The following is a 114,408-nucleotide window of genomic DNA, read 5'->3' as shown; positions in this document are numbered from 1 at the left end:
CTGCGCGGCAGTCAACGCCGGAGCGCCGGCCGTGGCCGGTTTCGCAGCCGCCGGCGATGCCGGTGCGGGGCGCGCGGGTGCCGGTGCAGGCGTGGCCGGCGCGGGTGCCTGCGCCAATGCGGTCAGGGGCAGCAGGGACAGCAGCAGGAGCACGCGCTTCATGGACACCGCCGGTTCTCGGGAAAGAACCGCAGTCTACGCCAGCGCGGTGAGCTGTTCGTCAGCGCGCGTGGGCGCTGCCTTCCACCGCTGCGGCATCGGCCTGCGCGGCAGGCGTGCCGGTGTCTGCTGGCGCCTGTTCGGCCACCGGCGGCGGCTCCGACGGTGCCGGCGGCAACGTTGCCACATCGATTTCCGACAGCGGGCTTTCTTCCGGGCACACCGCATCCGGGAAACCGAAGCGCTGCTTCAGTGCCTGGCCGCAGCTGTTGATCGATTCCATGTCGGCGCCTTCGCGCTTGCACTGCTGGTCGAAGGCGATCAGGAACGCATCCTTGCGCTGCACGAAGTCATCGCCGCAGGCGCGCATCTGCTTGATCCGTTCCAGATCGTCCTGCACCGCGTTGGTGCCATCCAGACCGTACTGGCGTAGTTCGTCCGGCGTCAGCAGGCGCAGGCTGCGGTTGGGCACCGTCATCATCAGATCGGCCACGCCCACCGCCACGCCGTTGCGCTGCAGGTAGTCCTTTACGTTGTCGTAGACCTCGTGCAGCTCGCGGTTGAGCTCAGCGCGCGAAGTGGCCTTGGAACTGATGCGCATCATGCGGTGGATGCCGACCTTGCCCGACAGCAGGCGGTTGTCACCGGCGGCCAGCACGAACACGCACGCGCTGTGGCAGATCGAGCCCTCGCGCACCCAGATGGTCCAGCCCGATTCACCGATGCTGTCACCGGCGACGATCGCCGATTCCACCTGGCCGCCGCTGGAGTCCAGATCGAGGATGCGCTTGTGGATCTTCTGTTCATCGGCGACCACGGCAAGTCGCCACATCATTTCGGCGAAGCCCGGATTGATCTTGCCGGCGTAACGCACCCGCATCAGACCACGCTCGGCACACGGCGCCAGGGCCTGGGCAATCTGCTCGCGCTGCAGGCCCTCCAGCTCGACGCCATCGCCCGCCTCACCGGCGTACTCGGTACTGCAGCTGACCCAGGCGCGGCCATTCTCCAACTGCGCCTGCGGCCACGGCCGATCCGCCCGGCTGCGCGGCGGCGCCGGCGGTGGCGGTGCGTCAGCCGCATTGATCGACACCATGTTCTCGCCATCGCTGGCCGGCGCCCGCGCCGCCTTGTCGGCAGCCGTCACATTGCCCGGATTCTCCAACTGACTGCAGCCCGCCAGGGCCAGGCACAACAGGGGCAACCAGCGGAATTTGGCGGACATCGGGCAACCGGGATTCATGGGAGCAAGAACCACAGTCTACCCGTCCAGGCCGCGCATTCAGCGCGTGGCACTGAACCCCTTCTGACCCTTGGGAAAAAGCGTGTCGACCAAGGTCGACACCTACCAACAGCAAAAGCGTGCCGACCAACGGTCGGCACCCACCAACTGCAGCGACCAACTGTCAGAGGTGGGGCGGTGTGGGCTGACAGGACCGTTGGCGCCATGGATGGCGCCATCGAGCCCCCATGGACGGGTTTACGGCGTGTCCTGACAGCCCACACCGCCCCGCCATCCCACGGACTGCCAGCTTTTGATTGAGACGTTGACGTTGACGTTGCGGGTGCAGGGCTGCAAGCCCTGCCAGCCCCCCCCTCCAGCATCCATGTCCGAATCCGGCGAGTATCCCCGCCCGCACACGCCTAGACTGGCGCCATGGACACCGCCCTCGCCCTCGACACCGCCGCCTGCGACCGCGCCCGCCTGGCCCGCGACGCACGCTTCGACGGCGTGTTCTTCACCGCCGTGCGCAGCACCGGCATCTATTGCCGCCCCATGTGCCCGGCACCGCCGCCGAAGCCGCGCAACATCACTTACTACCCGACCGCGGCCGCGGCTGCGGCAGCCGGTTACCGCCCGTGCCTGCGGTGCCGCCCCGAGCTGGCACCGCAGGCGCAGCAGGCATTGGCCGGGCAGACCGTACAGCGCGCCTTGGCCCTGATCCATGGTGGCTTCCTGCAGGAACAGCCGGTAGCCGACCTCGCAGAGAAGATCGGACTCAGCGCGCGCCAGCTGCAGCGCCTGTTCGTCGAACATCTGGGCGCAACGCCAGGGCAGATCCACGCCACCTATCGGCTGCTGCTGGCCAAGCAGCTGCTGACCGAGACCACGCTGCCGGTGACCGACGTCGCGCTGGCCGCCGGCTACAACAGCCTGCGCCGTTTCAATACCGCCTTCCTGCAGGGCTGTGGCATGGCACCGACGGCACTGCGTCGCCAGCACCAGCCGCTGGCCGCCGACGATGGCTGCCTGGTACTGCGTCTGGCATACCGGCCACCACTGGATTTCCCACGCATGCTGGCCTTCCTGCGCAAGCGCAGCCTGCCCGGCATCGAGCTGATCGGCGAAGACAGCTACCAGCGCGTGCTCGGCACGCCGGAGCGCCCCACCCTGCTGAGCGTCACCGCCGACCCGAAGCGCCCGGAACTGCGCCTGCAGCTGGGCGCGGTCGATCCGCGCCTGATCCCCGACATCGTCCGCCGTGTGCGTCGCGTATTCGATCTGGATGCCGACCTGCAGCAGGTCCACGCCGCACTGGATGAGGAACCCTTGCTGGCGCGTGGCATCGCCGAGCGCCCCGGGCTGCGCGTCCCCGGCGGCTGGGATGGCTTCGAGGTGGGCGTACGCGCCGTGCTCGGACAGCAGGTCAGCGTGGCCGCGGCCACCACCTTCGCGCGGCGGCTGGTGGATGCCTATGGCGCACACCTGCCAGGCATGCCGCCGGAGTTCGATCGCCAGTTCCCGGCCCCCGAGCTGCTGGCCGAAGCGCCGCTGGAATCGATCGGCCTGCCGCGCAGCCGCGCCGCCACCGTGCGTGCGCTTGCCGCCGCCTGTGCCAGTGGCGCGCTCGACTTCGGCCCGGGCCAGGCGCTGGAAGAGTTCGTTTCCCGCTGCGTGGCACTGCCCGGCATCGGTCCGTGGACCGCGCAGTACATCGCCTTGCGCGGGCTCGGCCAGCCCGATGCCTTCCCCGCCGGCGACCTGGTACTGCAGCAGGTGCTCGGCCATGCGCAGGGCCAGCGCCTGAGCGAACGCGCGACCGAAGCGCGCTCGCAACCGTGGCGCCCCTGGCGTGCCTATGCCGTGCTGCATCTTTGGCACCTGTCCGGCACTTTCGTTGGAGAACCGACATGACCTTGTTGTTCGACCGTTTCGACAGCCCGATCGGCGTGCTGACCATCGCCGGTGACGAGCGTGGCCTGTCCCACGTGCTGTTCCCGGAAAACCGCCACCCGGCACGCGGCCGCGACGACTGGCACTACGCGCCGGATGCGCTGCCGGAAGCACGCGAGCAGCTGCTGCAGTTCCTGCACGGCGAACGCAGCAGCTTTGACCTGGAGCTTGCGCCACGCGGCACGCCGTTCCAGCTGCGCGTGTGGCAGGCGCTGGCATTGATTCCGTTCGGCGAGACCTGGAGCTACCTGCAGCTGGCCCAGCATCTGGGCCAGCCCAGCGCGACCCGCGCGGTCGGCGCTGCCAACGGCCGCAACCCGTTGCCGATCATCCTGCCCTGCCATCGCGTGATCGGCAGCAACGGCGCGCTGACCGGCTTCGGTGGCGGACTGGAAACCAAGGCCGCGCTGCTGCGACTGGAACAACGCCAGGCCCCGCTGTTCGCCTGAGAGGGCTGGCCGGGCTGCGCCCGGCACCCGCAGAGGCTAGAGCAACAGCAACAGCGGGCTTCCTGCGCGGAGGCGGGGTGGGTCCGGTTGCAGGGGACGCTGCAAGTACGTCCCTGTAAGCTCGGTCGCGCCATCCATGGCGCTCACGCCCCTGCAACCGGACCCACCCCGCCTTCGACAGGTTCCTGCGACCTGTCGGGACGGCGCACTACGCGGCTGCTGGTAGGTGTCGACCTTGGTCGACACGGTAGATCCACGCCATGCATGGATGGAAGCATCAGGAATATGTCTGGAGAAAAACCCCCTTCTTGTTGAAGGGGGCGCGCCGACAGGCGCGGGGATAAGGAAAAATGCGCGGACACGCTGCGCCCTTCGGCGCAACGTGTCTTGGGGTGGTCATTGCACCGGCTTATCATGGGCGGATGACTTCCGTACGCCTGACCTGCGCGCTGGCGCTGCTGCTGCCATTGGCCGCCTGCACCACCGCGCCCGCCCCTTCCGCCTCCGCTCCCATCGCTGTCGCTGCGGCTGCGCCGCCGAAGCTGCTGCTGATCTCGATCGACGGCCTGCGCGCCGATGCGCTGGACCGCGGCCTGACCCCGAACCTGCAGCGCCTGATCGACGGCGGCGTGCGTGCACGCTGGATGACCCCGTCCTATCCGTCGCTGACCTTCCCCAACCACTACACCATCGTCACCGGCCTGCGCCCGGACCACCACGGCATCGTCAACAACAGCATGGACGATGAAGCCCTAGGCCGGTTCGAGCTGAGCAACCGTGAGGCGGTCACCACCAGCGGCTGGTGGGGCGGCGAACCGATCTGGGTCGGCGCCGAGAACGCCGGGGTGCGTTCGGCCACCACCTCGTGGCCGGGCAGTGAATCGGAAATCCGTGGTGTGCGCCCAAGCCAATGGCGCGTGTACGACGGCAAGGAACCGCTGGAACAACGCGCGGGCACCGTGCTGGACTGGCTTGCACAGACCGATGCCGACGCACCGCAACTGACCACGCTGTACATGGAGCACGTGGACAAGGCCGGCCACAACTACGGCCCCGAATCGAAGCAGTACGCCGACGCCATCGTGCGCGCCGACCAGATCGTCGGCCAGGTGCTCGATGGACTGCAGCAGCGCGGCCTGGCCGCGACCACCAACGTGATCGTGGTCTCCGACCATGGCATGGCCAGCGTCCCGGTCGGCCAGGTGATCTCCACCGAATCAATGGCCGCCCCGGCCATCGCTCGCAACGTCAGCCAGGGCCAGTCGGTGGGTTTTGCGCCGTTGGCCGGTCACGAAGCCGCAGCCGAGCGCGCCCTGCTCGGTCGTCACGCGCACTACGAGTGCTGGAAGAAAGAGAACCTGCCGCCGCGCCTGCACTACGGCACCCACCCGCGCATTCCCGCCATTGTCTGCATGATGGATGAAGGCTGGGATGCCCTGCACCAGGAGAAGATCGCCAAGCGAGACCATCAGGATCGTGGCTCGCATGGCTACGACAATGCCCTGCCCTCCATGCGCGCGGTATTCGTGGCCAGCGGCCCGTCGTTCCGCCAGGGCCTGGTGATCGATGGCTTCGACAATGTCGACGTCTACCCGCTGCTGGCGCACCTGCTGCAGGTGCCGGCTGCACCGAACGACGGCAATCCGGAAACGCTGAAGAAAACCCTGCGCTGATCCGGTTGTAGAGCCGAGCCCACGCTCGGCTCGCCGGACAGGCATAAAAAAACGCGGCGCCAGGCGCCGCGTTTTTCGTTGAACCGGTCTGGGCCGGATCAGGCCTTGGCGACGGCCTTCTTCGCCACAGCCTTCTTCGCCGGAGCCTTGGCCACGGTCTTCTTGGCAACCGGAGCGGCGGCGCCTACGGCGACCTTGCTCGCGGTGTGCGAACGGGCGTTGCCGTAGCTGGCGTTGTAGCGCTTGCCCTTGGCGGTCTTGCGGTCACCCTTACCCATGTCTTCAACTCCTCAAATGTGAAATCTGGTTACCCCGTACTGACACGGGTTCGGCGGGGCCGCCTTGCTGGGCGCCCCCGCGCACGATCGAAAATCCTATCACGGAGCGCCTAGTGCGCGCAGCTGGCGTCGTGCACGTGACCGTGGTTGAGGCGCAGGTTGACCAGATGGGCGACCCCCACCAGCAGGCCGCCGACGGTCATCACCACCGCGTGTGGCACCGCATTGTGGTGCAGCGGGTCGTACAGCACGCCAGCCCACAACGCGACCAGGCCGGGGATCAGGAAGCCCAGCGCACGCAGCGCGCCGTGCCGGCGGTAGCCCCAGACCAGGCTGAACAATCCGAGCAGGGTCACGAACACCACCAGCGCCTGTTCCACCCCATCGCTCAGCCAGAACGACAGGCCCAGCGACGGCGCCGCGGCCAGCAGCACGGGGATCACCGCGCAGTGCACCGCGCACAGCATCGAACCGGTGGCGCCGAAACGGTCTAGCAGGTGGCGCAGGCGTGAGGACAGGGACATGACTTCCAGCAGGGTCGGCGAATCGTTATGGAATAATATAACATCTGCTCCCGACCCGCACGGTTTCCCTCCCCCTGTCCCGCTGACGGGATACGTGCGCCCAGCGATTGATACACTGTAACAAAGGACCCGCTCCATGCCCGCCCACACCCCGCGGTTGAAGCCGCATTCCCTCGCTCTGGCCCTCGCCGCCCTGCTGCCTTCGGTTGCCTTTGCCGCCGGCGATGACAGCGCTCATCGTGACCGCCACCTGACTGAACTGTCGTCGGTGCAGGTCACCGCGTCGCCACTGCAGGGCGATGCCGAATCGCTGGCGCGCCCGGTGGAGGTACTGGCCGGCGAACGCCTGGACGAGCAGAAGGCCGGCACCCTCGGCGATACCGTGGCCAAGCTGCCGGGCGTGCAGAGCACGTTCTTCGGCCCTGGCGTCGGCCGCCCGATCATCCGCGGCCAGGAAGGCCCGCGCGTGGCCGTGCTGTCCAACGGCATGGGCAACATGGATGCGTCCACGGTCAGTGCCGACCATGCCACCAGCATCGAGCCGTTCCTGGCCGACCAGATCGAAGTGCTGAAGGGCCCGGCCACGCTGCTGTTCGGCAGTGGCGCCATCGGTGGCGCGGTCAATGTGGTGGATGGCCGCATCGCCCGCGAGCTGCCGGAGCGCCCGCTCAGCGGCCGCGCCGAGCTGCGCGGCAATTCGGTGAACAACGAGCGCAGCGGCATGTTCCGCCTCGATGGCGTCAGCGGCAATGTCGTGCTGCATGTGGACGGCCTGGTGCGCAATGGCGACGACTACCGCATTCCCGGCTATGCAGTGATCGACAGCCTTGAAGACCATCACGATCACGACCATGACCACGCGGGCGAAGAAGGCGAAGAACCGCGCCGCGGCCGCCTCGACAACAGCTCGATCCGCACCCGCGCCGGCGGCGTCGGCGCGACCTGGCTGGGCGACGACGGCTACTTCGGCGTATCGGCCAGCACCTATCGCACCAACTACGGCATTCCCAATGGCGCGCACGTGCATGCCGATGGCGATGATCATGGCCATGACCACGGCCACGACCACGACCATGGCGATGAAGAGGAAGGCGGCGACGAGCATGACGTGCGCATCGACATGGTGCAGAACCGCTTCGAGACCAAGGCCGGCATCTACAACCCGGTCTCGTTCCTGAAGAACATCAATGCGCGCGTGGCCTACACCGACTACGAACACGTGGAGCTGGAAGCCGGCACGCCGTCCACCCGCTTCACCAACCGTGGCATCGAGGCGCGCCTGGAAGCCGTGCAGCAGCAGATCGGCGGCTGGGACGGCGCCTTCGGCCTGCAGTTCGGCAACAGTGATTTCGGTGCCAAGGGCGAAGAGGCGTTCGTTCCGGATACCGGCACGAAGAACATCGGCCTGTTCGTACTGCAGGAAAAGCAGTTCGGCCCGTTCAAGCTGGAACTGGGCGGCCGCCACGACCAGGTCAAGCTGGACCCGACCGGCGACTATCGCCGCCGCACCTTCGGCGCCACCAACCTGTCTGCGGCCGGCATCTGGAAGCTCAACGATGCCGTTGACCTTCGCATCGGCGTGGACAGCTCCGAGCGTGCACCGACCAACGAAGAGCTGTATGCCGCCGGCGCGCACATCGCCACCCGCTCGCTGGAAATCGGCGACGCCAACCTGAAGACCGAGCGCGGCCAGCGCGTGGAACTGGGTATCCACACCCACAGCGAACGCCTGGACTTCTCCGCGTCGGTCTACCAGACCAGGTTCAAGGACTTCATCTACCTGGCCGACACCGGCGTTACCGAGGGTCTGCCGGTCCGCGCCTGGACGCAGCAGGATGCGGTGTTCCGCGGTGCCGAAGCCGAAGCGCTGGTGCACCTGTTCGAAGGCGGCGCCGGTGACTGGGATCTGCGCCTGTTCGGCGACTACGTGAAGGCCAAGCTGGATGGCAGCGGCAGCCGCAACCTCGACATCGCCGTGCCGCATGGCGACCACAACCACAACTACAGCGTGGAGCTGGCCAACACCGGCTACCTGCCGCGCATCGCCCCGGCCCGCGTCGGCGCCGACCTGCGCTGGTCGAAGGACGGCTGGCGCGCCTCGGTCGGTGCGGTCCGCTACAGCCGCCAGAAGGATGTCGCCCAGAACGAAGCGCCGAGCGACGGCTACACCCTGGTCGACGCGCATCTGGCCTACCGCTGGGATCGCAACGCGAGCAACAGCTACGAGGTGTTCCTGGATGGCAGCAACCTGACCAACCGCGAAGTGCGTCCGCATACCTCGCTGCTGCGTGATTACTCGCCGCTGCCGGGCCGTGGTGTCGCATTCGGCATCCGCGCGTTCTTCTGATCGCGTAGTGGAGTCGGATCCCATTCCAGAGGAATGGGTTCTGACCCCAGCCTCAGCCCACGCATGGCGTGGATCCAATGCAAGCAGATCCGATGGGGGCCTTCTGGCCCCCATCTCTTTGTGCAGCATCCATCACGCATTCGTCACAAAGATGTGCGTACCACAACAAGCGGACAATCCCGTCACTCAAAGTCTCGCCAATCGGACACTTTTGTCCGAAAATAATTCCATGACTGCCCAACGTGCCGATGCTGCTGCCCGCCGTGCCCTCATCCTCGACGCCGCCGATCATGTGTTCGGCCAACACGGTGTCACCGCCCCGCTGGACCTGGTGGTCGAACGCGCCCAGGTGGGCCGCGCCACCCTGTACCGCAACTTCCCCGACCGCACCGCGCTGATCCAGGCGCTGCTGCAACGTACGGTCGACCGTATCCGGCGCCAGGTCGAGCAGCTCGGCGACCGCGACGATGCCCTGTTCGAAGTGTTCGAGGGTATGGCCCAGCGCATCATCGATTCGCCGGCACTGGCCGATTACTGGCGTGCAGTCGATTCGGACGTGCCGGCCATGCGCACCGCGCGCGAGACCGTGCGCGATCTGCTGGAAGCACCGATCGCCCGTGCCAAGGCCGCCGGCCTGTGCCGGGCTGACCTGGAGAAGACGGATATTTCACTGATCTCGGGCATGCTGGGCGCAGCCCTGCGCGGCAAGACCCGCGACGAGCGCGCCCACCTGGCCGGGCGCGCCCTGCAGCTGCTGCGCGGTGGTCTCCAGGGAGCAACCAGCGAGGCCCGCTGATGGTCCAGCCGTATCTGAAGCCGGTTCCGGATTGGGAGGAGCACGAGAAGCCGACCATGCCCGGTTCGGCGTCGATGCCCTGGCACCCACCGTATCGACGCGTGGCCTATGCACTGGTGTCGCTGCTGGTGGCGATCACCGGTGGCCTTGGCAATGCACTGGTCACCGCCGACCTGCCCTTCCTGCAGGGCCAGCTGGCACTGACGCCGACCCAGGGCAGCTGGCTGGTGGCGGCCTATGCAATGGTCAACGTCACGGCCAACCTGCTGGCCTTCAAGTTCCGCCAGCAGTACGGCATCCGCCTGTTCGCCGAGATCGGCCTGGGCCTGTACGCAGCACTGGCGGTGCTGCACCTGTTCGTTGGCAGCTTCGAGACCACGATGCTGACCCGTGCCGCCAGCGGCTTCGCTGGCGCCGCCTGTTCGACACTGGGCACGCTGTACATGCTGCAGGCGCTGCCACGACGGTTCACCGGCAATCTGCTGGTGGTTGGCGTGGGCCTCTCGCAGCTGGCGGTGCCGATCGCCTGGATCGTCTCGCCGGGCCTGGTCGATACCGGCCAGTGGCATCAGCTCTACTCGTTTGAAGCCGGGCTGGCCCTGTGCGCGTTCGCGGCGGTGGTGGTGCTGAAGCTGCCGCCCGGCATCCAGGTGAAAGCCTTCGAGCCGCTGGACTTCCTCACCTTCGCCCTGCTCGCACCGGCCGTCGCGCTGCTGGTGATCGTGTTGGCGCAGGGCTACACGCGCTGGTGGCTCAACACGCCATGGCTGGGCTGGGCGCTGGTCGCCTCGATCGTGCTGTCCACCACCGCCTTCATCATCGAACACTACCGGCGCAATCCGCTGCTGCAGATCCGCTGGCTGTCGAAGCTGCCGGTGCTGCACTTCATCGTCGGCGCGTTCCTGATCCGCTTCCTGACCACCGAACAGTCCTATGGCGTGGTCAACCTGATGCGCACGCTGGGCATGGGCCCGGACCAGATGCGCCCGCTGTTCGTAGTGATCCTCGCGGGCGTGGTCACCGGCATCGCCGGTGCCTCGCTGACGTTCGGCCCGAAGCGGCTGATCGCGCAGCTGCTGATGGCGATCCTGCTGCTCGGCGCTGCCGCCTTCTTCGATCAGCACCGCACCAGCCTGGACCGGCCGCACGACTTCTATGTCAGCCAGTTCCTGGCCTCGGTCGGTGCCGGCATGTTCATGGGCCCGTTGATCATGCTCGGCATTTCCGCCGCGCTGAAACAGGGCGTGGACCACATGATCACCTTCCTGGTGACGCTGTCGATCACACAGACGCTGGGCGGCCTGGCCGGTTCGGCGGTGCTGGGTACCTTCCAGCTGCACCGCGAGCAGCTGTACTCCAGTGCATTGACCAGCCAGCTCGACCCGGCCGACCCGGTGGTGGCACAACGCCTGCGCCTCCAGCAGCAGCTGTACAGCGCACAGATCACCGACCCGGTGCTGCGCAGCGCGCAGGGCAGCGCGCAGCTGGCGCAGACCACGCGCCGCGAAGCCAACGTGCGAGGCTTCAATGACGTGTTCACGCTGAGCGGATGGCTGGCGATCGGCTTCCTGTGCTGGTTGCTGCTGCTGTCGCTGCGCACCGCCGTGCTCAAGCAATGGCGCAAGCGCCACCCCACTTCCCCCGCTGCGGTCACGCCGGCCGCGCCCCGCTGAGTCCTCCTCCATGCCTCCCGTCCCGCCCCGCCCCGACGACATCGACGCCGACAACGTCACTCCACCGCCGCCGACCGATGCGGCGCCTGCGCCCACGCCCGCGACACCGGCTGCCGCGCCGAAGTACCTCAAGCCCAGCGCGCGCAGCGTGGTGGTGATGGTGGTGGTGGCCTTGCTGGGCATTGCGCTGATCCTGCGCGCCTGGCACCTGTGGCCGTTCACCAGCAGCGTGATGGTGACCGACAACGCCTATGTGCGCGGGCAGATCACAGTGATGGCGCCACAGGTGAACGGCTACGTGACCGAAGTGCTGGTGAAGGACTTCCAGCACGTAAGGGAGGGCGATCCGCTGCTGCGCATCGATGACCGCATCTACACGCAGCGTGTGGCCCAGGCGCAGGCAACGCTGGACAGCGCACGTGCGGCACTGGCCAACTCGGACCAGTCGCAGGCACAGAATCGTGCGCAGATCGCTTCGGCGCACGCCACGCTGTCGGCCGGCCAGGCCGAGCTGCAGCGTTCGCGCAATGAATTGAAACGCTACGAGGAACTGGCTGCGCAGCAACTGGTGTCGGTCAACGACCGCGACAAGTTCCGCACCACCCAGGCCTCGGCACAGGCCAGCGTGCAGCAGTCGCAGGCGCAGATCCGCATCGCCGAGGAAACGCTGGTGTCGACCCAGGTGGCGCGCAAGAGCCTGGAGGCCCAGGTGGAAAGTGCACAGGCACAACTGGAACTGGCGCGCATCGACCTGGCCAACACGGTGATCCACGCACCGCGCGACGGCCAGATCAGCGAAGCCAGCGTGCGCGTGGGCCAGTACGTCGCCGCCGGTTCGCAGCTGCTGTTCCTGGTGCCTGACACGCTATGGGTGGTGGCCAACTACAAGGAAGGCCAGACCTGGGGCATGGCGATCGGTCAGCCGGCCACGTTCTCGGTGGACGCGTTCCAGGGCCAGGTGCTGCGCGGCCGCGTGCAGGAGATCGCACCCGCCACAGGTTCGGAGTTCAGCGTACTGCGCCCGGACAACGCCAGCGGCAACTTCACCAAGGTGGTGCAACGGCTGCCGGTGCGGATATCGATCAATGAAGGTCAGACGCTGGCCGCGCAGCTGCGGCCCGGCATGTCGGTGATCGTGCGGGTGGATACCCGGTCCAAGCCGATGGACTAGGGTGCAGGCTGCTGACTGCCTTCACCCCATTGATCCGCTACCGTTGCGGATCTGGATCAGGATCGCTGGAAGACGATGAAATTCACGACACTGGCCAGGCGGGCGGCCAAGGACATGCTGGAAGCGGAAGATCTGATCGCCTTCGTGCAGGAGCACGGCGCCGAAGGTGGCGAGGAGATTGAGCGGCTGCGGATACTGCACGGTTGGCCGGATGATGGCCTGCTGGGCGATGGTAGCCGGGTCGTACCGTTCGGCGGCTGGGCCAAGGCCTGCACCGCCTGGGGACGCCAGGGCATTGAGGGCCTGCGCGATATGCTGGGTGACCCCCAGCTGGCAGTGTTCGCGCTCGGCACACTGGCCGATGTGGGTGGCCCCGCCGCCATTGCCATCCTGCTGGACTTTGCCGAACGCGCTGACTGGTCGCGTGCGGGCACACCGCGTGATCTGCCCTGCCAGGCGCTTTACTGCCTCAATACCGCGCTTTCGGGGAAGACCGGCGTTGAGGTTACACCCGGCATGCAGGCGTCGATGCTGCGTATCGCCAAGCTCATCTGGGACGCCAGGGTGCCCAATGTGCATTTCCTGGCGCAGGCACTGTATTTCGTGCGCCGTGCCGACCCGGTACCAGCGCTCGCCTGGGTCGAGCAGTTGCGGGTGGACGACCCTGTGCTGGTCGACGCACAGCGCAGCGTCCTGAAGCGTCTGAAAGAGCACGCCGCCCGGGACTGAGCGTGCAGCTCAGTCCGGGTACGCGCCGCGACTCAGCCCGCGCAGCGCGCGCAGAGGCCGTGCACTTCCAGGGTCTGCGCCTGCGGCTGGAAGCCCAGCTCCTTGGCGCGCTTCTCCAGCTGGGTGACGATCTCGCGGTCTTCCAGCTCCACAGCACTGTGGCAGCTGTTGCAGATCAGGAACGGCACCGAGTGCGCGGCACTGCTGGGATGGTGGCAGGCCACGAAGGCATTGACCGATTCCAGCTTGTGCACGAAGCCATTGGCCATCAGGAAGTCGAGCGCGCGGTAGACGGTGGGCGGGGCGTCAGCGCCCACGCCCTTGCCGTTGCGCACCCATTCCAGCAGCTCGTAGGCCTTGACCGGCTTGCCGGCCTCGGCGATCAACTTCAGCACGTTGGCGCGGATCGGGGTCAGGCGCAGCCCGCGTTCGCGCGAGACGCGCTCGACCACCGCCACGAAATCCGATGCGTCGTGGACGTGGTGGTGCGGGGCGGTACAGGCAGTGGCGGTCTTGGCGGGCATGCGTGTTCTCCGGTTCGGGCCTGGCAAGGATGCCTCAGGCCGTTGCTACCTTGGTGATGGCCACATCAATGCGTTTCAAGGCCTGCTCGCGGCCGGCCAGGTACACGGTATGGGAAATGTCAGGACTGACCTGGGTGCCGGTGATGGCCACGCGCAGCGGCTGGGCGACCTTGCCCATGCCGATCTCCAGCGCGGCGGCCGCATCGTGCAGGGCCACGCCCACCGATTCGGCGGTCCACTCCGGCAGCGCCGCCAGCAGTTCGCGGGCCTTGCCCAGCGCCACCTCGGCACCGGCCTTGAAGTGCTTGGCCACCGCCGCTTCGTCATACTCGGTCAGCGGCTGGTACCAGACCACCGCCTTCTCGGCCATTTCCTTCAGGGTCTGCACGCGTTCACGCAGGGCGATCACCACATCCTCCGGGGCGGGGCCGGCGGCCACGTCCAGGCCCAGCTTCTGCAGCTGGTAGACCAGGTGCGGCACGATCGCGGCCACGTCCTCGGTCTTCAGGAAGTGCTGGTTGACCCAGCCCAGCTTGGCCATGTCCAGGCGCGAGGCCTTGGAATTGCAGTCCTTCACGTCGAACAGGTCGATCAGCTCCTGGCGGCTGAACAGCTCCTGGTCACCGTGCGACCAGCCCAGGCGGGCCAGGTAGCTCAGCAGCGCGTCCGGCAGGTAGCCGGCGTCCTTGTACTGCATCACGTCGGCCGCGCCGGTGCGCTTGGACAGCTTGGCGCCCTGCTCGTCGAGGATCATCGGCATGTGGCCGAACTTCGGCACCGGCGCGCCGATGCTTTCGTACAGGTTGATCTGGCGCGGGGTGTTGTTGATGTGGTCGTCGCCGCGGATGACCTCGGTGATGCCCATGTCCCAGTCGTCCACCACCACCGCGAAGTTATAGGTGGGGTAGCCGTCCGGGCGGAAGATGACCATGTCATCCAGCTCGCTGTTGGCGATCTCGATGCGGCCCTTGATCAGGTCGTCGAACACCACCGTGCCTTCCAGCGGGTTCTTGAAGCGGATGACGCGGTTCGGGTCGTCCTTGCGCGGCAGGCCCAGTTCGCGTGCAGCGCCGTTGTAGCGCGGCTTCTCCTGCTTGGCCATGGCGGCCTCGCGCATCGCGTCCAGCTCTTCGCGGGTCTCATAGGCGTAGTACGCCTTGCCGTCGGCCACCAGCTGCTCGGCCACTTCCAGGTAACGGGCGACGCGGTCGGTCTGGTAGATCGGGCCTTCGTCATAGTCCAGGCCCAGCCACTCCATCGCCTCCAGGATCGCGTCGATCGCGCCCTGGGTGCTGCGTTCACGGTCGGTGTCCTCGATGCGCAGCACGAACTCGCCGCCACGGTGGCGGGCCTCCAGCCAGCAGTACAGCGCGGTGCGGGCACCGCCGATGTGCAGGTAACCGGTGGGGCTGGGGGCGAAGCGGGTGCGGCAGGTCATGGACGGCTCGAGGAACGGGAATCCCCCGATTTTACCAGCCCGCCGCCCCCGACGGAAAAAGGGGACGGAGGGGATTAAGTCGCGATTGCCCAGCCGCTGGGCCTGCAACCGGGAAACGGAGGGGAGAAACGACTTAATCCCCTCCGTCCCCTTTTACGGTTCTACCTTGCGTGGGAAGGACTGCTCGCGCATTGCGGCGTTGTAGGCGAACGAGGCGACGATGGCTGCGGCCTGCTTCAGGTCTTCCGGTTCGGCGTGGTCCCAGGTGTCCAGGTGGCTGTGGTGGACGTTGGTGAAGTAGTCCAGCCGGTCCTGGATGAACTGGAAGCCCGGCAGGCCGATGCGGTCGAAGCTGATGTGGTCGGTGCTGCCGGTGTTGCGGGTGGCCACGGTGGTGGCGCCGACGTCATGGAACGGGGCCAGCCAGGCTTCGAAGATCGGCATCGCCGCCAGGTTTTCCTGTGCATAGATGCCACGGAAGCGGCCCGAGCCGTTGTCCATGTTGAAGTAGACCTGGAACTTGCCGTAGTCGCGGGTCTTCTGCAGCGCGCCGGTCGGCTCGCGCAGCGAGGCCGGCAGCGCCTTCTGCGCCGGGTCGGTGGGTTCCGGGAAACGGCCGAAGTGCTTGGCCACATAGGCCTGCGAGCCGATCAGGCCCTGCTCCTCGCCGCTCCACAGCGCCACCCGGATGGTGCGCTTGGGCTTGGCGCCGGTGGCCTTGAGGATGCGCATCGCTTCCATCATCACCGCCACGCCGGCCGCGTTGTCGGCCGCACCGGTACCACTGTGCCAGGAATCCAGGTGCGCGCCGATCATCACCACTTCATCGGGCCTGCTGCTGCCACGGATCTCGGCCAGCGTGTTGTAACCCGGCTGGTCGGCCTCGTCGGTGAAGCGCGCGGCCACATCCACGCGCAGGCGCACGGTCTGCTTGGCCTCCAGCGCGCGCACCAGCGGATTGAAGTGTTCGCTGATCATCGCCAGTTCGGGGATGCCCACCGATTCACCGGCCTTGCGCGAGCCGCCACCGGCAACGCGGATGATGCCGTTGTCCCAGCTGCTGATGCTGATCGAGGCCAGCGCGCCTTCTTCCACGAAGAACGCATTGACCTTGGTCGCCAGCTGCTGGCGTTCCTGGTATTCCTTGACCCGCTTCGCACGCTCGGCGGTGGCGTCCTTGTCCTTGGGCAGGGTGAACTCCTGCAGGCCCTCCAGCGAGGTGGCGTCGTGGCGGTGCGAATCCGCCTCGGTGCCGCGCTTGTACTCGCGCGCCTCGCCCAGCAGCAGGATCTTGCCGCGCAGCTTGCCGCGGTACTTCTCGATGTCCTCGGGCTTCTTGATCTCGACCTGCACCAGCTCGCCTTCAACCGGGCCCTTGGTACCAGGGGTCCAGGCCTTGGGCAGCGCATGCAGCGGCTGCACGCGGTCACCGAGCATCTCTACGCTGGCCGAAGTGAACTCCCAGCCACGCCCGAAGTCGTCGAAGGCTTCGTCGTGGACGTTGTCCAGCTTCCATTCGTTGAACTTGCCACGCGTCCACGCATTGGCGCGGCCCATCGCCGGCGAGTTGGTCAGGCGCGGACCGATGCGTTCGGTGAGGTAGCTGAAGGTGTCCATCACCTGCGAACGGTGGAAGGCCTCCTGGCGGATGCGGCTGACCATGTCCAGGTCCACCGGCTCGCGCTGCTGCGCGCCTGCATTGCCACCCATCGCCAGCGCTGCGGCCAGCATGCCCCACTTCAACACATCGCACCCCTGCCCTTCGGCTCGATCATCAACCCATCGAGTCTAGCCAGCAGGGGCGCGCGGATACCGTCCCATCGGTCATGGACAGCGACAGTAGATCCACGCCATGCGTGGATGAACAACCGAATCATCCACTCCATCCCAGCCACAACTGCGCCCGCTCGGGCAGCAGCAGCAACCAGTGCCGCCGGTCGATGCTGCTGCAGCCGTACACCGCCGCGTGTGCCGGCCAGCCATCCGGAAGGCCGCCGATACCTATCTCGGCCAGCGCCTCCGCCCCGGCCTTCCATGGCCGGTAGCGCGGCACCCTGCCGGCCAGCGCACCGCGTCCCTGCCGTGCGCCCTGCAGCCAGGCCAGTCCCTGGCCCTGCAGTCCCTCGCAGGTCGCCGCCGCCAGCTGGAAGCGGACCAGGCCGGGGGCGATCCGTGCCCCCGGCAGGGCCGCCAGCACGCCATGTGCCTGCAGCAGCGCATCCACTTCCAGCAGGGCCGGAATGCCCTGCCGTGCCCGTTGCCGCAATCCCTGGCGCCAGCTCATGGCGTGCTCCTTACTTCAGTTCCGCGCCAAGCGCGTACCAGTCCACCCGGCGGGTCACCCACATCGCCAGCGCCAGGATCACGAACAGCAGCAGTGAACCCATCAGCAGCGCGTTGTTCTCCGACACCAGCAGGCCATACAGCGCGCCATACAACACGGTCAGCAGCGCAGCGAAGCCGAGGCCGCGCTTCCAGTGGCCCAGCACGTTGGCCAGGTACACCGCCTGTAGGCCGATACAGGCCACCGCCGAGACCAGGTAGGCCTTCCAGAACGCGATGTGCTCGGACAGGCTGATCAGCAGCAGGAAGAAGATCGCCAGCGCCAGGCCCACCATGAGGTACTGCAGCGGGTGGATGCGCAGCGACCTGATCAGCTCGAACAGGATGAAGCCGACGAAGGTGAGCAGCACGAACAGCACGCCGTATTTCGAGGCACGGTCGGCCTGGGTGTAGGCATCGACCGGATCAACCAGTGACACCGTCACCGCCTGCGACTCGACCGCACCATCATTGCGCAGCTGTCGCTGTGCATCGGAGGCCAGCGAAGACACCGCCCAGCGCGCATCGAAGCCCTGTGCGTCGACGCGACGCTCGTTGGGCAGGAACGCACCGCTGAATGACGGATGCGGCCAGCTCGAACGCAGTGCGATCTTGGTGTCATCGCCCACCGGCACCACCGACAGCATGCGGCTGCCATCCAGGCGCAGCTCGAGTTCGACGGTGCTGGCAGCCAGCGTGCCGCCATGGTCTTCGGCGAATCCGGCCACCGGTGCGTGCAGGCCTCGCCCCACCTCGCTGGCCGCACCAACGCCAGGCAGCAGGCGCAGCTGCTTGCCATCCACGCGCAGGTTCGGCGTACCGACCAGGCCACGCACATCGGAAATGCCCACCGCCACATACGGCTGGCCATAGCTGCGGCCGGCCTTCACCGGATAGTCGTCTGCAGCGAACGTCGCCTTCATCTGGCCGTTCCAGCTGTACACCGGCACCTTGAACAGGCCGACCTCACGCTGGCTCGGCAGCATCTCGCCGCCCACCTCCAGCGACGCCGGCATCTGCAGCCAGTGCCCCTCGGTGACCTGCACCTCGGTCTTCTTGACGCCCAGCGGGTCGACCAGTTCAACCTGCTTGCGTTCCACCCACGGCACCACCCGCACCGGGCCCACCAGCTGCTGTGCACCGGCGCGGCTGTCGGCCACCCGTGAGAAGGCCTCGTCGCGGTACGCGCTACGTTCGTTGATGACCCCGCGGATCATCGTCAGCGGCACCAGCAGCAGCAGGATCAGCCCGCCGACAATGGCGAACCGCAGCAGCATCTTCAGGGATTTCATGGTCCATCCTCGTTGGAGAGGGCTGCAGGATGGACCGCCGCGGTGAGCAGGGTTTGTGGCGAATTTGAAGCGAGTGTGAAGTCAGCGGCGCGGGCGCTGGCCTGGCACACCCAAAGGCAGCCACAGGCTGGCCACGGTGCCGCCGCCCTCGCGGATATCCACGCTGGCACGCCCATCATGCAGGCGCGCGACCTCCTGCACGAACGGCAGGCCCAGGCCGGAGCTGCGCCGCCCGCTGCCGGGGCGGGCCAACGAATAGAAGCGCTCGAACACCCGCTCACGCGCGTAGTCGGGAATGCCGGCGCCACGGTCGGCCACCTGCAGGCGCACGCCCTGCCCGTCCACCTCGGCCTGCAGCGCGATCTCCGCGCCGGCCGGCGAGAAGGCAATCGCGTTGTCGATCAGGTTGTGCAGTGCCTGCCGCAGCAGGTAGGCGTCGCCCTGCACCCGCAGGTCGGGCACGCTGCCGATGCGGACCTGCACGCCGGCCGCCTGCGCGCGCACCTGCGCGGCCGCCGCCGCATCGGCCAGCAATGCCGGCAGCGCGATCGGGTCACGCGTCTGCAGCCAGCCGTGCTGTTCCACTTCGGCCAGCGCCAGCAGCTTGTCGATGGTCTCGGTCAGCCGCTCCTGCTGGTCGACGATGCTGCGGGCGAAATGCACGCGGTCGGCCTCGGGCAACGGCTCCTGCAGCAGCTCGGCGGCACCGCGGATCGCCGCCAGCGGGCTCTTCATCTCGTGCGTCAGCGACTGCACGTACTGCTCGACGTAGGCCTTGCCTTCGAGCTTCTGGCGCATCGTTTCCAGCGCCTGGCCGAGATCGCCGATCTCGTCGCGGCGGCGCCGTGGTGGTGGCACCGGTTCGCCCGCGCTGACCGCGCGTGCATAGCGGCTGAGCTGGCCGAGGCCGGTGGTCAGCCACATCGTCACCAGCACGCCGACCAGCGCCGACAACCCGATCAGCCACGCACCGCGCTCGATGATGGCGCGCTGGCTGGCGGCGATGAACGGATCGATGCTGCGGTTCGGCTGGGCCAGGCTGAGCACGCCGATCAGCGTGCGGCCATCCACCGGGTCGTATACCGGTGCCGCCACGTGCATCACCGTATCGCCCTCTTCACCGGCAATCTCGGGGCTGGAACGTGCGCCGTACTCACCGCGCAGGGTGCGGTAGACATCATTCCAGCGCGAGTTGTCGCGGCCGAGATCACGGCCCAGCGAATCGTAGATGACGATGCCCTTGGCGTCGGTGATGGTCACCCGGTAATCCAGCGAGCGCTTGGGGAAACGCCAGACCATCGCCTTCAGGTCGCGCTGCCGCGCCTTGGCCAGGTTGCGGGTGAAGCTGCCGCTGCGGATGGTGCCGTCCTTGACGTCGGCGGCGGCCATCTCGGCCAGCACGTTGGCCGCATCGACCAGGGTCGATTCCATCGCCTGGCGCACACCGGGCTTCACCTCGTTGACGAACACGCGCATCACGAAGAACGCGGCGATGCCGGTGATCAGGAAGAAGCCGAGGAACAGCTTCAGTACCAGGCGCATCGGCTAGACCTCCAGCGCGTAGCCGAGGCCACGGTGGGTGCGGATCGGGTCGTCGCTGGCACCGGCCGCGCGCAGCTTGGCGCGCAGCGTCTTGACGTGGGTGTCGACGGTGCGGTCGGCACTGTCGGCACTGCTGTCCCAGCCCCGGTCCATCAGCTGCGCGCGGCTGAGGATGGCACCCGGGCGCTGCAGCAGCGCTTCCAGCAGTGCGTACTCATAGCGGGTCAGGTCCAGCGCATGGCCGCGGAAGCGGATGCGCCGGCCCTCGCGGTCAATGGCGAACGCGCCATGCTCCTGCCAGCCCGCATCGGCGCTGGGCGCTGCGACGACCGGCGCCGCACGGCGCAGGCGTGCACGCACCCGTGCGACCAGCTCGCGCGGCGAGAACGGCTTGGTCATGTAGTCGTCGGCGCCCAGCTCCAGGCCGAGCACGCGGTCCACTTCGTCGTTGCGCGCGGTCAGGAAGATCACCGGCAGCTGCGCCGCCGGCCCCGGCTGCGCACGCAGCCGCCGGCAGACCTCGAAGCCGCCAAGATCGGGCAGGCCCACGTCCAGCACCAGCACATCGATATCGCCGGCCTGCAGCCGCTGCAGGGCCTCACCGCCCAACAGGCAGTGACTGGCGGCATAGCCCTCGCTGCGCAGCGCATAGAGCACGGTTTCGGCGATGGCGGCTTCGTCCTCGACCACCAGGACATGGGCAACAGGAGCTGTCATGGCGCGCAGCATAGCCGCTGCGGCCGCCGCCCCGTACACTGCCGCCCATGAACTATCGCCACGCCTTCCATGCCGGCAACCACGCCGATGTGCTCAAGCACATCGTGCAGCTGGCCCTGATCGACAGCTTCAAGCGCAAGGACAGCCCGTTCTTTGTGCTCGACACCCACGGCGGCGCCGGCCGCTACCTGCTGGCCAGCGAAGAGAGCCGCAAGACCCTCGAGGCTGAATCCGGGATCATGCGGCTGATGGCCCAGCCCAAGCTGCCGGAGGTGGTCGAGCGCTATCTGAAGGCGGTGCAGGCCGATAATCCGGTGGGCGCCCTGACCAACTACCCGGGCTCGCCGCTGCTGAGCGCGCAGGCGATGCGCGCGCAGGACCGCATGGCGGTCTGTGAGCTGCAGGAAGCCGAAACGGCCACGCTGAAGGCCCTGTTCGCCCATGACAGCCGCGTCGACGTGCGGGCGGGCGATGGCTATGCGCTGCTGCGCTCGCTGCTGCCGCCGAAGTTCAACGGCAGCAAGATCGGCCGCGGCCTGGTGCTGATCGACCCGCCCTACGAGGCCCAGGACGCCGAATACCAGGCCGTCCTGGCCGCGCTGGCCGAGACCCTGGCGCGCTGGCCGCAGGCTACCTGCGCGGTGTGGTTCCCGATCAAGCAGCGCCGCACTATCCTGCACTTCCTGCGCAAGGCCACCGCCCTGCCGGTGAAATCGGCGATGACGATCGAGTTCCTGGTGCGGCCGGACGACTCGCCGCTGCGCCTCAACGGCAGCGGCATGCTGCTGCTCAACCCGCCCTGGCAGTTCGACCGGGTGGTCGGCCCGGCCCTGCCGGCGCTGCGCCAGCACCTGGGTGAACCCGGTGCCAGCACCCGCCTGGATTGGCTCAAAGCCCCCGAATAACGGCCTTCACGAGGCTGTACCGCTGTGAGCCTTTCGTTCACGGAATGCAGCCCCGGTGATGCCACAATCGATGGACCACCAAGGAATCACCCGGTATGGCCACTCGCAACCGCATGCCGCCCTGGCATGAGATCTTCAAGGCTCCCAGCGGCCACGAGCTGCTGATCCGCCCCATCCGCCCGGAAGATGGCGCGCCGCTGCAAGCGGCGTTCAGCCTGTTCGGGCCGGAAGAAATCCGTGATCGTTTCCTGCAGGCGGTGACCGAGCTGTCGCCGGAAACCACCCAGCGCCTGACCCACCCGAATCCCAAGACCGAGATCACCCTGGTCGCAGCCGAATCCCTGCCCGCTGGCGAAGCGGTGGTCGGCGCGGTCGCCCGGGCCTCGATCATCCCCGGTACCCGTGAAGCCGAGTACGCGATCCTGATCAGCCGCTTCCTCATTGGCCAGGGCCTCGGCCGGCAGCTGATGCGCAAGCTGGTGAAGTGGGGCCGCGGCAAGTACCTGGACCGTCTTTACGGCGACGTTGCCGCCGAGAACGAGCCGATGAAGCAGCTGGCCGCCTCGCTGGGCTTCAAGCCGGTCCCGCACCCGACCGGTGCCGAAGGCCTGGTGCGGATGGTGCTGGAGCTGGACAACTGATGGATGCGCCGGGCATCGCCCGGCGCGTCATTCCGGTAGTGCCGGCCGCTGGCCGGCATTGCGTTCCCCCAACCGCACATGAGGCGGCCGGCCAACGGCCGGCACGACTCGCCGGGCTTCGATCGGGCTTCTGCTAAAATCCGGGGTCCATGTCGCGTACCTCATACCCCGCCCCGCCGCTGCCGCGCGTCGGCCAGCTCCGCGCCTGGTGGCGCGCCCCCGCATCGCCGACCGCCCTGGCCTGGTATCTGGCCCAGGCCGCGCGTGCGCACGACGCCCCGCTGCTGGTGATCGCCCGTGACAACCACGGCGCCAACCAGCTTGAAGCCGACCTGCAGACCCTGCTCGGCGGCGATCCGGCCCTGCCGGTGGTGGCCTTCCCGGACTGGGAAACCCTGCCCTACGACCGCTTCAGCCCGCATCCGGACATCATTTCGCAGCGCCTGTCCGCCCTGCACCGCCTGCCCACGCTGAAGCGCGGCCTGGTGATCGTGCCGGTGCAGACCCTGCTGCAGCAGCTGGCCCCGCGCAGCTACGTGATCGGTGGCAGCTTCGACCTGAAGGTCGGCCAGCGCCTGGATCTGGAAGCCGAGAAGCGTCGCCTGGAAAGTGCTGGTTACCGCAACGTCCCGCAGGTGATGGACCCGGGTGACTTCGCCGTGCGCGGCGGCCTGCTCGATGTGTTCCCGATGGGCGCCGACGAGCCGCTGCGGGTGGAGCTGCTGGACGAGGACATCGACTCGATCCGTGCCTTCGACCCGGAAAGCCAGCGCTCGCTCGACAAGGTCGAGGCGGTGCACATGCTGCCGGGCCGCGAAGTACCGATGGACGAAGCCAGCATCGCCCGCGTGCTGGCCACGCTGCGCGAACGCTTCGATGTCGATACCCGGCGCAGCGCGCTGTACCAGGATCTGAAGTCCGGGCTGGCCCCGGCCGGCGTCGAGTACTACCTGCCGCTGTTCTTCGAACGCACCGCGACCCTGTTCGACTACCTGCCCGACGGCAGCCTGCCGGTGGTCTGCGCCGGTGCCGGCGAAGCCGCCGAGGCGTTCTGGGCGCAGACCGGCGAGCGTTACGAGCAGCGCCGCCACGATGTGGAACGGCCGCTGCTGCCGCCGTCGGCGCTGTATCTGTCGCCGGAACTACTGCGCGAGCGTCTGAACGATGCCCCGCGCATCGAAGTGTGGTCGGCTGACCACGCGCGCATCGCCGATGCCCATGCGTTGGGCGACCAGCCGCTGCCGCCGCTGCCGGTGGCCGCGCGCGAGGCCCCCGCTGGCGACGCGCTGAAATCCTTCCTCGGCCATTATCCGGGCCGGGTGCTGATTGCCGCCGATTCGCCCGGGCGTCGCGAGGCGCTGCTGGAAGTGTTGCAGGCCGCCGAGCTGAAGCCGCCGGTGGTGGCCGACTTGCCCAGCTTCCTCGCCGACGATGCGCGCTTCGCGATCGCGGTGGCGCCGCTGGAGGATGGCTTCGCACTGGACGATCCGCGCATCGCGGTGCTGACCGAGCGCCAGCTGTTTCCCGAGCGCGCCGGCAGCACCCGCCGCACGCGCCGTGCCGGCCGCGAACCGGAAGCGATCATCCGCGACCTCGGTGAACTGACCGAGGGTGCGCCGATCGTGCACGAGGATCATGGCGTCGGCCGCTACCGCGGCCTGATTGCGATGGACGTCGGCGGCATGCCCGGCGAGTTCCTGGAAATCGAATACGCCAAGGGCGACCGCCTGTATGTGCCGGTCGCCCAGCTGCACCTGATCAGCCGCTACTCCGGTGCTTCGGCGGAAACCGCGCCGCTGCATTCGCTGGGCGGCGAACAGTGGAGCAAGGCCAAGCGCAAGGCCGCCGAGAAGGTGCGCGACGTGGCTGCAGAGCTGCTGGAGATCCAGGCCCGCCGCCAGGCCCGTGCTGGCCTGGCGCTGCAGGTAGACCGCGCGATGTACGAACCGTTCGCGGCCGGTTTCCCGTTCGAGGAAACCCCGGACCAGCTGGCCGCGATCGACGCCACCCTGCGCGACCTGGCCAGCAGCCAGCCGATGGACCGCGTGGTCTGCGGCGACGTAGGCTTCGGCAAGACCGAGGTGGCGGTGCGTGCGGCATTCGCCGCCGCCAGTGCCGGCAAGCAGGTGGCCGTGCTGGTGCCGACCACGCTGCTGGCCGAACAGCATTACCGCAACTTCCGCGACCGTTTCGCCGATTACCCGCTGAAGGTCGAGGTGCTGTCGCGCTTCAAGACCACCAAGGAAATCAAGGCCGAGCTGGAAAAGGTCGCCGCCGGCACCATCGACGTCATCGTCGGTACCCATCGCCTGCTGCAGCCGGACGTGAAGTTCAAGGACCTGGGCATGGTCATCGTCGACGAGGAGCAGCGTTTCGGCGTACGCCAGAAGGAAGCGCTGAAGGCGCTGCGCGCCAACGTGCACCTGCTCACACTGACCGCCACGCCGATTCCGCGCACGCTGAACATGGCCATGGCCGGCCTGCGCGACCTGTCGATCATCGCCACGCCGCCGCCGAACCGGCTGGCGGTGCAGACCTTCATCACCCAGTGGGACAATGCGCTGCTGCGCGAAGCCTTCCAGCGCGAGCTGGCGCGTGGTGGCCAGCTGTACTTCCTGCACAACGACGTGGAAAGCATCGGCCGCATGCAGCGCGAGCTGTCCGAGCTGGTGCCGGAGGCGCGCATCGGCATCGCCCACGGGCAGATGCCCGAGCGCGAGCTGGAAAAGGTGATGCTTGATTTCCAGAAGCAGCGCTTCAACGTACTGCTGTCGACCACGATCATCGAATCGGGCATCGACATCCCCAACGCCAACACCATCATCATCAACCGCGCCGACCGCTTCGGCCTGGCCCAGCTGCACCAGCTGCGTGGCCGCGTCGGTCGTTCGCACCACCGCGCCTACGCCTACCTGGTGGCGCCCGACCGCCGCTCGATCACCCCGGATGCGGAAAAGCGCCTGGAAGCGATCGCGTCGATGGACGAGCTCGGTGCCGGCTTCACCCTGGCCACGCACGATCTGGAAATCCGCGGTGCCGGTGAACTGCTGGGCGAGGACCAGAGCGGGCAGATGGCCGAGGTCGGCTTCAGCCTCTACACCGAGCTGCTGGAGCGCGCGGTGCGCAGCATCAAGCAGGGCAAACTGCCCGACCTGGATGCCGGCGAGGAAGTGCGCGGTGCCGAGGTCGAGCTGCATGTGCCGGCGCTGATTCCGGAAGACTACCTGCCGGACGTGCATACCCGCCTGACCCTGTACAAGCGTATTTCCAGCGCGCGCGACAGCGATGCGCTGCGCGAACTGCAGGTGGAGATGATCGATCGCTTCGGCCTGCTGCCGGATGCGGCCAAGCACCTGTTCGCCATCGCCGAGCTGAAGCTGAAGGCCAATACGCTGGGCATCCGCAAGCTGGACCTGGGCGAAAACGGTGGCCGCATCGTGTTCGAGTCCAAGCCGAACATCGATCCGATGGCGGTGATCCAGCTGATCCAGAAACAACCCAATCTCTACGCCATGGAAGGGCCTGACAAGCTGCGCATCAAGCACCCGCTGCCGTTGCCGGAAGACCGCTTCAATGCGGCCCGCGCCCTTCTGACCACCCTCGCCCCGGGTTGATCGCCCCCGAATACCCCGCACCGGTCCCCACCCGGTGCGGGCGGATGACCATGTTTCCTGACGCCGTACCCGCCCCCGACCTGCTGCACGCGCAGGCCTGCCTGATCGATGCCCTCTCGATGTCGCTGCAGATGCGCGACGCCTACACCCGCCACCACTGCGATCGCGTCGGACTGCTCGCGCAGCGCCTGGCCGCACGCTGCGATCTCGACGATGAAGCCTGCGCGCAGATCGGCCTGGCCGCCCGTTTCCACGACATCGGCAAGATCGGCATTCCCGACGATGTGCTGCTGGCCCCGCGCCGGCATACCGACGAGGAGCGCGCGATCATGCGCGAGCATCCGGTGCGTGGCGAGCACATTTTCATGGCCACCGGCCGCAGCGATGCCGTACCGGTGGCACGGCTGATCCGCACCCATCACGAGGCCTTCGATGGCAGTGGCTATCCCGATGGCCTGCGCGGCGAAGACATTCCACTCGGTGCACGCATCGTCACCATCGCCGATGCCTACGACGCGATGACCAGCGTGCGTCCCTACCGCACCGCGATGGAGCACGAAAAGGTGCTGCGGATCATTGACGAGCAATCCGGCGGCCTGATCGATCCCTACGTGCTGCAGCGCTTCCATCGCATGCTGGCGCAGGAGCCGGCGCTGGCCTGAGACGGGCATGGCCCGGCGCTACCGATCAGACAAACAAAAGGCCCGGCGTTCGCCGGGCCTTCTGCATCACGCATCACCTGCGATCGGTTACCAGATCACCACGCGCTTGTCGTCGGCACGCACCATCGCGTCGCCGGCCTTGCACTGGAACGCAGCGGCATACGACGGCATGTTCGACGGCGCGCCGTTGGCACGGAAGTTGGCCGGCGCGTGCGGGTCGGTGTTCAGGCGGACGCGCAGCTCACCGTCGGTGAAGTTGCGGCGCCACACGGTAGCCCAGTTCATGAAGAAGCGCTGGTCCTGGCTGTGACCATCGACTTCGACATTCGCCTTCGGATCTTCCTTCAGCGCCATCTGCAACGCGTCGTAGGCCACGGTCAAGCCGCCCAGGTCGCCGATGTTCTCGCCCAGGGTCAGCTTGCCCTTCACGAACACGCCCGGCACCGATTCATAGCCATCGAACTGCGCGACCAGCTGGTCGGTACGTTCGGTGAAGGCCTTGCGGTCGGCGTCGGTCCACCAGTTGTCGAAGTTGCCGTTGGCAGCGAACTGGCTGCCCGAGTCGTCGTAGCCGTGCATCATCTCGTGGCCGATGACCGCACCGATGCCGCCGTAGTTCAGCGCCGGATCGGCCTTGGCGTCGAAGAACGGTGCCTGCAGGATCGCCGCCGGGAACACGATCTCGTTCTTGGTGGCGTTGTAGTAGGCATTGACGGTCTGCGGGGTCATGCCCCACTCGGTCTTGTCCACCGGCTTGCCGATCTTGTCCAGCATGTAGCGGTAATTGAACGCACGCGCCGCCTGCATGTTGCCCAGGTAGCTGTCGCCGTTGGTCTGCAGGCCCGCCCAGTCACGCCACTTGTCCGGGTAACCGATCTTCGGGGTGAAGCTGGCCCACTTCTCCAGGGCCTTCTTCTTGGTTTCTTCGCCCATCCACGGCAGCTGCTCCAGGCGCGCCTTCAGCGCCTGCGACAGGTTTTCCACCAGGTGCTGCATGGCCACCTTGGATTCGGCTGGGAACACGGCGTCGACGTACAGCTGGCCCAGGGCTTCGCCCATGCCACCGTTGACCGACTCCAGCACACGCTTCCAGCGCGGCTGCATTTCCTTCTGGCCACGCAGGGTGGTGCCGTAGAAATCGAAGTTGGCCTTCTCGAACTGGCTGCTCAGGTACGGCGAGGCGTCGTCGATGGTGTGGAAGCGCAGGTAGGCCTGCCAGGTGCTGGGCATGGTATCGGCCAGCATCTTGTCCATTTCACTGAAGAAGCCCGGCTGGGCCAGCGAGAACTTCTGCGCGGCCGGCACCTTCAGGGTGTCGAACAGCGCGGTCCAGCTGAAGTTCGGGGTCAGCTTGTCGGCGTCGGCGGCGCTGAGCGGGTTGTAGCGCTTGGCCGGGTCACGCATTTCGATGCGCGACATCGAGGCCTTGGCCAGGCGGGTTTCAAAGGCCATCACGGCCTTGGCCTGCTCGGCGGCCCGTGCCGCGTCCACGCCGGACAGGGTCAGCACCTGTGCGATGTAGGCCACGTAGGCATCGCGGATCTTGGCCTGCGCATCGTCGAAGTAGTAGCCCTTCTCCGGCAGGCCCAGGCCGCCCTGGCCGACGTAGGCGATGACGTTGGCCGAATCCTTGTAGTCGGCATTGGCGAACAGCGAGAACAGCACGCCCTTGCCCTCGGCCTGGCTGTCGCGCAGGTACTGGGTGATGGCGGCGGTGTCGTTCAGCGCGGTGATCTTGTCCAGCTGCGGCTGCAGCGGCGCCAGGCCGGCGGCTTCAATCTTGGCCTCGTCGTTACCGGTCTTCCAGATGTCACCGATCTTGGCTTCCACCGAGCCGGCCTTGGCCTGGCTGGCGGCGGCCTGCTGCACCAGCGTGTGCTGCACTTCCAGCGAACGCTCGCGCAGGATCTCGAAGCTGCCCCAGGTGGTCTGGTCGCCCGGCACCGGGTTGGCCTTCAGCCACTTGCTGTTGACGAAGCCGTTGAGGTCGGTACAGGCCGAAATGGCCGGATCCAGGTCGGCGCTGTTGAGCGAGATCAGCGGCGTCTTGATCTGCGACAGGTCGAAGGCCGGTTTGGCGTCGGCGCTGGCCGCCGGCGCGGTTTCATTCTTGCCACAGGCCGCCAGCGAGGCAGCGATGGCGATGGTCAGGCCCAGCGGGACCAGGTTGCGGACGTTCATGAGGCTCTCCTGCGGGTAATTTCACAGGGTAGCCGGGGAGGCCTGCGGTGGGACCGGCCAAAGGTCACAGGACGCGCTTATGTAGAGTCGAGCCATGCTCGACTGCGCTCCGTTCCGGGTTTATTGTCCTTGCGGCAAGAGGCCAACAGCAGTCGAGCATGGCTCGACTCTACAAAAAAACGAAGGCCGGCTTGCGCCGGCCTTCTGTTTTATTTCGCCTTGCCCTGGTTGGCCACGGCTTCAGCGGCCTTGCGCGCTGCTTCCGGGTCGCCCAGATAGCGGAACGACTGCACCGTCAGGTCGTCGTTCAACTCGAACAGCAGCGGGATGCCGGTCGGGATGTTCAGCTCGAGGATTTCCTCGCGCGAGACGTTGTTGAGGTACTTGTACAGCGCGCGCAGCGAGTTGCCGTGGGCGGTGACCAGCACGGTCTTGCCGTCCTTCAGCTGCGGCGCGATGGCGTCGTGCCAGTACGGCAGCACGCGGTCCAGCGTGGTGGCCAGCGATTCGGTGCCCGGCAGCGCGTTGCGGTCCAGGCCAGCGTAGCGGCGGTCATGGATCGGGTGGCCCGGATCCTCCAGGTCCATGGCCGGCGGCGGGATATCGTACGAACGACGCCACACCTTGACCTGGTCCTCGCCGTGCTTGGCGGCGGTCTCGGCCTTGTCTAGGCCCTGCAGGCCGCCGTAATGGCGTTCGTTGAGGCGCCAGGACTTGTTCACCGGCAGCCAGTCCTGTTCCAGCTCGGCCAGCGCACCCTGCAGGGTGTGGATGGCGCGCTTGAGCACGGAGGTGTGGGCGACGTCGAACTGCAGGCCTTCCTCGCGCATCAGGCGACCGGCGGCAGCCGCTTCCCGGCGCCCCTGCTCGGTCAGGTCGACATCGACCCAGCCGGTGAAGCGGTTGTCCAGGTTCCACTGGCTCTGGCCATGGCGCAACAGTACGAGTTTACGGGTCACTGCAGGGTCTCCAACGCGAGGAAAGGCAGGCCGCCATTGTAGCCCCGGGCGCCGCTCACCGTGCCGTGGCCCCACACATGCGATGCTGCAACCAATGAATACGGTGATCGACCCCGGACGCTGGGAAGGCAGCGTCGCCGCGGCCCGCGAGCAGCAGCTCCAGCTGGCCGGTCGCGTGGAACGCCAGGACCGGCTGCCACGCACGGTGCGCTGGCTGGCCGGGCTGGATGTCGGCTTCGAGGATGATGGCGCCATCACACGCGCCGCGGCGGTACTGCTGGACGCGGAGACGCTGCAGCCCGTGGCGCAGGAGATCGCGCGCATCCCCACGGTGATGCCCTATATCCCCGGCCTGCTCAGCTTCCGCGAGCTGCCGGCACTGCTGGCCGCGCTGGCGCTGCTGCCGCATACGCCGGACCTGGTGTTCGTCGATGGCCATGGCATCAGCCACCCGCGCCGGCTGGGCGTGGCCGCTCATCTCGGAGTGGTCATCGACCTGCCGAGCATCGGCGTGGCCAAGTCGAAGCTGGTGGGCAGGTTCGTCGAACCGGGCGCCGAGGCCGGTGCGCATACGCCGCTGCTGGATGGCGATGAGCAACTGGGCTGGGTGCTGCGCAGCAAGCTGCGCTGCAAGCCACTGTTCGTGGCCGGCGGCCATCGGGTCAGTGCGGATACCGCGCTGGACTGGGTGCAGCGCACGCTGCGCGGTTACCGGCTGCCGGAGCCGACGCGGCTGGCAGACCGGCTGGCCTCGCGACGGGACGAATGACCGCACCGGGCATCACCCGGCGCGGTCGCCATCCTCGTTCAGCGATGCACGTGGCCGCGGTGGCCCTGCGCGTCCTCGCCGTGGTCATGGCCTTCATGGCCCTCGTGCTCGCCGGCCTTGGCCGGCGCCGGCTCACCACAGGCTTCGCCGCAGTGGTCCGCTTCGATCTGCAGTGTCACATGCTCGATGCCGAAGTCATCGTGCAGGCGCCCGCCCAGATCACGACGCAGCGCATCGGCATCGGTGCCGTCGCGCATCACGATGTGCGCGGTCAGCGCCGGGGTGCTGGAGGCCAGCGCCCACACATGCAGGTCATGCACGTCCAGTACCGCAGCGTGGCCGGACAGGCTGTCACGCACCTTGGCCACGTCCATGCCCTTGGGCACGCCTTCCAGCAGCACGTTGATCGCCTCGCGCATCAGCACATAGGTGCGCGGCAGTACCCACAGGCCGATCAGCACCGCCAGGATCGGATCGATCGGCTTCCAGCCGGTCCACTTGATCAACAGCGCACCCGCAATTACCGCCACCGAGCCGAGCATGTCCGCCCACACTTCCAGGTAGGCGCCCTTCACGTTCAGGCTCTCACCGCTGCCGGCCTGCAGCAGGCGCATCGAGATCAGGTTGATGACCAGGCCCGCCGCGGCAATCACCAGCATGCCTGACGAGGCAATCTCCTGCGGTTCGCGGAAACGCCCGATGGCCTCCCACAGGATGTAACCGGCGACCACGAACAGCATCGCACCGTTGATCATCGCGCCCAGCGCTTCCAGGCGTGCATAGCCGTAGGTGCGGCGCGCGTCCGGCGGGCGCCGGCTCAGCCGTACCGCGACCAGCGCGATCATCAATGCCAGAGCATCGGTGGCCATGTGCGCCGCATCGGACAACAGCGCCAGGCTGTTGGTCCAGAACGCGCCCACCACCTCGACGACGAGGAAGGTGGAGGTCAGGCCGAGCGCCCACCACAAGGGTTTCTCGTGGCGGATCTCGGATGGCAGGTGATCGTGGTCGTGGCCCATGGCAACAGCTCCTTTGCGATGGAGGCAGGCTACGCCGGCGGCCGTGGGGAAACTATCACGGTGTTTATAACATTGCAGGCCACGCGGTCCCTCACCGGGCATGGCCCGGCGCTACCGGAGCGCGGCCGGCAACGCCAGGCCACGCCTGGCGAACGCAGCGGACCGACATCCGCCTGCGGTCAGAACCCGAAGCGCAGGCTGGCCCAGTACGCGCGGCCCGGCTCGTTGTAGGTCGCCGCGCCGGCATCGCTGCTGTTGGCCTCGCGGAACAGGCGCTTGTCGGCCAGGTTGTTGACGCCGAAACCGAAGCTGACCGTCTCGGTCACCTTGTAGCGCGCGCTCACGCCCCAGATGTTGTACGCACCACGGTCCTGCAGCGCGATCGACGGATCGCAGGTGCCGGTGCAGCGCGGATCATTGTTGATGTTGGTGGTGGCCGGCTTCTGCTTGCCGTAGAAGGTGCCGGTCAGCAGCAGCGACAACTTGTCGGTGGCCTGCCAGTCCAGCATCGTGTTGACGGTGTACTTCGGAATCACCGACAGCGGCTGGCCGGTGCTCTTGTTCTCGTTCTCCACCATGTAGGTGAAGTTGTTGCTCCACTTCAGGCGGTTGCCCTGCTCGCCCAGCAGCGGGACCACCAGGTTGCCTTCCAGCCCCTGCACGATCGCCTTGGGTGCGTTCTCCCAGCGGAAGATGCGACCCTTGGTGTCGGCGGTCAGCCCGATCTGGTTGTACCCGGCCTGGATCTTGTCCTTGTAGTCGTTGTGGAAGTAGGTCAACGACGCTTGCCAGCCGCTCTGCGGTGCCCACTCGATACCCAGTTCCTTGTTCAGGCTGGTTTCCGCCTTCAGGTCCGAGTTGCCGCGCATGTAGCAGCCGGCGCCCAGGCTCGGCAGTGCATTCGGGCAGCCATTGCCCCGGGTGTAGTACAGGTAGTCCGGATTCGACTGGTACAGGTTCGGCGCCTTGAATGCACGGGCGATACCGCCCTTCACCACCCAGTCGCGGTTGATGCGGAACTGCGCGTTGAAGCTGGGGCTGGTGTTGTTGCCGAACTGGCTGTGGTGGTCGAAGCGCAGGCCCGGGGTGACGATCCAGCGCTCGCCCAGGTAGATGTTGTCTTCCACGAACACGGCGGTGGTCTGCGCGTCGGACTTGCCGCGTGCGCGATCGGCCGACAGCCCCGGGATGCCGCCGCCGCTGCTGCTGGACTGGCTCATCGAGTACGGGTCGGTCAGGCGGCTGTCCAGGTATTCAAAGCCCAGCGTCCAGATGTTCTCGGCACCACCCAGCGTGGTCGGGAAACTGACTTCGCCGTCCAGCTGGTAGTTGCGCAGGCGCGAGGTCGACCAGTCGGTGCCGTTGAAGCTGCCCTCCGGGCCACCGGCCAGGCCTTCGTTGATGCGTGAGTTGTTCACCGCCTCCACTGCAGCCGTTACCCGCGAGGTCACATCACCCCAGCGGCCGCGGTGGGTGATCGCGCCGGTGTTGCGGTACATGCGGTTGGTCTCGGCCTGCTGCTCGGCCAACGCCCCCAGATCGATCGGTGTCGAGGTACCGGTGGTGCTGACCGCGCGGTCGCCAGCATAGATGTTGCCCTGGCGACTGGTGCCGGCTTCGAATTCGACCACCTGGTTGGCGGTCACGTCCCAGCGCAGCAGCGCGTTGACATCGCGGTTCTTGACGCCCTCGCGACCGGCCGGCGGCACCGCGTTCGGATTCGTCGCGAAGTCACGATTGAGTTCCAGCGAATCGGCGTCGGTCTTGTTGAGATTGCCGTACAGGCGGAACGACAGGGTGTCGGTCATCGGCCCGCTCAGCTGCAGGCCTACGCGCTCGCTGCCGCCTTCGGCGCTGTGCTCGGGCACCAGGCCATACAGGTCGACCGCGCCGGTCAGGTCGCCGGTCGGGCGCTTGGTGATGATGTTGACCACGCCACCGGAAGCACCCGAGCCATAACGTGCCGCTGCAGGGCCACGCAGCACTTCGATGCGCTCGATCATTTCCGCCGGCACCCAGTTGGTATCGCCGCGGGTATTGCGCTCACCGCTGCGGCCCATGCGCACGGCATCACGCGCACCGATGCGCTTGCCGTCGACCAGGATCAGGGTGTTTTCCGGGCCCATGCCACGCAGATCGATCTGGCGGTTGTTGCCGTACTGGCCCGAGGCACTGTTGCCGGTCAGGTTGACGCCGGGCATGGTGCGCAGCAGCTCGGCGATGTCGTTGGCCGGCGGGCGCCTGGCGATGTCCTCTGCGGTGATGGTCGAGGTACCCAGGGCCTGGCGCGCGATCTGCGAGGCGGTGACGTGCACCGTGTCGATATCGGTGGCGTCGGTTTCGGCGTGGGCGGTCAGGGCGCTGCCGGCCAGCAGGGCGGCAACGGCAAGCGCCAGCGGGCGCGGCGAAAGGACAACGGCAGGGGACATGATCAGGACCTTCTGGCAGGGCTACGGGGCCTCTGGCAAAGGGCTTGAGGCAACGACGAGGGGGAGGCGGAGCAGTCCTGCAGCAGGCACCTGCAGCCCGTTCCGTGCGCGCATTCCCCCATCAATGCGATTGATTCTCAAATGCGTTCACTCATTGCCGCAGCGGCGCCGATGTGGTTTGCGCACCGTGCAACCCTGCACCGCGCGTAAACTGGCCGGCTAACCCGCCATCAACCGTATGCCGCCGCGGCCGATACCCGTGGTTTGCCGTACGCAGTCAGAGATCGACGTGGAACCACCCCAATTGGACGATGCCAGCCAGCCGCTGGCCGAGGCCTGGCAGCAGTGTCTGCTGCAGGCCGGCCCTGCCGCCACCGCGCTGCTCACGGCCGCTGCTACCGATGCCCCACCCGCGCTGGCCCAGCGCTTTTACGAAGTACTGCTGCAGGACACCCGTGCGCGCCGTTTCCTGTCCCACGACCAGGTCAAGCAGCGCCTGCAGCCGGCCATGCAGCGCTGGCTGGCGCAGCTGCTGACCACTGATGCCAGCGGCATCGCCAACACCGTGGCCTCGCAGCGGATCATCGGCGACGTGCACGCCCGCGTCGGCATTCCGGTCGACCTGGTTACCCGCGGTGCGCGTGTGCTCAAGCACGAACTGTTCGTGCGCCTGCGCGACGATGCACCGGACAGCGACACCGCATTTGCCGCCATCGACTGCCTCAGCGCGATCATGGATATCGCCATGGAAGGCATGACCCTGGCCTACACCCACGCGCGCGAGCGCTCCACCCGTGCCGACGCCGCCTACCGGCTGTTCTCGCTGGTACAGAACGTCGGTACCGAACGCGAGCGCCAGCGCGCACTGCTGCTGGACTGGGAAAACGCCCTGCTCTACGCGTTGGCCGGCCACGTGCAGGCCAGCGACAACGCCAGCCTGGCTACCTCGGAGTTCGGCCTGTGGTTCACCCACAAGGGCATCCCCAGCTTCGGCGAAAGCAGCGAAACGCAGCAGGTGGGCCAGTTGATGGCCCGCATTGATGGCCACCTGCAGCGCGCGAGCGGCGATGCTCCGGCGCAGCGACTGGCGGTGCTGCCGGCCATCCGCGAGGACTTGGCCGCCATCCGCACCCTGATGACACTGCTGTTCGAGCGCATCGGCGAACTGGATGCCGGCAGCGACGCGCTGACCAACCTGCTCAACCGTCGCTTCCTGCCCACCGTGCTGCGCCGGGAAATCGAGCTGGCCACACGCAACCGCACACCGTTCTCGCTGCTGCTGCTCGACCTGGATCACTTCAAGGCAATCAACGACGGCCACGGCCACGATGCCGGCGACCGCGCGTTGCAGCACGTCGCCGGCCTGCTCGGCCAGCTCACGCGCGGCAGCGACTACCTGTTCCGCTATGGCGGCGAAGAATTCGTGGTGGTACTGGTGGCTGCCAGCGAATCGCAGGCGACCGTGATCGCCGAGAGCCTGCGGCGGCAGATCGCACAGTCGCCGGTGGCACTGGCCAACGGCCAGGTGCTGGCACTGACCGCCAGCATCGGCGTGGCCGGCCACGACGGTCATCCGGACTACGAGCGGCTGATGGCCCGTGCCGACGCGGCAATGTACGAGGCCAAGCGCAGCGGCCGCAACCGCGTGGTGGTGGCCAGTGCGGACCTGCAGGAAGCGCCGGGACGGCGCGCACTGCAGCGATGACGGCAGGACAGGTAGAGTCGACCGCGGGTCGACTATCGCGCGCACCGCGGGGTTTTTCGCGCGCAGGGCGAAGAGCAGTCGGCTGACAGTCGACTCTACTGACAGCCGGCACTACCGATACGGCCGCCGGCCGCTGCTTTCACCGCCACCACCCACCACGCTGCCCACCAGAGCAGCGCCAGCAACGCGATGCCCGCCCCCAACAGGCATACCGCCGGCCAGCCATGGCGCGCCTGCATCCACGGCCCGGCCGCTGCACCGGCACCACTGCCCACCGCATAGAACAGCATGTACAAAGCCACCAGGCGTCCATGCAGTTCAGCCGGCGCGCGCAGCAGCAATGCCTGGTTAGATACGTGCAGTGCCTGCCCACCCAGGTCGAGCACAATCACGCCCAACAGCAGCAACGACAGCGACTGCGGCAGGCCCAGCAAGGGCCACCACGCAACCAGCATCAACAACAGCGCACCGACGCTGACCGGATGCGCGAAACCACGGTCCATCCAGTGCCCTACCCGCGCCGCCAGCAGCGCACCGATCACCCCGGCCAGGCCCAGTGCACCGATGGCGGCGGTCGACCAATGCAGCGGTGGCGCCGAGAGCGGCAAGGGTGCCGCCGCCCAGAACACATTGAGGCCGGCAAACAGCAGCAGTGCCAGCGGCCCACGCTCGCGCAGCGTTCGATCGCGGCGCAGCATGCCCAGCATCGAGCCCAGCAGCTCGCGCCAGCGTGGGGGAACCGACGGCACCGGTACTGGGGGCAGGCGCCGCCACAGCAGCGCCGCCAACCCCGCCATCACCATCGCTGACAACAGGTAGACCATCTGCCAGCCAAAGGCCGCCGCCACCGTACCGGACACCACGCGCGCCAGCAGCAGGCCGATGAACACGCCGCCCTGCACCACACCGACCACGCGACCGCGCTGCTCGGGCGGTGCCAGCATGGCGGTATAGGCGATCAGGCCCTGGGTCAGCGCCGTGCCCAGCAAGCCGGCCAGCAGCATGCCCGACAACAGCCAGCCCGCCGTGCGTGACGCTGCCAGCCACAGCAGCGCCAGCACCAATGCGATCAACTGCAGCCGCAGCAGGCGTCGCCGGTCACCACGGTCCGCCAGCGGCAGCAGGCCAAGCAACGCCAGCACGCTACCGGCCTGGGTAGCAGCCAGCACCGCGCCAGCCACGGCCCGGTCCAGCGCAAAGGCGCGTGCAAGCTGATCCAGCAGCGGCTGCGCGTAATAGACGTTGGCAACGCTGGCACCTGCGGCAACCGCGAGCAGGACCAGCAGCGGGCGGGGAAGCGATATGGCACTCATGATGTGGTTGCAATTTGAAACTTGATGCAGGCTACTGCCATTGGTTTTAAACTGCAACCACATCAGAGAGGTCCACCATGCACGCCGACAGCCCCTGCCCCGTCGCCCGCAGCGCCGATCTGCTCGGTGACCGTTGGGCGCTGCTGGTCATCCGTGATGCCTTCGATGGCGTCACCCGTTTCGGTGATTTCCAGCGCAGCCTCGGCGCGGCCCGCAACATCCTCAGCGACCGCCTGCGCCGGCTGGTAGAGGCCGGCGTCCTGCAGCTGCAGCCGGCCTCCGATGGATCGGCCTACCAGGAATACGTGCTCACCGCCGCTGGCCAGGAACTGTTCCCGCTGCTGGTCGCGCTGCGCCAATGGGGTGAACGCCATCGCTTCGAGGCCGGTGAAGCCCATTCACAGCTGATCGAATCGGCGACGCGGCGGCCGCTGCCCTACATGCAGCCGCGCGGGCGCGACGGCCAGCCACTTCAGCCCACCGCCACCCGCGTGCGCAAGCTCAGGGACGGCGGGCGCGACACCTGATCCGCCCATTCGCGCACACCGACGAACACCCGCGCCGGTTAGCATCGGGTCTTTCCGCCACTGGATGCCGCCGATGTCGCGCGATCGCCCTTCCCTGCTGACCGCCCTGCTGTTGCCGCTGCTGGCCTGCGCCACAGCAACCACGCAGGCCCGCGAGGTTGCCGCGCCCGCCGACCACGTGCAGGCCGATGGACCCTATGTGTTCCGCCAGGGCGACCAGCTGCAGGCCAAGTGGATCTGCGACGACAAGGTTGAGTCGCACACGCTTGCCACGCAGGCCGCAGGTACCGACATCGCCCCGCGCTGCGGCTACGAGCACACGGTGCACGTGGCCGCCCCGAATGCGCCTTCGGTTTCCGTGCTGCCGGCCGTGCCGCGCATCGTTGCGCTGTCCGACATCCATGGCCAGTACGGGTTGCTGGTGCGCCTGCTGCAAGCCCACCAGGTCATCGATGCCCAGGATCGCTGGGCGCTGGGCAAGGACACGCTGGTCATCGCCGGCGATGTGTTCGACCGCGGCCCGCAGGTGACCGAGGCCTTCTGGCTGCTGTATGGCCTGCAGCAGCAGGCGGCCGCCGCCGGCGGCGCGGTGCACTTCGTGCTCGGCAACCACGAAACCATGGTGTTGTACGACGACCTGCGCTACGTCAACCCGAAGTACCTGCGCAGCGCGCAGCTGCTCGGCCACAGCTACCCGCAGCTGTACGGTGCCGATTCGGTGATCGGGCAGTGGCTGCGCACCCGCCCGGTGCTGCTGAAGATCGGCGACACCCTGTTCCTGCACGGCGGCATTTCGCCCGAGGCAGTGCAGCTGGCGCTGGACCCGGCGCGCACCAATGCGGCCTACCAGGCGTCGCTGGGGCTGCCCAAGGCCGAAGTAAAGGCCGACCCGGCCACCGCACCGCTGTATGACGGCAAGACCAGCCCGATCTGGTACCGCGGCTACTTCGATGGCCGCCTCGACACCGCGGGGGTGCAGACCGTACTCGACCGCCTGCAGCTCAAACGCATCGTGGTCGGCCACACCTCGATGCCACACGTCAGCAGCTTCCATGGCGACCGCGTGATCGCCATCGACAGCAGCATCAAGAACGGCGAGAACGGCGAACTGCTGTTCATCGAAAATGGCAGGCTCAGCCGTGGCCTGCTGGATGGCTCGCGGGTGCCGTTGGCGCCGGGTGAGCCGGGCCTGCAGGACTGAATGAAGGGACAGCGCGACGGCACCGGGCGGCGGCGGCGCGCTCCACCTTCACCCGGTTTGCGGCTACCCTCGGCAGCCGAGAGAGGCCCACCCCGTCCATCCGGTGGGCCTGACCGTTACAGGAGCCCCCGCGCATGCGCGTTCTGATTGCTGAAGACGACCCGGATATCGCCTCCGGCCTGTGCGCCTCGCTGCGCCGGCAGGGGCACGTGGTTGACCACGTCGACAACGGCGCGCACGCCGACGCGGCACTGGGCTCGACCCAGTACGCATTGCTGGTGCTGGACCTGGGCCTGCCTCAGCTGGATGGCCGCGATGTGCTGCAGCGCCTGCGTCAGCGCGGCGATGGCCTGGCGGTGCTGGTGGTGACCGCCCGCGACGGCCTGGCCGAGCGCGTGCGCGTGCTCGACCTGGGCGCCGATGACTACCTGGTCAAGCCGTTCGCGCTGGACGAGTTCGAAGCACGCGTGCGTGCGCAGCTGCGGCGGGTCACCAGCAATGGCAACCCGGACCTGCGCATCGGCCGCCTGCGTATCGATCTGGCCGGGCACCGGGTGTGGATCGACGACCAGTCGCTGGAACTGACCGCGCGCGAGTTCGGCCTGCTGTCGGCACTGGCGGTACGCGCCGAGCGCATCGTGTCGCGCGCGCAACTGGTGGAGGCGCTGTGCGACTGGGGCCAGGACCTCACCGACAACGGCCTGGACATCGCCCTGCACCGCCTGCGCCGCAAGCTGCAGCCCGGCGGCATGGGCATCCGCACCGTGCGCGGGCTGGGCTACATGCTGGAAGACGCGCAGGACGAAAGCACACCGTGATCAGTGGCCCGCCCAGCCTGCGCCGGCGCCTGCTCGCCTTTCTGGCGTTGCCGATGCTGGGCCTGCTCACCTTCAACACGGTCCTGGCCTACTACGTTGCGCTGGACTATTCCAACCGCATCCACGACCGCAACCTGATCGACGACACGCATTCGTTCGCGCAGATGCTGAGCACCATGCCGGTGACCAGCGACCTGTCTCCGCAGGCGCGCTTCCTGATCGAGTACGACCCCGACGGCCATCGCTACTTCAACGTCGACAGCAGCCGCATGGGTACGCTCAGCGGCAATGCAGACTTCAGCCCGTACGCCCCTTCGCAGGACTGCACCGGCGTGCATCCGGCGCTGTACGACGGCAACCTCAATGGCCAGCAGGTGCGCATGGCCACCATCTGCACGCAGGCGATGAACGATCCGCAGGACCAGCTGGCGGTGACCGTGGCCGAGAGCATGGCCGACCGCCGGCAGCGTGCGCGCGAGATCCTGATGATCATCATCCCGCTGATGACCATGCTGGCGCTGGGTACCGCAGCGCTGGTCTGGTTCGGCGTGACCTATGGCCTGCGTATCCTGACCCCGCTGAGGACCCGCCTGGCCCAGCGCCGCGGCGAACTGGCGCCGATCTCCGATGCCGACGTGCCCGAGGAGATCCAGCCACTGATCAGCACCATCGATGATCTGTTTGCCCGCCAGGCGGAAATGATCACCCTGCAGAACCGTTTCATCGCCGATGCCGCGCACCAGCTGCGTTCGCCGCTGGCGGGCATGGCCCTGCATGTGGACCAGGCACTGGCACATGGCGACCCCGATACAGTGCGCGAGGCGCTGCAGCACATCCGCCGGCTCAACCAGCGCACCGCGCGGGTCAGCACCCAGCTGCTGGCACTGAGCCGGGCGCAGACCGTGCCCGATACCGTGGAGGCACTGGACCTGTGCGAGCTGGTACCGCAGTGGGTCGGCATGCGCGTACCGGAGGCGATCCGCGATGGCATCGATCTGGGCTACCGCGGCAGTCCCCATCCGCTGCGTGTACTGGGCAACGGCGCCATGCTGCAGGAAGCGCTGGACAACCTGATCGACAACGCCCTGCGTTATGCCGGCCGCAATGCAACCGTCACGGTGGGCGTGCACGCGCTGGACGACAATAATGTCGAACTGTATGTGGAAGACAACGGCCCTGGCGTGCCCGACGACGTGATGCCACGGCTGGGCGAGCGCTTCTTCCGGGCGCCGGGCACCGCTGCCAGCGGCACCGGCCTCGGCCTGGCCATCGCGCACGAGGCGGTGGAGCACTTCGGCGGCCGCCTGAGCTTCCTGAACCGCCCAGGTGGCGGACTGAAAGTCGCCATCACGCTGCCGCTGCTGAAGGCGCCCTGACCCGGCCCGGGGCGCTGAAAGGCTGGCGAAAATCGCGCTTGCGATCCTGCCATCCCCACTGCCGTCCCGGAGCCGCCAGGTGACCGAATCGCACGACTTCTTCCTCCCCGGTGGCCCACAGGGCGTGCTGCTGGTCCATGGCCTGACCGGCACCCCGGCGGAAATGCGCATGCTGGGCAAAGGGCTGAACAACGCCGGTTTCACCGTGCACGGCGTGCAGCTGCCCGGCCATTGCGGCAGCGTGGATGACCTGCTGGCGACCACCTGGGAACAGTGGTACCAGGGCGTGGAAGATGCGGCGGCAACCCTGCGCGGCAAGGTCGACCAGCTGTTCGTCGGCGGCCTGTCGATGGGCGCGGTGCTGTCGCTGGCACTGGCTGCACGTCGCCCCGAGTGGGTGTCCGGGGTTGGCGTGTACGGCGCCACCTTCCGCTATGACGGCTGGAACATCCCCGCCGTGGCCCGCTTCTCGTTCCTGCTGCCGTGGTTCAAGCGCTTCAACATCGGCCGCGACCGCATGTTCATGGAAGAGCCGCCGTACGGCCTGCGTGACGAGCGCCTGCGTGCACAAGTCAGTGCCGCCATGCTGTCCGGCGACAGCGCCGCCGCCGGCCTGCCGGGCAACCCCTGGCACGCCCTGGCCGAAATGCGCGCCCTGAGCAACTGGACCCGCCGCCACCTGCACCAGGTCACCGCGCCGTGCCTGGTGATGCACGCCCGCGAGGACGACGTGGCCAGCATGGGCAACGCCGAGCTGGTGATGTCGCGGGTCAGCGGCCCGAAGGAACTGGTGGTGCTGGAAGACAGTTACCACATGATCACCATCGACCGCGAACGCCGCGATGTGATCCGCCGCAGCGCGCGCTTCTTCACCGAAATCGGTGAACGCACTGGCGTGCTCAAGGCGGTGGCCTGACATGGGGGCACTTGCCACGCTGCTGTGGCTGGCCAATGTCGTGCTCGATACCGGTGGCCAGCTCGCCTTCAAGGCCGCCGCCAGCGACCCGCAGGAGGGCGAAGGACTGCAGCGCTGGAAACACATGCTCAGCCGTCCCTGGCTGTGGATCGGCATCGCCTGCTACGTGCTTGAGTTCGTCGCCTGGATCGCGTTCCTGTCGCTGGTGCCGCTGTCCAAGGGCGTGCTGCTGGGCTCGATCAACATCGTCGCGCTGATGATCGCCGGCCGTTTCCTGTTCCGCGAGAAACTCACGCCGCTGCGGGTGACCGGCATGCTGCTGGTCACCGCCGGCGTAGCCGTGGTGGGGGCCGGCTCATGAGGCGCCTGTATGTGATCGGCTTCCCGCTGCTGATGGCTTTCGACACGCTGGCCCAGCTGTGCTTCAAGTACGCCGGTGACGCCGCGTTGCCGGTCGAGGCCAACACCGCCTGGCTGCTGCGCGTGCTGTCGCAGCCGTGGGTTTACGGCGCCATCCTCGGCTACGTGGGTGCATTCTTCACCTGGATGAGCCTGCTGCGCCATGCGCCGATCGGTCCCGCCTTTGCTGCCTCGCACCTGGAAGTGATCAGCGTGCTGCTGCTGTCGGCGTGGCTGTTGAACGAGCCGCTGACCCTGCACCATCTGCTCGGTGCGGTACTGATCGTGGCCGGCATCGTCTGCCTCGGCCGCGCCGAGGCGCACGACCCGCACAGCCCTGCCGAAAGCACCCCGTGAGCGCGCTGCGATGAGCCTGTTCGCGCGCGAACTGCCACCAACCGCCGGCCTGCCGATGCAGGCCAGCGATTTCCTTCCCGGTGGCGGCGACCTGCGTGACATCCTTGCCAGCCAGCTCGGCACACCGCCGCTGCAGCTGACCTGTTCCGGCACGCACGCGCTGCTGATCGCCCTGCGCACGCTGCGCAAGCGTGCGCCAAAGCGCGACACCGTGATCATGCCGGCCTATACCTGCCCGCTGGTGCCGATCGCGGTGCACAGCCTGGGCCTGCGCGTGCAGTTGTGCGATACCCGGCGCGGTCATTTCGACTTCGACCCCGGCCAGCTTAAGCGGCTGGCCGATGCGCGCACGCTGGCGATCCTGCCCACCCACCTGGGCGGGCGCATTGCCGATGTCGAGCTGGCCTGCGAAGTCGCCCGCAACGCCGGCGCCTGGGTGATCGAAGATGCCGCGCAGGCACTCGGCGCACGGGTCGGCAACAGCAGTGTCGGCCTGCGCGGCGATATCGGATTCTTCAGCCTGGCCGCCGGCAAGGGCCTGAGCCTGCATGAAGGCGGCCTGCTGGTCAGCCGCGATGACGAACTGCGTGCTGCGCTGGCCGAACATGCCGTCCAGCACGTTCGCTCCAGCCTGCGCTGGGAGCTGCTGCGGAGCCTGCAGTTGCTGGGCCTTGCTGCCTGCTATCGCCCTTCGCTGCTGTCACTGGTGTATGGCAATCCACTGCGCAATGCGCTTCAGCGTGGCGATCTGGAAGATGCGGTCGGTGACATTTTCCCGCTGGATATCCCGCAGCACCGGGTCAGCCAGTGGCGGCAGAACATCGGCGCGCATGCCGCGCGGCGCTTGCCGGCATTCCTTCAGGCCGGTCGGCTGCGTGCGTTGCAGCTGCGGGTGCAGCTGGCACAGCTGCCCGCCGTTGAGGTGGTCGATGGGCTGGCCGGTAGCGGTGGCACCTGGCCACTGTTAATGCTGCTGCTGCCCAGCCAACGCGCCCGCGATGCGGTACTGAAGGACTTGTGGCCACGCGGGCTTGGCGCCAGCCGCATGTTCATCCATGCCCTGCCCGGCTATGCCTACCTGCGCGGCATCGTGCCGCAGGACGACATGCCCAACGCACGCGACTTCGCCGCACGCATGCTGACCCTCGGCAACAGCGCCTGGCAGACCCGTGAAGAGACCGCCGAAATACTGCGGGCACTGGCCCGCGCGTGACGCCAGGACGCACGGATGGAGTGCGCCTCACGCATTCATCCATGCACCTTCCTGAACGCTTTCCGCGCCCTGCAATGCAGGCTTTCAACAGGAAAGGAACGAGAAAGGCTGCCTGCCTACATTGAGCCTGGCCCGGCATCGCGCCGGACGTTCCTTTCATCGACGGACCTGCCCATGCACTGGAGCATCCTGTGTGACTTCGACGGCACCATCAGCCTCGAAGATGTCATTGACTCGCTGCTGGAGAAATACGGCCAGCCGGGCTGGCAGGAACTGGAAGACCAGTGGAAAGCGGGAGAGATCGGCTCGCGCGAATGCATGCAGGGCCAGGTCAGGCTGCTGAAGCTGGACCCGGCCACGCTCGACGCCCACCTGGACCAGGTGCAGATCGATCCGGGCTTTGCCGCCTTTGTCAGCCGTGCCGAACAGCTGGGCGTGCCGCTGCGCATCGTCAGCGACGGCCTGGACTATGCGATCCACCGCATCCTCGCCAACCACGGCCTGTCGCAACTGCCGGTGGTGGCCAACCACCTGCGCTGGTGCGATGACCACTGGGAACTGGAATCGCCCTACCAGGCCGAAGGCTGCCGCAGCGGCACCTGCAAGTGCACCTGCGCTGCGCAGGCGCGCGCCAACGAAGCACCGCGTGTGCTGATGATCGGCGATGGCAGTTCGGATTTCTGCGTCTCCGAAGATGCCGACTTCGTGTTCGCCAAGCGTCGCCTGATCACCCATTGCACCCATGCCGGCATCGAGCATGCCGCCATCGATACCTTCCACGATGCAATCGCACTGCTGCCGCGCTTGCTCGATGGCAGCCTGCTGCAGCCACGTCGTATCGACGCCAGCCCGCAGCCCGCCGTACTGCCCCTGCTGCTGGCCACCGCCTGAGCACTCCCTTCCAAGCACGCCCCCGCTACCTCTTTCGAACGTCCTTCACGGAACCGAACTGCATGAACATTTTTGACAAGAACGCCGACGCCGCCGCCTCCGACGCGCAGCTGCTGGCCGACGAAGCCCGCTACAGTTCCTTCGGCGACACCGTCCACTACGTCGACCCGCCGAAGATCTTCCAGCGCGGCGAAGGCAGCTACATGTTCGACGGTGCGGGCGTGCCCTACCTCGACCTGCAGATGTGGTACTCGGCCTGCAACTTCGGCTACAGCAACAAGCGTCTGAACGACGCGCTCAAGGACCAGATCGACACCCTGCCGCAGGTCGCCAGCCAGTACCTGCACCCGACCCGCGTGCAGCTGGCCAAGACGATCGCCGTGGACATGCACGAAAAGTTCGGCCTCGACGGCCGCGTGCACTTCAACGTCGGCGGCGCGCAGGCCATCGAAGACTCGCTGAAGATCGTGCGCAACGCACGCGGCGGCAAGAGCCTGATGTTCGCCTTCGAAGGTGGTTACCACGGCCGTACCCTGGGTGCGTCGTCGATCACCTCCAGCTACCGCTACCGCCGCCGCTACGGCCACTTCGGCGAGCGCGCGATGTTCATTCCGTTCCCTTACCCCTTCCGTCGCCCGAAGGGCATGACCCCGGAAGAGTATTCCGACCACTGCGTGTGGCAGTTCGAGCGCCTGTTCGAAAGCGAATACAACGGCGTGTGGGATCCCAAGGTCGGTCAGGCGGAGTACGCCGCATTCTATGTCGAACCGATCCAGGGCACCGGCGGCTACGTCATCCCGCCGCGCAACTTCTTCACCGGCCTCAAGCGCGTGCTGGACAAGTACGGCATCCTGATGGTCGTCGATGAAATCCAGATGGGCTTCTGGCGCACCGGCAAGCTGTGGGCCATCGAGCACTTCGGCGTGACCCCGGACGTGCTGGTGTTCGGCAAGGCGCTGACCAACGGCCTGAACCCGCTGTCGGGCCTGTGGGCGCGCGAAGAGCTGATCAACCCGACCGTGTTCCCGCCGGGCTCCACCCACTCCACCTTCAACTCCAACCCGCTGGGCACCCGCCTGGGCCTGGAAGTGCTGAAGCTGGGCAAGGAAATGGATTACGAGCGCACCGTGCCGGAAAAGGGCGCGTACTTCCTCGATGGCCTGCGTGGCCTGCAGAAGCGCCACCCGGAAATCGGCGACGTCGACGGCCTGGGCCTGGCCCTGCGTGCAGAAATCTGCCAGACCGACGGCTACACCCCGAACAAGGAACTGCTGGACCGCATGGTCGACATCGGCCTGGCCGGTGACCTGCTGCACGACGGCAAGCGCATGGGCCTCGTGCTCGACGTGGGTGGCTGGTACAAGAACGTGATCACCTTCGCGCCGTCGCTGGACATCAGCTACGAAGAGATCGACCTGGCGATCACCCTGCTTGACCAGGCGCTGACCAAGGCCAAGGGCTGAGGTCCGATGCGCTGCCGGTTCCCGTGCCGATGGAAATGACGTCACGCGCATCCAGCACCGCGCTGGAACCGGCCGCGCTGCTGGAGGGCTTCCTGGCCCACCCGCCGCTCGGGTTCGAGGCAGGCCGCCTGCCCAGTGGCCTGCCGACCTTCCGTGCGCCGCTGGATCTGACCACCACCATGGACGACGACCTGCGCGGCAAGCTGCTTGGCCTGCCGCTGTCGCGCCTGTGGCGGCCATGGATCACCTGGAAGACCCGCTTCGTCGGTGCCACCAGCACCGAGTACACCCCGCTGCCCGCGCACGTCGCACCAGAAGCATTGGCTGAGGACGTGACGCGTCACGCGATCGGCGATACCCGCCTGCTGGTGGTCAAGGACCTGGCGATCGATTCACCGCTGCTGGATGATGCCGCCAACGCACATAGCGGCGCCTTCCTGCAGGCATTGCTGGCACGCGGCTTCGTCGAACTGGAAGGCATGCCGCTGGCCTGGGTGGCGATCGATTTCGATTCGCTCGATGGCTATCTCGGCCGCCTGTCGTCTTCGCGCCGCAAGAACATCCGGCGCAAGCTGCGCTCGCGCGACGACCTGCAGATCGACTGCATCGCCACCGGCGATCCGGCCCTGGCCGACCCGCAGCTCCAGGCCGAACTGTATGCCTTGTACCTGGGCGTGTACGCGCAGAGCGCGGTGCATTTCGACCAGCTCGACCTGCCCTACTTCCAGCATCTTCTGGCCGACAGCCAGGGCCAGGGACGGATGTTCCTGTACCGCCACCAGGGCCAGCTGATCGGCTGGAACCTGTGTTACGTGCATGCGGGCAAGCTGGTGGACAAGTACATCGGCCTGGCCTATCCGCAGTCCCGCGAGCACAACCTGTACGCGGTGAGCTGGATGCACAACCTCGAATACGCGCTGCAGCACAGCCTGAGCCACTACGTGGCCGGCTGGACCGATTCGCGGATCAAGGCCGAACTGGGTGCCAGCTTCACCTCCACCCGGCATGCGATCCACGCCCGTTCCCCGCTGCTGCGCGCCGCCCTGCGCAGGCTGGCCCCGTACCTGCAGGGCGAACCTGATGGAGGCGGTTGAACGATGCCGTTGCGTTCCCCGTTGATCCTGGACCTGGACGGTGGCGTGCTGCCGCTGCCCCAGGCGCAGACGCTGGCCCTGCCGCAATGGCACGGTCCACTGCGCTTCGCCTGCAGCAATGCCACCCTCGACCGTTTCGCCGCTGAAGTGCTGGCACCGCTGCCGGCCCAGCTCGGCACGGTGATGCTCGGCAGTGGCGACTTCCACCACCTCAGCCTGCCGCTGCTGCAGCGCATGCGCACGCAGGCGCCGTTCCAGCTGGTGGTGCTGGACAACCATCCGGACAACATGCGCTTCCCGTTCGGCATGCACTGCGGTTCGTGGGTGAACGCCGCCAGCAAGCTGCCGCAGATCTCGCACATCCACGTGCTCGGCATCACCTCCAGCGACATCGGCCTCGGCCATGCCTGGGAGAACCACTGGCGCCCGCTGATGAGCGGCCGGCTGACGTACTGGTGCATGGATGTGGACGTGGGCTGGGGGCATCGTCTCGGCATGGGCCACGCCTTCCGCCGTTTCGAGCATCCCGAAGCGCTGGTGGCTGCGTTCGCTGCCGAGCAGGCCAAGTCGCCGCAGCCGACCTACCTGTCGATCGACAAGGATGTGTTTGCCGAGGACGTGGCCCGCAGCAACTGGGATCAGGGCCGCTTCCAGCTGGAACACGCGCTGGTGGTGATTGAAGCGCTGCGTGCCGGCGGCCTGGTCGGCAGTGACATCACCGGTGAGGTGTCGCTGGCCAGCTACCAGAGCCGCTTCAAACGCTGGCTGTCGTCGCTGGATGGCCAGCCTGACGTCAGCGCCGGGGATCTGCCGGTGTGGCAGGCCCGGCACCAGCAGGTGAACCGCGAACTGCTGGCGGCGATGGCCGCGGTGCCGACCGCCCTTTGAGCGCCTCGGTAGTGCCGGGCCCATGCTCGGCTATCGCTATCGCTTTCTGTAGAGTCGAGCCATGCTCGACTCAGCGGACGGCAAACAGCAGTCGAGCATGGCTCGACTCTACAGGGGGCGATGGCCGAGCATGGCTCGGCACTACACTGGGTTCCCGCCCCAGGAGCCGCCACCATGGCCCAGACCGTCATCCCGCAGCTGCGCATGCGCCACGCCGACACCACCCTGCCGTTCTACGTGCAGGGACTAGGCTTCGTGGTTGACTGGGAACACCGCTTCGAACCCGGCTTCCCGCTGTTCGCCCAGCTCACCCGCGATGGCCAGACGATCTTCCTCACCGAACACAGCGGCGACTGCGAGGTCGGCGGCGCGGTGTACTTCATCGTAGAGGACGTCGACGCCCTGCACCGCGCCTTCAGCGCCGCCAACGTGCCGATCGAGCAACCGCCGCATGACACCGAATGGGGCAGCCGCGAGATGCTGCTGGTCGACCCCGACGGCAACCGTCTGCGCTTCGCCACCGACGCGAGCTGAACCGGGCGGCCTTGAGCCGGATATACGAAACATATACGCTTCGTATACCCCCTCCTTCAGGACCGCCCATGGGCATCGTCAACATCGATGACACCCTGCACGACCAGCTGCGCCGTGCCTGTACCGTCTCCAGCCGCTCGATCAACGCCCAGGCCAACTTCTGGATCCGGGTCGGCATGCTTTGCGAGCTGAACCCCACGCTGAGCTTCCAGGACATCGTCGCCAGCGAGCTGCGCGCGGCTGGCGTGCAGCCCCCGTTGCTGCCGCCGGGCCAGGTCTGAGCCGATGGGCATCATCAAGCGCCCCGACGAGATCGCGCTGATGGCCGAATCCGGCCGCCTGCTGGCGGAGGTGTTCGCCGCACTCGACCAGCTGCCGCTGCAGGGCCGAAGCACCATGGAGATCAACGATTTCGTCGAACGCATGATCGTTGATGAGCTGCAGGCGAGGCCGGCCAGCAAGGGCCAGTACGGCTTCCCGTACGTGCTCAACACCTCGATCGACAACGTTGTCTGCCACGGCGTACCCAGCACCACCGACGTGCTGCGCAACGGCCAGATCGTCAACCTCGACATCACCCTGGAGAAGAACGGCTACATCGCCGACTCCAGCACCACCTACCGGGTCGGTGAGGTCGACTACGCCGCGCGCAGGCTGGTGCAGACCACCTACCAGGCGATGTGGAAAGGCATTGCCGCCGTGCGTCCTGGTGCGCGCCTGGGCGACATCGGCCACGCCATCGCCCGCCACGCGCGCAGCCACGGCTACAGCGTGGTGAAGGAATACTGCGGCCACGGCATCGGCCAGGAGATGCACGAGGAACCGCAGATCCTGCACTACGGCCATCCCAACACCGGCATGGTGCTGGAAGAAGGCATGGTGTTCACCATCGAACCGATGCTCAACCAGGGCAAGCCGGCCATCCGCCAGCAGCCGGACGAATGGCCGGTGTACACCCGCGACGGCAAGCTGTCGGCGCAGTTCGAGCATACGGTGGCGGTCACCCGCACCGGCGTGCGGGTACTGACCCTGCGCCCCGGCGAGACGCCGTTGTGCGCGGTGGATGCCGCCTAGAGTGGCCGTTGCTGCATCCCGGCACCCTCGTGCACGGCGCGCTTCCGTGCCGTCAGCGGTTCGCGTACCCGCTGTGCCACGTAGCCGACGCTGGCTGCGAGAATGAAGGTGTAACCAAGGAGTTCGGTGGTCTCCTCGATGGTGTTCTTGAACACGCGGATGTACTGGTCACCCAGCAGTCCGGTCCACAACGACGTCATGCCGATCAGACGCGAATAGAACAGCAGCAGAACCAGGCCGATCGTCATCACGGTACCCGGCCGGGATACGAGAAAACGCACCAGCGCCGGCATGGCCCGGCGCCAGTCGCGGCTGGCCCAGGCCAGTGAACCGATGATCAGCACGGCCACCGGGTACTTCCAGAAGCCGTGTGCGATCAGGTCCAGCGCCTCATCCATTTCACGCAGGAGCATGCAGGCGAACAGCGCGGCCGCCAGAACGGCAAAGGCCCGATCATCGGCACGTCGCAATGCAAGCCGGACGAAGGCAGCCACGCTGGCGACCAGGAAGCCTTCCTGGGTCAGTTCGACCAGCGACCACTCGCCGACTGCATTGCCCAGCCAATGGATGTCGAGCCAGGCCAACGCAGGCGGAAGCGCCATCATCAGGCCGAACAGGAAGGTGCGCCCCAGGTGGGACAGGAGCAGCTGTAGATTGTCTTTCATGCAACACCGATGCCGCGCCGTGGCGGTCGTACAACGAGAACACAGGCGACCGGGGGGCTGCCGAACGACGGCATGCGCGGCGGGGTCGCGACCAGGCGCGCATTATCCGCGCTGTATCCGGCCACGTGAACCGTACCGGTGGAACACATACGCAACACCGGCGTACGTCACGCACTCATGGCGATAAAGGACGCAGCAGCAACAACGTCGCCAGGCAGAACATGAAGATCGCCACGCCTGCATCCAGCACACGCCAGGCGCCCGGCCTGCGGAACACCGGCTGCAACAGGCGCGCGCCATAGCCCAGCGTGCAGAACCAGACCACACTGGCAATGCAGGCACCGGCGGCGAAGGCCCAGCGCAGATCGCCCGGGTAACGCGTGGACAGACTGCCCAGCAGCACCACGGTATCCAGATAGACGTGCGGGTTGAGCAGGGTGAAGGCCAGGCAGGTCAGCAGTACCTGCCGTCCGCTGCCGCCCTGCGCCTCGGCGGCGGCCAGCGCACTGCCACCGCGCCATGCGCGCAGCCCCGCCTGCAGGCCATACCAGAGCAGGAAGCCCGCACCACCGAAGCGCAGCACCTGCAGCAGCAGCGGCCACTGCAGCACCAGCGCGCCCATGCCGCCGACGCCGGCCAGGATCAGCACGATGTCCGCGCCGGCACAGGCCAGCACCACCCTGCCCACATGGCGCTGCTGCAGGCCCTGGCGCAGCACGAAGGCGTTCTGCGCACCGATGGCGATGATCAGGCCGGCACCTGCGAACAGGCCGGCGGCGGTAGCGGCGATCCACATCAGGACAGGCCAGGCAGCGAGAGGACGCGCAGGGTGCGGCCGCTGACCCTGTTTAGACAATCTGATTTTTCTTTATCCTGTGCAGGAAAACTGAAGAGGCACCGGCATGGATCTGGTACATCCGCAACTGGCCGCGTTTGCTGCGGTGCTGGAAGAAGGCAGCTTCGAGGCTGCGGCGCGCCGCCTGTCGATCAGTCCGTCGGCCCTGTCGCAGCGGATCAAGGCACTGGAGGATCGGCTCGGCCAGGTGCTGGTTGTGCGCCAGGCACCGAGCCGGCCCACCGCCGCAGGCGAAGCGCTGCTGCGCCGGGTCCGGCCGATGCAGGCGCTGGAGGCCGAGGCATTGGCCGAACTGCTGCCCGAACGCGGCAGCGATGCCGCGCGCACGCCGATCCCGTTGGCGGTCAACGATGACTCGCTCGATACCTGGTTCGTGCCGGCCATCGCCGACCTGCACCAGCGCCATGGCTACCTGTTCGACCTGCGCATGGATGACCAGGACCATACCCTGCAGCTGCTGCGCGATGGCAGCGTGCTCGGCGCGGTCACTGCCGAAAGCCAACCGGTGAAGGGCTGCAACGTGCATCCGCTCGGCGCCATGCGTTACCACGCTGTCGCCTCGCCCGGCTTCGCCCGCCAGTACTTCCGCGACGGCATGCAGGCCACGGCCCTGGCGAGCGCACCGATGCTGGTGTTCAACCGCAAGGATGAACTGCAGTGGCGCTTCGTGCGGCGGCTGACCCGCGCGCGACTGCAGCCGCCGCTACACTACCTGCCCTCCTCCACCGGTTTCGTCGAAGCCGCTGCGTGCGGACTCGGCTGGGGCATGGCCCCGGAAACCCTGGTCGCGCCCGCCGTGCGCGCCGGCCGCGTGGTGGTACTGGAACCCCGCCGCTGGCTCGACGTGCCGCTGTACTGGCAGCATGCTGCCGTGCGTTCAAGCACGCTGCAGCACATCACCCAGGCGCTGCGCACTGCAGCCAGCGGCACCCTTCGTTGAGGACAATCCAATGACCGCAGACCCGGGCTTCACGCCGCGCGCACTACCGTTTGCGCACTTCTTCACCATTGGGACGGCATGAGCGTGATCGGCCGACGTACAAGGATGCACTGCGCGAAGGCCGCGCTGGCGCTGGCGCTGACGACCTGCCTGCCACTGGCTGCGCAGGCGCAGACCCTCACCGATGCACCCGCATTGGACTGGGAGCAGGCACGGCAGCGCCTGGAGCAGGTCTCCGATGCACTGGCCGCCGCCGATGCAGCGGTACGCAACAAGCAGGACCTGCAGGACGCCACCCGCCTGCTGCGCCTGCCGGAGATCACCGGCGAAGTGCGCCGCCTGCAGTTCCAGAAGACCCTCACCCTGCCACTGGGTTCGCTGGCACCGGTGGCCGAGGCCTATGGCATCGACTCGCCGCTGTCGTTCACCGAACGCGACTGGCGTACCCGCCCGGTGGTGACCGCGGTGCTGCCGCTGTACACCGGCGGTGTGATTCCGGCCGCGCAACGTGCGGCCAGCGCCGCCCACGAACAGGCCAGTGCCGAACGCGAAGCACAACGCCAATCGCTGACCGTGCAGCTGGCCCAGGCCTATTTCGGCCAGCGCCTGGCCGAGCAGGCAGTGGATGTGCGGCGCGACGTACGCGATGGCCTCAACCGCCACCTGTCCGACGCGGAGAAGCTGGAACGCGAGGGCTTCGCCACCCGCGCCCAGCGCCTGCAGGCCACCGTGGCCCGCGACAAGGCCGAGCGCGAATACCAGAAAACGGTGAACGACCTGGCCACGCTGAAGGCGGCGCTGGCCACGCTGCTGCGCAGTGGTGGCGAGGTACAGCCGGTGTCGCCGCTGTTCGTGCAGCGCGTGCCATTGGAACCGGTCGCCAGCTTCGAGCGCACTGCGCAGGCGCGCCAGCCGCAGATCGCACGCCTGCGGGCGATGGTGGCGCAGGCCGAACAGGGCGTGCGCGTGCAGCAGGCCAAGCTGAAGCCGCAGATCTTCGCCTTCGGCCAGTACGACTTCCGCCGCCGCGACGAAATGCTGACCGATCCGGACTGGGCGTTCGGCATCGGCCTGAAGTACACCTTCCTGTCGCCGAACTCGCGGCCGGCGCAGATCAGCGCCGCGCGTGCACAGCAGGAACAGGCCGAAGCGGGCCTGCGCGAGGCCGAGAACCAGGTCGCACTGGGCGTGCGCAAGGCCTGGAACGAGCTGGAAACCGCACGCCAGCAATACGTGCTGCTCGAAAGCAGCATCACCCAGGCACAGGAAAACCTGCGCCTGCAGGAGCTGGCGTTCCGCGAAGGCCAGGCGACTTCGCTGGATGTGATCGACGCGCGGCTCGGCCTGGGCGGTGCCCGCGTCGAGCGCGCACAGGCCGCCTACCAATACGATATTGCGCTGGCACAGTTGCTGGAGGTCAGTGGACAGATGGACCGTTTCGAAGAGTTCCGGCGGCGTGCGGACGAGGTGATCGACCATGAGTGATGTGCTGCACGACGATGCAACGACGCCCCCGGCCAAGCGCCGCCTGGGCCCGATCCTGATAGTGGTGCTGCTGGTCGTGGTGGTGCTCGGCCTGTGGCTGGCCTGGCGCAGCCCGGCCGACCAGATCCAGGGGATGGCCGACGCCGATACCATCAACGTGGCCGCCAAGATCACCGCGCGCGTGGCCGAACTGAAGGTGCGCGAGGGCGACCGCGTGCAGCCCGGGCAGGTGCTGTTCCTGCTCGACAGCCCCGAAGTGGCCGCCAAGGAGCAACAGGCGCACGGCGCATTGGCCGCCGCACAGGCGGTGGCCGACAAGGCCGACGAAGGTGCGCGCAGCGAAGACATCCGCGCCGCTGAAGCGAACTGGAAGCGGGCTGAAGCCGGTGCGACGCTGGCTGAAGCGACCTACCAGCGCGTGCAGAACCTGTTCAACGAAGGGGTGATGACCCGGCAGAAGCGCGATGAAGCGCACGCCCAGGCCACCAGCTCGCGCGAACTGGCCCGTGCCGCCCGCGCGCAGTACGACATGGCGCTGGCCGGCGCACGCGAGCAGGACAAGCGTGCCGCGCAGGGCCAGGTGCAACAGGCACAGGGCGCGGTGGCCGAAGTCAACGCCGCACGTGTCGAAGTGGAAGGGCGCGCGCCGGTGGCGGGCGAGATCAACAAGCGCATGGCCGACCCCGGCGAACTGGTACCGGCCGGCTACCCGGTGTTCACCCTGGTCGACATCGACCGCATGTGGGTGGCGATGAACCTGCGCGAATCGCAGATGCAGGGCCTGAAGGTCGGCAGCAAGCTGCGCGGCAGCGTGCCGGCGCTCGGCCAGGACGGCGAATTCGAGGTCTACTTCATCAACCCGGCCGGCGACTATGCAACCTGGCGTACCACCCGCCAGTCGTCCGGCTACGACGTCCGCAGCTTCGAGGTGCGGGTGCGCCCGGTACGCCGCATCGAGGGCTTCCGCCCCGGCATGAGCGTGCTGTTCGCATGGCCCCAGCACTGAGCCCCGACAGCAGCAGCTTCGCCGCCAGCTGGCGGCGCGAGCTGCGGTCGCTGCGCGGCAACCGCGCCGACCTGCTGCTGGTCACCCTGCTGCCGCTGCTGATGCTGGCCGTGATGGCGTGGATGTTCACGCCCTCGGTGATGCGCGACATCCCGATCGCCGTGGTCGACCTCGACCACAGCAGCGACAGCCGCCTGCTGCTGCGCATGCTCGATGCCAGCCCCGGCGTGCGCATCGCCAGCCAGCCTGCGGACATGCAAGATGCACGTTCGCAGCTGCGTCGGCTGGATGTATTCGCCATCGTACTGGTGCCGCGCGATGTCACCCGGCAGGCGTTGCGTGGACGCCAGGGCACGGTGTTCGCCTATTACAACGCCACCTACATGACCACCGGCCAGTCCGCAGCGCGCGATATCGGCGACGCGGTCTCGGCCTGGAACGCACGCCTGCTGCGCGAGCGCATCGGCCTGCAGGTCGGCCCGGGCAAGCTGCGTGCGGCACCGATCGCGGTGCAGTCGGACATCCTGTACAACCCGGCGCGCAGCTACGAACTGTTCCTGCTGCCGCTGATCTTCCCGGCGGTGCTGTCACTGGTACTGGCGCTTGCGGTGGCCGGCAGCCTCGGCCGCGAAATCCGCGACAGCACCCTGCCCGCCTGGCTGGGCCGCACGCCGTGGCCGGCGATTGCCGGCAAGGTCGCGCCGTACATCCTGCTGTTCTCGCTGTATGGCGCACTCGGCATCGGCTACCTCGCCTGGCTGCGCGGCGATGGCGTGGCGGGCAGCGTGCTCATGCTGCTGCTCGCACAACCTCTGTTCTACCTGGCTACTGCCGCCTACGCGTTGTTCTTCGTCGGCGTCACCCGCGACATGGGTACCGCGCTGTCCGCGGTCGGCCTCAGCATCGGTACTGCACTGGCGTTCTCCAGCGCCACCTTCCCGGTGCTGGACGGCCCGTTGTTCACCCGCATCTGGCACCAGCTGCTGCCATTGAGCGCCTACATCAAGCTGCAGACCCAGCAACAGTTCATCGGTTCGCCGCTGCAGGTTTCGGTATGGCCGCTGGCCACGTTGCTGCTGATGTCAGTGGTGGCTGGCGGCATCGGTGGCCTGCGCCTGATTGCCTTCGCGCGCACGCCCGAAGCCGCACAACCGGCAGGAGCCGACGCATGAGCGCACTGTGGCGCAGTCTGCGGCAGACCCTGATGGCGGTGCTGTGCGACCGCTATGCGATCGTGGTGATGGTCGGCGCGGTGATCCTGTACTCGTTCTTCTACCCGGCCGCGTATCGCCACCAGGTGGCCGGCAACCTGCCGGTACTGGTGGTGGACGAAGACCACAGCGCGACCAGCCGCGAGCTGCTGCGGAAGCTCGACGCGTTGCGGGTCGCACGCGTGGTCGGGCAGCCTGCGGACATCAACAGCGCGCGCCAGCAGCTGGAAGCCGGTCATGCCGAAGGCATCGTGCTGATCCCGGCCAACCTGGAGCGCGACATCCTGCGCGGCCACCCGGCCAAGCTGGTGCTGCTCGGCAACGGCGCCTACCTGGGCCGCGCCAGCTGGGTGCTGGGCAGCGTGGCCGATGCACTGGGTGCGTTCGGACGTGAGGCGGTGGTCGGCCAGGCCGCCTTCATGGGCGCGCCGCAGGCACCACCGGTGACCCTGGTGCAGCGCCCGCTGTACAACACCCAGGAAGGCTACGGCAGCGCCATCGTGCCCGGCGTGGCCGAGCTGATCGTGCACCAGACGCTGCTGATGGGCATCGGCGTCCTGCTCGGCGGCCGTCGTCTCGCGCTCGGCCGGCGCCTGCGCTTCGACCTGCCGACGCTGGCCGGCATGGCACTGGGCTTCGGCCTGATCGGCCTGTTCGGCCTGTTCTACTACGCCGGCTTCACCGCCTGGGTGCAGGACTATCCGCGCGGCGGCAACCCATTGGGCCAGCTGCTCGGCGGCACCTTGTTCATCGCCGCCACCGTGGCCTTCGGCCTGTTCGTCGGCAGCTTCTTCCGAACCCGCGAACGCGCCTTCCAGTACATCATCGCCACCTCGATCCCGCTGTTCTTCCTGGCCAACCTGTCGTGGCCGGCGGTGATGACGCCACAACCGCTGGTCTGGCTTGCGCAGCTTCTGCCGACCACCTCGGGCATCAACCTGATGGTGCGCCTGAACCAGATGGACGCCCGCCTGACCGAAGTCAGCCACGAACTGATCACCCTCACCGCCCTGCTGCTGCTCTACGGCAGCCTCGCCAGCTGGCGCCTCCTCGCAAAAAAGGGGACGGAGGGGATTAAGTCGTAAGCGGCCGGTTTGGGGAATTACGACTTAATCCCCTCCGTCCCCTTTTCCTGCAACGAAGAACGCCGGCGCGAGGCCGGCGTTCGGATACTGCATCGTGGAAGGGCCAACCAGGTCGGTCAATCAGCGGTAGACGCGTTCGCAGCGACGTTCCACCACGCGGTCGCCGTTCTTCTGCTGGCTGTTGCCCTGGATCTGGCGACCGGCCGCACCACCTGCAACGGCGCCTGCCACGGTGGCCAGCTTCTTGCCGTTGCCGCCACCTACCTGGTTGCCGAGCAGGCCGCCGATCACCGCGCCGGTAGCGGTACCCGTGATGCGGTTCGGATCGCGCGAGTTGCGCTGCACTTCCACGTTCTTGCAGACCACGCGGCTGCCGTCGTTGAACTTGCGTCCCTCATCGCGCGGGCCATAGGTCTGCGCGCCGGCCACCGACGAAGCTGCCAGCAGGGTGCCCAGCACAAGCAATCGGGTCGAGGTCTTCATGGCCATCTCCTGAGTTCCGGTATGGCGCCAGTGTCCTCCCGCGGTTGGCAACCGGAAGTGAAATGCGCGTGTCCGCCACTTCATCGGCCATCGCACGTTCAGGAAGAAATCCGCGCCCATCGCGACCAGCCGTCGCGATGGGCGCCGTCTCCCTGCCGGCCTTGCCCTCTTCTAGAACTCTTCCCAACCACCCGCATTGGCGGCCAGCGTCGGCTCGATCCGCGGCGACAGCACCGCGGGCCGGCGTACCGGCGCAACCGATGCCGCCACGGCAGCCAGCGCCGGGCGCACCGCGGCGGCGGCGGTCACCGCCCCCGTGCGGAACACCGAAACCGCCTCGGCCAGCAGGTTGGCCTGCTCCTCCATCGAGCGTGCCGCCGCACTGGCCTCTTCTACAAGCGCCGCATTCTGCTGCGTGGTCTCATCCATCTGCACCACCGCCTGGTTGACCTGTTCGATGCCCGAGCTCTGCTCCTGGGAGGCAGCAGAGATATCGGCCATGATGTCGGTCACGCGCTGCACCGAGGCCACGATCTCGCCCATCGTGGTGCCCGCCTGGCGGACCAGCGCCGAGCCGTCGGCGACCTTGCCGACCGAATCCTCGATCAGCCCCTTGATCTCCTTGGCCGCCCCCGCCGAGCGCTGCGCCAGCGTACGCACTTCGCTGGCCACCACTGCAAAGCCCCTGCCCTGCTCGCCGGCACGCGCAGCTTCGACCGCCGCGTTCAGCGCGAGGATATTGGTCTGGAAGGCGATGCCGTCGATGACGCTGATGATCTCGGCGATTTTCTTCGACGATGCCTCGATGGCCGACATCGTGGTGACCACCTGGCCCACCACTTCACCGCCCTGGGAGGCAACACCATGCGCGCCGATGGCCAATTGGTTGGCCTGCCGTGCATGCTCGGCATTCTGCTTCACGGTGGAGGTCAGTTCCTCCATCGATGCTGCCGTTTCTTCCAGGTTTGCCGCCTGCTGTTCGGTACGCCGCGACAGGTCGGTGTTGCCCGAAGCGATTTCACCTGCGGCCAGATTGATGCTGGAGGCGCTGGACTGGATGCGGCCGACGATCTGCTTGAGCTGGTCGACGGTGGCATTGCAGTCATCACGCATGCGCGCGAACACGCCATGGAAATCACCCTGCATGCGCACGGTCAGGTCGCCGCGCGAGATGGCCTGCAGCAGGGTCGAGACCTGCACCAGGTTCTCGTCGGTGGTCTGCATCAGGCGATTGAGCCCAGCCACCATGTCGCGGAAATCATAGGCGAAGCGATCTTCGTCGCCGCGCAGGCTGAAGTCGCCTGCCGCAGCCGCTGTCGCCAACCGGCGGATCTCGCTGTTGATCGCCGACAGGCTGGACTTGGTTTCGTCCATCGCCTGGGTGATCGCCGCCTTCTCGCCGGGCAGCGGGTCCATGTCCACCGACAGATCGCCGCGTGCGTAGTGTTTCATCACCTCGATCAGCCGGTTCTGTACCTGCACGTGCGATCCAACCAGCGCATTGGTCTCATGCACCATGCGCCCGTAGTCACCGGGGAACGCGCTCTCGTCCATGCGGTAGCTGAGGCTGCCGGCATCGTGCTGGCGGGCCAGCTCCCCCTGTGCCGCCATCACCGACTGCAGCTGTGCCTGCATGCGCTGCATCGACTTCAGCAGCTGGGTCACCTCATCGTTGCCGGTGGCGTCGATGCTGCTGTCCAGGCGGCCACTGGCGATGCCGTCGGCCAGCTTCACCGCTCCTTCCAGCGGGCGGGTCAGGCTGCGGGTGATCGCCCAGGCCGCCAACGTCCCCAGCAACAGGCTCAGTGCCCCGAACGCGATCGACAGCGTGCCGGTCCACGATTCGGTTGCGCGGTACTCTTCGCGGCTGCGTTCGGTCAGTGCTTCCTGGTGGCGCAGCAGGGCCGAAATGGATTCATTCCAGGCCGTTGCCAATCCGTGCTCGGCCAGCAGCTCCTTCGCTGCACCATCGAAATCCCCCGCCTTCATGCGCTCATGCAATTGCTGGGTTGATGCATCGGTGGCCTTGCGGGCCGCCTCGATGCGCGCGACCAGGGTATCGCCGGTAGCGTCACGCGGAATCTTGATGTACTTGGCCCAGATACCGTCATAGGTCCGCGACAACTCCTGGGCACGCTGGTAATCCTTGTCGAACTCGTCACCCCGCTTGATCACCATCAGGCGACGATGCATCAGCACCGCGTTGTTGGTATCAAGCATGTCATTCAACAGGCGCATCTTCACCATGTTGACGTCCACCACTTTCTCGAACTGGGCGGATTTCAGCTGATTCCCATACAGCACCAGGCCGACGATGGCCATGATGAACAGCAGCAGCAGACCGAAGCCGGCGCCAAGCCGGGATCCCACACGGAGATTACGTAAGGCAAGCATCTCAATTCCCTTGATCGTGGCCGTACGTTCGATGGCGGCGCAGCGGAGGGAAACTTTACGGGACTTTATATATGGACCGATCCAAATATATGGAACTGTGCAGGCAGTCAGAAAATGCGGCGACCGATAATGGCGCCATATCCTTATCGAATAGCGCTGACACGCCAGCGTCCGATGAAAATCACGCAGGATTAACACCATAATAACGCCACCCCATCCAGGGCGGCCCGGATTATCTGCGCCGGACACAACCGTCGCCCCGGAGGGCTACAGTCTGCAGATGACACGGATCCTGCACATCGAAGGCGCGTCCATCAACGACATCGCCAGCCTCTACGTGGAAATCAATCGTGTGTTCATGGCCGACGAAGACTGGCAGCTGGGCGCAAGCCTGGACGCGCTTGATGACCTGCTGCACGGGGGCTACGGCGCGCTCGCCGGTCATGCCACCGCCACGGTGGTGTGGCGCGACATCGCCCACAGCCGCGAGGCACTGGGCCGCGAGACCACACGCGCCTGGCTGCAGTCGAAACTCGATCAGGGCGGCAGGTTCAACGGTCCGGCCATCCACGCTCAGTTGACGGCACTGTCACTTGGCCAGGGACAGACCTACTTCGAGATCGTCATGGAGATCTTCGGCAGCCATCCGCAGATCACCCTGGTGCCAGGCTGAGCACTCTGCAGCAACCAGCCGCATCAACTCAAAGCTTGGCCAGGGCCTCGCCCAGCCGGCGTGGGAACGCCACTTCGCTGGCCAGGTGCCATGCGCGTGCATTGGCGCCCAGCCGGGTCCACTCGGCCTCATCCATCGCCAGCGCACGCTCGACGGCCTGTTCCAGCGCCTTCTCATCCACATGCCAGGTCCTGGACAGATGACAGGGCTCGCCCTCGTGCGCGTCAACCAGGATGCCGCGGCTGTCGTCGATCATCTGGTTCATCGGCGCGCCATCGCAGGTGATCACCACCGCCCCGCAGCTCATCGCTTCCACCAGGTAATGGCCCCAGCCTTCGGTCTGCGACAGGCACAGGTGGAACGCATGTTCGTTCTGCAGGCGCTGCACCTCCTGGTCGGGCAGCCGCTCGCGGACGATCCGCAGGTTCGCGGCCCCGCCCTCATCTTCGTCCGAAGGGCCGCCGCGCAGGATGGTCAGCAAGGGCCACTCCGGATGGCGCTTCCAGACCTCGACCAGCGTTGCCGTCCCCTTCATGCGGCTGGTACCGGCCGCATGCAGGAAAGTGCGCGGCCTGCGCGGCACCGCCGGGTCGTAGCGGTCACGGCTGCAGAAACCGACTTCCAGCGCGCGCATGCCCAGTGCGTTGAAGATGCGCGTGGCGTCTTCGGTCTTGGTCAACAACGCATCGAACCGCGGCAGGATCCGCAGGCTGCGTGCGGACACCCATTCCGGATTCGGAATCAACAGATTGACCTCGGCCAGTCCGAAGCTTGCCGGCCGGACATGCTCCAGCGAGATGTTGATGTCGAACCGGGCCGGCGTGCGCCCCAGGCTCAGCCACGAGGCCAGCAGCCTGCGCAGGCGCATCCCGCGGAGCTTCCAGGCCCCCCCATTGCGCACCGCGTCCAGACGGCTGACCGTCACCGTGTGCCCGAGCTGCTGCAACGAGCGCTCGATCACCTGGATGTCATGGGACAGGCCACGCTGGTTGTCGGCGGCCAGCAGGTGGATATGCGCCATCAGGAGGGACTCCCTGGCCGGCGCAGGTCGCGCGCAGGCAAGGCGGTCGCCAGCATGAAGCCCAGCACCAGGTAGAAATAGAACGAATGGGGCATCGCCCGGTAGAACACGTTGTCCGTGAACGCCGACAGCGCATAGACGATCACCACGGCAAGTCCGGCGGTGGCGATCATCGCGGTGATGTCGTCGGCGTGGCCGAGGCGCCGCACGAAATGAATGCCGGGCAGGATGAAGACCAGCAGCATGATCAGCAGCAACGGCACGCCACCGGTCACCGCCGCTTCCAGGTACTCGTTGTGCGGGTGGTTGTAGCGGAAGATCGACTCGGACACCTCGCCGCGGGCGATGCCCTCACGTGCATAGGTACCGAACTGGTTCAGGCCCACCCCCGCCACGGGATGCTCGGCGAAGGCGTCGACCGCCACGCCCCACATGGCGATGCGCTCACGGACCGAGCCGACCTCGTTTTCCTGGTTGAAACCGGAGATCTCGCCACTGACCTCACCGAAGCGCTGGATCACCTCATGGTTCAGCACCGAGGTGGCACCGACCACGCCAATGACCAGGGCACCGACGAAGGCCAGTGCCCCCCGCCAGCGCCGGGTGCGCCGTACGTGCACCGCAATCACCATCAGCATGGCGGGAATGAACGCCAGGATCGGCCCGCGGCTCTGCGCCAGGATCGAACCGTAGACGCCAACGGCGATGGCCACGCCGTGCAGCCAGCGTTCGGCCGGATGCACATTGGGCTGGATCAACCGGATGACCGAGAACAACGCCATGCACAGCGTCACCATGGTGAACTCGATGGCGGTCCATTCGCCGCCACTGAAACCGTGCGCGCGTTCAAGGCCCATCACGTGGTGCTGCACGATGCACGACCCGCCGAAGACCAGGGTGGACACGGCGAAGATCTTCCAGATCAGGCGCCAGTCCAGCGCAGTGGCGAACACGGCAGCGGTACCCAGGTAGAGCAGTGTCTGCGCCGGCAGATCCAGCTCGTTCCAGCGCAGCCCGTGCCAGAGGATGCTGTAGAAGGCATAGGCCAGGCGCAGGAAGCAGACGATCACGATGAACCGGGCGATGCGGTAGCGCAGGCGGACATCGGGCTGGCGGCGGATCAGAACCACGCCGGTGACCAGCAGGGCCAGCAGCAGCACCGCCTTCAGCAAGGTGTAGGGTGCGGAGCCGGCAAGCGGAACGATGGCGACCAGGATGCTCAGCAGGACGGTACGCCAGGTGTAACGAGGTTCGGCGGCCATGCAGGCTGCAGTCATGCTTGTTCTTTCCATCAACGCCCGCCCGGGGGATAAGTCGCCCCGGTTTCCATGGAGGCCGCTTGGCGGAAATCGCCGGGGCTGACACTACCGTGGGCCCCTGGGGAAATCAACCAAAGTGCCGGCGCAGGGGCGCAGGCGTTGGCACACGGACAGCCCCCGGGCCCAGCGCGGGTGCCGCGGATCATCGACCGCCCCAGGTCGCTACACTAATGTCCTCTCCGGCCATGCCTGCGCGTGGCCACGCCCCGACGCCCTGCCAAGACGCGAAACGCCCCAAGTGACTGATACAAAAGACAACACCAGCAACGCCAAGGCGTCCAAGGAACACACCCCGCTGATGAAGCAGTTCTTCGCGGCCAAGTCCGATTACCCGGACCTGCTGCTGTTCTTCCGCATGGGTGACTTCTACGAACTGTTCTATGACGACGCCCGCAAGGCGGCGCGCCTGCTCGACATCACCCTGACCCAGCGCGGCAGCTCCGGCGGCGCACCGATCCCGATGGCCGGCGTGCCGGTACATGCCTATGAAGGCTACCTGGCACGGCTGGTGGCGCTGGGCGAGTCGGTGGCGATCTGCGAGCAGATCGGCGACCCGGCGCTGGCCAAGGGCCTGGTCGAGCGCAAGGTGGTGCGCATCGTCACCCCCGGCACGGTCACCGACGAGGCGCTGCTGGATGAACGCCGCGACACCCTGCTGATGGCCCTGTCGCGCAGCAAGCAGGGCTACGGCCTGGCCTGGGCCGACCTGGCCGGCGGCCGCTTCCTGGTCAACGAGGTGGAAACCGACGACGCGCTGGAAGCCGAACTGGCACGGCTGGAACCGGCCGAGCTGCTGGTGCCCGATGAAGAGAACTGGCCGGAGTTCCTGCGCCAGCGCACCGGCGTACGTCGCCGCGCGCCGTGGCTGTTCGATGCCGACAGCGGCCGCCGCCAGCTGCTGAATTTCTTCAAGCTGCATGACCTGAGCGGCTTCGGCATCGACGACAAGCCGCGCGCCACCGCTGCGGCCGGTGCCCTGCTTGGCTATGTCGAGGAAACCCAGAAGCAGCGCCTGCCGCACCTGACCTCGATCGCGATGGAAACCGCCGGCGAGGCGATCGCGATGAACGCCGCTACCCGCCGCCATCTGGAACTGGATACGCGTGTTGATGGCGACACCCGCAATACGCTGCTGGGTGTGCTCGACAGCACGGTGACGCCGATGGGCGGGCGCCTGCTGCGGCGCTGGCTGCACCGCCCGCTGCGCCTGCGCGAGGTGCTCGTACAGCGCCACCATGCGGTGGAAACCCTGATCGATCGCGGCAGCGATGCGGACATCCGCGAGCAGTTCCGCCGCCTCGGTGACCTGGAACGCATCCTCACCCGTGTCGCGCTGCGTTCGGCGCGGCCGCGCGATTTCTCCACCCTGCGCGACGGCCTGGGCCTGCTGCCGGCGGTGCGCGAGGTGCTGGCACCACTGGATTCGCCGCGCCTGCAGACGCTGCATGCGGCGCTGGGCGAACACGACGAGTGCGCGCAGCTGCTGGCCAGCGCCATCGCCGAAATGCCGCCGCTGAAGCTGAGCGATGGCGGCGTGCTGGCCGATGGCTTCGATGAAGAGCTGGACGAGCTGCGCCGCCTGTCCACCCACGCCGACCAGTTCCTGGTCGACCTGGAACAGCGCGAGCGCGAAAGCAGCGGCATTCCCACCCTGAAGGTGGGCTACAACCGCGTGCACGGCTACTACATCGAGATCAGCAAGGGCCAGTCCGACCGCGCGCCGGTGCACTACACCCGCCGCCAGACGCTGACCAATGCCGAGCGCTACATCACCGAAGAACTGAAGGCGTTCGAAGACAAGGTGCTGTCCGCGCGTGACCGCTCGCTGTCGCGCGAGAGGTACCTGTACGAGCAGCTGCTGGACACCCTCGGCGGCCAACTGGAACCGCTGAAGCAATGCGCCGCCGCGCTGAGCGAACTGGACGTACTGGCCGCCTTCGCCGAACGCGCGCAGGCGCTGGACTGGGCGCGCCCGGAGCTGCAGGCCGAGCCGTGCCTGAAGATCGAGCGTGGCCGCCACCCGGTGGTCGAGGCGGTGCGCGAGCAGCCGTTCGAACCCAATGATCTGGATCTGCATCCGGACCGTCGCATGCTGGTCATCACCGGCCCGAACATGGGCGGTAAATCGACCTACATGCGGCAGAACGCGCTGATCGTACTGCTGGCCCACATCGGCAGCTTCGTGCCGGCCAGCCGTGCGCTGATCGGCCCGATCGACCGCATCCTGACCCGCATCGGCGCCGGTGACGACCTTGCCCGCGGGCAGTCGACCTTCATGGTCGAGATGGCCGAAACCAGCTACATCCTGCATCACGCCACCGCCCATTCGCTGGTGCTGATGGACGAGATCGGCCGTGGCACGTCCACCTACGATGGCCTGGCACTGGCCGACGCGGTGGCCCGTCACCTGGCCTACCAGAACCGCTGCTACACGCTGTTCGCCACCCACTACTTCGAGCTGACCGCGCTGGCCGACGAGCAGCACGAGGGTGGCCGCAGCGGCATCGCCAACGTGCACCTGGATGCCGTCGAGCACGGTGAGGCGCTGGTGTTCATGCACGCGGTAAAGGATGGCCCGGCGAACCGCAGCTTCGGCCTGCAGGTGGCGGCACTGGCCGGCCTGCCGCGCGCCACCGTGGCACAGGCACGGCGTCGCCTGGCCGAGCTGGAACAGCGCGGTGGTGAAAGCCATGCCGCCGAGTTGGCGCCGCAGGCGTTGGATGCGCCGCAGCAGTTCGGCCTGTTCGCAGCACCGTCGAGCAAGGCGCAGGACGCGCTGGCGGCGATCGACCCGGACGAACTGACGCCGAAGCAGGCGCTGGAAGCCCTGTACCGGTTGAAGGCACTGCTGTAGCCGCAGCGCACGCCCATGGCCTCCCGCTCGCCTTGCGGGAGGCCTGTTGAAAGACTGTGCAAATCCGATTCTGCGTTTCAATTGACAGAACCTATCAACCTGAACGGATCATTCGATTATTCATTTCATCTGGCCATAGCTAAAGTCGAGTGAAGATGTTTCTCCCACGTCTTCACCGCCACCAGGAGCCAGCCGATGAGCCAGTCCGACAACAACAACGCCAAGTGCCCGTATCACACCGCCCCGTCGCCGGATCAGGGCGCCGAGCAGCAGCGCGAGCTCAGCACCACGCCCAAGCAGAAGCATGGCGATGATCCGGTCACGCCGATGACCACGGCCTTCGGCGCGCCGGTGGTGGACAACCAGAACAGCAAGACCGCCGGCCCGCGTGGCCCGCTGCTGATGGAAGACGTCTGGCTGCTGGAAAAGCTGGCCAACCTCAACCGCGAGATCATTCCCGAGCGCCGCATGCACGCGAAGGGCTCGGGCGCGTTCGGCACCTTCACCGTCACCCACGACATCAGCAAGTACACCCGCGCCAAGCTGTTCGAGAAGGTCGGCAAGCAGACCGAGATGTTCGCCCGCTTCACCACGGTGGCCGGCGAGCGTGGCGCCGCCGACGCCGAACGTGACATCCGCGGCTTCGCGCTGAAGTTCTACACCGAAGAAGGCAACTGGGACCTGGTCGGCAACAACACCCCGGTGTTCTTCCTGCGCGACCCGCGCAAGTTCGCCGACCTCAACAAGGCCGTGAAGCGCGACCCGCACACCAACCTGCGCAGCGCGCGCAACAACTGGGACTTCTGGACGCTGCTGCCCGAAGCCCTGTTGCAGGTGACCGTGGTGATGAGCGACCGCGGCATTCCGCGCAGCTTCCGCCACATGCACGGCTTCGGCTCGCACACCTACAGCTTCACCAATGCCGACAGCGAGCGCTTCTGGGTCAAGTTCCACTTCGTCAGCCAGCAGGGCATCGAATCGCTGACCGACGCACAGGCGCAGATCCTGGTCGGCCATGACCGCGAAAGCCACGGCCGCGACCTGTTCGCCGCGATCGAGAAGGGCGACTTCCCGAAGTGGAAGCTGTTCATCCAGGTCATGCCGGAGCTGGACGCGGAAACCTACCGCGTGCATCCGTTCGACCTGACCAAGGTGTGGCCGAAGAGCGACTACCCGCTGATCGAAGTGGGCCAGTTCGAACTGAACCGCAACCCGGTCAACTGGTACCAGGACGTTGAGCAGTCCGCGTTCGCACCGAGCAACCTGGTGCCGGGCATCGGCCCGTCGCCGGACAAGATGCTGCAGGCTCGGCTGTTCGCCTATTCCGATGCGCAGCGCTACCGCTTGGGCGTGAACCACCACCAGATTCCGGTGAACGCCGCGCGCTGCCCGGTACACAGCAACCACCGCGACGGTGCGATGCGCGTGGACGGCAACTACGGCGGCCTGCCGCACTACGAGCCGAACAGCTACGGCCAGTGGCAGGAACAGCCGCAGTACCGCGAACCGCCGATGAAGATCCGCGGCGACGCCGACTTCTGGAATTTCCGTGAGGACGACGCCGACTATTTCAGCCAGCCCGGTGCGCTGTTCCGCAGCTACAACCAGGCGCAGAAGGACCGCCTGTTCGCCAACACCGCCCGCGCCCTGGGCGATGCGCCGGACTTCATCAAGCAGCGCCACATCGACAACTGCAGCAAGGCCGACCCGGCCTACGGTGCCGGCGTTGCCGCGGCGCTGAAGGCGCTGGCCAGCCAGCCGTCGGATCCGTTCAAGCCGGCGCAGCCGGAAGCGGACTTCCCCACCGCGACCCCGGGCGCCGAAGACATCGAGCTCTGATCGCCCTGCCCCGTGTACGGCACGCCGCCTCCCCGTGAGGCGGCGTCGCCGTTTTAACGGTCCGCGTCGTACCTTCTGCACGCCCAACCCCAATCAAGGATTCCGCAGATGAGCCTGACCGACGAACTTCTCGCCAAATTGCAGGGCGCCCCGCTGCAGCAGGTGTCGCAGCAGCTCGGCATCAGCGATACCCAGGCTTCCGGCGCGATCAGTGCCGCGCTGCCGGTGCTGATGGGCGCGCTGGGCAACAACGCCTCGCAGCCGCAGGGCGCGCAGGCGCTGCTCGGCGCCTTGCAGAACAACCACAGCGGCCTGGACCTGGGCAGCGTGCTCGGCTCGGTACTGGGTGGTGGTGGCGGTGGTGCCGCCAGCGACGGTGCCGGCATCCTCGGCCACATCTTCGGCGGCAGCCAGCAGAAGGTGGAAACCGGCCTGGCCCAGGCCACCCAGCTCGACAGCGGCCGCACCAGCCAGCTGCTGCAGATTCTTGCCCCGATCGTGATGGCCTTCCTCGCCCAGCGTCTCGGCGGCGGCCAGGCCGATGCCGGCTCGCTCAGCCAGGCCCTGGGCCAGGAGAAGCAGCAGGTGCAGCAACAGGGTGGCCTGGCCGGCGGCCTGCTCGGCAGCCTGCTGGACCAGGATGGTGATGGTCAGCTGGGCGTGGGCGATCTGCTCAAGCTGGGCGGCAATCTGCTCGGCGGCAAGCGCTGAGGGAAAGCCTGGCCGGACATGGGCCGGCGCTACCGGCATCGCCATGGGTAGCGCCGGGCCATGCCCGGCGGCTTACCGGTTGCCCGCCTTCAAACGCTGCAGGATCGGTGCGAACAGGGGCGCCTGCATCGAACGCGGCGGCTCGACATGGCCGCCCTTTTCCTGCGCCTGCCAGTACGACCACGGCAGCGGCTTGTCGCCCAGTTCGTAGTCCATGCCATCCCAGCCATCCTCGCGGAAGGCGTAGAAGGCCCAGTGCACCTTGTCCTGCTCCAGCACCTGCAGCACATCCTGCAGGTAGCGGCTGCAGTCCGGCCACCGCCGCATGCAGCCGAATTCGGCCACCACCATGCGGTTGGCACCGACGCCATGCGAGGCGGCCCACGTCATCGGCTGCTGCAGGTAACGGCGTACACGCGCCGCATCCCAATGCTCGCTGCCTGCACCGAACGGCACCTGCGCCGGATAGCGCCAGGGTTTGGCACGCGTCTGGTTCGGTGCACTGGTTGCTGCATACGGCTCGTACATGTGCACGCTGTACAGCAGCTTCGAATCCGCCAGCGGTGCCGGCCAGTAGTTGAAACCGTCGGCGGCGGCATACCAGCCCGCATCCAGCATCAGCGGCATCGCGGTGTCGACCTCGCGGATGCTGGCGATCAGTTCCGAGTAGAAGCGGCGCAGATCGCGTGGGCCGTCCTGCACACCGGCATACCACCGCTGCATCGCCTCAGTGGACGCATGCTCGGCCAGGCCTGCACCGTACTCGGGCACCGGCTCATTGATGAGGTTGTAGGCGGCCAAGGCAGGATGACCCTTCAGCGCCGTGGCCAGGTCATGCCAGAAGCGACGGACCGGCACATGGTTGTCGAAGGACTGCCACAGGCGCTGGTCGACCACATCGCCGTTGTGCTGCTTCCAGCGCAGCAACGGCAGCGACAGCGGCGTCAGCACCACTTTCAGTCCGGCCGCATCGGCGTCATCCAGCACCCGCCGCAGCGTGGCCAGGTCGGCCGGAACCAGTCCGCGATAGTCATCGGCGTTGCCGATCAGGAAGTCACGACCGCCCTGCCCCTTCCACTTGTCCGGCACCAGCCGCACCCAGGTCGCACCGGTCGCACGCAGCGCCTCGAAGTATTTCCGGTCCGGAGGCGACATGTTCATGCTGTTGCCACCGCGTTGCGGAACGTCCCAGAAGGTGATGTCGGCAGCGTGCAGTGGCGCAGCAGCAAGCAGGGACAGGCATAACAGCAGACGACGCATGGGCAGGCCTTCGATAGGTGAAAAACCAGCCTGCCCAGCGCAATCCGAACGTACCGTGACCGGCGCCTTGTTTCGCACCGCGATAGGAACAATCCGTTGGAATCAGGATTTCGCTAGAGCGCGTCGATGTCACCCAAGGCCCGGATCAAACGCCGCGCGCGCTTGTCCGGCTTGTGTTCCGGCGGCTGGAAACCATCGCGTGCCGCGATGCGCAGTGCACGCTGTTCGGCACGGCGCGCCTTCGAAGCCTCGCTCTCGGCGTACAGCTGCTGTGCCGTTGGCGCCGGCCCGCGCTGGTCGCTCAGGCCCAGCACCTGGATCTCGAAATGCTCCTCGCCGCGGTCGACCTGCAGCTGCTCACCCACGCGCACCGCGCGCGAGGACTTCGGGCGCTGCCCGGCCACGCTGACCTTGCCGGTCTCGATGGCCTGCTTGGCCAGGCTGCGGGTCTTGAAGAAACGGGCCGCCCACAGCCAGATGTCCAGGCGGACACTGGGCGACAGCGGGGAAAGCTCGGTCATCGGCAGGGACTACTCCGTTCGCTTGTTCAGGGGACGCGGGTTGTCGGGGTCGGTGCGGCAGCCGCTGCCCCCGATCAGGGTGGGAACGCCGGCGGAAAGATCCTGGCGCTGGCTGCCGACCAGGCACTCGGCGCGGTCGGTTGGCCGCACCTGGGTATCGCCCAGCCGGTCACTTGTCGAACATGCGGCCAGCGCGGCGCCGATCAAGGCCAGCGCCAGCCTTCGCTTCACCTGCAGTCGTTGATGCATTGCCACATCCTGCAAACCGGCTTGGTGCTAGTGTGCGCCTCCCGGGATTCGATCACCACTCCATGGCCAAAGCGCCGCTTGACCTGACCTCCGGCCCGATCGGCCGCAATCTCCTGTTGTTTTCCCTGCCGATCCTGGCCGGCAACATCGCGCAGTCGCTGAACGGTTCGGTGAATGCGGTCTGGGTCGGGCGCTTCCTCGGCGAGGCGGCACTGACCGCCACCGCGAACGCCAACAACATCATGTTCTTCCTGATCGGCTCGGTGTTCGGCTTCGGCATGGCCTCGACCATCCTGATCGGCCAGGCGATCGGTGCGCGCGACATCGCGCAGGCACGGCGCGTGGTCGGTACCAGCGCCACCTTCTTCATCGGCCTGTCGGTGATCATCGCCATCGCCGGCTGGTTCATGGCCCATCCGCTGCTGGCGGCGATGGGCACGCCGGCCGCCTCGCTGCCGCTGGCCGAGGCCTACCTGCAGATCATCTTCCTGGCGATGCCGACGCTGTACGCGTTCGCCTTCCTCACCGCCGCGCTGCGCGGTGCCGGTGATTCACGCACGCCGTTCCGTTTCCTGATGGTGTCGGTGGCGCTGGACATCGTGCTGAACCCGGTGCTGATCTTCGGCATGGGGCCGTTCCCGGCGCTGGGCATTGCCGGTTCGGCCTGGGCCACGCTGGTCGCGCAGACGCTGTCGCTGGCCGGCCTGCTGCTGTACATGCGGCACAAGCGCCACACCCTGTGGCTGGGCCGCGCCGACATGCGCCTGTTCAAGCTCGACCTGACCATCCTCAAGGCGCTGGTCATCAAGGGCGTGCCGATGGGCCTGCAGATGGTGCTGATCTCGCTGTCGGTGATCCTGCTGATGACCATGGTCAACCAGTACGGCACCGACACCGGCGCCGGTTACGGCGCTGCCCTGCAGCTGTGGAACTACCTGCAGATGCCGGCCATGGCGATCGGTGCGGCGTGCTCGTCGATGGCCGCGCAGAACGTCGGTGCGCAGCGCTGGGATCGCGTGCGTGGCACTGCGCGCCAGGGCGTGCTGTTCAACTTCCTGTTGACCGGCGCGCTGATCCTGCCGCTGGTGGTGTTCGATCGCCAGCTGCTGGCACTGTTCCTGCCACCGGCCAGCCAGGCGCTGGACATCGCCCGCCATCTCAACCACGTGGTGATCGGCTCGTTCCTGTTCTTCGGCGTCAGCTTCGTGATCTCCGGCGTGGTTCGCTCCACCGGCGCAGTGATTCCGCCGCTGCTGATCCTGGCCGGTTCGCTGTGGGGCGTACGCGTGCCGTTCGCCGAACTGCTGCAGCCGTACTGGGGCGCCGATGCGATCTGGTGGAGCTTCCCGGTCAGCTCGCTGGTGTCGATGCTGCTGTCGCTGGCCTATTACCGCTGGGGCGGCTGGCGCAAGGCGAAGATGATGGGCAAGCCCTCGCACGCCGAGGAACTGGCCACGCCGTCGGAGATTCCGGCCTGCCCGCCGTCGCCGGTGGCCGACCCGGATGCCGCGCCACTGCGGTAGTGCCGGCCGCTGGCCGGCAACCTCAAGCCCCTCCGGAAGCATCGCGCAACAGCCGGCCAGCGGCCGGCTCTACCGCTTCTTCTTCGCCGCGTTGAACGTGGCCGCCGCGCGCAGCAGTGCCTTCAACGCGGCGGCATCCGGCATCGCGCCTTCATGGATGTCGATCGCACGTCGCGTGTTGCCGTCCAGGCTGGCGTTGAACAGGCCCTTCGGATCGGCCAACGCCGCACCGTTGGCAAAGGTCAGCTTCACCGCCTGTTTGTAGGTTTCGCCGGTGCACAGGATGCCGTTGTGCTCCCACACCGGCGTGCCGCGCCACTTCCAGGTTTCCTGCACGTCCGGCAGCGCCTCGTGGATCAAGGCACGCACGCGTGCCAGCGCCTCGCCACGCCAGTCGCCCAGCTCGGCGATGCGTGCATCGATCAGTTCAGCGGCCGGGGTTCCGGCATCGGCAGGGTTCGGTGCATGCGTGGCCATCAGCGGTTCTCGTCGGCAGGGAGATCGGAACGATGCACTTACATGCGCTCGCCGGGCAATGCCGCGGCCTGGCGCACCCAGTCGAGGAACTGCGCCTCATCCAACGCACCCTCCTGCTGGATGTGCAGGTAGCGCGTATCAGCACTCTTCGACGGCTCCGGCGGCGCCGGCTTCAGCGCAGCGCCGCGGAAGAACGCCACCTTGATGTAGCGGGTGAAGCAGTGGAAGCTGAGAAACCAGCCTTCGCCCGGCGCAACCGCATACATCGGCGAATTCCACTTCACTGCCTTGTGCACACCGGGTACAGCCTGTTCGATCAGCGCGTCCAGCTGTGCTCCGATCGGCCGCTTCCAGTCCGGCATCGCCGCGATATAGGCCTGCACCGGCGCATCGCCCTCGCCCTTGGCGATCTGCGGGTTGCCGCCTGACAACAGCGCGGGCGCGGTGGAAGGTGCGGTTCGCTTGGCAGGCATCGCACAGCACGTCCATCGGGATGAAACCGCAGCCTAGCGCGGCCTGTCCCCAACGGTCACGGCGCAGTGCGCCATCGGCTCAGTCCGCTTGCCGCGCCCGGAACTGCTGCCAGTCCGGCAGCTTGCGGTGGCGGCGCAGCGAACGCATCAGCGCCGCCATCACAATGCCGAACAGCGCACCGGCCACCAGGCCGGCCGCCAGCAGCAGGGCCAGCGGGCGCTCACTGCCCTGCCACAGCATCAGCCACATCAGCGCGGTCCAGAACAGCCCGAACAGCAGGCCCTGCACCAGCGCATTGGTGCCGAAGCCGGCCAGGATCGGCGGTGGCAGTGCGATGCCCATGCGCCACAGAAGGCGATGCAGCAGCGGTGCCGACTGCACGCGCGCCAGCCCTTTTCCGTCGAGGAAGCGCAGCGCCGACTGGATCACGGCGGGATAGCGCGGGTTGATGTCGTTCATCCCCTGATCGTGGCCGAAGCGATGCCGGAAACGCAAACGGCCACCCGAAGGTGGCCGTCGCGGCAACAACCGAAGTTGTTTATCAGGCCTTTTCGGCCAGACGGGCAGCCTTGGCGGCAGCAGCGGCAGCCAGGTCTTCCTTGATGCGGGCAGCCTTGCCTTCCAGGCCACGCAGGTAGTACAGCTTGCCGGCGCGGACCTTACCACGACGCTTCACTTCGACCGAGTCGATGATGGCGCTGTGGGTCTGGAAAACGCGCTCGACGCCGTAGCCGTGCGAGATCTTGCGGACGGTGAACGAGGAGTTCAGGCCGGCGTTCTTGGTGGCGATGACAACGCCTTCGTAGGCCTGCACGCGCTCGCGGCTGCCTTCCTTCACCTTCACGTTGACGACAACGGTGTCGCCCTGGCTGAACTTCGGCAGTTCACGGGTGATCTGGGCGGATTCGAATTCCGCGACGATGGACTTGTTCAGCTTGCTCATGGGTTACACCGATTCTTGTTCGGGTGGGCGTGTCGTATCGACAACGTAGGCTCATGCAGTCACCGGACTGTGCTGCACGTTTGTTTTGGGTACTGCGCGCGTCGGCCGGGGCCGACGGGAATTGGCCATGATAGCCGATAACGCCAGCCCTGCGCTAGGGGCTGGCCTTGTGTTTCTGGGCCTGACGGCCCTGCTCCAGCAGCTTGCGGTCGGCCTTGCCCAGCGCCTGTTCATCCAGCAGGTCCGGGCGCCGCTGGGCGGTACGGACCAGCGACTGCTGGCGGCGCCAGGCCGCGATGGCCGCGTGGTTGCCCGAGCGCAGCACGTCCGGCACGTCACCCAGCGGGTGCTGGGCCGGCTGGCTGTAATGCGGGCAGTCGAGCAGGCCGAGGTCGCCCTCGAAGCTGTCCTGCACCGCCGATTCCGCGTCGTTCAGGGCACCGTCCTGCAGGCGGGCCACGGCGTCGATGATCACCGCCGCGCCCAGCTCGCCACCGGACAGCACGTAGTCGCCGAGGGAAATCTCCTCGTCGACATTGGCCTCCAGGAAACGCTCGTCGATGCCTTCGTAGCGGCCACAGAGCAGGACCATGCGCGGCAGCGCCGCCAGTTCCCGCACCTTGGCCTGGGTCAACGGCGCCCCCTGCGGGCTGAGGTAGATCACCCGCGCCGGGGTCGGATCAGCATCACGGATCGCCTGCAGGCAGGCCTGCAGCGGCTCGATCAGCATCACCATGCCCGGGCCACCACCGAACGGACGGTCGTCCACCCGGCGGTAGTTGCCTTCGGCGTAATCACGGGGATTCCAGCCATGCAGGCTGAACAGGCCCTTCTCCTGCGCGCGCCCGACCACGCCCAGTCCAGCGGACTGGGCGAGGAACTCGGGGAACAGGGTGATGACGTCGAAACGCATGCTCACACTCAGAACTCGGGATCCCAGTCGACCACGACCAGGTTGGCCTCGAAGTCGACCGACTTGACGAAGTCCGGCTGCACGAACGGAATCATCCGTTCGCGGTCACCACGGACCACCACCACGTCGTTGGCGCCGGTGCTGAACAGGTGCGAGACCTGGCCCAGGGCAACGCCCTCGGTGGTCTTCACGTCCAGGCCTTCCAGGTCCACCCAGTAATACTCATCGGGCTTCGGCGGCGGCAACGCACTGCGGGCCACGTAGATCTCGGTGCCGTGCATCGCTTCAACGGTATCGCGGTCCTCGACGCCGGGGAAACGGGCGACCAGGTGCTTGCCGCTGTCGCGGCCGCGTACACCTTCAATCGTGGTTTCCACGCCGGACGGGCTGCGCACGATCCACGGCTGGTAACGGAAAATGGCGGAACGTGGCTCGGTCCAGGACTCGAGCTTGATCTCGCCGCGCACACCAAAAGCGCCGACAACCCTGCCCAGCAGGATGCGGCGCTCGATATCTTTCATCTGCTTCAACCAAGAGGGCCACGCCGAAGCGTGGCCCGTCAGGATCAGGCCGCAGCGGCCTGGGACTTGGTCGCTTCCTTGATCAGGTTGCGGACCTTGTCGGTCGGCTGGGCGCCGTTCTTGACCCAATGGTCAACGCGGGCCAGGTCCAGCTCGATGCGCTTCTCGGCGCCCTGGGCGACCGGGTTGTAGAAGCCAACGCGCTCGATGTTGCGGCCGTCGCGCGCGCTGCGCACGTCGGTGACGATGATGTGGTAGAACGGACGCTTCTTGGCGCCGCCGCGGGTCAGTCGAATCTTGACCATGGTGTTTTTCCTATTGCCCAGTCGCCAGGATGGCGAGGTAAGCGGGCGATTATAGCGGCAGAGCCCGGCCGAGCCAACCCCAAGGATGGCCTACCTTCACGGTAGCGCCGGGCCATGCCCGGCGGCATTCGTTCAGCAACGTGATGAATCTCCAGCTGACCCCGCCGACGTCCCCAAGGCAATAACGTCAGAGTGCTCCAGTGACAGGCTCCCGATGCAAGTCCAGCACGTCCATCTCATGCTGCTGCAGCAGGTCATCAAATGCTTCGCTGCCAATCCGCTCGACAAGTTGTCGCTCGGATTCGTGGATGGCGATGCACTGCAGCCAGTTGATTGCCACCGGCGGGAACTGCAGTCCCGGGAACCTGGCGTCATTCCAGAAGAAGGGCGGCACCAGATAGACGTGCGGCATCCGGGTCGATGGGAAGTAGTCCTGCAGGATGTCCGGAATCACGCTACCAGGCCGCACCGCCGTACGATCACGCATGATCGCGAAAGCCGTCGAGGCGGCGACGTTGTCCCAATGCAGCGCGTCCTGTTCTGCACACGCGCACAGCTCGACGCGGGTTTCCAGTTCGTGACCCTCCGCATGACGTAGAACAAAATCCGACAGGCCGATGGAGGAGATGGACTTCAGCCCTGTTTCCGGAGAGCTGAACGTCGTGAGGATATCGACCGAACGCTGGCGATGATCATCGTGAAAGGCCTGGACCATGGGCCGCCCCTCACCGCCCATGATCTTGATTGCGTGCATCGCTACCGCGCGATGCTGCTCGGTGACCGTGCCCATATCTGATTGGAACTCCTGAGTGTTGTTCGCTGCGGAAGCATCCGCCGGGCATGGCCCGGCGCTACCCGCTACAACGCTTCAAGGTAGCGCCGCGTCATGCCGAAGGACCGGCAGCCCGCGCGCCTCGTTCAGGAAAGCGGCTGCCACGGCACGCCCGCCAGCACTGCCCTGCCCTGTTCAGCCAGTGCCTGCGAACCCGGCAGGACATGCCCGTCGATGGCGTCCAGCGCCCATAGGCCGCTGGCGTTGCAGGCAAAAGCGGCCTTCACGCTATCCAGTTCAGCCAATGCCAACGGCCGCGTCAGCTGTGCCCCCTGCCAATGCTGCTTCAACAACGTCTCGGCAGTACCGCGCAGGGCCGGCGCCTGTGGCCAGAGCAGGCGCTCACCATCGTGCACGGCCAGGTTCCAGGTGCTGCCTTCACTCATCACGCCATCAGCGGTCACGAACAGCACATCGTCGAACCCTTCCGCCATCGCCGCACGGCGCTCGGCAAACAGGCCGAAGGTGCCGACGTGCTTGATCTGCGGCAGTTCGCGCTGCCACACCACGCTGCGCACCCGCTTCGGTGCGGTCAGCGCCACCGGCGCGGACACCGCCACCAGCACGTCCACCGGTACGGCCGCCAGCGGATTGCGGAAATCGAAGCGGCGCGAGTACACCGTCACCCGCAGCGAGGCATCGGCCAGGCCAGCCTGCTGCAGCGCCTGCGCCATCCAGCCCTGCACCTGCGCCGCATCCAGTTCGCTGCCGAACAGTTCGCGCGTGGCCTGCGACAGCCGCGCCAGATGCAGGTCCAGTCCCTGCACGGCGTGACCGCGCACCTGCAGCGAGGTGAAGTGGCCATAGTTGACCAGCGCAGGCAGCAGATCCTCCACCTGCACCGGTTGGCCGTTGCAGGTCACGGTCATCGCAGCAGCGCCTGCGCCTGTTCCCACATGCCGCGCAATACGTCGGCGGCCGGCTGTGCCGGGGCCATCCACGCCGACTGCCCGGCCCAGGCCTGCATCGCCGCCAGACGGTTTTCCTGCACGGCCTGCCTGCGCATCGGCGCGGTCAGGCCGCGCTGCACCGGGTACGGGCGTGGCGCCGGTGCGCCTTCCGCAGCGGCGGCGCGCACATAGGGGGTCGCCAGGCCACGGCCCAGGCGGCCGCTGAAGGCGCGGGTCGGCCAGGTATCTTCCGGTTCGCTGGCCGCCAATCCATCGGCCCACGCTGAAGCGATCGCCGCTTCGGGCGTGCGCAGGAAGGCAGTGCCGATCTGCACGGCGCTGGCCCCCAAGGTGAGTGCGGCAGCAATGCCACGGCCGTCGGCGATACCGCCGGCGGCGATCACCGGAATCTGCAGGTGATCGGCCAGGCGTGGCAACAACGCAAACAGGCCGACCAGCTGGCGCTCGGCCATCGCCGGATCGAACGCACCGCGATGGCCACCGGCCTCCACGCCCTGTGCGACCACCGCGTCGGCACCGGCGTCCTGTGCCGCACGCGCTTCGGACAAGGTGGTCGCACAGGCGATCCAGGCAATGCCGGCATCCTTCAACTGCTGTACGTGGCGCGGCAGCAGCACGCCCATGATGGTCGAGGCCACCGCCGGGCGCGCCGCCAGCAGTGCGGCGAACTGTTCTTCGAAGTCGGCGGGCGTGGCATCGGCGGCGCTGGCCGGCACGTCCGGACCCCACTGCGCGAGGAAGGCGCGGCTGGCGGCTTCAGCGGCGACATCACGGGTCGGTGCCGGGTCCGGCACCCATAGGTTCACCTGTGCGGGGCCCGTCGAGGCAGCGCGGAAGTCATCCATCCAGTGGCCGATATCGGCCGATGACGACAGCACCGCGCCCATCGCCCCCATGCTGCCGGCATTGGCCAGCGCAGCCGACAACGGCACCGGGCAGGCGCCGGCCATCGGGGCCAGCAGGATCGGAACGGATACGCCAAAGCGCCGGCAGAACGCGTCGACGCGGGAAGATACAGATACAGCGGAACTCTGCATGACGGCCCATCGTTTCGGACAGGCCCCCATGGTGCGCGCAGGACGGGGGTAGAGTCGAGCTTGCTCGACTCTACCTCGACCGGGGCACCGACAGAAAAGCAGTCGAGCATGGCTCGACTCTACAAAAAAAGCCGGTGTTCAACGCATCAACGGAACGGCATGCCGCGGCCGCCCATGGCGCCCATCATGCCCTTCATGCTGCGCAACATGCCCTTCATGCCGCCGCCGGCCATCTTGCTCATCATCTTTTCCATCTGCATGTACTGCTTCATCAGCTTGTTGACGTCGGCGGGGGTCACGCCCGAGCCCTTGGCGATGCGCGCGCGGCGCGAGCCGTTGAGCAGGTTCGGGTTGCGCCGTTCCTTCTTGGTCATCGAGCTGATGATGGCGATCATGCGCGGCACTTCCTTGCCCTGGCTGACCTGCTGCTTCAGATGGTCGGGGATGTTGCCCAGGCCCGGCAGCTTGTCCATCAGGCCGCCGATGCCGCCCATGTTCTGCATCTGCTCCAGCTGGTCACGCATGTCGTTCAGGTCGAACTTCTTGCCCTTGGCGACCTTCTCGGCCAGCTTGGCGGCCTTGTCCTTGTCGACCTGCTGCTCGACCTGCTCGACCAGCGACAGCACGTCGCCCATGTCGAGGATGCGGCTGGCGATACGGTCCGGGTGGAATACGTCCAGGCCCTCCGGCTTCTCGCTGACACCGACGAACTTGATCGGCTTGCCGGTGATGTAGCGCACGCTCAGCGCGGCACCGCCACGGGCGTCACCGTCGGTCTTGGTCAGCACCACGCCGGTCAGCGGCAGGGCGTCGCCGAAGGCCTTGGCGGTGTTGGCCGCGTCCTGGCCGGTCATGGCGTCGACCACGAACAGGGTTTCGGCCGGATTCACCGCCGCGTGCAGGGCCTTGATCTCGGCCATCATTGCTTCGTCGATGGCCAGGCGGCCGGCGGTATCGACCAGCAGCACGTCGACGAACGACTTGCGCGCATCGTCGATGGCGGCGCGGACGATGGCTTCCGGCTTCTGGTCGGCGCTGGACGGGAAGAACAGCACGCCGACCTGCTCGGCCAGGGTCTTCAGCTGCTCGATCGCGGCCGGACGGTAGACGTCGGCCGAGACCACCATCACCTTCTTCTTGCGCTTTTCCTTCAGGTGCTTGGCCAGCTTGCCCACCGTGGTGGTCTTGCCGGCGCCCTGCAGGCCCGCCATCAGGATGATGGCCGGAGCGGGCACATTGAGGTTCAGGTCGCTGGCTTCGGCGCCCATCACCGCGGTCAGCTCGTCGCGCACGACCTTGATCAGGGCCTGGCCCGGGGTCAGCGACTTCAGCACTTCCTGGCCGACCGCGCGCACCTTGATGCGCTCGATCAGGGCCTGCACCACCGGCAGCGCAACGTCGGCTTCGAGCAGCGCGATGCGGACCTCACGGGTGGCCTCGCGGATGTTCTCCTCGGTCAGGCGGCCGCGGCCACGCAGGCGCTCGATGGTGCCGGAAAGGCGCTGGGTCAGTGACTCGAACATGCGGCGCAACCTGTCTGAAAGCGGGGGACAATAAGGCAGACAGTATAACGGGTCCGCTCCCCTCTCCGGACTGCGACCACGGGGCCGTCGCCAGCATCACGGGGGTATGCGAAACTGCAACGATGTTAATCGTTCTCATCGCCGCCCTGCTCTACCTGGCCGCCAGCGCCCTGCTGGTGCGTGCGCTTGGCCGCGATGAAAGCACCGGCTCCCCCGCCTGGCTGTGGCCCGCCCTGCCGGCGATGCTGCTGCACGGCGGCTACCACGTGATGGTGGCGATGCGCACCAACGGCGGGCCGGACATGCACTTCTTCGCTGCGCTGTCGCTGGTCGGCCTGGGCATGGCCTGGCTGACCTCGCTGGTCAGCGCGCGCGGGCGCATGTCGGCACTGGGCGTGGTGGTGTTCCCGCTGGCCGCGGTACTGCTGCTGGCTTACCACGGCTACGGCCACGAACCGAGCAAGGTGCTGGGCTGGCGCCTGGCCAGCCACGCCTGGCTGGCGCTGCTGGCCTACGCCACGCTGAGCATCGCCGCGCTGCTGGCGATCATGCTGTGGCTGCAGGAACGCGCCCTGCGCCGCCGCGAGTTCCGCCCGTGGCTGCGCGCCCTGCCGCCGCTGGCCGACCTGGAATCGCTGCTGTTCCGGGTGATCACCGTCGGCTTCGCGCTGCTGACCCTGACCCTGGTCACCGGTGTGCTGTTCGTCGACGACCTGCTGGCGCAGAAGCTGGTGCACAAGACCGTGCTGAGCGTGCTGTCGTGGATCGTGTTCGGCGTGCTGCTGATCGGCCGTCGCCGCTACGGCTGGCGCGGCATGAAGGCGGTGCACTGGACGCTGGCAGCGATGCTGTTGCTGCTGCTGGCCTTCTTCGGCAGCCAGTTCGCGATCGAGCTGGTGTTCGGGCATTCGCGATAGCGGTGTGCCGGCCAACGGTCGGCACCCACCCTGGTAGTGCCGGCCGCTGCCCGGCAACAGGACCGCACTATGCGTGGATGCCGCAGACGGTCAAGGCAGCGGCTGGGCCAGGATCTTCCGTACCGAGCGACCGCTGTTGGTGAGGATGTCATCCACCTGCCAGCAGCCCTGCCCCTGGCGCACCATCGGCAACCGGGTCACGTAGGCCTTCTTCCATACCGAATAGCGCATCTCGACCTGGCCGGACGTCGCCGAGGCCTCTTTCCAGATGTAGCGCACCGGACTCTCGATGTCGCCATCCTGCGCATCCAGCCACGGGTCCGAATCGATGGTGCAGATGCCTTCCTCGCGCGTCTGGCAGGCGCGTTCGCCACGCAGGGCCTTGCCGAAGGCCGGGCTGACCAGCGCCGGCGGCGGTTCCAGCAGATCGCCATTGCCGCTGGTTGCCTCGTAGAAGGCACGGGCGACAGCCACTGGTTCCTGGCAGGCCGGTGCGGCCTGCACGGTGGGGGCCAGCAGCAGCCCGGCGATCATGAACATCCCTGTCTTTCGCATGTATTTCTCCTTGAGGTAGTGCCGGCCGCTGGCCGGCAACACAGGATATCCCGGCGCTGCCGGCCAGCGGCCGGCACTACCCGATACCAGGCTTACAAGCCGTAACGCTCGATCACGTCCAGGTGCGGCTGGCGATCCTGGTCGCAGGCTTCGGCCAGCCGCAGCCAGCAATGCGGATGCTGCCACTTCGCGGTTTCCTGCTGCAGGAAGCGGTGCAGCGCCAGCGGTGCATGGTCCTGCGGCTGGGCGACGGTGAACAGCAGGCCCGGCAGCGTGCCCTCCTCCTCGTCCGGATCGGTCACGGTGTAGTCCGGGCGGCTGTGCGACCACACCTGCCAGCCCTGCGCCTCGGCCGCTGCGACAAAGGCATTCCACGCGTCTTCGCCCGGGTGCGCGCCGTCGATCAGCCAGCTGCGGGCGAAGCCGCCGCGCTCCAGGACATGCACCTGCGCATAGGTCGGGATGAAATGCTCGCGCGCTTCCTCCTCCTCCGGCGCCGGGTGCACCAGCGCAGCATCGAACACCACCCAGTCGCCCACCTGCTGGGCGCGGTTGGCCGGTGCGTTCTCGACGATACGCGCGGTGACCGGGCCACTGCGGCGCGCGTAGTACTCCATCGGCTCGCCGTTCTCTTCGCTGCGGATGATCACCCAGCCCCACGGCTCCTCGACCACGCCGTCCTGGCTGGACAGCTCCATGCCGATCGCCGCCGCCGAGCGGCGCACCGCATCCCAGTCGCGTGCCGCGCTGGCCGCGCTCATGTGGTCCCAGTGTGCGGCGTTGGGTTCTTCCAGCAGCTCCACCAGCTGCGCATAGCAGGCCTGCGCCTCGCTGAAGCGACCGGTTTCCATGTACATCCGCGCCAGCGTACCGCGTGCGCCATGCGAGCCCGGCGAGGCCGCCAGCAGCGCCTGCGCGGCCTGCTCCAGTGCCGGCCAGTCGGACACGCGACGGGCGCGCTGCACCTCGCACCAGTGCGCGAACACCGGCACGCTGCCACGATAGAGATCAGCCAACTGGCGCAGGCCTGCATCGTCGCCCTGCTCGGTCAGCCAGCGCATCAGCGTGTAGGCGGCCGGGCCATCATCCTGCGTGTGTGCGCGCACGAAGCGCCACAGCAATGCGCGCGCTTCCGTCTGCGCCCCACAGGCGCTCAGCGCGGAGGCAGCCATCTCGGCCATCGCCTCGTCATCTGGCAGCTGCGCCTGTGCCTGCAGCAGCCACTGCGCCTCACGTTCGGGATCGCGCGACTGATTCTGCTCTCCCTGCTCGTTCAGCCAAACCAGTAGTTCAGCGGCTGGCACCGGCAGCGGCGCCACATCCGGCAATGCATCGATGCGTGCCGCCAGGCCGGCCACCAGCGCAGCCGCACCCCGGTCCTGGCGCAGCTGTGCCAGATGGGTACGCGCCAGTTCCAGCTGGCGCAGCGCCACCCAGCGTGCGCCACGCTGCAGGGCCAGCTCCAGGCTCAGCGCAGCGACTTCGATCAGCAGGCGGTGCGAGCCAACCTCGGCAAAGTGTTCGATGATGGTGTTGAAGCGCGTACCCAGGTCCCAGGTATTGCGTGCGGGATCACGCCGGCACAGCGCTGCGGCGGTGTTCGCCCACAGCCGCCAGTAGGTAGGTGTCAGCTCGCTCCACGGCACCAGCTGCTGCAAGGCCTCTTCGTCGCGGTCCAGCTGCGCCAGCGCCCACGCCTTGGACAGGCGACGCGGCACCGTGCAGTTGGCCGGCTCGTACTCGCCGGACGCGGCCACTTCGGCCTCGCGCTTCTCGATCAGCAGCAGCGCTTCTTCGGCGCGGCCCATGCCCAGCAGGATCTTGATCTGCATCTCCGGGAAGCTGTCGAACACTTCCTTGCCGCAGGCCTCGATCGCGTCGGACTGCACCTGCAGGTAATCCAGTGCCTCCTGGCCGCGGCCATCATCAAGCAGTGCATCGGCCTTCTCGCAGCTCAGGCACTGGAAGCAGGCCCAGCTCGGGTCGATGCGACCCAGCGTCTCGTCGCACACCTCGATGCGCTCCGGCACCCAGCCGGGGCCATCGATGTTGCCGTAGCAGGCGGCAAGATCCTGGGTCACGCAGATCGACTGCGGGCATTCCAGGGTGTCCTCGCGATGCGCACGCTCGAACAGCGCCACGGCTTCGCCCAGCGCGCTCTCGCCTTCGACGCGGTTGCCGACGCGGTTGCGCAGCGCCCAGTGGCCGACGTAGACGTCGACCCACGGGTTGTCCAGCGCCTTGCCCAGCGCACGCGCTTCGGGCAGCAGCGCGTCGACGCGGTCGACACGCAGTTCACTCACCTCGTCGGCGAGGCGGTTCAGCAGGTGCGCATTCTGCGCCTGGCCGGCCTGGCGCAGGTCACCCTGCAGTTTTTCGACCCAGTTCCAGATGTCCATGGGGTAAGTACTCCTGTCTAGCGAAGGCTGGATGAGAGGATGCGGTGCTCAGCGCAGCATCTGCTGCAGGGCACCGGCGATATCGGTGAAGGCGCCGTTGAGATCCGGGCCGGGCGTGGCGGTCGCGCGGGCCAGTGGACGGCCCTGCGCGGCGACGATGATCTTCAGTGAGCGCAGCAGGCGCGCTGCGGCTTCGGCCTGCGGGTGGCCGTCGCGCTGGGCGCGCAGCAGCGCCTGCACCGCCGGGTTGTCGAGGTTGAGGTACAGCCGCGATGGCGCACGCGATTCGATGCGCGCGGTGAACTGACGCGCCAGGCGCAGCGCCGCCATTGAAACGCGCTTGTCGTTCTCATCGTCTTCCAGGCGCTGCTTCAGCTCGGCTTCGCGGTCGGGCACCACCACCACCGGCAGCGACTCGGGACTGAAGCGTGCCGGCAGCAATTGTTCGCCGTCACCCAGCTGCTCGCGCAGCCATGCCAGCTGCGCCTCGTCGAGGCTGTCATCGCTGCGGAACAGCGCGCGGTTGCCCTGCTCGGTGCCGAGCTCGACCAGACGCAGTCCCTTGGCCTGGGCCCAGCGGCGCAGGAATGGCACCACCGCATAGCGATGGCCATGCGCGACCGGCACGCCCATCGCACGGAACAGCATTTCCTCGAAGCCGCCGCCGTTGTCGAGGATCACGTGCACGGCACCGCGTGCGGGCAGCGCACTGGCCGGCAGGTCACCCTGCGAAGTCGGCACGCGCACGTGTTCCAGCAGCAGGTCGAACAGGCGGTCATCGCACAGCGCCGCGCCCAGCAGCGCCTCGTTGTGGCGGCTCAATACGCGTCGCCACGCCTCTGGCTGCTGCCGCGCAACGTCGGCCAAGCCGTCGATCAGCGCCTCCAGCAACGCATGCTGCACGGCGCGGTACTGGTCATCGCGCTGCAGGTCTTCGCGGCTGGCGGTGGGCGTGAGCCGCGAGGATTCGATCACCCCGCCGATGAAGCCCGCCCACGGCGGCAGCAGGTCACGCGCATCGTCGTCCAGCAGCATGCCGCGCACGAACACCGACAGGTTGCGGTTGTCACTGGTGCCGTAGGTGGCACCGTCCTGCACCCACAGCAGGCCGGTGGCATCGCTGTTGCCATCGGCACGCAGCGGCACGGTGACGATCGGCTCGAAATCATGTTCGAAACGCGCCGCGAACTGCAGCGCCTGGCGACGCGCCTGCACCGGATGCAGGGCCACATCGCCCTGGCCGCGCCACGGCGGCGGCTCGGGGTTGAGCGCCTCGCCTGCAGCACCGATGAAGATCGGCTCGGACAGCAGCGCGCAGTAGCGACCCAGCACTTCGTGCAGGCGCGCCTCGTTGGCCAGCGGCAGGAAGTCCGGATGCAGCTCCAGTTCCACCTCGGTGCCGACCGCGCGTGCCGGCACTTCGCTGACGGTGTACTGCTCGGCGTTGCTGGACACGTACAGATGGCCCAGTTCCGGCGTCTGGTACGAGGTGGTGCGCACGCTGACCCGGCGCGACAGCACGAAGGCCGACAGGAAGCCGAGGCCGAACATGCCGATCAGGCCTTCATCGTCCTCGCCGCCCTGGCGCAGGCCGCGGGTGTAGCCGACGCCGACGGTCGCCAGGTAGTCATGGATCTCCTGGCGGGTCAGGCCGGCGCCGGTATCGATGATGCGCAGCACGCCGGCAGCGGCATCGACCTGCACCGAAATGCGCGAAGGTACCTCGACGCCGGGCTGTTCGATGCGGCGGCGGATGATCGAGTCGTGCGCGTTCTGCACCAGCTCACGCAGCGCCACCACCGGGGTGGAATACAGGTGCTTGCCCAGCACCGTCATCAGTCCATTTAGATCGACCCCGGCGCGACGGATTTCGGCGTTGGGGGCGGTGAGCGCGGTGTCCTGCATGTAATCGTTTACTCCTGGGCACGGAAAGACGCCAGAGGGCGTCTTCGTCGAGCGGGAAAAACTAGCACAGGGAGGCTGACCGTTACCGTGTCGGCCGCCGTATTCCACGTGCGCGGTGGTGACGCCGGGCCATGCCCGGCGCGATCACGCCGCGTCGATAGCCTCGGACAGGCGCTCCACCGCGATCACTTCCATGCCCTTCACCGAGCCGCCCTTGGGCGCATTGGCCTTGGGCACGATGGCGCGCTTGAAACCATGGGTGGCGGCCTCGCGCAGGCGGTCTTCGCCATTGGGTACCGGTCGGATCTCGCCGGACAGGCCAACCTCGCCAAACGCAATCGTCTTTTCCGCCAGCGGCCGGTCCTGCAGCGAGGACAGCACCGCCAGCAGCACCGGCAGGTCGGCAGCGGTCTCCTGCACGCGGATGCCACCGACCACGTTGACGAACACGTCCTGGTCGCCGACCAGCACGCCGCCGTGGCGATGCAGCACCGCCAGCAGCATGGCCAGCCGGTTCTGCTCCAGGCCGACCGCGACACGACGCGGGTTCGACAGCGGCGACGCATCGACCAGTGCCTGCACTTCCACCAGCAGCGGCCGGGTACCCTCGCGGGTGACCATCACGCAGCTGCCCGGCTGATGGGTGCTGCCACCGGACAGGAAGATCGCCGACGGATTGGAGACTTCCTTCAGGCCCTTGTCGCCCATCGCGAACACGCCCAGCTCGTTGACCGCACCGAAGCGGTTCTTGAACGCGCGCAGCAGGCGGAAGCGGCTGCCGCTCTCGCCTTCGAAGTACAGCACCGCATCGACCATGTGTTCGAGCACGCGCGGGCCGGCGATACCGCCCTCCTTGGTCACGTGGCCGACCAGGAACACGGCGGTGCCGGTCTCCTTGGCGAAACGCACCAGCCGCGCCGCGCTCTCGCGCACCTGGCTGACCGAGCCGGGCGCGGCGGTCAGGCTCTCGGTCCACAGGGTCTGCACGGAGTCGGCCACGATCAGCCGTGGGCCGGCCTTGGACGCATGCTGCAGGATCGACTCGACGCCGGTCTCGGCCAGCGCGTTGACACCATCCAGCGGCAATTCCAGCCGGTGTGCGCGGCCGGCCACCTGGGCCAGCGACTCCTCGCCGGTGACGTACAGCACCGGCAGCTCGGCCGCCATCTTCGCCACCGCCTGCAGCAGCAGGGTCGACTTGCCGATGCCCGGGTCGCCACCAACCAGTACCACCGCGCCCTCGACCAGGCCACCGCCCAGCACGCGATCGAACTCGCCGATGCCGGTCGAGACACGGCGATGCTCGGTCTGCTCCACGTCCTTCAGGGCGGTGATCTTCGGCGGGTCGATCTTGCCGGCCCAGCCGGCCCGGCGCGACGCGGGCGCCTTGGCCGCCGCCGCGCTCTCCAGCACGATTTCCGACAGCGAGTTCCAGGCGTTGCACTCGGTGCACTGGCCCTGCCACTTGCTGAATTCGGCGCCGCAATCATTGCAGACGTAGGCGGTGCGGGCTTTTGCCATCGGATGATTTCCAGCAACGGGAACAGGCGTGGCAGGATAGCCGAGCCGGGTCGCAGGTGCTGCGACCGCTCAAGTCCCGCCCACCCGCGCCGATAGCTGTCGCGGGCGTGCGCCTTGCGGGCGCCCCTCCCTCCCCCTCTGGATTCAACATGACTGGCAGTTACAGTCAGAGCCTGGTCGCCATCTCCCTGCTGGTGGCCATTCTTGCTTCGTACACGGCGCTGGACATGGCCGGCCGCCTGGCCACGGCCGAGGGCCGCGTGGCCCGCTGGTGGCTGGCCGGCGGCGCGGCGGCGATGGGCCTGGGTATCTGGTCGATGCATTTCATCGGCATGCTGGCCTTCGACCTGCCGATCCCGGTCGGCTACGACCTCGGCATCACCCTGTATTCGCTTGCAGTGTCGATCGGCGCTTCGGCCTATGCGCTGTGGCTGGTGTCGCGACCCAGCCTGCCCTGGCGACGACTGCTGGCCGGCGCCGTGCTGATGGGCCTGGGCATTGCCACCATGCACTACCTCGGCATGGCCGCGATGCGCATGCAGCCAGGTATCGACTATCACCCGGGCTGGTTCGCCGCCTCCATTGCAGTAGCCATCGGTGCCGCCGGCGCGGCGCTGTGGATCGCCTTCCGCCTGCGTACCGAGCAGCGCCACACCATGCGCCTGCGCGCACTGGCCTCGCTGGTGATGGGCCTGGCCATCGTCGGCATGCATTACACCGGCATGGCCGCCGCACGCTTCCCCGAAGGCAGCATCTGCGGCGCGGTCGGCAGCGGCGGCATCGACACGCGCTGGCTGGCGGTACTGGTGATCGTCACCACTGTAGCCACCCTGGGTATCGCCCTGGTGGCCTCACTGTTCGACCGGCAGATGCGCGTTCGCACCGGGCTGCTGGCCGATTCGCTGGCGCACGCCAACGACAAGCTGATCCAGGCCGCCCTGCATGATCCGCTGACCCAGCTGCCCAACCGCATGCTGCTGCAGGACCGCATCGAGCAGGCCATCGAAAAAGCGCGCCGCCGCGGCCGCGCAGTGGCGGTGATGTTCTGCGACCTGGACGGCTTCAAGGCGGTCAACGATGCCTACGGCCACCAATTGGGCGACCGCCTGCTGGTGGCGGTGGCACAGCGCATCGGCGGCCTGCTGCGGCCGCAGGACACGTTCGCGCGCCTCGGCGGCGACGAGTTCGTGATCGTGCTGGCCATCGACACCCCGGACGATGCGGTGGTGGTGGCCGAACGCATCATCGCCGCCGCCGGCGAACCATTCACCCTGGATGCCGCCGAACTGCAGGTCAGCGCCAGTCTCGGCATCGCCCTGTACCCGGATGACGCCAGCAACGAGCGCGAACTGATGGCGCACGCCGACGCGGCGATGTACCACACCAAGGAAACCGGCCGGAACGGCTATACGTTCTTCACCCCGTCGATGCAGCTCAGTGCCAACCGCCAGCTGCGCCTGCTGCAGGACCTGCGCAAGGCGATCGCGCGTGACGAGCTGCTGCTGCACTACCAGCCGAAGTTCCCGGCCGCTGGCGCACCAGCTACCGGCGCCGAGGCCCTGCTGCGCTGGCAGCACCCGGAACTGGGCCTGCTGGCGCCGGATGTGTTCATTCCCATCGCCGAGCGCAGTGGCCTGATCCTGCCGATCGGCGACTGGGTACTGGACCGTGCCTGTGCACAGCTGCGTGCATGGCACGAGGCCGGGCATACCGGATGGTCGATGGCGGTGAACCTGTCGCCGCTGCAGTTCGCCTCGCCGGCGCTGCTCGACAGCGTGCGCGAGGCGCTGCAGCGGCACCGGATCGAGCCGGCGCGGTTGACCCTGGAGATCACCGAGACCACGGCGATGAAGGATGTCGACGCCAGCCTGGCGATCCTCAACGACCTGACGGCGATGGGCGTGCATATCGCCATCGACGATTTCGGCACCGGCTACTCCAGCCTGCTGTACCTGAAGCGGATGCCGGCCACCGAACTGAAGATCGACCGCGCGTTCGTGCATGACCTGGAACGCAACGACGAAGACGCCGCCATCGTGTCGTCGATCATTGCGCTGGGACGCACCCTGCAGCTGCAGGTGGTGGCCGAAGGCGTGGAGACGCAGGTGCAGCGCGAATACCTGAGCGAACTGGGCTGCGACCAGCTGCAGGGCTATCACCTGGGCCGGCCTATGGATGCCGAAGAGTTCCTGCGCCGGGTGGCGGGGTAGAGCCGGCCGCCGGCCGGCTTCCCGCGATTGCCGGTCAGCGGCCGGCACTACCCATCCGCAGACAAACAAAAAGGCCGCCCGAGGGCGGCCTTTCTGCGTGGCAACGTCGCGAGGACGTCAGTGCATCATGTGCACGTTCATGTTGTGCATGACCCACAGGGTACCGACCACGATGATGCCGATCACCACCACGGTGAAGGCCGCAGCGTTGACGTTCCAGCGGCTTTCCGAAGAGCGGTCCAGGTGCAGGAAGAACACCAGGTGGACCAGCATCTGCAGCACCGCGGTGATCGCGATCACCACACCGTTGACGGTGCGCGAGAAGTCGCCCGACATCACCATCCAGAACGGGATGACGGTCAGCACCACCGCCAGCACGAAGCCGATCAGGTACGACTTCACGGTGCCATGGCTTTCGCCGCCGGTGCCGTGGTCGTGTGCATGGTTGTCATGTGCCATTACAGGGCTCCATTGAGGTAGACGACGGAGAACACACCGATCCAGATCAGGTCCAGGAAGTGCCAGAACAGGCTCAGGCACGCCATGCGGGTCTTGTTGGTCGGGGTCAGGCCGTACTTCTTCAGCTGCACGAACATCACCAGCAGCCACAGCAGGCCGGCGCTGACGTGCAGGCCGTGGGTACCGACCAGGGCGAAGAACGCCGACAGGAAGGCACTGCGGTCCGGACCGTAGCCCTGGTGGATCAGGTGCTGGAACTCCCACACTTCCATGCACATGAAGCCGAAGCCCAGCAGCCAGGTGATGCCCAGCCACAGGTACATCTGGCCCATCTGCTTGCGGTGCATGGCGATCATGCCCAGGCCGAAGGTCAGCGACGAGGTCAGCAGCAGCGCGGTTTCCCATGCCACGAACGGCAGTTCGAACAGGTCCTTCGCGGTGGGGCCACCATCGGTGCCGCCTGCCAGCACCACGTAGGTGGCGAACAGCGAGGCGAAGATGAGGCAGTCGCTCATCAGGTACACCCAGAAACCGAAGACGGTGTTGCCGCCGGTGTCGTGGTGCTCGTGGTCGTCATGGCCATGGGCCGCCGCATGCGCGGCGTGCCCGTGGCTCAGGGTCGAGGTATTGGTGCTCATGCCTTCAGCTCCGACTTCACCAGGCCCTGGGCTTCCAGGTGCTTGCGGTGTTCGTTCTCGATGCGTTCCACCTCGGCGGCCGGGACCCAGTAGTCCACGTCCTGGTCGAAGGTGCGGTAGATGAACGTGGCGATCATGCCGACGAAGCCGACGATGGCCAGCCACCAGATGTGCCAGATCATCGCGAAGCCGAACACCAGGCTGAAGGCACCGATGACCACGCCCGTGCCGGTGTTGCGCGGCATGTGGATGTCGGTGTACTTGGCCGGCTTCGGCCAGGCTTCACCACGCTGCTTGCGCTCCCAGAAATCGTCCAGCTCGGTGACTTCCGGCAGGCTGCCGAAGTTGTAGAAGGCCGGCGGCGAAGAGGTTTCCCACTCCAGCGTACGGGCATCCCACGGGTCGCCGGTCAGGTCGGCGGTCTTCTTGCGGTCGCGGATCGACACGGCCACCTGGATGATCTGGCACAGGATGCCGGCACCCACGATGAAGGCACCTGCGGCAGCGACCAGCAGCAGCGGCTCGTAGGCCGGGTTGACGGTGCTCTGCAGACGACGGGTCATGCCCATGAAGCCCAGCACGTACATCGGCATGAAGGTCACGTAGAAGCCGATGAACCAGCACCAGAACGCGCACTTGCCCCAGAACTCATTGAGGCGGAAGCCGAACATCTTCGGCCACCAGTAGGTGATGCCGGCGAACATGCCGAACACCACGCCGCCGATGATGACGTTGTGGAAGTGGGCGATCAGGAACAGGCTGTTGTGCAGCACGAAGTCGATGGCCGGGATCGCCAGCATCACGCCGGTCATGCCGCCGATGGTGAAGGTGACCATGAAGCCGATGGTCCACAGCACGGGCGTGGTGAACTGCACGCGACCGCGGAACATGGTGAACAGCCAGTTGAAGATCTTCACGCCGGTCGGGATCGAGATGATCATCGTCGTGATGCCGAAGAAGGCATTGACGTTGGCACCCGAGCCCATGGTGAAGAAGTGGTGCAGCCACACGATGAACGACAGCACGCCGATGCAGGCGGTGGCGTAGACCATGCCCTTGTAGCCGAACAGCGCCTTGCGCGAGAAGGTCGCGATGACTTCGGAGAACACACCGAACGCCGGCAGGACCAGGATGTACACCTCCGGGTGACCCCAGATCCAGATCAGGTTGATGTACAGCATGGCGTTGCCGCCACCGTCATTGGTGAAGAAGTGCGTACCCAGGTAGCGGTCCAGGGTCAGCAGCACCAGGGTGATGGTCAGCACCGGGAAGGCAGCGACGATCAGCACGTTGGTCACCAGGGCGGTCCAGGTGAACACCGGCATCTGCATCAGCTTCATGCTGGGGGTACGCATCTTCAGGATGGTGATGAAGAAGTTGATACCGCTCAGCGTGGTACCCAGGCCTGCGACCTGTAGACCCCAGATGTAGTAGTCCATGCCTACGCTTGGACTGTATTCGATGCCCGACAACGGCGGGAACGCCAGCCAGCCGGTGGCAGCGAACTCACCGATCCACAGCGACAGCATGATCAGCACCGCGCCGGACACGAACAGCCAGAAGCTGAGCGAGTTGACGAACGGGAACGCGACGTCGCGCGCACCGATCTGCAGCGGCACGGCCAGGTTCATCAGGCCGGTGATCAGCGGCATCGCCACGAAGAAGATCATGATCACGCCGTGGGCGGTGAAGATCTGGTCGTAGTGGTGCGGCGGCAGGTAACCCTCGGACCCGCCGACGGCGAGCGCCTGCTGGGTACGCATCATGATGGCGTCGGAGAAACCGCGCAGCAGCATGACGAAGGCGACGATGAGGTACATCACGCCGATCTTCTTGTGATCCACCGAAGTGAACCACTCCTTCCACAGATAGCCCCACAGCTTGAACTTGGTGATCAGGGCCATGACGCCCAGGCCACCCAGCACCGCGCCGACCAGGGTGGTCAGCACGATCGGATCGTGGGGGATCGACTCAATTGAGAGTTTACCCAACATGTTCATTCTCCCGAGCCCGCATGGCCGGCGTGGCCTGCGTGTTCGTGTTCGTTGGCATCCAGGTTTTCACCCGATTCCTTGGAATCATGCGCGTCACTGGGGGCATGGCCCTCGTGCGCTTCATGGCTGGCGGCATCGGCAGCGGCGGCACCGGCGTGTTCGTGCTTCATGCCGTAATGCTTGTTGTCGCCCATGTGCTTGGCGATGACCCAGTCGAACAGGCCTTCTTCGGTCTTGCCGAAGTAGGTGACCGGATACCACTCGGCGTTGCGTGCTTCACCCAGCGCCTTGAACGAGGCCTTGTCCAGGGTCTGCTCGCCGGCGCGGACCTGGTCCAGCCACTGGCGGTATTCGGCATCGGTGACCGAGTAGGCGGTGAAGTGCATCTTGGCGAAGCCCGCGCCGCTGTAGTGCGAGGACATGCCCGGGAATTCACCGGTCTCGTTGGCGATCAGATGGAGCTTGGTCTCCATCGCAGCCATCGAGTAGATCATGCTGCCCAGGTGCGGGATGAAGAACGCATTCATCACCGAATCGGACGTGATCTTGAAGTTCAGCGGCGTGTTGACCGGGAACTTGATTTCGTTGACGACCGCCACCTTCTCTTCCGGATAGATGAACAGCCACTTCCAGTCCAGCGAGATCGCCTCGATGGTGACCGGCTTGACGTCCGATTCCAGCGGCTTGTACGGGTCCAGCGCGTGCGACGAGCGCCAGGTCAGGACCGCCAGCACCAGCACGATCATGCAGGGAATGGACCACACCACCACCTCGATCGCCGTCGAGTGGGACCACTTCGGCTCGTAGCGGGCCTTGGTGTTGGAGGCGCGATACTTCCACGCGAAGGTCAGGGTCATGATGATGACCGGGATGACGACCAGCAGCATGAGCACGGTGGCCGTGATCAGCAGGGTCTTCTCATCCTGGCCGATCTGGCCCTTCGGACTGAGGATGGCCACCGCATCGCAGCCAGTGAGCATCACCAGCAACGACAGCAGCAGGCCCGGGCGCAACCAGCGCCCAAGGGTTTTCAACGGAATCATCGGTCGATCCAATTGCGAGGGAATGCCGTTCCCCGTCCTGCCTGTTCCGGCCAAAGCCGGTCCCACCGGTCCGGAAGACAGGTAGGGAGGTGGGGTCGAGTCAGCCTTTCAATTTTAGGCCGTCACCCACCATTTAAGAAAGGCATTGACAATGATCGAGCGCAGGAAAGGCCCGTTTCTGGCTGCGACACGTTGTCGCACCGCGCAACCGCGGCGGGCAGAACACCCGGGGGGCGGCATCCTAGCATCGGGCGATGGCGGCTGCTCCGCCCGTGTTCGGCAAAGTCGCCTGAACATGTTCAGGCATGCCTGCGAAAGCAAGGCGTGGGATGCTCGGCACAGGAGGAAGGTGCATGGACAAGATCGACTTCAAGAAACGCGACCGGGCGCTGTACCAGCCACCGGCAGGCCAGTTCGTTCCGGTGCAGGTGCCGCCCCTGCCCTACCTGATGGTCGACGGCCACGGCGATCCGAATATCGCGCCAGCCTATCTGGAGGCGGTGCAGTGGCTGTACGCGGTGAGCTATGCACTGAAGTTCGCACTGAAGGCCGGGGGCCAGGACTACGTGGTGCCACCGCTGGAAGCCCTGTGGACCGCCGAGGATCCGTCGAGCTTTGTGGCTCGCCGCAAGGATGAGTGGAAGTGGACGGTGATGATCCGCACGCCGGACGGGATCAGTCCAGCGCAGTTGGAGGCTGCCATCGCCAAGGCGGCGAAGAAACTGGGCGACGTTCCGGCCAGCCTTCGCCACGAAGTTCTTGAAGAAGGCCTCTGCCTGCAGACCCTGCATGTAGGCGCCTACGATGACGAGGGTCCGGCCCTGGCCCATCTGCACAACGAACTGATGCCTTCGCTGGGCTACGCCTTCGCCGGCCCCCATCACGAGATCTACCTGAGCGATCCGCGCAAGACCGACGCGGCGCGGTTGAAGACCGTGCTGCGGCAGCCGGTGCGCGCGCTTGGACCTGATTGAGGTTCGCGCTCATGACACAAGGAATGCCATGCGCCTGATCAGCCGACTGCTGCACTGGACCACCCTGCCCGCCGGGCGCCGGCTATTGGCCACGCTTGGGGCTGCGCTGGTGATCGTGCTGGCCTGCAATCCGGCGCTGTCGCCGTTGCTGCCGGTGTTGGATGCGCTTGGGCTGGACGTGCTGATGCTGTTGCTGGGTGCGCAGGTGGTGGCGGTACTGCCTTGGGTGCGGGAGCGAGCCGCGCGCGGGACCAGAGTGCTCGCACGCCTGCTGATCGGCGCATCGGCGGGAGCAGCAGGTGGCTATCTCCGGCAGCTCGCGTGGTGGCTGGCACGAGGCGCAGGGATGACGAGGCGTTGATGAAGGCTTGCAGCCTTCGGTGAGGTGGTAATCCAATGATCACCGGCGGGCGCAAACAAAAAGCCCCGACCAAGGCCGGGGCTTTTCATTACAACTGGTGCCGGAAACAGGAGTCGAACCTGCGACCTACGCATTACGAATGCGCCGCTCTACCAACTGAGCTATTCCGGCGGAGCCCGGGATTTTACGGGCTGGGCGCCCCGGCGGTCAATCCATCCGGCTCAGCCCACCTCTACCCGGTTGGCGCACACCCGCCCGGCCGCGAAATCCTGCAGGTTCCCCAGCGTGATCGCCGAGATCTCCTGCAGCGCCTCCACGGTGAAGAAGCCCTGGTGGCCGGTCACCAGCACATTCGGGAAGGTCATCAGGCGCTGGAAGGCCTCGTCGTCGATGATCTCGCCGGACAGGTCCTGGAAGAACAACGCGCTTTCCTGCTCGTACACGTCGATGGCCAGATGACCCAGCCGGCGCGACTTCAGCGCGCGGATCACCGCATGGGTATCGACCAGTGCGCCGCGCGACGTATTGACCAGCATCGCGCCCGGCTTCATCCGCGCCAGTGATGCATCATTGATCAGGTGATGAGTCTCAGGCGTCAGCGGGCAATGCAGCGACACGATGTCGGCACGCGCCAGCAGTTCATCCAGCCCGACCATTTCGCCGATACCGCCGAACGCGGGTGACGGATAAGGATCGTGCCCCAGCACGGTGCAGCCCATGCCGTTGAAGATGCGCGCGGTGGCCAGCCCGATCTTGCCGGTACCCACAATGCCGACCGTGCGCCCATGCAAGGTGCGCCCGAGCAGGCCATCCAGCATGAAGTTGCCCTCGCGCACGCGGTTGTAGGCGCGATGGGTCTGCCGGTTGAGGGTCATCACCAGCGCCAACGCATGCTCGGCCACCGCCTCCGGGGAATAGGCCGGTACGCGTGCGACGAACAGATCCAGCGCTTTCGCGGCTGCCAGGTCCACATTGTTGAAGCCGGCGCAGCGCAGCAGTACGGCGCGCACGCCCAACGCATGCAGGGCGTGCAGCACCGGCGCATCCAGGCGGTCGTTGACGAACACGCATACGGCTGCGCAATCCTGCGCCAGCGCGGCCGTGTGCACGTCCAGCGCCACATCGAAGTACACGAACGCAAAGCCGTCCCCAGCCGCATCGCGCTGGTTCGCCTCATCAAGGAAACGACGGTCGTAGGGACGGGCACTGAAGACGGCGATCTGCATGGACGGGCCTGGGTGGAATGGCAGACCGACCATACCGCAGCAGCACCCGCGTTGGGATGGCACCGGCGATGCCGTCATCGCCGGTGCCGGGCGTCACTTAGAACTTGTAGCCCAGGCCCAGCATCACGCCGTTCTGGATCTGCCCGTCGCGGCGCTCACCCACGTAATCGGCCATGATCGACAGCCGCTCGCTGGCACGGCTGGTCACACCCAGGTTCCAGGCCAGCACCTGCTCGCCCACCGCCTGGCTGCTGGCGCCGAACACCAGATCCGGTGCCGCGGCGAAGCCGGTGCTGTAGCGGGCCTGCGAATCGCCCAGTTCCTTCTGCCAGACCACCCGGGCGCGCGGGGTGATGCGCTCGCCGTTGTTGCCTTCGAAGGTCTTGAACAGCTGCAGGCCCGCACCCACGCGGATGCTCTCCAGGCTGCCGCTGCGGCCAACCAGCGCACCGGCGCCCTGCCCTTCGTTGAAGCGGGTGGCCGAGGTGCGCGCGTAGTCCACCACCGGCAGCAACGGCTGGATCACCAGGCCCTTGCCGGTCGTGAAGGAGAACGCATGTTCCACCCGTGCGGAGATCGCATCGTTGCTGTACTTGGCGCGCAGCGGCTGCTGCAGGCCATCGATGCCGTTGATGCTGCGACGCGTATCGTGGCGCAGATCGGTGTAGCGCACGGCCGCCGACAGATAGCCGCGCGCGTACGTCGCATCGAGGTAGCCGCCCACGTCCAGCGCACGCACGTCACCAGTGAAACCAGAGCCATCGCTGGCCTTGGTCGACATGTCTGCCGCGGCCACGCTGACGCCCAGGGTCACGCGGTCATCGGCCACGCGGGTATCGGCACCGACCACGATGCCACCGATGGTGTGGCTCAGGCCGGCCACGCCACCGTCGGCATCGAGGCGGCCATGGCTGGCGAAACCACGCGCCCAGATGCCATGGCTGCGTCCAGCATCAGCCCTGCCCGCAACGCTGCCCGACGCCGGCTCGACCAGGTGCATCGCCAGCTGGTTGAACAGGCTGCCATGGCGCATGCCCGGCTGGGAGGAGACCGACTGCGCCACCTGAGAGGCCAGGCCATCGGCATCACCGCCGCTGCGCATGGCCGACTGGTGCTGCTGCACGACGTTGCCGATGCTGCCCACCAGCGCGGTGTCGGCCAGTCGCAGGCTGGCGTGCGCATCACCGCGCAGAGCACCGGCCTGTTGTGCGATTACATCGCGGTCGGCGAACTGCAGTGCGCCCAGCAGCGATCTCAGTCCCTTGTCCTGGCGATCGGAGGCGGTCGCCAGCGCGCGGCCCAGGCCGTCGCCGGACGTACCGTTGGCAAACAGGCCCAGCTGGTCAAAGCCGGGGTTGGCGGTCAGCCACAGGCCGTCGGCGGTCTGGTTGACGTTGAAGCTGAGCAGTGAATTGTGGCGCGGGCGGAACACTTCACCGGCAGTGATGCTGGCACTGTATCCGGCGTCCCCCAGCCGCACGACATCCTGGAAGCCCCCCTGGTAGATCGGCCCTTCCACCAGATCGCGGCGGTAGGCACCGGCATAGAAGCCCTGGGCCACATTCAACGCAAGGTGTGCGCCCTGCGCGATCACCAGCGCGCCCTCCTCGGTGCCGCCGTCGTAGAAGCTGCCGACGCGCAGGCGGCCACTGCCGGTACCACCGGCTTCGGTAACATCGAACAACACCTGGCCGCCGGGCATGATGTTGACGTAGCCGTGGGTCACCAGATCCCCACCGCGCGGCATCAGCGTGCCGAACACGCGCAGGCGGTTGAAGCCATCTTCGCGGTAGGACGGGCCGGTGCCATCCAGCAGCGCATCGCTGTCGGTGCCGACCGATGCGATATCACCGTGGCCAACCACGATGCTGCCCGGCATCACCCGCAGCTCGGGGGTGCGCAGCGCACCACCCTCCAGTGCGATGGTGCCGTTGTCCACCAGAATGAAATCGGCGCCGGTGGTTTCAGCGGTGCGCCAGGTGGCGCCATTGCTGACACGGATCACGCCGGCGGAGTTGGCCAGGGTCGAGGCATCCAGATCGGCCAGCCGCAGCTGGCCGCGCAGTTCATCCTGGAGGTCGGGGTCGGCGAGCAGCTGCTGCAACGACTGCGCGCCGATACCGTTCGCCCCCCGCGTGGAGAAGTTGTACAGGCTCACCGCATAGTTGATGTAGGTGCTGGCCCAGTCGGTGTTCCAGCGCGCGAAATCGTCGTCGACAAAGGCCTGCAGCTGGCGCGCGGTACGAAGGTAGCCCGGGTTGATGTCGCCGCTGACGTTGCTGGTGACACGAAGGGTGTCGCCCGGATCGCGATAGCCCGCCGTGTTGATGATGCTGTTGCTGCGGATGTCCTGGCCCGGGAATGACTCCAGCTTGCTCCCACTGCCATCCGGATCGAAGGTAACCGACGTACCCGTGGTACGCGCCGGGTCGCGGAATACCAGGAGGCCATTGGGCTGCACCACTTCATACATGGCCTTGTGCAACAGGCCCGCATCCATGCCACCGCCGTAGTTGCCTGTGTAGATCTGGGTCATGCGCGGCGACGGCGCATAGGTGATCCTGCCACCACTGCTGGCGGCATGGATCTGCACCGAGTCGACCATCGGCAGATCGCCGCCGAGGTAACGGTTGACGCCACCGGACTGCATGATCGAGCAGGACGAAATGCAGTGGCCGGACACGATGGTGTCCAGGCCCTGGGTACGGATCACCGCCTGCAGCCACTCGCCGGCAATCAGCGCGCCACCGTTGGACGTTCGCAGCACGACTTCGCGGATCGGACGGCCTTCAGCCTGCGCCTTGGCCAGCAGTGCGGGCAGCGCCACCACATCGGCGACGGTGACGCCGCCGCTGAGGAAGACGCGATCGTCCTGCACGTGATAACTCATTGCCATGACGTCATCCACCACGGATATGGCGGCAACGCCCATCAGCCCGGCCAGGGCCAGGCTCAACTTCGAATACTTCATGCGTTCTCTCTCCACCCGCAACACGCGGGTAGAACGATCAACGCCGCAGCGGGGCGATCTCCCCCAGTGGAACGGATCCTGAAAAATGAATACATTCACAATGAGGATTCGATCGATGCACACTCTTCCCCATCCGGTCATCGTCGCGTAAAACTCGATGACGCATTCGCCACCGACAGTCGAGGCCAGCCCTGTCCACCCCGTCTCCCCTGATCCATCGCGCGCCGGAGCCGCCCGCACCTGCGGATGCCTTCATCGCGTTCGTACGCGAAGAGCGCGCACCGCTGTGCGCGTTCCTGCGCACGCGGGGGGTCGGGCCTGAGGATGCGGAGGATATCGCGCAGGACTGCATGGAGCGGCTGATCCGCTATCGCGCACAGGGCCCGGACGAACTGCGCCTGCTGCTGTATCGTATCGCCCGCAACCGCCTGGCAGACCGCGGCCGCTCGCCGCAGTCGCGGCCGCATCTGCCGCTGGCCGAACACGATGGCAGCGACGAACCGTCCAGTTCCTCGCCCGATCCATTGCGCCAGGCCGAGTCAGGGCAGATGCTGTCCCTGCTGCGGCAGGCCCTGTTCAAGCTGCCCGAACGCGCACGCGAGGTCTATCTGCTCAACCGCATCACCGGCATGAGCTACACGCAGATCGCGCGGCATTGTGGAATTACTGCCAAGACCGTGGAAAAACATATCGCCCGGGCCCTGCAGGGCCTGCGTCAGGAGTTGGGATCGGATCCGCTGCACAACGACAGGGACGGCCAATGAGTGGCACCCCGCACAGGGATGATGCACAGCTGTTTGAACGCGCCAGCGCCTGGGTAGCCCGCCTGGAAGCCCCGGACTGCACATCGGCCGAACGCGAAACGTTCGAGGACTGGCTGGCCGAAGATCCGGCCCACGTCAAAGCCTGGGTGCAGGCCGAAACCCTGTTCCAGCAGGGTGCGGAGCTTGCGGCTGACCCCTGGCTGCGCACCGCCGCGGCACGGGCGGCGCGTCCGCCGCGCCGGCGCTGGTTGCCGGGCGTGGCCGCTGCCGCCGGTGTCTGCATGGCGATCGGCATCGGCTGGATGATTGCCGTCGACGGCAACCCGACGCCACAGGTCTACGCCAATGATTCGCACCAGGCACAGCAGCAGACGCTGGCCGATGGCAGCGTCGCCATGCTGGATGCCGGCACCACCCTCCGCGCCCGCTTCGGCTGGCGTCATCGTGATCTGGTGCTGGAGCGGGGTCGGCTGCAACTGCAGGTCGCTCCGTCGAACAAGGCGCTGCAGCTGCACGCCGGCGGCAGTACGATCCGCGACATCGGCACGACCTTCCAGGTGGAACGCCTGCGCGACGGCCTGGTCGAGGTCGCACTGCTGGAAGGTGCCGTGGAAGTCAGCAACGGCGCAGCGCAGCACACGCTGGCACCCGGCCAACAGCTGCAGGTATTGCCCTCCGGCCGTATCCAGCCGGGCCCTGCCCTCTCGTCCAACGCAGCCGCTGAAGGCTGGCTGCGTGGGCAACTGGTGTTCGATGCCACGCCACTGTCGATCGTGGTCGAGCGCATGAACCGTTATGGCCGCACGCCACTGGTGATCGTCGATCCGGAGATCACCGACCTGGCTGTAAGCGGCACCTTCCGCGCCGGTGATGCACAGGAGCTGCTGTCGGCGCTGGAACTGGGTTGGTCCGTGGCTGGCCAGACGCGTCCGGATGGCGCGCTGGAACTGCGCCGCACCTACTGAGGAGACCGGCAGTGAAGGCAGGTCCGGGTGCGCTGCAGTGGGGGCTGCTCCGCGTCCTGCTATGCCTTGCACTGGGTGTTGCCGCACTACCGATGGCCGATGCCGGCGAGCCCGCCGGCACGCTGGAGATCGACGTGGGCGCCGGCCCACTGGTGCCGGCACTGCAGCAATGGGCCCGGCAGAGTGGCACCGCCCTGCTGTTCGACGCACGTGAACTGGATGATCTGCGCACCGGCGGCAGCCGTGGCCAACGCGATACCGGCGCCTCCCTGAAGCAGCTGGTCGCCGGCCTGCCGGTGAACATCCTGCGCACTTCATCCGGTGCCTTTGTCGTGCGGCGCGTCCATCCCGAGCCCCCTGCCACGCCGCCGAAAGCGGTCGCAGCCCCGCGCCTGCCGCGCCCGGCTCCCAAGTCCGCCGACACGCCACACCAGGTGGAACTGGCGCCCATCCATGTCACCGGCAGCCGGCTGCCGCGCTCTTCGGTGCAGACCACACTGCCGGTCACCACCATCGATCGCGACGATATCCTGCGCAGCGGCTACGGCAATCTGTTCGACCTGCTGCGGCACCTGCCCGGCATGAACGGCCATCCGGCCATGAGCACCTCGCGCGGCGGCGATTCGCAGTACCTGCCGGTGGGCGCAGCGGCCACCACCAGCCTCGACGGCATGGGCCCGCGGGCGACGCTGTTCCTGGTCAACGGCCGGCGCCTGCCGCGCTATCCGATGGTGTCGCTGGAACAGGGTGGGCTCACCGACCTCGGCGGCATTCCGCTGAGCTTCGTCGACCGCATCGAACTGGTACGCGGTGGTGCCTCGGCCATCTATGGGGCCGACGCCATGTCCGGCGTGGTCAACATCATCCTGCGTGACCAGGCCGATGGGCCCGAAGCCATGCTGCAGACCGGCCTGAGCAGCCGCGGCGATGCGGGCCAGTACCGCCTGCAGGCCGCCACGGGCGGCGCGCGTGGCAACGGGGACCGCTGGTTTGCCGGACTCGATCTGCACCGTGTCGAACATGTCGCCGGTGACCAGCGTGACTGGCACGCGGAAACCTCGCTGTATCCGATCGGCGCGATCTTCGGCAACTGGTACGTGCCCGCCCGGCGCTGCGAGCCGCCCCTGAAGCGGCGCGAGGATGGCTGCTGGTTTGACAGCGCGCGGCCGCGGTCGCTGCAGCCCGCCTCGGATACCGCGTCGGCCTTCCTGCACTACCGGCATGAACGTGGTGAGGGACGCTATGCCTATGTCGAGGCGCGGGCCAGTCACAACCGCCAGCGCTTCGATCTGGGCCCGACCGCCGTTGCGGTGGTCTCGCGCGGAATCACCTTCAACAGTGTGCTGCGTGAGGCCGGCAACGTGCGCCCCAGCGTCCGCGCCACCGATGCCGACCTTACCTTCGGCATCGGCCGCGACCAGGGCCGGCGCAGCTGGGAGGCGGGCATCAGCGCGCAGCGCAGCGACGTGACCTTGTCCACTGCAGGCACCGTGCGCACGACACGCCTGCTTGAAGCAACGCAGGCGCGCAGGTTCACTCCCGGTTTCGACGCGCCGCCGGCGGCCGAGGCGGACACGCTGTTTCCGTCCATCCGCAACCGCGGCAGCACCGCACAATGGCAGGGCTGGTGGGGCGTGCAGCGTGAGCTGATGGCAATGCCCGGCGGCAATGCGCAGCTGGCCACCGGCATCGACCTGCGCCATGAACGCTGGACCTCGCGCCCGGACGCACTGCTGAGCCAGGGCGACCTTGCGCTGGGCCTGCCACAGCAGCGACGCCGCCTGTCGCGACAAAGCAGTGGCGTCTACGCCGAGCTGGGCCTGCCGCTGGCCCCCACGCTGCGCGCGGACCTGGCTGCACGCTGGGACCGCGACGGCGGCTTCATGGCGTTCTCGCCTCGTGCCGGGCTGCGCTGGAGCCCTACGCCGCACTGGTCGTTCCTGCTGGCCAGCGGGCGCGGCTATCGTGCACCGAGCCTGTTCGAGCAACGGCGGCCGCCCGGCTACTTCGGCTCGATCACGCTTCCGGTGTCCAGTGCCCTTCCGGAATGTGCGATCGCCACGCGTGGTGGCGGCTGCAGCGTCACGGCCAACGTGGTTGAGAACGATGCACTGAAGGCCGAACGATCACGCAGCCATTCGCTGGCAGCCACGTGGACGCCCGACGACACGTTCTCGCTGTCGCTGACCCACAACATCGTGGAACTACGCAACGAGATCCTCGCCCTGCAGCCGAGCGATGCGGTGTGGAACCGCAGCACGTGGGAACTGGATGAAGACGGCCACCTGGGCAGCCTGCGCCTGTCGTTCGACAACATCGGCCGCACCACCTCCCGCAACTGGGTGCTGCGTGGCGAGTACCGCATCGACAGCGGCAGCAACGGCCAATGGTTGTTTTCGCTCGATGCGCTGAAGCAGCAGGAACTGCTTCGCCGCCGTGACCATGAGGCCGCCGTGGACCTGCGTGGCCATGTGACACCCGAGCTGGCTGCGGTGTTGAACGTGCAATGGCAGAACAGCAACTGGGACATCGCGCTGCGCGGCAACCAGATCGGGCGCACGCGTGCCTGGCTGCCGGGGGCGGAGTGCCCGCAGAAGCAGGTCGACCGGAACCACTGCATGAACCCACGGCAGCTGCGCTGGAACCTGCACCTCGCACGCCGGCTGGGGCCGCGCATCGTTGCAGCGCTGGACGTGCACAACGTGCTGGACACGCAACCGGTGAACTATCTGGTCGGCAACGGCGGCCAGATGCCCGGGCTGGACGATCCGCTCGGCCGCTACTACCTGCTTACCCTGCAGTTCCGCTGAAGCGTAGTAATCTACGCGCCCTGTTCCACCGCGGTCCCCTTCCCCCATGAAAGCCTATCTCTGGTTCTGGGGCGCGTTCCTGCTGTTCTTCGCGTTGCCTTTTCCCTGCATTCTCTATTTCGGCACTTCGTGGCCGGTAGCGCTGGTCGACCGCAGCGCACCGTGGCTGGCACTGTTGCTGCTCGCACTGTCGATGGTCCTGTGGCTGACGCTGCTGTTCGCCTTCCTGCACTACCTGTTGCTGGGGCCGCCACGCGCACTGCACCGGGTGCAGTCGATCCTGGCCGACGGTGAACCGCGCAGTGCGCTGATCGAACAGGCCGAACAGACCGGCGTGCAGGTGCGTGGGTTCGCGCAATGGAAACTGCAGTTGTCCTTCAAGAACCTGTCCGGTACGCCGGTCCGCGAACAGATGCTGGTGGTCGACAGCAAACCCCAGCTGCATCGCTTCGAGGCCGGCAGGCACATTGATGCACGCCTGGGGCGGACACCCGGAGCATTCCCCAACATCGTGCTGGACGGTGCCCAGCCCGAACTGAATGTCGCCAGCCTGTGGCGGCGCGGCATCGGTGCAGCACTCGGCATCGCCATCGTTGCCGCTGCCTATGTGTGGGCCTACCAGCTGCAGAGCGAGGGGCTGGGCTGGACCTTCCTGTCGTTCGGTCACCCGCTGCTGGTGTGCCCGCTGGTGCTGTGTGGCTATGCGCTGGGCCTGCGCCTGCTCGGCCGCCTGCTGCACGCCGATGCCCGCGGCGATGCGCTGAAGTATCGCGGCATCGGCGTGGAGGCCAGGGTGTTGAAGGTGCGTCAGACCGGCACCTACCTCAACGAACAGCCGCAGGTGGAGTTCCAGCTGGAATACATCGACCGCGAAGGCAAGATGCAGCAGGCCCGCGTGCGCCGCTTCATCCCGCTGATTGAACTGGCCAACATCCCGCGCGAGCATGTGACGCTGCTGTACGACCCGGATGACCACAGCAACGTGCGCCTGGAGGGAGTATGAAACAGCCGCCCTCAACCCGCACCGTGTTCCTGGTACTGCTGCTGGTTCTGGCGGGCGTGGCCGTTGCCGGCGGCGCCCTGCAGACCATCAGCGAAACGCTGGGGCATTCGGTACAGCCGGACCGGTTGCCCGCGTCCGTCTCGTCCCAGTCGCCGCGCGAGCAATCCGCATCGCTTGTGCCGTCCCCGGCGCCCTTCCCCGCCGCGGGCACCGCTGGAGCGCCCGAGCGCAACAACCGCCTGTTCGATGCGGACTACCTGCTGGCTGCCCGTCAGGCACTGGAGCAGATGCCAGCGCTGGCTGGCCAGCGGCTGACGGTCTTCCACAGCATCCACTTCTACGACGATGGCCGCATCAACCTCGATCTGGTCGATCCGCAACAGCCGGGCCACGTCGACAGCTATCACTTTGAACGTGGCCAATGGCGCAAGGGCAATCCGGTGAACCCGCAGCAGTTTGCGCCGACCATCAGCCTGCAGCGCAGCAGCACATCCCTGGCCAGCATCGATTTCGAGGCTGTGCCGCGCGTGGCGCAGGCGCTGCAGGAACAGCGCAATGCGCTGCAGAACCCCGCATCTGAAGTCGGCCACGTCTACGTGATCGTGCGCAAAGCCGGCAAGCTGGTATGGCTGCCGGACGAAGTCGCCGGTGACCGCGAATCCGTGCGCCTGCAGTTCGATGCGCAGGGCGCCCTGCGCGGCGTGAGCCGCCGGTAGGCCACACAAAAAAGGGGACGGAGGGGATTAAGTCGTATGTGCCTTGGTGCGGTTTGCGACTTAATCCCCTCCGTCCCCTTTTTCTATTTCACCGAGCGCGCGATGGCGTACTGCGCGGCGTAGTACGTGGACAGCACCAGCAGGCTGGCCAGCGGCAGGCCGCCGGCGAAGCGGTCCCAGGCCAGCAGTGAATCGCTGGCGACGAACAGCAACGCACCGGCGGCGGCCCAACGGGCACTGGCGGCCTCCATGGCGTCAGGCTGCGGGCGGCGCCACTGCCGTGCCAGCGCCAGCACCGCCATCGATGCCAGCACCACCACGTACGCCAGCACCGGAATACGCATCGGTGCGGGCAGGTGTGGCCACAGGCCCAGCACGTTGAGCACGGCAAACGCACCGAGCAGGACGCTGGCGCCGACCAGCCCACGCCCGGCACGCAGGCCTCCGCGGAAGGCGATGATGTAGCAGACATGCGCCAGCAGGAATGCGACCAGCCCCGGTACGAACGCATCCATTGGCAACATCAGCGCGATGTCACCCACGCACGAGAGCAGCATGCCGGCCAGCACCGCGCGGCGGTAGAACGGCTGCACCGGATCATGCACGCGCCAGGCGATGGCAGCGATCAGCAGCGTGGTGGCCGGCTTGGCCAGCCAGTGCAGCCAACGCCCATCGCCGTGCAGGAACGCGCCCACGATGGCGAGGATCGCCATCAACAGGATCACGCCATCGCGGGCGCGCGGCTTCATCGCGCCTTCCACAGATCCGCCAGGCGGTCAGGCTTGCCGGCGATGCGCTCCAGCACCGGGTACTGCAGGCCACCGTGGTAGGCGATGCTCATCGTTTCGATGCGATCGAACTGCTTCACCAGCAACACGATCGGCGCCTTGTCCTTTGCTGCGGCGGCGACTGCATCCTTCAAGCGCTGGCTGCTGTATTCACGGCCGCCAACCGCGATCACCTTCATGCCCGGTGCAAGACCGGCGTTGAACGCCGGACTGTCCCAGATCACGTCACCGACCGTGCCGTTGTCGAGCACGGTCGCACCCAGTGAGTACGCCAGCAACGCGGCCTTGGCGCGCTTTTCCTGCGCCTTGTAGGCGTCGTTCGGGGTATCGCGGTAAACCAGCTTCCAGCCCGCCAGTTCCAGGCCACCGGTCAACGAACCATGGCCATCCAGGCGCCCGCGCAGGAACGTCGCCCAGTCGTACGGCGCGATGCCGTTCAAGGTCGCGACCACATCATCGAAGGTGTACGGATTGACGTCCCAATTGCCATTGCCGACGCCGAAGAACGCACGTGCGAAGTCGTCCAGGCTGCGGCGATTGCCGCTCAGTTCGCGCAGCTTGCCCTCCACTTCCAGCCACAGCATCTGGCCGCCGGAGTAGTAGTCCTCGCTCATCTGGTAGTTGCGGTAGGGCAACGTGCGGCGCTGGGCGATGGTCGGGTCGTTCGTGGTGTCCTGCAGCGGCCGCCAGGCCAGGCCCGGGCGACCACGGTCATAGGTTGCGGCCACGTTGGCCAGCATGTCGCGCGCCTGTGTGGTCGACCACAGGCCCGAACGCGCCGCCAGCACCTGGCCCCAGAACTGGGTCTGGCCCTCATACACCCACAGCAGGCTGTCGCCCATCGGCACGTTGAAGTTGGCGGTGGCCAGATCGGCGCCGCGACGGTACTTCCCGTTCCACGAATGGGTGTACTCATGTGGCAGCAGGTCGCGCATCCACGCGTTGCTGTCCCACTCTGTGAAGTAGCCTGGATCGGCACTGTTCTCGCTGGAGCGGTGATGCTCCAGGCCGATGCCGCCAAGGCGGTCGGTCAACGCCAGCAGGAACTCATAGTGGTTGTAGTGGCGCGCGCCATAGAGTTTGTCGGCCTGCTGCACCAGCGCGCGGTGCATCGTGATCTGTGCCTCGCTCGGCTTCAACGACTTGGCCTCGTCGGCGAACACATTGAGGTGCACCGGCACCTCCGCACCCGGGTCGAGATCGATGCGCTGGTAGTGCTCGCCGGCGAACAACGGCGAATCAACCAGATGGTCATACGAAATCGGCTTGAACACCACGGTGTCGCCGTCACGGCGCGCGGTCTCCAACGCGGTGGCGAATGACCAGCCCTTGGGCAGCGTCACGCTGGCCTGCGCCTGCAGCTGGCGCGCATCGACACCGGCCGGATACAGCGAGTTGGCGTTCCACTGCAGGTTGAGCATTTCCGGAGTCATCACCACCCGGCCCTGGCTGCCGCCCTGCGAGGAAAGGAAATCGAAGTGGGCGACGATCTCGCTGACACCCTCGGGCACGTTCACCTTGAACGCATAGACGTTGAACTGGTCGCGCTGCCAGGCCAGCGGCTTGCCGTTGGCGGTCACGCGCAGGCCGGCCAGTTTGTCGATCGGGCCGGTGGGCGAATGGTTGCCGGGAATCCACTGCGGGTACAGCAGGGTCATCGGGCCGGGTTTGGCCGGCACCGTGGCGGTCACCTTGAAGATGCGGCGCGCGAGGTCGCGTGCATCCACGTCGATGCGCAGCAGGCCAGGGGCCGCGGCATCGCCCGGCGGCGAGGTCTGCGCCAGCGCGGGCGTGGCCGCCAGCGCGAACAGCAATGACATGGCCAAGGCTCGGGTCTTCATCGGGCAGGTTCCAACAACGGAGAATCTTCCGATGCTAGGCCTGTGCGATGCAGGGCCCCATGGCCAAAGGTCATGGGCGCGCGCCCATCCGTGCATGCCCAGAAGCGTGCGAACCAAGGTTCGCACCCACCTTGTGCTGGTTCGCACCCACCAGAGCAGTTTCAGTAGATCCACGCCATGCGTGGATGAGGCGCTTCGCGGTCAGTCGACCAGGCGCAGGCGCAGTTCCTTCGGCAGCGCGAACACCATCGATTCAGGTTCGCCGTCCAGCTCGCCCACGCCGCTGGCGCCCAGCTCGGCCAGGCGCGCCAGCACGCCATCGACCAGCACCTGCGGCGCCGAGGCACCTGCGGTCACGCCGATATGCTGCTTGCCTGCCACCCACGCCGGGTCGATCTCGTGCGCGCCGTCGATCAGGTACGACTCCACGCCCTCACGACGGGCCAGCTCGCTCAAGCGGTTGGAATTGGAACTGTTCGGCGAGCCGACCACCAGCACCAGGTCGCAGCGTTTGGCCAGATCGCGCACGGCGTCCTGGCGGTTCTGCGTGGCGTAGCAGATGTCGTCGTTCTTCGGGCCCTGCATTGCCGGGAAACGCTCGCGCAATGCATCGATGATGCCGCGCGTATCGTCCACCGACAGCGTGGTCTGGGTGGTATAGGCGAAGTTTTCCGGCTGGTTGATGTGCAGCGTGGCAACCTGCTCGACATCCTCGACCAGATAGATCTGGCCGGTGCCGGCTTCGCGGTTCCACTGGCCCATGGTGCCCTCCACTTCCGGGTGACCGGCGTGGCCGATCAGCACCACGTCACGGCCGGCACGGCAGTGGCGGGCCACTTCGAAGTGGACCTTGGTCACCAGCGGACAGGTGGCGTCGAACACCTTCAGGCCACGACGCTCGGCCTCCTGGCGCACGGCCTGGGACACGCCATGCGCGCTGAAAATGACCGTGTTGTTGTCCGGCACTTCATCGAGTTCCTCGACGAAGATCGCACCGCGCTGCTTCAGGTCGTCGACCACGAAGCGGTTGTGCACCACTTCATGGCGGACATAGATGGGCGCGCCCAGCGTTTCGATCGCGCGCTTGACGATCTCGATCGCACGATCGACGCCGGCACAGAATCCACGCGGGTTGGCGAGCAGCACATCCATCAGTTCAGTCTCCCGGCAGCGGCCGGCTTACGGTTTCGGGTTGGCATTATCCGCCTTTTTGGCGGACTTGCCGTCGAACAGGCCAAACAGGGCGATGCCGATGGCACCCACCACGATGGCCGAATCGGCGATGTTGAACGAGGGCCAGGTGTAGCTGCCCACGTACCACTGGATGAAGTCGACCACATGGCCATGCACCTGGCGGTCGATCACGTTGCCGATGGCGCCGCCGATGATCAGCGCGTACGGCACCGCGGCCTTCCAGTTGCCGCGGGCAGTGCTACGCAGCCACCAGGCCATCAGGCCGCTGATGACGATCGCCAACACGGTGAAGAAGTGTTTCTGCCAGCCACCGGCGTCGCTCAGGAAACTGAACGCGGCACCGGTGTTGTAGGTGCGGTACCAGTTCCAGAAGCCGTCGATGACCACCACCGGCTGGAACTCCGGCAGGCTCGACAACACCCAGGCCTTGGACCACTGGTCCAAGCCGATGATGGCGGCCGACAGCAGCAGCCAGACCAGGGCGTTCGGATGCGGACGGGGCGCGGCCATCAGAACCAGCTCCGCACTTCACCGGCGCCGGTGATGTTGCTCACGCAGCGACCGCACAGTTCCGGGTGGTCGGCGTTGCTGCCAACGTCGGCGCGGTGGTGCCAGCAGCGCACGCACTTGGCCTTGGTGGTCGGCTGGGCGCTGACGAACACCTCGTCGGTGGTCGCCGGGCGCACCTGCACGTCGCCACTGATGAACAGGAAACGCAGTTCATCGGCCAGCGGCTGCCAGCGCGCGGCCTGCTCTTCGCTGGCGGCGATCGTGATTTCCGCTTCCAGCGCGGCACCGATCGCGCCGTTGGCACGCATCGGCTCGAGCACCTTGGCCACCTGCTCGCGCACGGCCAGCAGCTGGTCGAAGTCGGCGGCATTGAGCTGGGCATCAGCCGGCAGCGGCGCCAGGCCGTCGTACCAGGTGGTGAACAGCACATGGCCGGCATGCTCGCCCGGCAGATAGCCCCACAGCTCGTCGGCGGTGAAGGTCAGGATCGGCGCCACCCAGCGGGTGAACGCTTCGGCGATGTGGTACATCGCGCTCTGTGCCGAACGGCGACCGTGCGAATCGGTCGGCATCGTGTACAGGCGGTCCTTGGTCACGTCCAGGTACAGCGAGCCCAGGTCCACGCTGCAGAAATTCAGCAGCAGCTGCACGATCTCGGCCATGTTGTAGCCGTCGTAGGCCGCCTTGATCTTCTCCTGCAGCTCCCACGCGCGATGCACGATCCAGCGGTCCAGCGCGACCATCTGGTCGAGCGGCTGCAGGTGCTGGGCCGGATCGAAACCGTCCAGGTTGCCGAGCAGGAAGCGTGCGGTGTTGCGCAGGCGACGGTAGGCGTCGGCGTTGCGCTTGAGGATCTCCTGCGACAGCGACATCTCGTTGCTGTAGTCGGCCGAGGCGATCCACAGGCGCAGGATGTCCGCGCCCAGCTTGTTCATGATGTCCTGCGGCTCGATGCCGTTGCCCAGCGACTTGGACATCTTGCGGCCGTGCTCGTCCACGGTGAAGCCGTGGGTCAGGCACTGCTTGTACGGCGCGCGCTTGTCGATCGCCACGCCGGTCAGCAGCGAGGACTGGAACCAGCCGCGGTGCTGGTCGGAACCTTCCAGGTACAGGTCGGCCGGCTTGCCGAAGCCACGCGCCGCAAGCACGCCTTCATGGGTCACGCCCGAGTCGAACCAGACGTCGAGGATGTCGGTGACCTTCTCGTAGTCGGCCGCTTCGGCGCCCAGCAGTTCAGCAGCATCCAGCGAATACCACACGTCGATGCCCTCAGCCTCGACGCGGTCGGCGACCTGCTGCATCAGCTCCACCGAACGCGGGTGGATCTCGCCGGTCTGGCGATGGGTGAACAGTGCGATCGGCACGCCCCAGGTGCGCTGGCGCGAGATGGTCCAGTCCGGGCGACCGTCGACCATGCTCTGGATGCGCGCCTTGCCCCAGGTCGGGAACCAGCCGACGGTGTCGATGGCGGCCATCGCATCGTTGCGCAGGTTGGCCTTGTCCATCGAGATGAACCACTGCGGGGTGGCGCGGAACACCACCGGCGTCTTGTGGCGCCAGCAGTGCGGGTAGCTGTGGCGGATCGGGTGGAAGGCCAGCAGCGAACCGTTGTCGCGCAGCACGCCGACGATGGCCTCCTGCGCCTTCCACAGGTGCTGGCCAGCCAGCACCACGTCACCGGCCGGCGGGGTCGATTCCAGGTACACGCCACGGCCGTCGATCGGGGTCACCTGGCCGGCGTTGTACTTGTCCAGCAGGCCGTACTTCTGGCTGACCACGAAGTCTTCCTGGCCGTGGCCGGGGGCGGTGTGCACCGCACCGGTACCGTCCTCGTCGGAGACGTGCTCGCCGTTGAGCACCAGGATCTCGCGCTCCGGGTAGAACGGGTGCACCAGCAGCTGGCGCTCCAGCGCGGCACCGGTGGTTTCACCGTGCAGCACCACTTCGTCCACGCCGTAGCGCTGCAGTGCGCGCTCAGCCAGGGCCGCGGCCAGCACCAGCCAACGGCGCTTGCCGTTGTGCGCCGGGCCTTCGGCCAGCACGTAGTTGATCTCCGCGCCCAGCGACACCGCCAGCGAAGCCGGCAGCGTCCACGGGGTGGTGGTCCAGATCGGCACGGCCACTTCCACATCGGCCGGCACGCTCACGCCGAACGCCTGGCCGATGGCCTGCGCATCGCGCGCGGCGTAGGCGACGTCGATCGCCGGCGATTCCTTTTCCTGGTACTCGATCTCGGCCTCGGCCAGCGCCGAGCCACAGTCGAAGCACCAGTACACCGGCTTGGCGCCACGCACCAGGTGGCCATTGGCCACGACCTTGGCCAGCGCACGGATCTCGTTGGCTTCGAAGTCGAAGCTCAGGGTCTTGTACGGGTTGTCCCAGTCGCCGGTCACGCCCAGGCGCTTGAAGTCCACGCGCTGGATGTTGATCTGCTCTTCGGCGAACTCGCGGCACTTCTGGCGGAATTCGACGGCGTCGAGCTTGGTGCCGACCTTGCCCCACTTCTTCTCGACCGCGATTTCGATCGGCAGGCCATGGCAGTCCCAGCCCGGCACGTAGGGCGCGTCGAAGCCGGCCAGGTAGCGCGACTTGACGATGATGTCCTTCAGGATCTTGTTGACCGCGTGGCCGAGGTGGATGCGGCCGTTGGCGTACGGCGGGCCGTCGTGCAGCACGAACAGCGGGCGGCCGGCGGCGTTGTCGCGCAGCTGCTGGTAGAGCCCCTGCTCTTCCCACCGCGCCAGAATGCCCGGCTCGCGCTTGGGCAGGTCGCCGCGCATCGGGAATTCGGTGGCTGGCAGGTTCAGGGTGGTCTTGTAGTCCTGGCTCACGCAGTGGCTCGCAATCTATGTTCGGAAAGGATGGCGCGCGCCTGTTCGGCATCGCGGTGCATCTGGTCGGTCAGTGCCGCCAGATCATTGAATTTCTCTTCGTCGCGCAACTTGGCGACGAACTCTACGTCGATGTGGCGCCCGTACAGGTCGCCCTGGAAATCAAACAGGTGCGCTTCCAGCAGCGGCTCCACGCCGTCCACCGTCGGCCGCGTGCCGAAGCTGGACACCGACGGCCACGGCTGGTCGAACACGCCGTGCACCCAGGTTGCGTAGATGCCCGACAGCGCCGGCGTCTTCGGGAACCGCAGGTTGGCAGTGGGGAAGCCCAGCGTACGACCAAGCTGGCGGCCGCGCACCACCCGCCCGCTGATCGCGTACGGACGCCCGAGCAGATCGCCGGCACGGGCGAAGTCGCCGTCCCGCAGCAGCTGGCGGATGCGGGTGCTGGAGATGCGCTCGCCGTGCAGATCGACCGCTTCGATCTCGCCGGCGCTGAAGCCGAGCTCGGCGCCGAGCTGCTGCAGCAGGGCCAGGTCGCCGCGGCGGCGGTTGCCGAAGCAGAACTCCGGCCCGATCCAGACCTCACGCGCACTCAGGCGATTGACCAGCAACTGGCGCACGAAGGTCTCGGCCGGCATCGCCGCCATCGCCGCGTCGAAACGCAGCAAGCCGATCGCATCGACACCCAGCTCGCGCAGGATCTCGACCTTGCTGCGCGCCAGGGTCAGCCGCGGCGGCGGCGTGCCCTGGGCGAAGAATTCACGCGGCAGCGGCTCGAACGCCACGGCCACCGCGGCCACGCCCAAGGCGCGCGCGCGGGCAACCGCGTGGCGGACCAGCGCACGATGGCCCAGGTGGAGGCCGTCGAATGCACCGATACAGACCACGCTTCCGTTGGGGAACAGCTCCCCGCCCTCGACGCTTCTGAACAGCCTGCTCATCAACTCTCGTTCCGGCCCGACCGGGGCCGCTGCTTCAATGGTGTAACCCTGAAGTATAGCCGCCACGGGCCGCGATCAATGCCCACGCAGGTCGCGCGGGCGGAAGCCCATCGCCAGCATGGCCACCGCATAGGTCGCGCCACCGCCGCCGACCAGCAGCATCAGGCCACCGATACGGTGCCATTTGTCCATGACGGTGAAGTCGGGAACCCAATGCAGCAGGGCCAACAGCACGCCGACCATGGCCGCACAGGCCAGCAGCAGCCGCACCAGATAGCCGCCCCAGCCCGGCCGGCGCTGGTAGACATCGGTCTTGCCCAGCCAGTACCAGAGCAGGCCCAGGTTCAGGTAACTGGACAGTGCGCTGGCGATGCCCAGCGCCAGGTGCAGGCCCGGCTGCTTGCCGATGGCCGCCATCACGCCCTGCGCCTTCAGCTCGTCCGGCACCATGACCTGGTACAGCACGGCCAGCAGGGCGAAGTTGAACACCATGTTGGCCACCAGCGCGGCCACACCGGCGCGCACCGGGGTCTTGGTGTCCTGGCGCGCATAGAACGCCGGCAGCACCACCTTCAGCAGGGCGAACGCCGGCAGGCCGAAACTCAGGCCGTACACCGACAGCGCGGTCATGCGGGTATCGAAGGCGGTGAACTGGCGGTACTGGAACAGAGTGGCGATCAGCGGCTCGGCCAGCAGCAGCAGGCCCAGCATGGCCGGCACCGAGATCAGCAGGGTCATCCGCAGGCCCCAGTCCAGCGAGCGCGAGAAACCCTCGCGGTCGGTGCTGACGTGATGGCGGGCCAGCGCCGGCAGGATCACCGTGCCCAGCGCCACGCCGAACACACCCAGCGGCAGCTCCAGAAAGCGATCGGCCAGCGACAGCCACGACTGCGAGCCGTCGGTCAGCTTGGCCGCGATGAGGGTATCCAGCAGCAGGTTGATCTGCGCCACCGACGAACCGAACAGGGTCGGCACCATCAGCGTCAGCACCTTGCGCACGCCCGGATGGCGCCAGCCCCAGCGCGGCAGGGTCAGCAGGTTGATGCCCTTCAGCGAGGGCAGCTGGAACAGCAGCTGCAGG

At 67.0% G+C, this 114,408-nt stretch carries 101 protein-coding genes and 1 tRNA gene (2 of these 102 only partly in view); 48 read left to right on the top strand and 54 right to left on the bottom strand.

From position 1 onward, the window contains the following. A protein-coding gene (locus tag ACZK45_RS06225; protein ID WP_032128358.1) for a DUF4019 domain-containing protein crosses the window boundary here: on the bottom strand, positions 1-162 show its beginning. The gene continues 384 nt to the left of window position 1, outside the view; only the first 162 of its 546 coding nucleotides appear in the window; its start codon is at positions 160-162; its stop codon lies beyond the left edge, outside the window. A 58-nt stretch (positions 163-220) separates the two neighbouring features. Beyond that, complete coding sequence (locus ACZK45_RS06220; RefSeq protein WP_032128359.1) at positions 221-1,384, bottom strand: COG3904 family protein; 1,164 nt, start codon at positions 1,382-1,384, stop codon at positions 221-223. 432 nt (positions 1,385-1,816) lie between these two features. Here ACZK45_RS06220 and ACZK45_RS06215 point away from each other — a divergent pair, with 432 nt between their 5' ends. The 3 genes from ACZK45_RS06215 to ACZK45_RS06205 all read left to right on the top strand — a co-directional run bounded on the left by ACZK45_RS06215 (position 1,817) and on the right by ACZK45_RS06205 (position 5,456). Continuing rightward, positions 1,817-3,295: an AlkA N-terminal domain-containing protein gene (locus ACZK45_RS06215; protein WP_125895998.1), complete on the top strand. Its 1,479-nt coding sequence runs from the start codon at positions 1,817-1,819 to the stop codon at positions 3,293-3,295. Beyond that, the gene (locus tag ACZK45_RS06210; protein ID WP_180837979.1) at positions 3,292-3,783 is read left to right on the top strand and encodes a methylated-DNA--[protein]-cysteine S-methyltransferase; all 492 of its coding nucleotides are present in this window, start codon (positions 3,292-3,294) and stop codon (positions 3,781-3,783) included. The genes ACZK45_RS06215 and ACZK45_RS06210 overlap by 4 nt, the downstream gene beginning before the upstream one ends. A gap of 422 nt (positions 3,784-4,205) precedes the next feature. Continuing rightward, positions 4,206-5,456 carry an alkaline phosphatase family protein gene (locus ACZK45_RS06205; protein ID WP_180837978.1) on the top strand — a complete coding sequence of 417 codons (1,251 nt, stop codon included), beginning with the start codon at positions 4,206-4,208 and terminating at the stop codon, positions 5,454-5,456. A 98-nt stretch (positions 5,457-5,554) separates the two neighbouring features. On the opposite strand, the gene ACZK45_RS06200 is transcribed toward ACZK45_RS06205, so the two are convergent. Next, positions 5,555-5,734: a 30S ribosomal protein THX gene (locus ACZK45_RS06200; protein ID WP_004150462.1), complete on the bottom strand. Its 180-nt coding sequence runs from the start codon at positions 5,732-5,734 to the stop codon at positions 5,555-5,557. A gap of 110 nt (positions 5,735-5,844) precedes the next feature. Beyond that, positions 5,845-6,258 (bottom strand): MerC domain-containing protein, encoded by a 414-nt coding sequence (locus tag ACZK45_RS06195; RefSeq protein ID WP_019338435.1) that lies wholly within the window; start codon positions 6,256-6,258, stop codon positions 5,845-5,847. A 136-nt stretch (positions 6,259-6,394) separates the two neighbouring features. Here ACZK45_RS06195 and ACZK45_RS06190 point away from each other — a divergent pair, with 136 nt between their 5' ends. From ACZK45_RS06190 to ACZK45_RS06170, 5 genes are all read left to right on the top strand, one after another. Further along, positions 6,395-8,605, top strand: a complete 2,211-nt coding sequence (locus ACZK45_RS06190; protein ID WP_180837977.1) for a TonB-dependent receptor — start codon at positions 6,395-6,397, stop codon at positions 8,603-8,605. A 229-nt stretch (positions 8,606-8,834) separates the two neighbouring features. After that, the gene (locus ACZK45_RS06185) at positions 8,835-9,401 is read left to right on the top strand and encodes a TetR/AcrR family transcriptional regulator (protein WP_010483118.1); all 567 of its coding nucleotides are present in this window, start codon (positions 8,835-8,837) and stop codon (positions 9,399-9,401) included. Continuing rightward, the gene (locus ACZK45_RS06180; RefSeq protein WP_478445592.1) at positions 9,401-11,074 is read left to right on the top strand and encodes an MFS transporter; all 1,674 of its coding nucleotides are present in this window, start codon (positions 9,401-9,403) and stop codon (positions 11,072-11,074) included. Before ACZK45_RS06185 ends, ACZK45_RS06180 begins: the two co-directional genes overlap by 1 nt. A gap of 10 nt (positions 11,075-11,084) precedes the next feature. Next, positions 11,085-12,245: an HlyD family secretion protein gene (locus tag ACZK45_RS06175; protein ID WP_125895777.1), complete on the top strand. Its 1,161-nt coding sequence runs from the start codon at positions 11,085-11,087 to the stop codon at positions 12,243-12,245. Positions 12,246-12,320: 75 nt separating this feature from the next. Next, the gene (locus ACZK45_RS06170) at positions 12,321-12,974 is read left to right on the top strand and encodes a hypothetical protein (protein WP_478445591.1); all 654 of its coding nucleotides are present in this window, start codon (positions 12,321-12,323) and stop codon (positions 12,972-12,974) included. Positions 12,975-13,006: 32 nt separating this feature from the next. Here ACZK45_RS06170 and ACZK45_RS06165 read toward each other — a convergent pair whose 3' ends face one another. The 7 genes from ACZK45_RS06165 to creB all read right to left on the bottom strand — a co-directional run bounded on the left by ACZK45_RS06165 (position 13,007) and on the right by creB (position 20,821). Next, a complete protein-coding gene (locus ACZK45_RS06165) occupies positions 13,007-13,498 on the bottom strand; it encodes a Fur family transcriptional regulator (protein ID WP_004150412.1) in 492 nt (163 codons plus the stop codon). A 34-nt stretch (positions 13,499-13,532) separates the two neighbouring features. Then, positions 13,533-14,936: a glutamate--tRNA ligase gene (gene gltX / locus ACZK45_RS06160; protein WP_180837973.1), complete on the bottom strand. Its 1,404-nt coding sequence runs from the start codon at positions 14,934-14,936 to the stop codon at positions 13,533-13,535. A 153-nt stretch (positions 14,937-15,089) separates the two neighbouring features. Then, on the bottom strand, positions 15,090-16,667 hold the full coding sequence (locus tag ACZK45_RS06155) for a M20/M25/M40 family metallo-hydrolase (protein WP_121503870.1): 1,578 nt from the start codon (positions 16,665-16,667) through the stop codon (positions 15,090-15,092). A gap of 142 nt (positions 16,668-16,809) precedes the next feature. Beyond that, positions 16,810-17,220: a hypothetical protein gene (locus ACZK45_RS06150; protein WP_125895780.1), complete on the bottom strand. Its 411-nt coding sequence runs from the start codon at positions 17,218-17,220 to the stop codon at positions 16,810-16,812. A gap of 10 nt (positions 17,221-17,230) precedes the next feature. Next, on the bottom strand, positions 17,231-18,550 hold the full coding sequence (gene creD, locus ACZK45_RS06145) for a cell envelope integrity protein CreD (RefSeq protein ID WP_110711667.1): 1,320 nt from the start codon (positions 18,548-18,550) through the stop codon (positions 17,231-17,233). An 81-nt stretch (positions 18,551-18,631) separates the two neighbouring features. Continuing rightward, positions 18,632-20,092: a two-component system sensor histidine kinase CreC gene (creC, locus tag ACZK45_RS06140; RefSeq protein ID WP_253143349.1), complete on the bottom strand. Its 1,461-nt coding sequence runs from the start codon at positions 20,090-20,092 to the stop codon at positions 18,632-18,634. 3 nt (positions 20,093-20,095) lie between these two features. After that, positions 20,096-20,821, bottom strand: coding sequence for a two-component system response regulator CreB (gene creB / locus ACZK45_RS06135; RefSeq protein WP_080355454.1), 726 nt, complete (start codon positions 20,819-20,821; stop codon positions 20,096-20,098). 35 nt (positions 20,822-20,856) lie between these two features. On the opposite strand from creB, the gene ACZK45_RS06130 reads away from it, so the two are divergent. The 4 genes from ACZK45_RS06130 to ACZK45_RS06115 all read left to right on the top strand — a co-directional run bounded on the left by ACZK45_RS06130 (position 20,857) and on the right by ACZK45_RS06115 (position 26,631). Continuing rightward, entirely contained in the window at positions 20,857-21,714 is an 858-nt protein-coding gene (locus ACZK45_RS06130; protein ID WP_024958156.1) for a 23S rRNA (adenine(2030)-N(6))-methyltransferase RlmJ, read from the top strand. Positions 21,715-21,809: 95 nt separating this feature from the next. Next, positions 21,810-22,355, top strand: a complete 546-nt coding sequence (locus tag ACZK45_RS06125) for a GNAT family N-acetyltransferase (RefSeq protein WP_004150340.1) — start codon at positions 21,810-21,812, stop codon at positions 22,353-22,355. Between the two features lie 149 nt (positions 22,356-22,504). Then, positions 22,505-25,969, top strand: coding sequence for a transcription-repair coupling factor (mfd, locus tag ACZK45_RS06120; protein WP_478445590.1), 3,465 nt, complete (start codon positions 22,505-22,507; stop codon positions 25,967-25,969). Positions 25,970-26,013: 44 nt separating this feature from the next. Next, the gene (locus ACZK45_RS06115; RefSeq protein ID WP_046983231.1) at positions 26,014-26,631 is read left to right on the top strand and encodes an HD-GYP domain-containing protein; all 618 of its coding nucleotides are present in this window, start codon (positions 26,014-26,016) and stop codon (positions 26,629-26,631) included. Positions 26,632-26,718: 87 nt separating this feature from the next. Here ACZK45_RS06115 and ACZK45_RS06110 read toward each other — a convergent pair whose 3' ends face one another. Continuing rightward, positions 26,719-28,812: a M13 family metallopeptidase gene (locus tag ACZK45_RS06110; protein ID WP_125894479.1), complete on the bottom strand. Its 2,094-nt coding sequence runs from the start codon at positions 28,810-28,812 to the stop codon at positions 26,719-26,721. A gap of 209 nt (positions 28,813-29,021) precedes the next feature. After that, positions 29,022-29,771, bottom strand: coding sequence for a 2,3-diphosphoglycerate-dependent phosphoglycerate mutase (gene gpmA, locus ACZK45_RS06105; protein ID WP_019337589.1), 750 nt, complete (start codon positions 29,769-29,771; stop codon positions 29,022-29,024). 94 nt (positions 29,772-29,865) lie between these two features. On the opposite strand from gpmA, the gene nfi reads away from it, so the two are divergent. Continuing rightward, positions 29,866-30,540, top strand: coding sequence for a deoxyribonuclease V (gene nfi, locus ACZK45_RS06100; RefSeq protein ID WP_253143352.1), 675 nt, complete (start codon positions 29,866-29,868; stop codon positions 30,538-30,540). A gap of 38 nt (positions 30,541-30,578) precedes the next feature. Here the strand turns inward: nfi and ACZK45_RS06095 are convergent, their stop codons facing one another. After that, the gene (locus tag ACZK45_RS06095; RefSeq protein ID WP_107432646.1) at positions 30,579-31,559 is read right to left on the bottom strand and encodes a cation diffusion facilitator family transporter; all 981 of its coding nucleotides are present in this window, start codon (positions 31,557-31,559) and stop codon (positions 30,579-30,581) included. Positions 31,560-31,738: 179 nt separating this feature from the next. Further along, on the bottom strand, positions 31,739-33,988 hold the full coding sequence (locus ACZK45_RS06090; protein WP_253143353.1) for a TonB-dependent siderophore receptor: 2,250 nt from the start codon (positions 33,986-33,988) through the stop codon (positions 31,739-31,741). Positions 33,989-34,277: 289 nt separating this feature from the next. On the opposite strand from ACZK45_RS06090, the gene ACZK45_RS06085 reads away from it, so the two are divergent. Beyond that, positions 34,278-35,693, top strand: a complete 1,416-nt coding sequence (locus ACZK45_RS06085) for a GGDEF domain-containing protein (RefSeq protein ID WP_125894485.1) — start codon at positions 34,278-34,280, stop codon at positions 35,691-35,693. Positions 35,694-35,788: 95 nt separating this feature from the next. Here the strand turns inward: ACZK45_RS06085 and ACZK45_RS06080 are convergent, their stop codons facing one another. Next, positions 35,789-37,006: an MFS transporter gene (locus ACZK45_RS06080; RefSeq protein ID WP_478445589.1), complete on the bottom strand. Its 1,218-nt coding sequence runs from the start codon at positions 37,004-37,006 to the stop codon at positions 35,789-35,791. A 77-nt stretch (positions 37,007-37,083) separates the two neighbouring features. On the opposite strand from ACZK45_RS06080, the gene ACZK45_RS06075 reads away from it, so the two are divergent. The 15 genes from ACZK45_RS06075 (at position 37,084) to map (ending at position 49,757) form a co-directional block, all read left to right on the top strand. Then, positions 37,084-37,533, top strand: a complete 450-nt coding sequence (locus ACZK45_RS06075; RefSeq protein ID WP_049399611.1) for a winged helix-turn-helix transcriptional regulator — start codon at positions 37,084-37,086, stop codon at positions 37,531-37,533. Between the two features lie 73 nt (positions 37,534-37,606). Continuing rightward, positions 37,607-38,734, top strand: a complete 1,128-nt coding sequence (locus tag ACZK45_RS06070; protein ID WP_478445588.1) for a metallophosphoesterase — start codon at positions 37,607-37,609, stop codon at positions 38,732-38,734. A 134-nt stretch (positions 38,735-38,868) separates the two neighbouring features. Next, on the top strand, positions 38,869-39,552 hold the full coding sequence (locus ACZK45_RS06065; RefSeq protein ID WP_121503880.1) for a response regulator: 684 nt from the start codon (positions 38,869-38,871) through the stop codon (positions 39,550-39,552). After that, positions 39,549-40,928, top strand: coding sequence for a sensor histidine kinase (locus tag ACZK45_RS06060; protein WP_478445587.1), 1,380 nt, complete (start codon positions 39,549-39,551; stop codon positions 40,926-40,928). Before ACZK45_RS06065 ends, ACZK45_RS06060 begins: the two co-directional genes overlap by 4 nt. Before the next feature lie 79 nt (positions 40,929-41,007). After that, positions 41,008-41,844, top strand: coding sequence for an alpha/beta hydrolase (locus ACZK45_RS06055; RefSeq protein ID WP_010483180.1), 837 nt, complete (start codon positions 41,008-41,010; stop codon positions 41,842-41,844). 1 nt (position 41,845) lies between these two features. Continuing rightward, on the top strand, positions 41,846-42,205 hold the full coding sequence (locus ACZK45_RS06050; RefSeq protein WP_012479558.1) for an EamA family transporter: 360 nt from the start codon (positions 41,846-41,848) through the stop codon (positions 42,203-42,205). Further along, a complete protein-coding gene (locus ACZK45_RS06045) occupies positions 42,202-42,600 on the top strand; it encodes a DMT family transporter (protein WP_125894491.1) in 399 nt (132 codons plus the stop codon). The genes ACZK45_RS06050 and ACZK45_RS06045 overlap by 4 nt, the downstream gene beginning before the upstream one ends. Positions 42,601-42,610: 10 nt before the next feature. Then, positions 42,611-43,813, top strand: a complete 1,203-nt coding sequence (locus ACZK45_RS06040) for a DegT/DnrJ/EryC1/StrS family aminotransferase (protein WP_125894494.1) — start codon at positions 42,611-42,613, stop codon at positions 43,811-43,813. A 174-nt stretch (positions 43,814-43,987) separates the two neighbouring features. Beyond that, complete coding sequence (locus ACZK45_RS06035; RefSeq protein ID WP_180837964.1) at positions 43,988-44,704, top strand: MtnX-like HAD-IB family phosphatase; 717 nt, start codon at positions 43,988-43,990, stop codon at positions 44,702-44,704. Between the two features lie 62 nt (positions 44,705-44,766). After that, complete coding sequence (locus ACZK45_RS06030; protein WP_032127529.1) at positions 44,767-46,167, top strand: aspartate aminotransferase family protein; 1,401 nt, start codon at positions 44,767-44,769, stop codon at positions 46,165-46,167. A 29-nt stretch (positions 46,168-46,196) separates the two neighbouring features. Continuing rightward, positions 46,197-47,261: a GNAT family N-acetyltransferase gene (locus ACZK45_RS06025; protein WP_180837963.1), complete on the top strand. Its 1,065-nt coding sequence runs from the start codon at positions 46,197-46,199 to the stop codon at positions 47,259-47,261. 3 nt (positions 47,262-47,264) lie between these two features. Then, the gene (locus ACZK45_RS06020) at positions 47,265-48,149 is read left to right on the top strand and encodes an arginase family protein (RefSeq protein WP_180837962.1); all 885 of its coding nucleotides are present in this window, start codon (positions 47,265-47,267) and stop codon (positions 48,147-48,149) included. A 174-nt stretch (positions 48,150-48,323) separates the two neighbouring features. Further along, positions 48,324-48,683, top strand: coding sequence for a bleomycin resistance protein (locus ACZK45_RS06015; protein ID WP_180837961.1), 360 nt, complete (start codon positions 48,324-48,326; stop codon positions 48,681-48,683). 68 nt (positions 48,684-48,751) lie between these two features. After that, positions 48,752-48,964, top strand: a complete 213-nt coding sequence (locus ACZK45_RS06010; RefSeq protein ID WP_005412680.1) for a ParD-like family protein — start codon at positions 48,752-48,754, stop codon at positions 48,962-48,964. A 10-nt stretch (positions 48,965-48,974) separates the two neighbouring features. Further along, positions 48,975-49,757: a type I methionyl aminopeptidase gene (gene map, locus ACZK45_RS06005; protein WP_180837980.1), complete on the top strand. Its 783-nt coding sequence runs from the start codon at positions 48,975-48,977 to the stop codon at positions 49,755-49,757. Here map and ACZK45_RS06000 read toward each other — a convergent pair. Beyond that, entirely contained in the window at positions 49,754-50,422 is a 669-nt protein-coding gene (locus tag ACZK45_RS06000; protein ID WP_032127534.1) for a hypothetical protein, read from the bottom strand. The genes map and ACZK45_RS06000 overlap by 4 nt on opposite strands. A 175-nt stretch (positions 50,423-50,597) precedes the next feature. Beyond that, positions 50,598-51,218 (bottom strand): LysE/ArgO family amino acid transporter, encoded by a 621-nt coding sequence (locus ACZK45_RS05995; RefSeq protein ID WP_032127535.1) that lies wholly within the window; start codon positions 51,216-51,218, stop codon positions 50,598-50,600. 106 nt (positions 51,219-51,324) lie between these two features. Here ACZK45_RS05995 and ACZK45_RS05990 point away from each other — a divergent pair, with 106 nt between their 5' ends. The 5 genes from ACZK45_RS05990 (at position 51,325) to ACZK45_RS05970 (ending at position 57,005) form a co-directional block, all read left to right on the top strand. After that, the gene (locus ACZK45_RS05990) at positions 51,325-52,218 is read left to right on the top strand and encodes a LysR family transcriptional regulator ArgP (protein WP_180837960.1); all 894 of its coding nucleotides are present in this window, start codon (positions 51,325-51,327) and stop codon (positions 52,216-52,218) included. A gap of 78 nt (positions 52,219-52,296) precedes the next feature. Continuing rightward, complete coding sequence (locus ACZK45_RS05985; protein WP_180837959.1) at positions 52,297-53,703, top strand: TolC family protein; 1,407 nt, start codon at positions 52,297-52,299, stop codon at positions 53,701-53,703. Then, positions 53,696-54,709 carry an HlyD family secretion protein gene (locus tag ACZK45_RS05980; RefSeq protein WP_004149835.1) on the top strand — a complete coding sequence of 338 codons (1,014 nt, stop codon included), beginning with the start codon at positions 53,696-53,698 and terminating at the stop codon, positions 54,707-54,709. Before ACZK45_RS05985 ends, ACZK45_RS05980 begins: the two co-directional genes overlap by 8 nt. After that, positions 54,694-55,881: an ABC transporter permease gene (locus ACZK45_RS05975; RefSeq protein ID WP_478445586.1), complete on the top strand. Its 1,188-nt coding sequence runs from the start codon at positions 54,694-54,696 to the stop codon at positions 55,879-55,881. Before ACZK45_RS05980 ends, ACZK45_RS05975 begins: the two co-directional genes overlap by 16 nt. Continuing rightward, positions 55,878-57,005, top strand: coding sequence for an ABC transporter permease (locus tag ACZK45_RS05970; protein WP_180837957.1), 1,128 nt, complete (start codon positions 55,878-55,880; stop codon positions 57,003-57,005). Before ACZK45_RS05975 ends, ACZK45_RS05970 begins: the two co-directional genes overlap by 4 nt. 120 nt (positions 57,006-57,125) lie before the next feature. Here the strand turns inward: ACZK45_RS05970 and ACZK45_RS05965 are convergent, their stop codons facing one another. Further along, the gene (locus tag ACZK45_RS05965) at positions 57,126-57,494 is read right to left on the bottom strand and encodes a glycine zipper 2TM domain-containing protein (RefSeq protein WP_032127541.1); all 369 of its coding nucleotides are present in this window, start codon (positions 57,492-57,494) and stop codon (positions 57,126-57,128) included. 165 nt (positions 57,495-57,659) lie between these two features. Continuing rightward, positions 57,660-59,882 carry a methyl-accepting chemotaxis protein gene (locus ACZK45_RS05960; RefSeq protein ID WP_032127542.1) on the bottom strand — a complete coding sequence of 741 codons (2,223 nt, stop codon included), beginning with the start codon at positions 59,880-59,882 and terminating at the stop codon, positions 57,660-57,662. 280 nt (positions 59,883-60,162) lie between these two features. Here ACZK45_RS05960 and ACZK45_RS05955 point away from each other — a divergent pair, with 280 nt between their 5' ends. After that, positions 60,163-60,555 (top strand): barstar family protein, encoded by a 393-nt coding sequence (locus tag ACZK45_RS05955; RefSeq protein ID WP_049462356.1) that lies wholly within the window; start codon positions 60,163-60,165, stop codon positions 60,553-60,555. A gap of 28 nt (positions 60,556-60,583) precedes the next feature. Here the strand turns inward: ACZK45_RS05955 and ACZK45_RS05950 are convergent, their stop codons facing one another. Beyond that, positions 60,584-61,576 carry a glycosyltransferase gene (locus ACZK45_RS05950; RefSeq protein ID WP_049462355.1) on the bottom strand — a complete coding sequence of 331 codons (993 nt, stop codon included), beginning with the start codon at positions 61,574-61,576 and terminating at the stop codon, positions 60,584-60,586. Beyond that, positions 61,576-62,853 (bottom strand): O-antigen ligase family protein, encoded by a 1,278-nt coding sequence (locus ACZK45_RS05945; protein ID WP_032127545.1) that lies wholly within the window; start codon positions 62,851-62,853, stop codon positions 61,576-61,578. The genes ACZK45_RS05950 and ACZK45_RS05945 overlap by 1 nt, the downstream gene beginning before the upstream one ends. Positions 62,854-63,193: 340 nt before the next feature. On the opposite strand from ACZK45_RS05945, the gene mutS reads away from it, so the two are divergent. The 3 genes from mutS (at position 63,194) to ACZK45_RS05930 (ending at position 68,299) form a co-directional block, all read left to right on the top strand. Continuing rightward, on the top strand, positions 63,194-65,749 hold the full coding sequence (gene mutS / locus ACZK45_RS05940) for a DNA mismatch repair protein MutS (RefSeq protein WP_032127546.1): 2,556 nt from the start codon (positions 63,194-63,196) through the stop codon (positions 65,747-65,749). Positions 65,750-65,944: 195 nt separating this feature from the next. Beyond that, on the top strand, positions 65,945-67,588 hold the full coding sequence (locus ACZK45_RS05935) for a catalase (RefSeq protein WP_478445585.1): 1,644 nt from the start codon (positions 65,945-65,947) through the stop codon (positions 67,586-67,588). 108 nt (positions 67,589-67,696) lie between these two features. After that, positions 67,697-68,299 carry a DUF937 domain-containing protein gene (locus ACZK45_RS05930; protein ID WP_049424483.1) on the top strand — a complete coding sequence of 201 codons (603 nt, stop codon included), beginning with the start codon at positions 67,697-67,699 and terminating at the stop codon, positions 68,297-68,299. Between the two features lie 72 nt (positions 68,300-68,371). On the opposite strand, the gene ACZK45_RS05925 is transcribed toward ACZK45_RS05930, so the two are convergent. From ACZK45_RS05925 to ACZK45_RS05915, 3 genes are all read right to left on the bottom strand, one after another. Then, a complete protein-coding gene (locus ACZK45_RS05925; protein WP_253143364.1) occupies positions 68,372-69,559 on the bottom strand; it encodes a glycoside hydrolase family 5 protein in 1,188 nt (395 codons plus the stop codon). Positions 69,560-69,672: 113 nt separating this feature from the next. After that, on the bottom strand, positions 69,673-70,080 hold the full coding sequence (locus ACZK45_RS05920; RefSeq protein WP_005408603.1) for an RNA-binding S4 domain-containing protein: 408 nt from the start codon (positions 70,078-70,080) through the stop codon (positions 69,673-69,675). Positions 70,081-70,089: 9 nt separating this feature from the next. Next, positions 70,090-70,329 (bottom strand): hypothetical protein, encoded by a 240-nt coding sequence (locus ACZK45_RS05915; protein WP_125894513.1) that lies wholly within the window; start codon positions 70,327-70,329, stop codon positions 70,090-70,092. A 62-nt stretch (positions 70,330-70,391) separates the two neighbouring features. Between ACZK45_RS05915 and ACZK45_RS05910 the strand changes: the two genes are divergently transcribed. After that, entirely contained in the window at positions 70,392-71,852 is a 1,461-nt protein-coding gene (locus ACZK45_RS05910; protein WP_049399635.1) for an MATE family efflux transporter, read from the top strand. 69 nt (positions 71,853-71,921) lie between these two features. Here ACZK45_RS05910 and ACZK45_RS05905 read toward each other — a convergent pair whose 3' ends face one another. From ACZK45_RS05905 to ffh, 11 genes are all read right to left on the bottom strand, one after another. Next, the gene (locus ACZK45_RS05905) at positions 71,922-72,329 is read right to left on the bottom strand and encodes a DUF1801 domain-containing protein (RefSeq protein WP_253143365.1); all 408 of its coding nucleotides are present in this window, start codon (positions 72,327-72,329) and stop codon (positions 71,922-71,924) included. 38 nt (positions 72,330-72,367) lie between these two features. Next, entirely contained in the window at positions 72,368-72,802 is a 435-nt protein-coding gene (locus ACZK45_RS05900) for a DUF1801 domain-containing protein (RefSeq protein ID WP_253143366.1), read from the bottom strand. A 79-nt stretch (positions 72,803-72,881) separates the two neighbouring features. Next, on the bottom strand, positions 72,882-73,262 hold the full coding sequence (locus ACZK45_RS05895) for a DUF6404 family protein (RefSeq protein WP_049462347.1): 381 nt from the start codon (positions 73,260-73,262) through the stop codon (positions 72,882-72,884). 82 nt (positions 73,263-73,344) lie between these two features. Continuing rightward, positions 73,345-73,746, bottom strand: coding sequence for a 50S ribosomal protein L19 (gene rplS, locus ACZK45_RS05890; protein WP_005408597.1), 402 nt, complete (start codon positions 73,744-73,746; stop codon positions 73,345-73,347). A gap of 154 nt (positions 73,747-73,900) precedes the next feature. Continuing rightward, entirely contained in the window at positions 73,901-74,659 is a 759-nt protein-coding gene (trmD, locus tag ACZK45_RS05885) for a tRNA (guanosine(37)-N1)-methyltransferase TrmD (protein WP_253143367.1), read from the bottom strand. 8 nt (positions 74,660-74,667) lie between these two features. Continuing rightward, entirely contained in the window at positions 74,668-75,180 is a 513-nt protein-coding gene (gene rimM, locus ACZK45_RS05880) for a ribosome maturation factor RimM (protein WP_010483256.1), read from the bottom strand. A 44-nt stretch (positions 75,181-75,224) separates the two neighbouring features. Next, positions 75,225-75,485, bottom strand: a complete 261-nt coding sequence (gene rpsP / locus ACZK45_RS05875; protein ID WP_005415733.1) for a 30S ribosomal protein S16 — start codon at positions 75,483-75,485, stop codon at positions 75,225-75,227. Between the two features lie 187 nt (positions 75,486-75,672). Further along, positions 75,673-76,275, bottom strand: a complete 603-nt coding sequence (locus ACZK45_RS05870; RefSeq protein ID WP_253143368.1) for a suppressor of fused domain protein — start codon at positions 76,273-76,275, stop codon at positions 75,673-75,675. 128 nt (positions 76,276-76,403) lie between these two features. Further along, complete coding sequence (locus tag ACZK45_RS05865; protein ID WP_253143369.1) at positions 76,404-77,186, bottom strand: aminotransferase class IV family protein; 783 nt, start codon at positions 77,184-77,186, stop codon at positions 76,404-76,406. Then, entirely contained in the window at positions 77,183-78,265 is a 1,083-nt protein-coding gene (locus ACZK45_RS05860; RefSeq protein WP_329811549.1) for an NAD(P)H-dependent flavin oxidoreductase, read from the bottom strand. The genes ACZK45_RS05865 and ACZK45_RS05860 overlap by 4 nt, the downstream gene beginning before the upstream one ends. A gap of 146 nt (positions 78,266-78,411) precedes the next feature. Further along, positions 78,412-79,788: a signal recognition particle protein gene (gene ffh / locus ACZK45_RS05855; protein ID WP_005408591.1), complete on the bottom strand. Its 1,377-nt coding sequence runs from the start codon at positions 79,786-79,788 to the stop codon at positions 78,412-78,414. A 122-nt stretch (positions 79,789-79,910) separates the two neighbouring features. Here ffh and ACZK45_RS05850 point away from each other — a divergent pair, with 122 nt between their 5' ends. Then, positions 79,911-80,705: a cytochrome C assembly family protein gene (locus ACZK45_RS05850; protein WP_478445584.1), complete on the top strand. Its 795-nt coding sequence runs from the start codon at positions 79,911-79,913 to the stop codon at positions 80,703-80,705. A 90-nt stretch (positions 80,706-80,795) separates the two neighbouring features. Here the strand turns inward: ACZK45_RS05850 and ACZK45_RS05845 are convergent, their stop codons facing one another. From ACZK45_RS05845 to radA, 4 genes are all read right to left on the bottom strand, one after another. Then, the gene (locus tag ACZK45_RS05845) at positions 80,796-81,260 is read right to left on the bottom strand and encodes a YqhG/Tai3 family protein (protein WP_478445583.1); all 465 of its coding nucleotides are present in this window, start codon (positions 81,258-81,260) and stop codon (positions 80,796-80,798) included. A 92-nt stretch (positions 81,261-81,352) separates the two neighbouring features. Then, on the bottom strand, positions 81,353-83,659 hold the full coding sequence (locus tag ACZK45_RS05840) for a tetratricopeptide repeat protein (protein WP_478445582.1): 2,307 nt from the start codon (positions 83,657-83,659) through the stop codon (positions 81,353-81,355). 48 nt (positions 83,660-83,707) lie between these two features. Next, on the bottom strand, positions 83,708-85,564 hold the full coding sequence (locus tag ACZK45_RS05835; RefSeq protein ID WP_478445581.1) for an ATP-binding protein: 1,857 nt from the start codon (positions 85,562-85,564) through the stop codon (positions 83,708-83,710). A 144-nt stretch (positions 85,565-85,708) separates the two neighbouring features. Next, positions 85,709-87,085: a DNA repair protein RadA gene (gene radA / locus ACZK45_RS05830; protein WP_125894537.1), complete on the bottom strand. Its 1,377-nt coding sequence runs from the start codon at positions 87,083-87,085 to the stop codon at positions 85,709-85,711. Between the two features lie 149 nt (positions 87,086-87,234). Here radA and ACZK45_RS05825 point away from each other — a divergent pair, with 149 nt between their 5' ends. Next, positions 87,235-89,295: a putative bifunctional diguanylate cyclase/phosphodiesterase gene (locus tag ACZK45_RS05825; RefSeq protein ID WP_478445580.1), complete on the top strand. Its 2,061-nt coding sequence runs from the start codon at positions 87,235-87,237 to the stop codon at positions 89,293-89,295. Between the two features lie 117 nt (positions 89,296-89,412). On the opposite strand, the gene cyoD is transcribed toward ACZK45_RS05825, so the two are convergent. From cyoD to cyoA, 4 genes are read right to left on the bottom strand one after another with little or no spacing between them, the layout of a single operon-like run. Next, positions 89,413-89,754 (bottom strand): cytochrome o ubiquinol oxidase subunit IV, encoded by a 342-nt coding sequence (gene cyoD, locus ACZK45_RS05820; RefSeq protein ID WP_005408584.1) that lies wholly within the window; start codon positions 89,752-89,754, stop codon positions 89,413-89,415. Further along, the gene (gene cyoC / locus ACZK45_RS05815) at positions 89,754-90,392 is read right to left on the bottom strand and encodes a cytochrome o ubiquinol oxidase subunit III (RefSeq protein WP_005408583.1); all 639 of its coding nucleotides are present in this window, start codon (positions 90,390-90,392) and stop codon (positions 89,754-89,756) included. The genes cyoD and cyoC overlap by 1 nt, the downstream gene beginning before the upstream one ends. Beyond that, positions 90,389-92,386 (bottom strand): cytochrome o ubiquinol oxidase subunit I, encoded by a 1,998-nt coding sequence (cyoB, locus tag ACZK45_RS05810; protein WP_478445579.1) that lies wholly within the window; start codon positions 92,384-92,386, stop codon positions 90,389-90,391. The genes cyoC and cyoB overlap by 4 nt, the downstream gene beginning before the upstream one ends. A 2-nt stretch (positions 92,387-92,388) precedes the next feature. Further along, positions 92,389-93,429 (bottom strand): ubiquinol oxidase subunit II, encoded by a 1,041-nt coding sequence (gene cyoA / locus ACZK45_RS05805; protein WP_049424459.1) that lies wholly within the window; start codon positions 93,427-93,429, stop codon positions 92,389-92,391. Positions 93,430-93,782: 353 nt separating this feature from the next. Between cyoA and ACZK45_RS05800 the strand changes: the two genes are divergently transcribed. Then, the gene (locus tag ACZK45_RS05800) at positions 93,783-94,403 is read left to right on the top strand and encodes a GyrI-like domain-containing protein (RefSeq protein WP_478445578.1); all 621 of its coding nucleotides are present in this window, start codon (positions 93,783-93,785) and stop codon (positions 94,401-94,403) included. A gap of 28 nt (positions 94,404-94,431) precedes the next feature. Further along, on the top strand, positions 94,432-94,764 hold the full coding sequence (locus ACZK45_RS05795) for a hypothetical protein (RefSeq protein WP_125895440.1): 333 nt from the start codon (positions 94,432-94,434) through the stop codon (positions 94,762-94,764). 95 nt (positions 94,765-94,859) lie between these two features. Here the strand turns inward: ACZK45_RS05795 and ACZK45_RS05790 are convergent. The 3 genes from ACZK45_RS05790 to ACZK45_RS05780 form a co-directional block, all read right to left on the bottom strand. Continuing rightward, a tRNA-Thr gene (locus ACZK45_RS05790) sits at positions 94,860-94,935 on the bottom strand. A 50-nt stretch (positions 94,936-94,985) separates the two neighbouring features. Next, positions 94,986-95,990: a 2-hydroxyacid dehydrogenase gene (locus ACZK45_RS05785; RefSeq protein WP_293792960.1), complete on the bottom strand. Its 1,005-nt coding sequence runs from the start codon at positions 95,988-95,990 to the stop codon at positions 94,986-94,988. Between the two features lie 97 nt (positions 95,991-96,087). Next, complete coding sequence (locus ACZK45_RS05780; RefSeq protein WP_125895438.1) at positions 96,088-98,961, bottom strand: autotransporter domain-containing protein; 2,874 nt, start codon at positions 98,959-98,961, stop codon at positions 96,088-96,090. Between the two features lie 284 nt (positions 98,962-99,245). On the opposite strand from ACZK45_RS05780, the gene ACZK45_RS05775 reads away from it, so the two are divergent. The 5 genes from ACZK45_RS05775 to ACZK45_RS05755 are packed head-to-tail and all read left to right on the top strand — an operon-like array spanning position 99,246 to position 105,219. Continuing rightward, positions 99,246-99,725, top strand: a complete 480-nt coding sequence (locus ACZK45_RS05775) for an RNA polymerase sigma factor (protein WP_229301228.1) — start codon at positions 99,246-99,248, stop codon at positions 99,723-99,725. Further along, positions 99,722-100,690 carry a FecR family protein gene (locus ACZK45_RS05770; RefSeq protein ID WP_478445577.1) on the top strand — a complete coding sequence of 323 codons (969 nt, stop codon included), beginning with the start codon at positions 99,722-99,724 and terminating at the stop codon, positions 100,688-100,690. The genes ACZK45_RS05775 and ACZK45_RS05770 overlap by 4 nt, the downstream gene beginning before the upstream one ends. An 11-nt stretch (positions 100,691-100,701) precedes the next feature. Continuing rightward, positions 100,702-103,500: a TonB-dependent receptor plug domain-containing protein gene (locus ACZK45_RS05765; RefSeq protein ID WP_125895437.1), complete on the top strand. Its 2,799-nt coding sequence runs from the start codon at positions 100,702-100,704 to the stop codon at positions 103,498-103,500. A gap of 46 nt (positions 103,501-103,546) precedes the next feature. Next, a complete protein-coding gene (locus ACZK45_RS05760) occupies positions 103,547-104,503 on the top strand; it encodes a hypothetical protein (RefSeq protein ID WP_478445576.1) in 957 nt (318 codons plus the stop codon). Continuing rightward, on the top strand, positions 104,500-105,219 hold the full coding sequence (locus ACZK45_RS05755; RefSeq protein WP_125895435.1) for a hypothetical protein: 720 nt from the start codon (positions 104,500-104,502) through the stop codon (positions 105,217-105,219). Before ACZK45_RS05760 ends, ACZK45_RS05755 begins: the two co-directional genes overlap by 4 nt. Positions 105,220-105,302: 83 nt before the next feature. Here the strand turns inward: ACZK45_RS05755 and ACZK45_RS05750 are convergent, their stop codons facing one another. The 7 genes from ACZK45_RS05750 to murJ all read right to left on the bottom strand — a co-directional run. Further along, positions 105,303-105,968 (bottom strand): lysoplasmalogenase, encoded by a 666-nt coding sequence (locus tag ACZK45_RS05750; protein ID WP_478445575.1) that lies wholly within the window; start codon positions 105,966-105,968, stop codon positions 105,303-105,305. Beyond that, a complete protein-coding gene (locus ACZK45_RS05745; protein ID WP_478445574.1) occupies positions 105,965-107,848 on the bottom strand; it encodes a M61 family metallopeptidase in 1,884 nt (627 codons plus the stop codon). Before ACZK45_RS05745 ends, ACZK45_RS05750 begins: the two co-directional genes overlap by 4 nt. 201 nt (positions 107,849-108,049) lie before the next feature. Then, entirely contained in the window at positions 108,050-109,000 is a 951-nt protein-coding gene (gene ispH / locus ACZK45_RS05740; RefSeq protein WP_019337505.1) for a 4-hydroxy-3-methylbut-2-enyl diphosphate reductase, read from the bottom strand. 27 nt (positions 109,001-109,027) lie between these two features. Next, positions 109,028-109,552 carry a signal peptidase II gene (lspA, locus tag ACZK45_RS05735; protein WP_049424357.1) on the bottom strand — a complete coding sequence of 175 codons (525 nt, stop codon included), beginning with the start codon at positions 109,550-109,552 and terminating at the stop codon, positions 109,028-109,030. Beyond that, the gene (ileS, locus tag ACZK45_RS05730) at positions 109,552-112,383 is read right to left on the bottom strand and encodes an isoleucine--tRNA ligase (protein ID WP_478445573.1); all 2,832 of its coding nucleotides are present in this window, start codon (positions 112,381-112,383) and stop codon (positions 109,552-109,554) included. Before ileS ends, lspA begins: the two co-directional genes overlap by 1 nt. Further along, positions 112,380-113,327 carry a bifunctional riboflavin kinase/FAD synthetase gene (locus tag ACZK45_RS05725; protein WP_182267439.1) on the bottom strand — a complete coding sequence of 316 codons (948 nt, stop codon included), beginning with the start codon at positions 113,325-113,327 and terminating at the stop codon, positions 112,380-112,382. The genes ileS and ACZK45_RS05725 overlap by 4 nt, the downstream gene beginning before the upstream one ends. 75 nt (positions 113,328-113,402) lie before the next feature. Then, positions 113,403-114,408, bottom strand: partial view of a murein biosynthesis integral membrane protein MurJ gene (gene murJ / locus ACZK45_RS05720; RefSeq protein WP_125895443.1) — the 3' portion only. The gene runs 599 nt beyond the window's last position; the window shows 1,006 of its 1,605 coding nt (coding positions 600-1,605); its start codon lies beyond the right edge, outside the window — the gene reads right to left on this strand; it ends in the stop codon at positions 113,403-113,405.

Source organism: Stenotrophomonas sp. 63632_Sma (genome assembly GCF_056482875.1).
Note: the sequence above shows the minus strand (reverse complement) of the source record. Positions and strands in the feature narration are given on the sequence as shown.

Excerpts from the sequence above, each read along its gene's own strand:
- gltX (WP_180837973.1), bottom strand. The coding sequence starts at position 14,936 with ATGACCTGCCGCACCCGCTTCGCCCCCAGCCCCACCGGTTACCTGCAC.
- ACZK45_RS05995 (WP_032127535.1), bottom strand. The coding sequence starts at position 51,218 with ATGTGGATCGCCGCTACCGCCGCCGGCCTGTTCGCAGGTGCCGGCCTG.
- ACZK45_RS05750 (WP_478445575.1), bottom strand. The coding sequence starts at position 105,968 with ATGAAGCCGCGCGCCCGCGATGGCGTGATCCTGTTGATGGCGATCCTC.
- ACZK45_RS06000 (WP_032127534.1), bottom strand. The coding sequence starts at position 50,422 with ATGAAAGACAATCTACAGCTGCTCCTGTCCCACCTGGGGCGCACCTTC.
- ACZK45_RS06010 (WP_005412680.1), top strand. The coding sequence starts at position 48,752 with ATGGGCATCGTCAACATCGATGACACCCTGCACGACCAGCTGCGCCGT.
- ACZK45_RS05990 (WP_180837960.1), top strand. The coding sequence starts at position 51,325 with ATGGATCTGGTACATCCGCAACTGGCCGCGTTTGCTGCGGTGCTGGAA.
- ACZK45_RS06030 (WP_032127529.1), top strand. The coding sequence starts at position 44,767 with ATGAACATTTTTGACAAGAACGCCGACGCCGCCGCCTCCGACGCGCAG.
- rplS (WP_005408597.1), bottom strand. The coding sequence starts at position 73,746 with ATGAGCAAGCTGAACAAGTCCATCGTCGCGGAATTCGAATCCGCCCAG.
- ACZK45_RS05915 (WP_125894513.1), bottom strand. The coding sequence starts at position 70,329 with ATGCATCAACGACTGCAGGTGAAGCGAAGGCTGGCGCTGGCCTTGATC.
- ACZK45_RS05860 (WP_329811549.1), bottom strand. The coding sequence starts at position 78,265 with ATGCAGAGTTCCGCTGTATCTGTATCTTCCCGCGTCGACGCGTTCTGC.
- ACZK45_RS05955 (WP_049462356.1), top strand. The coding sequence starts at position 60,163 with ATGACACGGATCCTGCACATCGAAGGCGCGTCCATCAACGACATCGCC.
- creC (WP_253143349.1), bottom strand. The coding sequence starts at position 20,092 with ATGCGCCTGGTACTGAAGCTGTTCCTCGGCTTCTTCCTGATCACCGGC.
- ACZK45_RS06210 (WP_180837979.1), top strand. The coding sequence starts at position 3,292 with ATGACCTTGTTGTTCGACCGTTTCGACAGCCCGATCGGCGTGCTGACC.
- cyoD (WP_005408584.1), bottom strand. The coding sequence starts at position 89,754 with ATGGCACATGACAACCATGCACACGACCACGGCACCGGCGGCGAAAGC.
- ACZK45_RS06170 (WP_478445591.1), top strand. The coding sequence starts at position 12,321 with ATGAAATTCACGACACTGGCCAGGCGGGCGGCCAAGGACATGCTGGAA.
- ACZK45_RS05900 (WP_253143366.1), bottom strand. The coding sequence starts at position 72,802 with ATGCCTGCCAAGCGAACCGCACCTTCCACCGCGCCCGCGCTGTTGTCA.
- rpsP (WP_005415733.1), bottom strand. The coding sequence starts at position 75,485 with ATGGTCAAGATTCGACTGACCCGCGGCGGCGCCAAGAAGCGTCCGTTC.
- ACZK45_RS05840 (WP_478445582.1), bottom strand. The coding sequence starts at position 83,659 with ATGGACATCTGGAACTGGGTCGAAAAACTGCAGGGTGACCTGCGCCAG.
- ACZK45_RS06215 (WP_125895998.1), top strand. The coding sequence starts at position 1,817 with ATGGACACCGCCCTCGCCCTCGACACCGCCGCCTGCGACCGCGCCCGC.
- ACZK45_RS05785 (WP_293792960.1), bottom strand. The coding sequence starts at position 95,990 with ATGCAGATCGCCGTCTTCAGTGCCCGTCCCTACGACCGTCGTTTCCTT.
- ACZK45_RS06180 (WP_478445592.1), top strand. The coding sequence starts at position 9,401 with ATGGTCCAGCCGTATCTGAAGCCGGTTCCGGATTGGGAGGAGCACGAG.
- ispH (WP_019337505.1), bottom strand. The coding sequence starts at position 109,000 with ATGGATGTGCTGCTCGCCAACCCGCGTGGATTCTGTGCCGGCGTCGAT.
- ACZK45_RS05770 (WP_478445577.1), top strand. The coding sequence starts at position 99,722 with ATGAGTGGCACCCCGCACAGGGATGATGCACAGCTGTTTGAACGCGCC.
- ACZK45_RS05975 (WP_478445586.1), top strand. The coding sequence starts at position 54,694 with ATGGCCCCAGCACTGAGCCCCGACAGCAGCAGCTTCGCCGCCAGCTGG.
- ACZK45_RS05905 (WP_253143365.1), bottom strand. The coding sequence starts at position 72,329 with ATGGCCACGCATGCACCGAACCCTGCCGATGCCGGAACCCCGGCCGCT.
- creB (WP_080355454.1), bottom strand. The coding sequence starts at position 20,821 with ATGCTGCGCGCCATGACAGCTCCTGTTGCCCATGTCCTGGTGGTCGAG.
- ACZK45_RS06065 (WP_121503880.1), top strand. The coding sequence starts at position 38,869 with ATGCGCGTTCTGATTGCTGAAGACGACCCGGATATCGCCTCCGGCCTG.
- ACZK45_RS05925 (WP_253143364.1), bottom strand. The coding sequence starts at position 69,559 with ATGCGTCGTCTGCTGTTATGCCTGTCCCTGCTTGCTGCTGCGCCACTG.
- ACZK45_RS06125 (WP_004150340.1), top strand. The coding sequence starts at position 21,810 with ATGGCCACTCGCAACCGCATGCCGCCCTGGCATGAGATCTTCAAGGCT.
- cyoB (WP_478445579.1), bottom strand. The coding sequence starts at position 92,386 with ATGTTGGGTAAACTCTCAATTGAGTCGATCCCCCACGATCCGATCGTG.
- cyoC (WP_005408583.1), bottom strand. The coding sequence starts at position 90,392 with ATGAGCACCAATACCTCGACCCTGAGCCACGGGCACGCCGCGCATGCG.
- ACZK45_RS06110 (WP_125894479.1), bottom strand. The coding sequence starts at position 28,812 with ATGAACGTCCGCAACCTGGTCCCGCTGGGCCTGACCATCGCCATCGCT.
- ACZK45_RS06130 (WP_024958156.1), top strand. The coding sequence starts at position 20,857 with ATGAACTATCGCCACGCCTTCCATGCCGGCAACCACGCCGATGTGCTC.
- ACZK45_RS06200 (WP_004150462.1), bottom strand. The coding sequence starts at position 5,734 with ATGGGTAAGGGTGACCGCAAGACCGCCAAGGGCAAGCGCTACAACGCC.
- ACZK45_RS05725 (WP_182267439.1), bottom strand. The coding sequence starts at position 113,327 with ATGAGCAGGCTGTTCAGAAGCGTCGAGGGCGGGGAGCTGTTCCCCAAC.
- ACZK45_RS05755 (WP_125895435.1), top strand. The coding sequence starts at position 104,500 with ATGAAACAGCCGCCCTCAACCCGCACCGTGTTCCTGGTACTGCTGCTG.
- ACZK45_RS06115 (WP_046983231.1), top strand. The coding sequence starts at position 26,014 with ATGACCATGTTTCCTGACGCCGTACCCGCCCCCGACCTGCTGCACGCG.
- ACZK45_RS05825 (WP_478445580.1), top strand. The coding sequence starts at position 87,235 with ATGACTGGCAGTTACAGTCAGAGCCTGGTCGCCATCTCCCTGCTGGTG.
- cyoA (WP_049424459.1), bottom strand. The coding sequence starts at position 93,429 with ATGATTCCGTTGAAAACCCTTGGGCGCTGGTTGCGCCCGGGCCTGCTG.
- ACZK45_RS05835 (WP_478445581.1), bottom strand. The coding sequence starts at position 85,564 with ATGCAGGACACCGCGCTCACCGCCCCCAACGCCGAAATCCGTCGCGCC.
- ACZK45_RS05870 (WP_253143368.1), bottom strand. The coding sequence starts at position 76,275 with ATGGGCACGGTCACCGAGCAGCATCGCGCGGTAGCGATGCACGCAATC.
- ACZK45_RS06220 (WP_032128359.1), bottom strand. The coding sequence starts at position 1,384 with ATGTCCGCCAAATTCCGCTGGTTGCCCCTGTTGTGCCTGGCCCTGGCG.
- ACZK45_RS05935 (WP_478445585.1), top strand. The coding sequence starts at position 65,945 with ATGAGCCAGTCCGACAACAACAACGCCAAGTGCCCGTATCACACCGCC.
- ACZK45_RS06175 (WP_125895777.1), top strand. The coding sequence starts at position 11,085 with ATGCCTCCCGTCCCGCCCCGCCCCGACGACATCGACGCCGACAACGTC.
- ACZK45_RS06080 (WP_478445589.1), bottom strand. The coding sequence starts at position 37,006 with ATGAGTGCCATATCGCTTCCCCGCCCGCTGCTGGTCCTGCTCGCGGTT.
- ACZK45_RS05760 (WP_478445576.1), top strand. The coding sequence starts at position 103,547 with ATGAAAGCCTATCTCTGGTTCTGGGGCGCGTTCCTGCTGTTCTTCGCG.
- ACZK45_RS05795 (WP_125895440.1), top strand. The coding sequence starts at position 94,432 with ATGCGCCTGATCAGCCGACTGCTGCACTGGACCACCCTGCCCGCCGGG.
- ACZK45_RS05985 (WP_180837959.1), top strand. The coding sequence starts at position 52,297 with ATGAGCGTGATCGGCCGACGTACAAGGATGCACTGCGCGAAGGCCGCG.
- ACZK45_RS05780 (WP_125895438.1), bottom strand. The coding sequence starts at position 98,961 with ATGAAGTATTCGAAGTTGAGCCTGGCCCTGGCCGGGCTGATGGGCGTT.
- radA (WP_125894537.1), bottom strand. The coding sequence starts at position 87,085 with ATGGCAAAAGCCCGCACCGCCTACGTCTGCAATGATTGCGGCGCCGAA.
- ACZK45_RS06090 (WP_253143353.1), bottom strand. The coding sequence starts at position 33,988 with ATGTCCCCTGCCGTTGTCCTTTCGCCGCGCCCGCTGGCGCTTGCCGTT.
- creD (WP_110711667.1), bottom strand. The coding sequence starts at position 18,550 with ATGAAATCCCTGAAGATGCTGCTGCGGTTCGCCATTGTCGGCGGGCTG.
- ACZK45_RS05800 (WP_478445578.1), top strand. The coding sequence starts at position 93,783 with ATGGACAAGATCGACTTCAAGAAACGCGACCGGGCGCTGTACCAGCCA.
- ACZK45_RS06015 (WP_180837961.1), top strand. The coding sequence starts at position 48,324 with ATGGCCCAGACCGTCATCCCGCAGCTGCGCATGCGCCACGCCGACACC.
- ACZK45_RS06190 (WP_180837977.1), top strand. The coding sequence starts at position 6,395 with ATGCCCGCCCACACCCCGCGGTTGAAGCCGCATTCCCTCGCTCTGGCC.
- ACZK45_RS05745 (WP_478445574.1), bottom strand. The coding sequence starts at position 107,848 with ATGAAGACCCGAGCCTTGGCCATGTCATTGCTGTTCGCGCTGGCGGCC.
- ACZK45_RS06095 (WP_107432646.1), bottom strand. The coding sequence starts at position 31,559 with ATGGGCCACGACCACGATCACCTGCCATCCGAGATCCGCCACGAGAAA.
- ACZK45_RS06020 (WP_180837962.1), top strand. The coding sequence starts at position 47,265 with ATGCCGTTGCGTTCCCCGTTGATCCTGGACCTGGACGGTGGCGTGCTG.
- ACZK45_RS06150 (WP_125895780.1), bottom strand. The coding sequence starts at position 17,220 with ATGAGCTGGCGCCAGGGATTGCGGCAACGGGCACGGCAGGGCATTCCG.
- mutS (WP_032127546.1), top strand. The coding sequence starts at position 63,194 with ATGAAGCAGTTCTTCGCGGCCAAGTCCGATTACCCGGACCTGCTGCTG.
- ACZK45_RS05895 (WP_049462347.1), bottom strand. The coding sequence starts at position 73,262 with ATGAACGACATCAACCCGCGCTATCCCGCCGTGATCCAGTCGGCGCTG.
- ACZK45_RS06070 (WP_478445588.1), top strand. The coding sequence starts at position 37,607 with ATGTCGCGCGATCGCCCTTCCCTGCTGACCGCCCTGCTGTTGCCGCTG.
- ACZK45_RS05865 (WP_253143369.1), bottom strand. The coding sequence starts at position 77,186 with ATGACCGTGACCTGCAACGGCCAACCGGTGCAGGTGGAGGATCTGCTG.
- ACZK45_RS06025 (WP_180837963.1), top strand. The coding sequence starts at position 46,197 with ATGGAAATGACGTCACGCGCATCCAGCACCGCGCTGGAACCGGCCGCG.
- trmD (WP_253143367.1), bottom strand. The coding sequence starts at position 74,659 with ATGCGTTTCGACGTCATCACCCTGTTCCCCGAGTTCCTCGCCCAGTCC.
- rimM (WP_010483256.1), bottom strand. The coding sequence starts at position 75,180 with ATGAAAGATATCGAGCGCCGCATCCTGCTGGGCAGGGTTGTCGGCGCT.
- ACZK45_RS05950 (WP_049462355.1), bottom strand. The coding sequence starts at position 61,576 with ATGGCGCATATCCACCTGCTGGCCGCCGACAACCAGCGTGGCCTGTCC.
- ACZK45_RS06075 (WP_049399611.1), top strand. The coding sequence starts at position 37,084 with ATGCACGCCGACAGCCCCTGCCCCGTCGCCCGCAGCGCCGATCTGCTC.
- ffh (WP_005408591.1), bottom strand. The coding sequence starts at position 79,788 with ATGTTCGAGTCACTGACCCAGCGCCTTTCCGGCACCATCGAGCGCCTG.
- ACZK45_RS05945 (WP_032127545.1), bottom strand. The coding sequence starts at position 62,853 with ATGACTGCAGCCTGCATGGCCGCCGAACCTCGTTACACCTGGCGTACC.
- ACZK45_RS06050 (WP_012479558.1), top strand. The coding sequence starts at position 41,846 with ATGGGGGCACTTGCCACGCTGCTGTGGCTGGCCAATGTCGTGCTCGAT.
- ACZK45_RS05965 (WP_032127541.1), bottom strand. The coding sequence starts at position 57,494 with ATGGCCATGAAGACCTCGACCCGATTGCTTGTGCTGGGCACCCTGCTG.
- ACZK45_RS05845 (WP_478445583.1), bottom strand. The coding sequence starts at position 81,260 with ATGCGAAAGACAGGGATGTTCATGATCGCCGGGCTGCTGCTGGCCCCC.
- mfd (WP_478445590.1), top strand. The coding sequence starts at position 22,505 with ATGTCGCGTACCTCATACCCCGCCCCGCCGCTGCCGCGCGTCGGCCAG.
- ACZK45_RS05960 (WP_032127542.1), bottom strand. The coding sequence starts at position 59,882 with ATGCTTGCCTTACGTAATCTCCGTGTGGGATCCCGGCTTGGCGCCGGC.
- ACZK45_RS05920 (WP_005408603.1), bottom strand. The coding sequence starts at position 70,080 with ATGACCGAGCTTTCCCCGCTGTCGCCCAGTGTCCGCCTGGACATCTGG.
- ACZK45_RS05910 (WP_049399635.1), top strand. The coding sequence starts at position 70,392 with ATGGCCAAAGCGCCGCTTGACCTGACCTCCGGCCCGATCGGCCGCAAT.
- ACZK45_RS05980 (WP_004149835.1), top strand. The coding sequence starts at position 53,696 with ATGAGTGATGTGCTGCACGACGATGCAACGACGCCCCCGGCCAAGCGC.
- ACZK45_RS05930 (WP_049424483.1), top strand. The coding sequence starts at position 67,697 with ATGAGCCTGACCGACGAACTTCTCGCCAAATTGCAGGGCGCCCCGCTG.
- ACZK45_RS06040 (WP_125894494.1), top strand. The coding sequence starts at position 42,611 with ATGAGCCTGTTCGCGCGCGAACTGCCACCAACCGCCGGCCTGCCGATG.
- ACZK45_RS06205 (WP_180837978.1), top strand. The coding sequence starts at position 4,206 with ATGACTTCCGTACGCCTGACCTGCGCGCTGGCGCTGCTGCTGCCATTG.
- ACZK45_RS05850 (WP_478445584.1), top strand. The coding sequence starts at position 79,911 with ATGTTAATCGTTCTCATCGCCGCCCTGCTCTACCTGGCCGCCAGCGCC.
- ACZK45_RS06185 (WP_010483118.1), top strand. The coding sequence starts at position 8,835 with ATGACTGCCCAACGTGCCGATGCTGCTGCCCGCCGTGCCCTCATCCTC.
- ACZK45_RS06035 (WP_180837964.1), top strand. The coding sequence starts at position 43,988 with ATGCACTGGAGCATCCTGTGTGACTTCGACGGCACCATCAGCCTCGAA.
- ACZK45_RS06045 (WP_125894491.1), top strand. The coding sequence starts at position 42,202 with ATGAGGCGCCTGTATGTGATCGGCTTCCCGCTGCTGATGGCTTTCGAC.
- lspA (WP_049424357.1), bottom strand. The coding sequence starts at position 109,552 with ATGGCCGCGCCCCGTCCGCATCCGAACGCCCTGGTCTGGCTGCTGCTG.
- ACZK45_RS06165 (WP_004150412.1), bottom strand. The coding sequence starts at position 13,498 with ATGCCCGCCAAGACCGCCACTGCCTGTACCGCCCCGCACCACCACGTC.
- nfi (WP_253143352.1), top strand. The coding sequence starts at position 29,866 with ATGAATACGGTGATCGACCCCGGACGCTGGGAAGGCAGCGTCGCCGCG.
- ACZK45_RS05970 (WP_180837957.1), top strand. The coding sequence starts at position 55,878 with ATGAGCGCACTGTGGCGCAGTCTGCGGCAGACCCTGATGGCGGTGCTG.
- ACZK45_RS06155 (WP_121503870.1), bottom strand. The coding sequence starts at position 16,667 with ATGCTGGCCGCAGCGCTGGCGATGGGTGGCAATGCAGGCGCGCAGCAG.
- ACZK45_RS06195 (WP_019338435.1), bottom strand. The coding sequence starts at position 6,258 with ATGTCCCTGTCCTCACGCCTGCGCCACCTGCTAGACCGTTTCGGCGCC.